This is a genomic window from Streptomyces sp. NBC_00647, from assembly GCF_045207245.1.
Classification (GTDB): domain Bacteria; phylum Actinomycetota; class Actinomycetes; order Streptomycetales; family Streptomycetaceae; genus Streptomyces.
In genome coordinates this window covers 5958696-6073164 of sequence record NZ_CP109040.1, presented here as the reverse complement: position 1 = coordinate 6073164, position 114469 = coordinate 5958696, and the positions used below count along the sequence as shown (strand labels likewise).

Genomic DNA, 114469 nt, shown 5'->3' with positions numbered 1-114469 from the left:
CTCGTCGGCGTTCGGCTCGTAGAGCAGGACGATGCCGTCGGGGCTGCGGCAGTCCACGCACGCGTACATCCCGCAGCCCCAGTGGGATATCGGCAGGACGCCCTCGGGCCACGGCCAGTCGGGGTCCTTGCGGCCGCTCTCGCGGCTGGCGAGGTACTGCGGAACGACCGCCGGCTCGCCCGACGGTGGGCCGTCGAGCAAGGGCAACAGGCCGTATTCCGGACCGAATCCGCCGTCCCCGATCCGCAGGTAGAGCGAGGCGAGCAGCGCGGGCAGCGGGAAGCCGAGGACGGCCTCGGCGCGGGCGACCTCGGCCGTGTCCAGGGGCGCGGGCAGTGAAGGCCAGCCCCATGGGCGGGTGTTGCGGGCCTGCGTGGCAACCCGTGCCAGCAACTGCTCGATTTCGGTCATGGGTTCATCATGCAGCGCGCCACTGACAATCGGGCAGCCTGTGGACAACCCTCACGCCGGACGGACAACAACACCCTTTTTCGGCGGGGAAGGCCGGGAGAGCGAGGAGGACTATTCGTGCACGTACTCGCCCTCGAACTCGCCCTCGAACTCGGCCTCCCCGTCGTACGGGACAGGCAGGTCCCGCGGCAGGCCCAGCCCCGCGTCCAGCCGCTAGCGCGACGCGAAGGGCTGGTCCGTGGGCACGATTTCGCGTCCCAGCGGGAACAGCGAGATCGGGATGAGCTTGAAGTTGGCGATGCCGAACGGGATGCCGATGATCGTGATGCACATGGCGATGCCCGTGACGATGTGGGCCAGGGCGAGCCACCAGCCCGCCAGGACCAGCCACAGGACGTTGCCGACGCAGGACGGCGCGCCCGCGTCGTGGCGCTCCACCGTCGTATAGCCGAAGGGCCACAGGGCGTAGATGCCGATGCGGAAGGCGGCGATGCCGAACGGGATGCCGATGATGGTGATGCACAGGATGACGCCTGCGAGCAGGTACCCGAGGAACAGCCAGAAGCCGCTCAGGATAAGCCAAATGACGTTCAGAATTGTCTTCACTGGTGACGACCTGCCATCTGCTCGAGCCGGGCGATACGCTCCGCCATCGGCGGATGCGTGGAGAACATCTTCGACATTCCCTGTCCCGGGCGGAAGGGGTTCGCGATCATCATGTGGCTCGCGGTCTCGATGCGCGGCTCGGGAGGCAGCGGCAGCTGCTTGGTGCCGGCGTCGAGCTTGCGCAGCGCGCTCGCGAGGGCGAGGGGGTCGCCGGTGAGCTGGGCACCGGACGCGTCCGCCTCGTACTCCCTGGAGCGGCTGATCGCGAGCTGGATGAGGGAAGCGGCGAGCGGGCCCAGAATCATGACCAGGAGCATCCCGAGAATGCCGGGACCGTCGTCGTCGTTGGAGCGGCCGATCGGGATCAGCCAGGCGAAATTGACCAGGAACATGATCACCGAGGCGAGGGCGCCGGCCACGGACGAGATCAGGATGTCGCGGTTGTAGACGTGACTGAGCTCGTGGCCGATGACACCGCGCAACTCGCGCTCGTCCAGGATGCGCAGGATCCCCTCGGTGCAGCACACGGCCGCGTTGCGCGGGTTGCGGCCCGTCGCGAACGCGTTCGGCGCCTCCGTCGGTGAGATGTACAGGCGCGGCATGGGCTGGCGTGCCTGGGTGGAGAGATCGCGGACCATGCGGTACAGGGCCGGGGCCTCGAACTCACTCACCGGGCGGGCGCGCATCGCGCGTAGAGCCAGTTTGTCGCTGTTCCAGTACGCGTACGCGTTCGTCCCGATCGCGATGAACAGTGCGACGATCAGGCCGGTGCGCCCGAAGAAGCTGCCGATGACGATGATGAGTGCGGACAGTCCCCCGAGAAGTACGGCTGTCCTGAGCCCGTTGTGCCGGCGGTGCACGGTACGCCCTCCAAGTGGTGCGGCAGGGGAACCCTTTGCTTGCTGATGCTCTGCTTCCACTCTTCAGTGGACCCTCCCGTACTGGTCAACGCCAGACGGAGAGCACTAGTTCCCTTGTGCGCACGGCCTGGAACGTGGGCCGTCCGGGTGAATCGAACGGTGGTCCACGCGCGCGCGTGCCTCTTGGCCGGGGTGGAGAAACCGGGTTGTCCCGGGCGGAGGAACCGGCCCCCGATTCAGAAGAGTCCGGTCGCCGAGAAGCGCAGGATCAGCTGGGGCGCACCTGACAGGACGATGCCCAGGACGGCCGTCAGGGCGATGGCCGCGGTGAGCGGAGCGGGCGCGCGGTACGTGCCGGGCTCGCCCTCGGGAGCGCGGAAGAGCAGCGTCGTCCACTGGAGGTAGTAGAAGAGCGCGATCACCACGTTGACGGCCATGACGACGGCCAGCCAGCCGAGCCCGGCGTCGACGGCCGCGGAGAAGACCGTCACCTTGGCGAAGAGACCGATGATGCCCGGCGGCAGGCCGGCCAGGCAGAGCAGGAAGAAGCCGAGGACCAGCGCGGAGAGGGGGCTCTCGGCGTACAGACCCCGGTAGTCGCTGATGCGGTTCAGGGGACTTCTGCGGGCCACCAGGGCGGCCACGGCGAAGGCGCCGAGGTTCACGGCCGCGTACATGAGGGCGTACGCGACCGTGGAGCCGATGGCCTTCTCGGCGTCCTTGGAGTAGGCGGCGGCCGCGATCGGGACCAGGAGGTATCCGGCCTGTCCGACGGAGGACCAGGCGAGCAGCCGTACCGCGCTGTACGCGCGCGTGGCCCTCTGCCGCAGGGCGCCGACGTTCCCGACCGTCATGGTGAGGGCCGCCAGCGCTGCCAGCGCCGGGCCCCAGACATCGGCGTACGACGGGAAGGCGACGACGGTGACGAGGATCAGCCCGGAGAAGCCGACCGCCTTGCCGACGACCGACAGGTAGGCGGCGATCGGCAAGGGTGCCCCTACGTAGGTGTCGGGCACCCAGAAGTGGAAGGGCACGGCGGCCGTCTTGAAGGCGAAGCCGACGAGGGTGAGGACGACGCCCGTCTGGGCGAGGGTGTGGAACTGTCCGTCGACGTGCTGGATTCCGTCCGCGATCCGGGTGAGGTAGAGGCTGCCGGTCGTCGCGTAGACGAAGCTGACCCCCATCAGGCTCACCGCGGTCGCGGTGACGGAGGACAGGAAGAACTTCAGGGCCGCTTCCGAGGACTTCTTGTCGCCGTGCCTGATGCCGACGAGCGCGAAGGCGGGCAGCGAGGCGACCTCCAGGGCGACGATGAGGGTCGCGAGGTCGCGGGAGGCGGGCAGCAGGGCGGCGCCTGCGGCCGAGGAGAGCAGCAGGAACCAGTACTCCCCTTCGGGGAGTTCCTTGTCGGCGTCCTTCAGAGCGGTGACGGACAGCAGCGCGACGAGGAGCGCGCCGCCGAGCACCAGGAGCTGGATGACCAGGGTGAAGCGGTCCGCCACGTAACTGCAGGTGTCCGCGTCACCCGTCAGGCAGAACGTCGCCCGGTCGCCGTCCAGGAGAGGCAGCAGCAACAGCGCGGAGGCGGCCAGGCCCGCCACGGACACCCAGCCGAGTACGGCCTTCCGGGCGTCGCCGATGAAGAGGTCGGCGACGAGCACGACGAGTCCGACGACCGCCGCGAGGGTGGGCGGCGCGATGGCGAGCCAGTCGACGGACTGGACCAGGGAACTCATCGGGTGCCTCCTGCGAGGAGCTGCTGTACGGCCGGGTCGGTCAGGCCGAGGAGGACCCGGGGCCACAGGCCGGCGACGACGGTGAGGGCGACGAGTGGCGTCCAGGCGGCGAACTCGTAGCTCTGGACGTCGGCGAGCTTCGGTGCCTCCTGCGATGTGCCGCCCATGCAGACGCGGCGCACGACGATGAGCATGTACGCGGCCGTGAGCAGGGTGCCGAGCGCGGCGATCGCCATGAATGTCAGATAGGCGGGACGACTGAGGCCGGCGGCGGGCTCGAACGCTCCGAACAGCGCCAGCATCTCGCCCCAGAACCCGGCGAGGCCCGGGAGCCCGAGCGAGGCGACCGCGGCGAAGGCCAGCAGGCCGCCGAGGCGTGGGGCCTTGCCGTACAGCGCGGCGCCCGTCTCCTCGGCGAGGGTGTCGAGGTCGGTGGTGCCCGTGCGGTCCTTCAGCGCTCCGACGAGGAAGAAGAGGAGGCCGGTGATGAGGCCGTGGGCGATGTTGGCGAACAGCGCGCCGTTCACGCCGGTCGGGGTCATTGTCGAGATGCCGAGCAGGACGAAGCCCATGTGGCCGACGGAGGAGTAGGCGATGAGCCGCTTGAGGTCGCCCTTCGCGCCCTGCTTGGCGAGGGCCAGGCAGGCCAGGGAGCCGTAGATGATCCCGACCACGGCGAAGGCGGCGAGGTAGGGGGCGAAGGTGCGGAAGCCGTCCGGGGTGATCGGCAGCAGGATCCTGACGAATCCGTACGTGCCCATCTTCAGCATGACGCCGGCCAGCAGGACCGAGCCGACGGTCGGAGCGGCGGTGTGGGCGTCCGGCAACCAGCTGTGCAGCGGCCACATCGGCGTCTTGACCGCGAGCCCGATCCCGATCGCCAGAGCGGCGATGACCTGCACGGATGTGGTCAGCGACCGGCCGTTGTCAGTGGCGAGTGCCACCATGTCGAATGTGTCCGCCTTGATTCCGATCAGGAGCAGGCCGAGCAGCATGACGACCGAACCGAGCAGGGTGAAGAGGATGAACTTCCAGGCAGCGGCCTGGCGCTGGGCACCTCCCCACCGGGCGATGAGGAAGTACATCGGGATGAGCACCATCTCGAACGCGAGGAAGAACAGCAGCAGATCGAGGACGGCGAAGGTCGCGAGCGTGCCGGACTCGAGGACGAGCAGCAGCGCGACGAATGCCTTCGGGGTCGGGCCCGCGGGCATCTTGAAGTAGGAGTACAGCGCGCAGAGGAAGGTCAGCAGCGCGGTCAGGACCAGAAGGGGGAGGGAAATGCCGTCGATGCCGAGGTGGATCCGCACGTCGAGTGCCGGGATCCAGCTGATGTCCGTCGTGGCCTGCATCCTCGACGGCTGGTCGTGGTCGAAGCCGAGCGCGAGGACGATCGCGGCGATGAGCACCAAACCGGTGACGGTCACACCGTGCCGCAGCACCGCCTGCTCGGGCGACTTCCCCTTCAGCCCGGGCGGGGCCGGCAGAAGGGCCGCGGCGGCCCCGATGAGCGGGCCGACGACGATCAACGCGAGAAGAATCTGCATCACGGATTCACTGATATCGATCACGCGTGCTCACGCTCCCGTGGCGACGAGGAGGGCGGCGACCACCAGGACGACGGTGCCGGCGAGCAGCGCGCTCACATAGGTCTGCACATTGCCGGTCTGGGCACGCCGTACGGCCGTGCCCAGCCAGCGGGGTAGGGCGCCCGCACCGCGTACATAGGTGTCGACGACCTCCCGGTCGAGGAACCGGACGAGCGAGGCTCCGGCCTGGACCGGGCGGACGAACAGCACGGTGTACACGGCGTCGAGGTGGAAGCCGACGGCCGCGTGGCGGTGCAGGGGGCCGAGCAGCAGTCGGCCCGGGTCCGCCGGGTCGGGGGCGTAGGCCACGTCTCCGAAGGCGGGTTCGTGGGCGGCGATGGCCTCGGCCTCGACCTGTCCGGCATCGGCGCCGGGGTGGGCCGCGACCGCACCCATCGGTCTGCGGGCCGCCAGGGCGGTGGTGTGCCGCCAGGCGCCGTAGGTGACGATCACGCCGACCAGGGCGAGCCCTGTGCCGAGCACCGAGGTGGTGAGGACCGGTGTCAGGTCACGGCCGTCGAACCAGTCGGGCAGCGGGCCGATCGCCAGGCCGAAGACGAGCGACGGGACGGCGAGCACCCAGAGCACGGCCGTCATGGTGACCGGCTGCCTGCCGTGGTCGGGAGCCTCGGCTCCGTGCCCGCGGAAGGCCAGCAGCCACAGCCGGGTGGCGTACGCGGCGGTGAGGACGGCGGTGATCAGACCGGTCACCAGGACGATCCAGCCCGCGGCTCCGGGGGCCTGCTCGGTGTGCCCGGTGGCGACGTGCTCGGCGGCTCCGAGGACGGCTTCCTTGGAGAAGAAGCCGCTGAAGGGAGGGATCGCGGCGAGCGCGAGCAGGGCCACGGTCATCGTCCAGTAGGCGTCGGGGACTCGGGCGCGCAGGTCCTTCATACGGGACATGACGGCCAGGGAGTTGGTGCCGGAGGCGTGGATGATCACGCCGGCCGCGAGGAACAGCAGCGCCTTGAAGGCGCCGTGCGCGAGGAGGTGGAAGACGGCGGCACCGCGGTCGCCGACGGCGAGGGCGCCGGCCATGTAGCCGAGCTGACCGATCGTCGAGTAGGCGAGGACGCGCTTGATGTCGTCCTGGGCGAGTGCCGCGAGTCCCGAACCGACCATCGTGACACCGGCCATGACGGCGAGGACGACCATCGCGGCCATGGAGGCCTGGAAGACGGGGAGGAGCCGGGCGACGAAGTAGATGCCGGCGGCGACCATCGTCGCGGCGTGGATCAGCGCGGAGACGGGTGTGGGGCCCGCCATCGCGTCGGGCAGCCAGGTGTGGAGCGGGAACAGCGCCGACTTGCCCGCGACGCCCGCGAGGAGCAGCAGGGCGACCAGGGTCGGGTGGTGCAGTCCGCCGCTCGCCACGGTGCCGAGGACCGTGGTGATCTGGAAGGAGCCGGCGTCGGTGGCCAGCGCGAACAGGCCGATGAGGAAGGGGACGTCGCCGAGTTTGGTGACCAGGAAGGCCTTGATGGACGCGGCGCGGGCCTCGGGCGTCTCCCAGTAGTGGCCGACCAGGAAGTAGGAGCAGATGCCCATGATCTCCCAGCCGACCAGGAGCACCATCAGGTCGCCCGAGTAGACGACGAGCAGCATCGCGGAGGTGAACAGGGAGACCAGAGCGGCGTACGAGGGGTAGCGCGGGTCGTCGCGCAGATAGCCCGTCGAGTAGATCTGCACGCAGGTGGCGACGACGCCGACGAGTACGGCGACGAGGGCGGCGAAGCCGTCGATGTGCAGGCTCAGTTCGATGGGGACCGAGCCGGTCGGGGTGAGTTCGGTGTGCGTGTCGATGGCCTGGCCGCCGGCCTGGTCCACGGCGACCAGTACGGCGAGGACGAGCGACGCGAGAGGCGGCAGTACGGCGAGCGGGCGGACGAAGCCCGGGGCCGTGCGGCCGAGGAGGAGTCCGGCGACGGCGCCCAGGAACGGAAGGAGGGGGACGAGGACGGCGAGGGTGGTCGTGGTCACGCGGTGGCCTCAGCCTTCTCGGCCGCGGGGGCGTCGCTGTCGGGGTCGTCGGGGCCGTGGCCCTCGGCGGTGTCGCGGAGCTTGTCGATGTCCGAGGTGCCGCGGTTGCGGTACACGGCGAGGACGATCGCCAGGCCGATGCCGATCTCGGCGGCGGCGATGGCGATGGTGAACAGGGTCAGGGCCTGGCCGGAGTGCAGCGTGTCGCGGGCGGCCTTGGAGAGCCAGACGTCGAAGGCGACGAGGTTCAGGTTGACGGCGTTGAGCATCAGCTCGACCGACATCAGGACCAGGATCGCGTTGCGGCGCGCGAGGACTCCGTAGAGGCCCGTGCAGAAAAGGAGGGCGGCGAGCACGGCGGGATAGGCGAGGTGCATCAGCGGACACCTTCCTTGTCTTGCTTGCCGCTGCGGCTGCCGGGGACGCGCGGGGTGCTCGTCGCGGCGTCCGCCTTCGCCTTGCGGGAGAGGACGATCGCGCCGACCAGGGCGGCGAGGAGAAGGACGGAGAGCGCTTCGAAGGGGAGGACCCAGTTCTGGAAGAGGCTCGCTCCGGTCACCTCGGTGGAACCGGCGGCGGCACCGTTCAGGTCGACCCAGGTGGTGCGGAAGGCGTCGACGACGACCCAGACCAGGGCGCCGGCCGAGGCGACGGCCACGGTCAGGGCGGCCCAGCGGTTGCCGGAGTCGGCGTCCGGGGAGCGGCGGATCGGGGCCCTGGTGAGCATCAGACCGAACAACAGGAGGACGACGACGGAACCGACATAGATGAGGACCTGCACCCAGGCGATGAACTCGGCTGTCAGCAGCAGGTATTCGACGGCGAGGCCGCCGAGGGTCACCACCAGCCACAGGGCGGCGTGCACCAGCTGCTTGGTGGTGACGGTGACGAGCGCGGCGCCGAAGGTGACCAGGCCGACGAGGAGGAAGGCGATCTCGACGCCGGTCGGGGAGAGGAAGCCGTGGTGTCCGGAGGCGACGGTGGTGGCCGCGTGGGCCGCCGTGGCCGTGGCTGCTGCGAAGGTCACGACTGTCCCTCCTGCGGACCGGAGGAGGGCGTGGCCGGGGGCTCCGGCTGCCCACCCTGCTCGGTCTGGGTCGGCCCAGCCTGCTCGGTCTGCGCCGCTTGTGCTGCCTGTGCCGCCTGCGCTGTCTGTGCCGCCTGTTCGGCCGCGAGTTTATCGGCGGTCTTGCGGGCGGCGGCGATCTCCTTGGGTTCCTCGGCGCCGGGGTCGAGGGCCGGCGGGGCCGGGACGGTCCACATCCACTCGCGGAGCTTGTCGCGTTCGTGGGTGAGTTCGTGGATGTCGGTCTCCGCGTACTCGAACTCCGGGGACCAGAAGAGCGCGTCGAAAGGACAGACCTCGATGCAGATACCGCAGTACATGCACAGGGAGAAGTCGATGGCGAAGCGGTCCAGGACGTTGCGGCTGCGCTCGCGGCCACCCGGGGCGGCCGGCGGGACCGTCTCCTTGTGGGAGTCGATGTAGATGCACCAGTCCGGGCACTCGCGGGCGCACAGCATGCAGACCGTGCAGTTCTCCTCGAAGAGACCGATGACGCCGCGGGTGCGGGGCGGGAGTTCGGGCTGGGCGTCCGGGTACTGCGCGGTGACGGTCTTCTTCGTCATCGTGCGGAGGGTGACGGCCAGGCCCTTGGCGAGGCCGGAGCCAGGGATGGGGGCCATGGTTACGCGATCACCACCTTGACGATGCCGGTGAGGGCGATCTGGGCGAGGGACAGGGGGACGAGGAGGGTCCAGGAGAGCTTCTGGAGCTGGTCCTCGCGCAGGCGGGGATAGGTGACGCGGAGCCAGATGACGACGAAGGCGAGGATCGCGGCCTTCAGGAGCGTCCAGACCCAGCCGAGGCCGTCGGCACCCCAGGGTCCGTGCCAGCCGCCCAGGAAGAGGACGGTGGTCAGGCCGCACAGGACGACGATTCCGGCGTACTCGGCGAGCAGGAACAGCGCGAAGCGCAGGCCGGTGTACTCGGTGTAGGCGCCGAAGATGATCTCGGAGTCGGCGACGGGCATGTCGAAGGGGGGCCGTTGGAGTTCGGCGAGGCCGGCGACGAAGAACACGATCGCGCCGACGATCTGCCAGGGCAGCCACCACCACTCGAAGGCGTCCACGATGCCCGGGAGCGAGACCGTGCCGGCCGCCATCGCGACCGAGGCCGCGGTCAGCAGCATCGGGAGCTCGTACGCGAGGAGCTGGGCGGCGGTGCGGAGGCCGCCGAGGAGGGAGAACTTGTTGGCCGACGCCCAGCCCGCCATGAGCGAGCCGAGGACGCCCACGCCCATGACGGCGAGGACGAAGAAGATGCCCGCGTCGACGACCTCGCCGACCGCGCCCTCGCCCGGGCCGATGGGGATGGCGAGGAGGACCAGGAGGTACGGGAGGAGGGCCACGGCGGGGGCGAGCTGGAAGATACGGCGGTCCGCGCCCGCGGGGACGATGTCTTCCTTCTGGGCGAACTTCACGCCGTCCGCGACGAGCTGGGCCCAGCCGTGGAAGCCGCCCGCGTACATCGGGCCGAGGCGGCCCTGCATGTGGGCCATCACCTTGTGCTCGGTCTGGCCGACGATCAGGGGGAACGTCAGGAACACGACGAAGACGACGAGGAGGCGTAGGGCGACGTCGAGAGCGTCGTTCACTGCGTACCTCCGGAGGGGTCGTCAGGGGTGGGGGCGGGCTTCGAACCGAGAGTGGGGGCGGGCTTCGAACCGGGGCCGGGTTCCGCGTTCGGCTCCTGATCGGACGCCGGCTCGGACTCGGACACCGGCTCGGAGTCGGGCGCCGGCTTGGACTCGGAGTCAGGGTCGGTCTCGGAGTCGGGCTCCAACTCCCGCCGGGGCTCGGGCTCCTGTCGGGCCTCGGGCTCACGCCGGGGCTCGGGCTCCTGCCGGGGCTCTGCCTCACTCCCCGAATCCGGGGCGGGCTCAGTCGTCACGTCGGGCTTCGCGTCGGGCTTCGCCTCGGGCGTCGCCTCAGGGGTCGGTCCAGGCGTCCCCTCGGGCTTGGACTCGGGCGTCGCCTCAGGCGCCGGTCCCCGCGCCGCCTTCGGCTCCGGGTCGTCGAACGCGGGCTTCGCCTGGTGCCAAGGAGCGTCGGAGCTGCGCGGTGCGGCAGGCCTTCTGACGGGCCTGGTCGCCGAGTCGGGCTCGGCTGCCCGAGGGCCACTGGCCGGAGAGGTCGGCTCAGCCGGAGCCGCCGGTTCCACACCAGCCGTCGGCTCGGAGGGAGCCGAGGGCTCCGCCCCGGCCGTCGGCTCCACCGCAGGCGTCGGCTCCACCGCGGGCATCGGCTCCACCGCGGGCGTCCGCTCCACCGCGGGCATCCGCTCCACCGCAGCCGTCGGTTGCGCGGCAGCCGTCGGCTCCACCGCAGGCGTCGGTTCCGCGGCAGGCGTCGGTTCCGCGGCAGGCGTCGGTTCCGCGGCGGACGCCGGATCGGAGGGCGTCGTCTGTTGTGCTCGTTGGGTCGCCGAGCCCTGGCTCGCGCTGCGGGCTCGGCGCGCCGGCCGCGCCGCCTCCGCACCGGAGGCGGCACCCGCCCCCGCGGAAGCCGCACCCGTGTCCGTCGCCCCGGCGGTCGCCCCGGCGGCCAGGCCGGCCGCACTCGCGTCGGCAGGTGCGGAGGCCGCTGCGGCCGGCGTCTGGCTGGCCGATCCCTCCCCCGCCGTGCGGGCCCTGCGCACCGGGCGGTCGCCGGCGGGGCGGGCCGCGCCGCGGGCGGGACGGGACGGAGCTGGGGGGAGCTGGCCCTTGAGAGGGCCCCATTCGTTGGGGTCGGGAACGCCGGGCGGAAGCATCTGGCGACGCTTGGGGCCGCCGTGCTCGGACTCGCCGGGTTCCTTCGCGCCGGGCCAGGCCTTGGCGACGCGGGCGGCCAGGACGAAGTCCTTGCGGAGGGGGTGGCCTTCGAAGCCCTCCGGCAGGAGCAGGGGGTCGAGGCCGGGGTGGCCCTCGAAGGCCACGCCGAACATCTCGTGCGTCTCGCGCTCGTGCCAGGCGGCGCCCGCGTAGACGGAGACCGCCGACGGGAGGACCGGGGTGGCGTGCGGGACGGTCGTACGGACGAGGAGGCGGCGTACCGGGGACAGGGCCACGACGTGGGCCGAGACGCGGAAGCCCGTGCCGGGTTCGTCGACGGCGCTCAGCCAGTCGAAATAGGTGCAGCCCAGCGTGTCACGGGCCGTCTCCAGGGCCGCGATCCAGGACGCCGGGGGTACGTCGACCGTCAGGACCTCGTACGACTCCTCGGCCGTGGCGTCGGGGCCGAAGAGTTCCTCGGCGGGGCCGGGGAGCCAGCCGACGGTCATCGGTCCTCCTCACCGGGGGCGGTCGCATCCGTCCCCGGAACGCTCGTCGCCGAAGGGGCCGGTGGCTTCACCAGGCCGCTCTGGAGCGCGGCGGCCGACGGTCGCGGCGCGTCGGACCCGTAGCGCTCCCCCAGCGACTCCCGGGCGATCTTCTCCTGGAGCTTGAGGATGCCCTGGAGCAAGGCCTCGGGCCGGGGCGGGCACCCGGGGACGTAGACGTCGACGGGGATGATCTGGTCGACGCCCTTGGTGACGGAGTAGGAGTCCCAGTAGGGGCCGCCGCAGTTGGAGCAGGCGCCGAAGGAGATGACGTACTTCGGCTCGGGCATCTGCTCGTACAGGCGCTTGACGGCGGGCGCCATCTTGTCCGTGACCGTGCCCGAGACCACCATCAGGTCGGCCTGGCGGGGGCCCGGCGCGAACGGGATCACGCCGAGGCGGATGAAGTCGTGGCGGGCCATCGACGCGGCGATGAACTCGATCGCGCAGCAGGCGAGGCCGAAGTTGAAGACCCAGAGCGAGTAGCGGCGGCCCCAGTTCAGGACCACCTTCATGGGCTCGGGGGCGAGGCGGGCGAGCGCGCCGAGCCGCTTCGGCTCGGGCAGCAGCACCGGCTGGTCCGGGGCGGAGGGGGTCACGTCCATGTCAGGACGCCCTTCTTGTATGCGTACAGCAGGCCCACGGCCAGGAAGCCGAGGAAGATGAACATCTCGACGAGCGTCGCGGCGCCGTAGCCGGGAGCGGCGAAGACCGTGGCCCAGGGGAAGAGGAAGATCGAGTCGACGGCGAAGATGACGTAGAGGAAGGCGTACACGTAATAGCGGACCTGGGTGTGGGCCCAGCCCTCGCCGACGGGGTCGACGCCGCACTCGTACGTCAGGAGTTTCTCGGGGGTGGGGACCACGGGCCGCAGCAGGCGGCCGGCCCCGAAGGCGACGGCGACGAACAGCACGCCCACCACGACGAGCAGTCCGACGACCGAGTAGGACTGGAAGTAGTCCGCCGCGACGACAGTTCCGGTCGCCGTGACAACGGTCGGTTCCGGCACGTCAGCCCCTCACTCCCTGACCTCGTTGCGCCCCGTCGTGCGCCGTCGCGCACTCTGTGATGCGCCGTGTTCGACGATCTGTACGGACGGGAGTCTAGGGCCTGCTAAAGAGAGCGTAAGCAGCCCGTCACGCCTCGACCATCCCTTGACCACCGGGGAGACGTTCACGTCTCACGGTGTGAACGTGTCCCGGCACTACCTCGTCGTCACCTACACCTGTCACCCCTGAGGGTGGGGTTTTCCCCAGTGCATCGCGGCGGCCCACCTCATGGCGCGGCGGCGCGCCGCCGGGCAGGCTAGCGGATATGACCGAACGCATCACGCCCGCCGGTCCGCCGGACGATCCGTCCGACGGTGACCGGCCGCCCGCCGTACGCCTCGCCCTCGACCCGCAGACCTGGAAGGAGATCGCCCATCTCCTGGTGAACCTGCCGGCCTCGATCATCGGGTTCGTGTACGTGGTGACGATGCTCGCCACGGGCGCGGGGCTCGCCGTGACCGTCGTCGGACTGCCGCTGCTCGCGGCCGGACTGCGGGGTTCGCGGCAACTGGGCAAGCTGGAGCGGGCGCGGGCGCGGCGGCTGCTGGGGCTGCGGATCGACGAGCCGAGCCCGTTGCCGGTGCGCAGGACCGGCTTCTTCGGCTGGCTGTGGTCGAGCCTGAAGGACCCGGTGGGCTGGCGGGCGGTGCTGTACGACCTCATACGGCTGCCCTGGGGCATCGCCACCTTCACGGTGACGCTCGTGTCGCTGTTCGTACTGTGGCCGGTGCTGCCGTTCATCGCGCGCGGGCTGACGAACGTGGACCGGGCGATGGTGCGCGGGCTGCTGTCGCCCTCCGACGAGTTGGAGCGCCGTATCGCCGAACTGGAGTCGGACCGCGGGGTCGTGGTCGACACGGCCGCCGCCGACCTGCGCCGGATCGAGCGCGATCTGCACGACGGGGCACAGGCCCGGCTCGTCAATCTCGCGATGGGGCTCGGCCTGGCGAAGGAGAAGCTCCTGGAGGACCCCGACGCCGCGGCGTCGATGGTCGACGAGGCGCACGGCGAGGTGAAGCTCGCCCTTCAGGAACTGCGTGATCTGGCCCGTGGCATCCACCCGGCGGTCCTCACCGACCGGGGTCTGGACGCCGCTCTGTCCGCGATCGCCTCGCGGTGCACCGTGCCCGTGAAGGTGACGGCCGAACTGGAGACGCGGCCCGCCGCCGCCATCGAGGGCATCGCGTACTTCACGGTCTCCGAGCTGTTGCAGAACGTCAGCAAGCACAGCGGGGCGAGGTCCGCGGCCGTCGACGTCTGGCGGACGGACGAGCGCCTGCTCATCCAGGTCTCGGACGACGGCCGGGGCGGGGCGGGCCTCGACGGCGGTACGGGCATGGCGGGGCTCGCGGACCGGCTCGGCGCGGTGGACGGACTGTTCGTCGTCGAGTCTCCGGTGGGCGGCCCGACGGTCATCACGGCCGAACTCCCTTGGCGGGACCGGCAGAACGAGCCCACGCAGTGAGCGGGCCCGCCCACGTCCGCCGGGGGTAGGGAAAACCCCCGGTCCAAGACGCCGATCCGCTCCATGTCCGGCGGGCGTCCCGGACGGCAGGGTTGAGGTACGAGCCGACGCGCGGGACGAGTCGAGGCGCAGGGCGAGACGAGAGAACGGACGGACCGATGGCCACGGACTACGGACACGGATACGGGCACCGGAGCGGTCCCGGATTCGGCGGGGCGGGTGCCGGCGAGCGGCGGCATCGCCTTCCGGCCCCGCTGCGGGCGCCGATCGAGGCCCGCAGCTGGCGTGAGTTCGGCTACGTGATGCTGGGCCTGCCGCTCGGGATCATCATGTTCACGTTCGCCGTCACGATGGTCTCGCTCGGCGCGGGGCTGCTGATCACCTTCCTGGGCATCCCGGTGCTCGCCGCGGCGCTGGCCGGCTGCCGCGGCTTCGGCTCGCTGGAGCGGGCGCGGGCGCGCGGGCTGCTCGGTGTCGAGGTGGCCGAGCCCGAGCCGCTGAGGATGAAGAAGCACGGGGCGATGGCGTGGATGGGCGCCGTGCTCAAGAGCGGCACGTCGTGGCGGCACCTGCTGTACGCGGTGGTCCAGTTCCCGTGGTCGGTGTTCTCCTTCGTCGTGGCTCTGAACTTCTGGGCGTACGGGTGGGCGCTGCTGACCTATCCGCTGTGGTTCTGGATCTTCCCGATGTACGGCGGTCAGGACGGACTCCAGCTTTACGGCGACGGGACGCACTCGATCTATCTGGACAACCCGTTCGAGATCACGGTGACCGCGCTGGTGGGGCTGCTCTTCACGATGGCGACCCCGTGGATCGTGCGGGCGCTGACGACCGTGGACCGGCTGATGGTGCACGGGCTGCTCGGCCCCTCGCGGCTGGCCACGCGTGTGGTGGAGCTGGAGTCGGACCGGGGGGTCGTGGTCGACACGGCCGCCGCCGACCTGCGCCGGATCGAGCGCGATCTGCACGACGGGGCGCAGGCCCGGCTCGTCGCCCTGGCGATGGACCTGGGGCTCGCCAAGGAGAAGCTGACCGAGGACCCCGAGGCCGCGGCCCGGATGGTGGACGAGGCGCACGGCGAGGTCAAGACGGCGCTGCAGGAGCTGAGGGATCTCGCGCGGGGTATCCATCCGGCGGTGCTGACCGACCGCGGGCTCGACGCCGCGCTGTCCGCGGTGGCCTCGCGGTGCACGGTCCCGGTGCAGGTGGAGGTGGATCTGCCGGCGCGGCCGGCGCCCGCTATCGAGGGGATCGCCTACTTCACCGTCTCCGAGCTGCTCCAGAACATCAGCAAGCACGCGCGGGCCACCCGGGCGACCGTGGATGTGTGGCGGGTCGAGAACCGGCTGATGATCCAGGTCGCCGACAACGGCGTCGGCGGGGCCGATGTCTCCGAGGGGTCGGGCCTCGCGGGACTGACGGAGCGGCTCGACGCGGTGGACGGGATTCTGGTGGTGGACTCGCCGGTGGCCGGCCCGACCCGGATCACGGCGGAGCTGCCCTGGCGGGGCTGAGACGCCCGCCGGGGAGATCCCCCAGGGGCGGTGCCCCCACCCAGAGTGGGGGCACCGCCCCTGCCGCGAGACCGGGGTGCCCACGAACGGGTACCCCACCGGGGTGCCCCGCCGAAGATCGGCCGGGCACGTGGACAGAGAGATCGATCCTCCGAGCCGCACCCCTATTCACGTCGCCCGGGCGCATCCCGGTCCGAATGCTGGAATGCTGGGGTCTGTCGTACGAGCGGGAACGAATCCGGCGGAGCCGGGGACGGTCCGGGGTGGGCTCTGGGGGGCCGAGGAATCGTGGAGGACAGGGTGCGGGTGGTCATCGCCGAGGATTCAGTGCTGCTCAGGGAGGGCCTGACCCGGTTGCTGACCGACCGCGGGCACGACGTGGTGGCGGGGGTCGGGGACGGCGAGGCGCTGATCAAGACCATCACCGAGTTCGCGGCGCAGGACGCGCTGCCGGACGTCGTGGTCGCGGACGTGAGGATGCCGCCGACGCACACCGACGAAGGCGTGAGGGCGGCCGTGCAGCTGCGCAAGGCCCATCCCGGACTCGGTGTGCTCGTGCTGTCGCAGTACGTGGAGGAGCGCTACGCCACCGAACTGCTGGCCGGTTCGAGTCATGGCGTCGGTTACCTGCTCAAGGACCGGGTCGCCGAGGTGCGCGAGTTCGTGGACGCGGTGGTGCGGGTGGCCCAGGGGGGTACCGCGCTGGACCCGGAGGTCGTGGCGCAGCTGCTGGGCCGCAGCCGCAAGCAGGACGTGCTGGCAGGGCTGACACCGCGGGAGCGGGAAGTGCTGGGGCTCATGGCCGAGGGCCGGACGAATTCCGCCGTCGCCCGCCAGCTGGTGGTCAGCGACGGCGCCGTCGAGAAGCACGTCAGCAACATCTTCCAGAAGCTGGGCCTGTCGCAAAGTGACGGGGATCACCGGCGTGTTCTGGCCGTCCTCACCTACCTGAACTCGTGACCGGCTGACACTGTGTCAGTTGTTGAACAGAACCGAGGGGTGGGCCAGGAGCGTCATTCGAAGAAAGGACCGGGGGCGGGAAAAATCGTGACAAGTCAGGGCGTCAGACCGTCTCAAAATAGTGTCCATCATGCGAATGGCCTAAGGAAGGCGACCCTTACCGACGTAGGGTTGAAAAAGGAAGGGCCTTCGGGAAGGCCCCTCCCGGACAGCCGCCTCAAAGGAGGTCCAGTTCAGTGACGAGCAAGGTCAGCAGCCCAACGGAACAGGCCGACGAAGCCGTCGTAGGAGAACAGCGCAAACCGCCGGGGACGAAGGACGTCCGCCGGCTCGACCGGGTCATCATCCGGTTCGCGGGGGACTCCGGTGACGGTATGCAACTCACCGGCGACCGCTTCACCTCGGAAACGGCCTCCTTCGGCAACGACCTCTCGACTCTGCCGAACTTCCCTGCCGAAATTCGCGCGCCCGCAGGTACCCTGCCGGGCGTTTCGTCTTTTCAACTGCACTTCGCCGACCACGACATCCTGACGCCCGGTGACGCGCCCAACGTGCTCGTGGCCATGAACCCGGCCGCGCTGAAGGCGAATATCGCCGATGTGCCGCGCGGCGCGGAGATCATCGTCAACACCGACGAGTTCACCAAACGGGCCATGCAGAAGGTCGGCTACGCGGCCAACCCGCTGGAGGACGGCTCGCTGGACGGCTACAACGTCCATCCCGTGCCGCTCACGACGATGACCGTCGAGGCGCTCAAGGAGTTCGAGCTCTCCCGCAAGGAGGCCGAGCGGAGCAAGAACATGTTCGCGCTCGGACTGCTGTCGTGGATGTATCACCGGCCGACCGAGGGCACCGAGAAGTTCCTGCGGACCAAGTTCGCCAAGAAGCCCGACATCGCCGCCGCCAACCTCGCCGCGTTCAGGGCCGGTTGGAACTTCGGCGAGACGACCGAGGACTTCGCCGTCTCCTACGAGATCGCCCCGGCGACGAAGGCCTTCCCCGTCGGCACCTACCGGAACATCTCCGGGAACCTCGCCCTGTCGTACGGCCTGATCGCCGCCTCCCAGCAGGCCGACCTGCCGCTCTACCTGGGCTCCTACCCCATCACCCCGGCCTCCGACATCCTGCACGAGCTGTCGAAGCACAAGAACTTCGGGGTGCGCACCTTCCAGGCCGAGGACGAGATCGCGGGCATCGGCGCCGCGCTCGGCGCCGCGTTCGGCGGCTCGCTCGCCGTGACGACGACGTCCGGCCCCGGTGTGGCCCTGAAGTCGGAGACGATCGGGCTCGCCGTCTCGCTCGAACTGCCGCTGCTCGTCATCGACATCCAGCGCGGCGGACCGTCGACCGGTCTGCCGACCAAGACCGAACAGGCCGACCTGCTGCAGGCGATGTACGGACGCAACGGCGAGGCCCCGGTGCCGGTGGTCGCGCCCAGGACTCCGGCCGACTGCTTCGACGCGGCGATGGAGGCGGCCCGGATCGCGCTGATGTACCGGACGCCCGTACTGCTGCTCTCCGACGGCTACCTGGCCAACGGCAGCGAGCCGTGGCGCATCCCGGAGACCGACGAACTCCCGGACCTGCGCGTGCAGTTCGCCCAGGGGCCCAACCACACGCTGGAGGACGGCACCGAGGTCTTCTGGCCCTACAAGCGCGACCCCGGAACCCTCGCGCGGCCCTGGGCCATCCCCGGAACACCCGGCCTGGAGCACCGCATCGGCGGTATCGAGAAGCAGGACGGCAGCGGCAACATCTCCTACGACCCCGCCAACCACGACTTCATGGTCCGCACCCGCCAGGCCAAGATCGACGGCATCGACGTGCCCGACCTCGAGGTCGACGACCCCGGCGCGGGCACCGACCGTGCGGCCGACACCCTTGTACTGGGCTGGGGTTCGACGTACGGACCCATCACCGCGGCGGTACGCCGGCTGCGCAATGCCGGGGAGAGCATCGCGCAGGCCCATCTGCGCCACCTCAACCCCTTCCCGCGGAATCTGGGCGCGGTGCTGAAGAGCTACGACAAGGTGGTGATTCCCGAGATGAACCTCGGTCAGCTCGCCACCCTGGTCCGGGCGAAGTATCTGGTGGACGCGCACTCGTACAACCAGGTCAACGGCATGCCGTTCAAGGCTGAGCAGCTCGCCACGGCTCTCAAGGAGGCCATCGATGGCTGACACGTCAACGGAAGGCACGGGCACGATCGAGGCGCTTTCTCTCGTCCCAAAGGCCGAGGCCAGGCAGTCCATGAAGGACTTCAAGTCCGATCAGGAAGTGCGCTGGTGCCCCGGCTGCGGTGACTACGCGATCCTCGCCGCCGTCCAGGGCTTCATGCCCGAACTCGGCCTGGCGAAGGAGAACATCGTCTTCGTCTCGGGCATCGGCTGCTCGTCCCGCTTCCCGTACTACATGAACACCTACGGGATGCACTCCATCCACGGCCGCGCCCCCGCCATCGCGACCGGGCTCGCCTCCTCCCGCCGCGACCTTTCGGTGTGGGTCGTCACCGGCGACGGCGACGCCCTGTCCATCGGCGGCAACCACCTCATCCACGCCCTGCGCCGCAATGTGAACCTGAAGATCCTGCTCTTCAACAACCGCATCTACGGCCTCACGAAGGGCCAGTACTCCCCGACGTCCGAGGTCGGCAAGATCACCAAGTCGACGCCGATGGGCTCCCTGGACGCGCCCTTCAACCCGGTGTCGCTGGCGATCGGCGCGGAGGCGTCCTTCGTCGCCCGGACCGTGGACTCGGACCGCAAGCACCTCACCGACGTGCTGCGGCAGGCCGCCGCCCACCCCGGCACGGCGCTGGTGGAGATCTACCAGAACTGCAACATCTTCAACGACGGCGCCTTCGAGGCCCTCAAGGACAGGCAGCAGGCCGAGGAAGCCGTCATCCGGCTGGAGCACGGGCAACCCATCCGCTTCGGCGTCGACGGCGCCCGCGGAGTGGTCCGCGACCAGCACACCGGCGACCTCAAGGTCGTGACCGTCACCCCCGAGAACGCGTCGCGGATCCTCGTCCACGACGCGCACACCGCGTCCCCGACCACCGCCTTCGCGCTGTCCCGCCTCGCCGACCCCGACACCCTGCACCACACCCCCATCGGGGTGTTCCGCTCGGTCGACCGGCCGGTCTACGACCGGCAGATGTCCGACCAGCTCGACGCCGCCATCGAGCAGAACGGCAAGGGCGATCTCGCCGCGCTCCTCGCCGGCGGCGACACCTGGACGGTCGTCGGCTGAGTCCGTACGCAGGCGGTTTCTAGGAGGCCCGGGCCCTGAGCGCCCGGGCCTCGTCGTACGCGACGCGGGCCCGCTCGACATCGGCCATGCGCTCATTGGTCCACAGCGCCAGCGACCGGACCTGCTCGGCGGCCTCGCGGCCCAGGTCGGTGAGCGAGTAGTCGACGCGCGGCGGGATGACCGGCTTGGCGTCGCGATGGACGAGCCCGTCACGCTCCAGGGTCTGCAGGGTCTGCGTGAGCATCTTCTCGCTGACCCCTCGCCCGATCCTGCCGATCGCCCGGCGCAGCTCGCTGAAGCGGTACGGACGCTCCAGGAGCTCGATCAGGACGAGGACGCCCCAGCGGCTGGTGACATGTTCCAGGACCAGACGGTAGGGGCACATCGCCTCGCCGGCGTCGTACCCGTCCGCTGCCTTGTTACTTACGGCCATGCCAGTACCTTACTTCAAGGTGGGTACTTTCCAATAGTTAGTGCAGCTCTTAGGGTGAGTGTCATCCGCACCCCACAAGGAGATGCACGTCATGAGCATTGTCGTCACCGGAGCCACCGGACACCTCGGCCGTCACGTGGTCGAGCAGCTGCTGGAGAAGACCCCGGCCGAGCAGATCACCGCCGTCGTACGCGACGAGGCCAAGGCCGCCGACCTCACGGCCCGCGGTGTACGGCTCGCGGTCGCCGACTACAACAACCCCGAGACCTTCGACGGCCTGTTCTCGGCCGGTGACAAGGTGCTGCTGATCTCGGGCAACGAGTTCGGCAAGGGCCGCGTCCAGCAGCACGGGGTCGTCATCGACGCCGCCAAGGCGGCCGGAGTCTCCCTGCTCGCCTACACCAGCGCCCCCGGCAACCTGACGGCCGCGCTGGCCGACGACCACCGCGCCACCGAGGAGGTGCTGCTCGCCTCCGGTCTGCCCTACACACTGCTGCGCAACGGCTGGTACCACGAGAACTACACCGAGAACCTCGCCCCGGTGCTGGAGCACAACGCCGTCGTCCAGGCCGCCGGAGAAGGCCGGATCGCCTCCGCCGCGCGCGCCGACTACGCGGCCGCCGCCGTCGCGGTGCTGACGGGCGAGGGGCACGAGAACAAGACGTACGAGCTCAGCGGCGACGAGGCATGGGGCTTCGCCGAGTACGCCGCCGAGCTGAGCCGGCAGACCGGCAAGGAGATCGCCTACCACTCCGTCTCCCCCGAGGCCTTCACCGGCATCCTGACCGGTGCCGGACTGCCCGAGGTCTTCGCCGGGATCCTCGCGGGCGTCGACGCCTCCATCGAGAAGGGCGAGCTGGCCGTCACCACCGGCGAACTGTCCCGCCTGGCGGGCCGCCCGACCACGCCGATCGCCGAGTCCGTCGCGGCGGCACTGCAGGGCTGACGCCCCCCAGGGGACACCGGCCCCGGCCCCGCACACCCCCATCTGTCATGACCGTATGGCGATACGGGCATGACAGGTGGGGGTGTGCGGCGCTACCTTCTTTCAGGCTGCACGGAAGTTCCCCGACCGCACGGGAGCGTCCGGAGCACAGGGGGCGCGGCAGGCGTCCGAGGTCGCAGAAGAAGGAGACGCCGGTGGCCGGGAAGTCGAGGGGCGAGCAGCAGATAGGTCTGCTGAACGGCTTCGCGGCGTACGGGATGTGGGGGCTCGTCCCCCTGTTCTGGCCGCTGCTGAAGCCCTCCGGAGCGGTCGAGATCCTCGCCCACCGGATGGCCTGGTCGCTGGTGGTCGTCGGTGCGGTACTGCTGGTGATGCGGCGCTGGGCCTGGGCGGGCGAACTGCTGCGGCAGCCGCGCAAGCTGGCTCTGATCGCGATCGCGGCGACGGTCATCACCGTCAACTGGGGCGTCTACATCTGGGCGGTCAACTCCGAGCACGTCGTCGAGGCCTCGCTCGGCTACTTCATCAACCCCCTCGTCACCATCGCGATGGGCGTGCTGCTCCTCAAGGAACGGCTGCGGCCGGTGCAGTGGGCAGCGGTGGGCGTCGGGTTCGCGGCCGTCCTCGTCCTGACGATCGGCTACGGCCACCCGCCGTGGATCTCCCTCTGCCTCGCCTTCTCCTTCGCCACGTACGGCCTGGTGAAGAAGAAGGTCAACCTCGGCGGCATCGAGTCGCTCGCCGCCGAGACCGCGATCCAGTTCCTCCCGGCAGTGGCGTACCTGGTATGGCTGGGGTCGCGCGGCGACGCGACGTTCGGTGCGCAGGCGCCGGGGCACGCCGCGCTGCTCGCGGCGACCGGCCTGGTCACGGCCGTCCCTCTCGTCTGCTTCGGCGCCGCCGCGATCCGCGTGCCGCTGTCCACCCTGGGCCTGCTCCAGTACATGGCCCCCGTCTTCCAGTTCCTCCTCGGCATCTTCTACTTCCACGAGGCCATGCCGCCCGAGCGCTGGGCCGGGTTCGCGCTGGTGTGGCTCGCGCTGTCGCTCCTGACGTTCGACGCGCTGCGCGCCGCGCGGCGGGGTGCCCGGGCCCTGCGGGAGTCGGCCCGCGCGACCGTGCCCGGGACGGCCGCCGAGACCGCGGCCGAGACCGCTGAGCCCGCGGCCACCGCAACCGGCGCGACTGGTGCCGTCGCGTCGGCGGACAGCGCGAGTACCTCCACCGAGGTCGTGTGCACCTCCACCGAGGTAGCGGGGACCGCCGCCCTCACCGCGGGTACCGCCGGGCCGGCCGGTCCGCACGGCACCTCGTAAGGCGCGGACCCGTCCGGTCCGCCGGGCGCCGACGGCTCCGGAAGGAGCGAGCCGGGGACCGGAACGGTGGGGCCCGCCCTCGTACGACATGAGGTCGGCCCCGGCGATTCCGTTGCCCGCCCGGACGCGGAACCACAAGAGTGGCTTCATGACGTCTACTCCCGGGCCCACGCCCGTCCACTGGAAACTCGTCATCGACTCCGCCGATCCGCACGCGCAGGCCGACTTCTGGTCCGCCACGCTCGGTTACACGGTCGAGGACAACAGCGCCTTCATCGAGCAGCTGCTCGGCCTCGGCGCCCTGCCGGCCGAGGCCACCGTCGACTTCCACGGCCGCCGGGCCTTCCGGGACCTGATCGCCGTACGGCATCCCGACGACCCCTACGACAGGGACCGCGGCACCGGCCTCGGGCGGCGCCTGCTCTTCCAGCGCGTCCCCGAGCCCAAGACCGTCAAGAACCGTCTCCACCTCGACCTGCACCCCGGCGAGGGGCGGCGCGCCGACGAGGTCGAGCGACTGACGACGCTGGGGGCGAGCGTGCTCCGGGACGTGAAGGAACCTGCGGGCGCCTGGGTGGTGATGGCGGACCCCGAGGGGAACGAGTTCTGCGTCCACTGACGCCGGACCGGGGCGGCCCGGTCACCGAACCGCTCAGCGGCGGGGACGGGCGGCTCCGGGAACGGGCCGTGCGACGGCCGGCGGCGCTCCCGGTGCCGGGGCCCCACGGGTCAGCTTCCTGGCCGTGTCGGCGCGCTCCGTCGTGAGGGCGTGCGCGGCGGCCGGGGTGGTACCCGAGCGCATACGGGCCGCCACAGCACCCGGCAGGTGTGCGCCGACCGCCAGGTCGGCGGCGACGCGGGAGCGCAGGGCACCGACCCTGGCCAGGTGACTCCCTGCCTGCTCCGGGGTGAGGGACTCGACGGGGACACTCAGGGCGGCGCGGACGGCGGCCGGGTGGGTCGGGACGGGTGCGGCACCGTGGGAACGCGCGGAACGGAGACCGGCCGGGCCCCCTCCGGCCGTCCGGGGAACGCCCCGGCCGGTTCCACCCGGCCGGCCGGCGGCGCCTCGCGGCTGAAGCGTGCGCCAGCTCATGATGCCGGTGAGCTCGTTGACCGTCAGCTCGATGCGGGGGTGCGGGGCGTGCCCTCCCCCGCCCGCCGTTCCGTCCGTGCTCCGCTTCCGGCGCCCGTTGCCGAACCCGTTGCCGATCCCCTTGCCGAGCCCCTTGCCGAGCCCGTCGCTGCTCCTGTTCCGCCGGTTCCGATCGTCATTCGCCATGGGCGCGGGGTGTCTGGTTGTAAGGGCTGTCCGCCATGGCACGGGCGCGTTCGGCGAGGCGGCCCATGCGGGTGCGGGCCGATTCGAGCTGTTCGATGTCGTCGGCGGCCGGGCCGCCGTCGACCGTGAGCTCGGTCCACACGCCGATCAATTCCCGCCCGAGGTGCAGTCCCTGGAGAGGGTCGCGGACGGCACGCCACGCGGCGGCCGCGCTCTGGACGTTGCCGTAGGCGGCACGGGTGTCGCGGTGGCGTCGGCGGACCCGCGCGAGGTCCAGCGACAGATGGAACGACCTGAGGGCGTCACCGGCCAGGTAGGCGATGTACGCGGTCAGTTCGCGGAGCTTCAGCACCTCGGGGTGTTCCTGGCCCAGCGACTGCGCCGCCTCGCCGACGGCACGCTCCGCCATCCCCGCGGCGGCCTCGATACGGCCCATCTTCACGGCCTCGTTGATCCGGGCCACGGGCTCCGCCAGGAACGCCGCCGCGGCGTCCCGCTCCGGCGCGGCCTCCTCCGGCCCCGGCCCGAGCACCGACTCGGCGACGGCGTCGAAGCCGCGCACGGGAGCGGGCTTCGGCTCCGGTTCCGGCTCCGAAGCCATCAGGGACAAGGCGTCCATCGCGGGGGCCGGCTTCCGCTCGGGAGCGGGCTTCGGCTCGGGAGCCGACGTGGGCTCGGGAGCCGACGTCGGCTCGGGTGCGGACATCGCCTCGGGAGCGGGCATCCGCCCCGGGGCAGCCACCGGCACGGGGGCGGGCATCGGCACGGGGGCGGGGTCGACCAGCGGGGCCGGTCCGAACTCCCCCGTCGGAGCGGGCGTCGGGGCGGCCGCCGACTCCGGCACCGCCCGCAGCACATGCGTCGACGCGCTCCCGGGCAGCGGCTTCGGTGCCGGTACCGCCCGCAACACGAAGGTGGACGGCGTGGGAGTGCCGGGCGCGGCCTGCCCGGCCGCGGGCGCCGGTTCCAGGCCGGAGGCGGGAGCGACCGCCCCGCTCTCAGGAGCGGCCGCCGCATCGGCGGCCCCGCCTGGCGCTCCCGCCGCTCCCGACCCGGAGATCGCCACCGGAGCGGTCCCGTGCGCGGACTCCGGGGTCATCGCGGACTGCGGCTGCGGCACGAACTCGGCCGTCACCGCGGGCTCCGGACGCCGCACGGGGGCAGGCGCGGGAGCGAACTCCGGCGTCACCACCGGCGCGGACTGGGGCTGCGGCTGCGGCTGCGGCACGAACTCCGCGGTCACCGCGGGCTCCGGACGCCGTACGGGCTCCGGTGCCGTCTCGGGCATCGGTGGGGCCGGTTGCGTGTTCGGTTCCGGTACCGCCCGCAGAACGTACGTCGCCTTGTCGCGGCGCGGAGTACCCGGTGTTTCCGGAGCCTCCGCCGACCGCGCGGCGGGCACCGGAGCGGGCGGAAGCGGCGACGCCTGCGGCTCCGGGCGCCGCTGGGCCGTGGGCTGAGGTGCCTGGACCGGCGGCTGCGGGACGTCACTGACCGGATACTGCGGACGCTCCTGAACCGGTTGCTGCGGGCGCTCCTGGGCCGGAGCGTGCGGGTGCTGCTGAACCGCGGAGTGCCGGCGCTCGGGAACCGGCGGCTGCGGGACCCCCGGAGCCGACGGCTGCTGTCCCTCCGGGACCGGCGGCTGCTGTGTCTCCGGGACCGGCGGCTGCGAGTGCCGCTGAACCGGGGGCTGTGCGAAGTTCCGGGCCGGAGGCTGGGAGTGGCCCTCGGCCGGAGCGTGGCGGTGCTCCTGGGCCGGAGCGTGGCGGTGCTCCTGAGCCGGGGGCTGCGGGCTCCGGTGGGCCCGCTGTTCGTGCGGCTGCGCGTGCGGCGCCTGGGGCGTCATGCGTACCGGCTCCCCCGTATAGCGGCTGGAGCCGTCGACGTGCACCTGGAGCGGTACGACGAAGCCGATGCGCTCGTCGTGGATGGTGGCGAGGACCGGGTGCCCGGTGGCGAGGGCGAGGCGGTGGAGGTAGCTCAGGACCGCGCCCTGCACCGTCTCCCCGGGCGCGGCGACGACCGGCATCCCGCCGACCGTGGCACCGCCTGTGGCGCCCGCGGGGCCACGGACCGCGGCCCCCGCCGGGCCGTCCGCCGATGCCGGTACATGGACCTCGATCGGCGTCATCGCGGCGGTCGGCTGCCCCCCGGCACCGGGCGCCGAGCGCTGCCGCTTGAGTTCCCGCTTCTGTTCGCGGCTGAGTCGAGACATCGGTTCCCTCACGAAGGGGTGGTCGCGGACGAGGATGAGGTCGAGGACACGGGCGAGGGCGAGGACGACGCGGACGCCGGCGGTGACGGCGGGGTCGCCGCCTCCACCGTCTCCACGTCGGAGATGTGCCACGGCCGGCCGTCGCCGGCCCGGGTGAGCTTGAGGTAGACGCTCGCGCGCGGGCCCGTGCCCGTCCAGCCGTCGCGGCCGTGGGCCGTGCCCTCCACGAAGAGGGCGCGATAGGCCAGGACGGCCGTGTCGGCGGGGCCGTCGGCGTCGTCGTCCGGGCTCACGTCCACCGTGGTCCACGCCTGGTGGCCGGCCCAGGTGTTCCACTCGTTGCCCGCCCCGCTCGCAGGGTGGTACGACCGCTCGGCCGCGGCCTTGGGCGCGGTGAACCAGCGGGCCGAACGCAGCACGGCGTCGTGCGGACCGTAGTCGTATTTCGTGTCATGGCCGTACGCCACCTCCGCCCACGCCTCCGATACTTCCGTCGCGTCCGTCCCGTCGACACCCGACGGGCTCGGGACATGTGCGTCCGCGCCCAGCGGCCTGCCCGACGGGAGGGGCGCCTTCGGTGCCACGGAGGGCATCACGGAGGGCGACGATCCCGGCGCGCCCACCGCATCACGATGGTCCCGCAGGCCACAGCCCGTCAACGCCAGCACCCCGGTCACGGACACGACCGCCAGCGCGGTGACCGTCCTCCGGCCCATACCCGCACGGACTCCCGTGCGGGTTCCCGTACAGGCGCTCGTACGCGTCCCCGCACCTGTTGCCCTGCGTGACTCCCCGCCCGTTCCCGTACCTGTCGTCCTCATCCTCGCCTCCCTCCTCACTTCAGCCCCAGCCAGGGTGCCGGATCCACGTACGTGCCGTTCTGCTGGACCTCGAAGTGCGCGTGCGGTCCGGTCGAGAGGCCGGTGGATCCCACCTCGCCGACCCGCTGGCCGACCCGCACCTGCTGGCCGACACTCACACTGGGGCGGCTTCTCATGTGGTTGTAGGTCGTCGCGATCTCGTCGCCGCCGATCTTTCCGTGCGAGATGACCACGCGGTTGCCGTAACCGTTGGACCAGCCGGCGAAGATCACCTTGCCGTCCCGGGCCGCCGTGAACGGCGTGCCCGCCGCGGCGGCGAAGTCGATGCCGGTGTGCAGCTTCATGCGGTGCAGGATCGGGTGCATGCGCATGCCGTACGGGGAGGTGATGCGCGGAGTGCCGGGAAGCGGCATCGCCATCTGCTGCCCGTCGGGGATCCTGCCCGGCGGATCGTCCACCGACTCGTACTTGGATATCAGGGACTTGATGCGGGCGACGTAGTCCCGGGTCTCGGTGTACGGGGGTATACCGCCGTACTGGTGCACCGCGCCGGGTCCCGCGTTGTACGCCGCGAGGGCGAGGTCGAGGGTCTCACCGCTCGCCTCACCGCGGTTCTTGTAGCCCTCGACCTGCTTGGCGAGGGCGCAGTCGTAACGGCCCTGGGCCATGATCGCGTCGCCGGGATCGTACGGAGACACCCGGCCGTTGCCGTCGTCGTCCTTCCCCCAGGTCTGCCAGGTGCCGGGCATGAACTGCGACAGCCCCTCCGCACCCACCGGGGACCGGGCGTTGGGGTTCCAGCCCGACTCGGCCTCGATCTGCGCGGCGATGACCGCCGGCTTGATCACATCGCACAGGGCACCCGCCTTGAGCACCCAGGGCACGTACTGCTGGGGTACGGCACCGTCCTTCAGCCCGCCGCCCCCGCCCGACCCCGTGTCCGCCTCGCTCGGCGCTCCACTCACCGCGACCATCATGACCACTGGCATGATCACCACGGCGAGAGCGCCGCCGACCACCCAGGTCATGGTGGATCCACCCCCGTTGGACATCGGCTCCCCTCAGCCTCAAAATCCGGTCGTGTACATGCAGTTGAGTCTCTCGGCTCCCACCCGATTCCCGCGTCACCGCGGCGTCACAGACTCGTCCCAGGAACTCACGCCCCGTTACCCAACCCGTTCCACCGCCGGGAAGATCGGGGCACGGACGAAGGGCGGAGCGCCCATGCGGGGGATCGAGGAGGTGGCAATGCGAGCGAACGAGGGGGTGGCCATGCGCGGGAACGAAGGAGTGCCGATGCACGGGAGCGAGGGCGCGGCGCCGCGCGGCAATGTGGCGCGGGGGCCGGGCGGGCCCGAGATATGGATTCGCGGACCGGTCGGTGAACCGGAACAGCCGCGACAGCAGCACGAGGAGGAACGGCAACTCGCCGTGAGCACACGGCAGTTCTCCTGGGTCGCCACCCATGGCGGAGCCGGCGCCTCCACGCTCGCCGGCGTCTTCGGCGGCCATGACGCGGGCCGCAACTGGCCCCGCCCGGACCAGGGTGAGCCGGGCTCGGTCCTGCTCGTCGGGCGTACGCACGCGGCGGGCCTGGACGCCGTCTCGCACACCCTCGACATCTTCCGTCGCGGAGACGCGCCGCCGGGACTCGACCTCGACGCCATCGTCCTGGTCGCGGACGCGCCCGGGCGACTGCCGCGCCAACTCACCCAGCGCGTCAAGGTGATCAACTCGGTCATAGACGTCTACCGGGTGCCGTGGATACCCGCGTGGCGCACCGGCGACGTCACCGGACCGCTGCCGCGCGAGATCGCACCGCTGGCCCGACTGACCGGAAGGACCGCACCATGACCGCCCTGTACACGATCGCCGTCGGAGCGCTGGCCGAAGCCCCGCCCGGCGCCGTCACCACCGAGCTCGACAAGGTCCTCGGCATCATCGCGTGGCTCGTCACCGCCGCCGGGGTGGCGGGTCTGATGATCGTGGGCTCCCGGATGGCGCTCGCCGTCAAGTCCGGTGACGTGGAAGAGCACTTGAGCCAGTTCCTGATGGTCCTGGGCGCCTGTGTAATCGGCGCCACGGCGGGGCCGATCGTCGGTTTCGTGCTCTGAGGGCCACGGCGCCCCGACCGGCTCCGTACCGACGGCTCCGTACCGACGGCTCCGTACCGACGGCTCCGTACCGACGGCTCTGTACCGACCGGCTCTGTACCGACGGCTCTGTACCGACCGGCTCCGTGCCGACCGGCTCCGTGCCCTGCGACTCCGCACCCTGCGACTCCGTACCGACCGCTCCGCCGGGCGTCCCGCGCCGGACATCCGGCACCCGGCACCCGGCACCCGGCACCCGCCGAAGATCCCTTGAGGCACCCTCGCACCTGAGGGTGCCTCAGTTGTTTTCCGGGGGTCTCCCACCTCGTATTTCATGACGGTCTCTTCCCGTCTGTCACGGACACGTCACCGACAGGTGCTGGATCACTACATCGCTTGGCCCGGACCCACAGGAGTCGCCAAGCTCACTGTGCAACCGGGAACCCGGGCGTCCCACGGTCCTCCGTCGCCCTCGCGTACCGCTCACAGCAGGCAAGTGCCGTGCACACCCAGCAGATTCCGCTCAGCCCGGCATGTTCCGCACGCGTCCAGCACGTCTGCGCCGACAGCCGGCCACATCGGGGAGAAGTCATGTTCAAGGCGATAGCAGCCAAGGCCCACCAGTCCATCTACCTGGCGGACGGAAAGGTCCCCGACCCCAACCGCAACGCGCCGGGCGCGCTGACCGGGAAGGTCGACACCGTCCTCGGCATCCTCGCCTGGGCCGGCACCGCTGCGGGCGTCGCGGGGGTGCTCATCACCGGCGCCATGATGGCGATCTCGATGCGCCGTGGCGAGGGCTCGGAGCACATGGGCCGCCTCGGCATGGTGCTCGGCGGCTGTGTCCTGGTGGCCACCGCGGGCCCCGTCGTGACCTTCGTCTTCGCCTGACCACACCCGTCAGAACCTGATGCGAAGGGAGCGCAACCATGCTGAACTCCGGTCGGTCCCAAGGCGGCAGCGGGGAGTGGGAGCAGCCGTTCTGGCAGCAGCGAGGCTGGATCCTGTCGGCCGGGTTCCTGCTGGTGCTGCTCGTGCTCGCCGTCTTCACGATGATGAGCGGGGGCGAGAAGGCGGCGGACGCATCGGGCGGTCCCGGCGGGAAGCCGGACTCCTCCGCGGACACGGGCCGGGGCGGCAGCGGCGGGTCGGACACCCGCCCCGCCGGCTGCCGTACCGATGACCACGACCAGGCCAAGCCCACGCGGGCACCCAAGGACTTCACCTGGAAGGCCGACGGGACAGGTCTGGTGCCGGTGTCCAGGTCGGCGGGCCCGCGCACGTTCGACGGATCGGTCTGGTCCTGCTACGCCCGCACTCCGATGGGCTCCGTGATGGCCGCCCACGCCATCACCGACCACCTGAGCTACCCGGGCTGGCGCAAGGTCGTCGACCGGCAGGTCGTCCCCGGCGCGGGCCGCGACGCGCTCGTCGAGAGCCGTGCCGCGGCGGGCGACAAGCCGACCTCGGGCGCGCCCGACGGGGGCGGTTACGCCGGCTTCACGGTCCTGTCGTACGACAAGGAGAGGTCGACGGTGATGTTCGTGGTGCGTGTCCCCGGCAAGGACGCCTACGGCACCGCGTCGGTGACCCTGCGGTGGCTCGACGGCGACTGGAAGCTCGCGCCCGACGCCGACGGCACCGTCTATTCGGGCATGTCGCAGATCAGCGGCACCAAGGGCTTCGTCACCTGGGAGGCGTGAGATGGCTTGTTCCTGGCGGGTGTACGACTGCGTGATCGACGAGATCGGTACGCAGTTCACCGACACTGCCGTGGTCGCCTTCGCCAAGGCGATCGGCGACGCGACCTCCGAGGTGCTCAAGGCGCTCAACGGCGTCTGGATGCACGTCGACGTGAAAGACCCCTCCGGGCCCGTCGGCCTGATCGACCAGCAGGTCGACTGGATCGTCGCCTACGTGGCCGTGGCCTCGCTGCTGATCGCGGCGATCCGCATGGCGCTGGAACGCAAGGGCCAGCCGATGAAGCAGGCGTTCATGGGGATGTGGAAGGTCATCCTCGTCGGCGCGGTCGCCGTGCCCGTGGTCCAGGCGCTCACCAGGGCCTCCGACCTGTACGCACAGCATGTGTACGAGAAGTCCGACCTCGGCAACACCGCGTCGACCGTGCTCGGTGTGCTGACCCTCAACCAGCCGGGCCTCATCCTCATCTTCGGCCTGCTGGTGATGCTGTCGAGCTTCGTGCAGATCTGTCTGATGTACATCCGCATCGGCGTCATGATCATGCTCGTCGGCACGCTGCCGCTGGCCGCCGCCTCCTCCATGACCGGATGGGGCGAGGGCTGGTGGAGGAAGCACGTCGGTTGGCTCGCGGCCTGGCTGCTCTACAAACCGGCGGCCGCACTCATCATCTACTCGGCCACGTCGATGACGAAGGACACCAAGAACCTCGACCAGACCATCGCCGGTCTGGGCATGCTGATCATGGCCGTGTTCGCCCTGCCGGCCCTGCTCAAGCTGATCGTTCCGGCGACCGCGGCCCTGGGCGGCACCTCGGGCGGCACGGTCGCCCTCAACGCGACGAACAACATCGCCACCGGAGCCGTCAGTATCGCCGCGGGCGGTTCCGGCGGAGGCGGCGGAGGCGGCGCGGCCGGTCCGCAGGGCTCGCCGTCCGCCGGTGCCGGATCCTCGGCCGGCGGTGGCGCGGGCAGCGCCGGGGGCGGCGCCGGAGCCGCGGCGGCCGGGGGCGGTGCCGCGGCAGCGGGCGCGGCCACGGGCGGCGCGACCCTCGCCGTGCAGGCCGCGGCGGTCGCCGTGCAGACCGGTGTCGCGGCGGCGAGCGAAGTGGCCAACTCCCTCGGCGACAACGACGGGATGAAGGGCCACAACCAATAGGCCACGAGGCCGAGGGAGTTCGGGGCAGCACCCGCTCGGCCCCACCGCGGCACGTCCGCGGACCGGCCAGGCATCCCGCCGGAGCGATCACCGAGGCTCCGCGGGGCCGCCGCCCCGGACTCCGACCCCTGTACGTATCCAGCGCTTCGAGCCGGAAGAAGGAACCCCATGTCCACCGACGCCATGACGCGTCCCACGTACGGGAACTGGCGCAGGCCCCGCCGTCCCGGACTCGGTCCGCTGGGTCTGCTCGGCACCGTCGTCGCCTTCGGCGGACTGCTGGTGGCGCTGCTGGCGTCGCTGGTCTCGCTGGCCGCCGCGATCGTCGTCCTGGTGCCGGTCGGGCTCTTCCTCGCCCCGCTGGCGCTGCGCACGGTCGACGGCCGCAACGTCTACCAGGTCCTCGCGATCCGCCTCGGCTGGATGCGGCGGAAGGCCAACGGCTCGCACACCTACCTCTCCGGGCCGCTGTCCAAGCGCCCCGGCGGCCGCTACCAGCCGCCGGGACTGCTCGCGCGCACCCGGATGCACGAGGGCCGCGACGCCTACAACCGCACCTTCGGCGTGCTGCACCACCCGGGCCGCGGCCTGTACACGGTGGTACTGGCCTGTGAACCGGACGGCGGTTCGCTGGTCGACCCCGCTCAGGTCGACATCTGGGTGGCCTCCTGGGGCGACTGGCTCGCGCGGCTCTCGCACGAGCCGGGCCTGCGCGGTGCCCAGGTGGTCGTGGAGACCGCTCCCGACACCGGGACGCGGCTCGCGGCCGAGGTGCTCCCGCGCATCACGCCGGACGCGCCGGCCGCCGCGCGCGCCGTGATGGAGGAGGTCGTCCAGCGCTACCCGTCGGCGTCCTCCGAGATGCACACGTACATCGCCCTCACCTACGGCCCGACGGGCGGGCCCAAGCGCGGCACGGACGACATCATCACCGACCTGTCGATGCGGCTGCCCGGGCTGCTGTCCGGGCTGGTCGCCGCGGGCGGCGGCAGCGCCTACCCGCTGGCGGCGGACCGGCTCGCCGAGATCGTCCGGGTGGCGTACGACCCCGCCATCGCGCCCGATGTGCTCAGCGCCCGCGCCGAGCACGCCACGACCGGGCTGGAGTGGGGCGACGCGGGCCCGGCCGCGGCCGTCGAGACCGTCACCTCGTACAAGCACGACTCGGGTGTCTCGCGCACCTGGATGCTGACGCTCGCGCCGCGCGGCACGGTCCGCTCCAGTGTCCTGCGCGGGCTCCTCGAGCCCGCTCCGGGAACCCGGCGCAAGCGGGTCTCGCTGATCTACCGGCCCATCGATCCGGCGACCTCCGCCCGCATCGTCGAGTCCGACCGGCGCACCGCGCACTTCATGGCGGGCTCGCGGCGCGGTCTCGTGCAGGCGCGGGCCAGTTCGGAGATGCAGGCCGCCGAGCAGACCGCGGCCGAGGAGGCGGCGGGCGCGGGACTCGTGGAGTTCTCGCTGATGGTGACGGTCACCGTGGACGACGAGGAGCAGTTGCAGGACGCGGGCATCACCGTGCGCAACCTCCAGGCCTCGTCCCGCATCCTGATGCGCCCCGCGGACCGTATGCAGGCTTCCGCGTTCACGTGCACGCTGCCGGTCGGCCTGCTGCCGTGGGAGCACACCCTCGTTCCGTACCAGATCAGGGAGGCGCTGTGAGCAAGCAGTCGATGCCGCGGACGCCGGGAACCCCGGCCACCGCACCACCGCGGGGCTGGTACGGCCCCGCGGGCGGCCAGGTCGGGCATGTCGACCCGCCCGCGCTGTGGCGCGCGACCACCGTGCAGGCGTGCGGGCTGTGGCCGTTCGCAGCCGGCTCCGGCGCGCCGATGACCGGGGTGCCGCTCGGGCAGCACCTGCACACCGGGGCGACGGTGTGCGGTGACCCCATCTCCTGGTTCACCCGGGCCCGTTACATCTCCAACCCGTCGCTCTTCATGCTGGGCATGCCGGGCCTCGGCAAGTCGACCCTGGTCAACCGCATGCTGATCGGGATGTCCGCGACGGGCATCACGCCCCTGGTCCTCGGTGACCTGAAGCCCGACTACGCCGACACCGTACGGGCGTTGGGCGGCCAGGTGATCTCCATCGGACGCGGGGTCGGCGGCATCAACGTCCTCGACCCGGGCGCGATGGGCGAGGCGGCGGTCCGGATCGGCGGCGAACGCGGCCGGATCCTCGCGGCGGAGGCGCACGGCCGCGTGCTGAACATGGTCGCGGCGCTGATCACCATCGTGCGCGGGCGTCCGATGGACGACCACGAGCAGTCGGTGCTGTCCGCCTGTCTGCACCATCTCGCCGAGCGGACCAAGCCGGGACGAGCGCCCCTGCTGCCGGATCTGCTGAAGGTGCTGGACGAGGGTCCCGACCGGGTCCGCGCGGTGACGCTGGACCGCGGGAACGAGGCCCGCTACCAGGAGGCCGTGGACCCGCTGCACCGCTCGCTGCTGGGCGTGCTCGACGGACCGCTCGGCGACACCTTCGCCACCGAGACGTCGACCCGGATCAACCCCGCCTCCCCGGCGGTCTGCGTGGACATCTCCCGGATCGGCGAGGCGGACACCCAGCTGACGGCCGCCGCGATGCTCGCGGCCTGGTCGGACGGGCTCGGCACGGTGGCCGCCGCGCACGCGCTCGCGGATGCCGGGCTCGCCCCGCAGCGCTGGTTCTTCACCGTCCTCGACGAGCTGTGGCGCCCGCTCCGGGCCGCCTCCGGCATCGTGGAGCGGATCGACGCGCTGACCCGGCTGAACCGTTCGCTCGGCCTCGGCGACGCGAAGATCACCCACACCCTCAAGGACGCCGAGGCCCTCGGCAGCGAATCCGACCGCGCGAAGGCGCGCGGCTTCGTGGAGCGGGCGGGGATGGTCGTCTGCGCGGGGCTCCCGCGGTCGGAGATGCGGGAACTCGGCGAGATCGTCGGCATGTCCGAGCGCGAGATCGAACTCGTCTCGTCCTGGTCGTCCCCGCCCGGCTGGGCCAGCACCGGCGGCAACGAGGAACCGCCCGGCCGCGGACGCTTCCTGATCAAGGTGGGCGGCCGCCCCGGCATTCCGATCAAGGTCTCCATCACCGACACCGAGCGGGCCCTGCACAACACGAACACCCGCTGGTCGGAGGCGGGCAAGCCGTCGCTGTCCAAGCGGGAGGGCGGGTTGCGGTGAGGGTCACCGACCCGGCGCTGTCGGGGAGTCGGGACCCGGCCGCCGGACAGGCCGGCCCGTCCGGCGGTCGAGAACGAGCGCGGCCCGCTCACCGCACCGAGGTGCCGGCCATCGGACGTTCCGGCCCGTCCGGCGCTTGAGGACGAGCGCGGAGCGCGACAGGGGGTCCGGCGGCGCAGTCCCAGTACGGGACGGGCAGGGCCGGCGGGACGGGCAGGGCCGGCGGGCCAGCGGGGGCGGCAGGGGCGGCGGGGGCTCCAACCATCAACAGGGGGACCAGAGATGAGCGGCACGAAAAGGACGACATCGGGCAGCGGGGAGGACTTCCTTCCCTGGATCGTGCCGGGGGCGGCCTTCCTCGTAGGCATCACCTTCTTCGGCGCGTGGCTGGGCGGAACCCTGGGCGCGGCCGTGAGCGGCGCCGGCTGGCACCCGCCGCCGTTCAGCCTGTCCACCCTGTCGACACTGGTGAAGGACGGTCCCGGCACGGTGTGGCCGGCAGCCTCGCCGACCGCGCTCGCCGCGGGCATGGCGACGGTCTTCGGCACCGTCGTGGCGGCCGTCGTCGTCCTCGTCGTGCTCGTACGGCGCCGGGTCGCCGCGCCCACCGGCCTGGCGGGCCGCAAGGAGCTGGCCGGCCTCCTGCCCAAGGGAGCCGCGCGGCGGGCCCGCCAACTCCGCCCGGTGCTCGGCAAGCTGCCGAAGGTCACCCGAGACGACACCGGGAACCTCATCGGCAACCTGGAGCCCCGCGGCCCCGAACTCCGCTCCAGCTACGAGGACGTCGAGCTCGACCTGATGGCGCCCCGCGCGGGCAAGTCCACCGGCATCGCGGTGCCGCGCGTCCTGCGGGCCCGCGGCAGCGTGCTGCTGACCTCGAACAAGGCGGACGTGTACAGCGTGACGCGGGCGGAGCGCGAACGCGTGGGCCGGGTCTGGACGTTCGACCCCCAGGGCATCGCCCACACCCCACGTGCCCTGTGGTGGGACATGCTCGCCGACGCCGCCACGATCGAGGGCTCCCGCCGGCTGGCCGGGCACTTCGTGGGCGCGGTCAACGACGACGCGTCCCGCCGCGACTTCTGGATCTCGGCCGCCCAGAACACCCTCACCGCCCTCTTCCACGCTGCCCACCGGGGCGGACGGCAGATCGGCGAGGTGCTCGGCTGGCTGGCCGACCCGGCCGACCGCACGCCCGTCGACCTGCTGCGCGACGCCGGGATGACAGCACTCGCGGACCAGTTGCAGGGCACCGTGCAGGGCGCCGTGGAGACCAGGGACGGCATCTACGAGACCGCCCGCCAGTGTGTGGCCTGCCTGCTCGACCCGTCGATCGCGGCATGGGTGACACCGGATCCCGCGCTGCCGCAGTTCTTCCCCGACCGCCATGTCCTGTCCACCGACACGCTCTATCTGCTCTCCAAGGACGGCGGCGGCTCGGCGGCCGGTGTCGTCGCGGCCGCCGCGGACTCCGTACTGCGCGCGGGAGTGGTCGCCGCCGAGCGGATGGGCGGACGGCTCGAACCGCCGATGACGGCGGTCCTCGACGAGGCGGCGAACGTCTGCCGGATCTCCGATCTCCCCGATCTGTACTCGCACTTCGGCTCGCGCGGCATCAACATCGTGACGCTGCTCCAGAGTTACCGGCAGGGTTCACGTGTGTGGGGCGAGGCCGGGATGGACGCGCTCTGGTCCGCCGCCACGATCAAACTGCTCGGCGCGGGCCTGGACGACGCCGACTTCGTGGAGAAGATCTCCCGGCTGGTCGGCGAGCACGACGTGTCGACCGTCAGCTGGTCCAGGAGCAGGGACGGGCGGTCCCGGTCGACCTCGTACCGCTTGGAACGCATCCTGCCCGCCGACCGCATCCGCGCGATGCCCAAGGGCACCGCCCTGCTCCTGGCGACCGGCATCAGGCCCGCCCTGGTCCGGCTCCGCCCCTGGTACGCCGAACCGGGTGCCGACCGCATCGCGACGGCGGCCCAGGCCGAGGTGAAGGCCATCACCGCCCGCGCGGCCGAAAGGATCACCAGCCGATGACATCCGCCGCCGAAGGGAAGTCTCCCCCGATGACCACCGCCGCCGCCGAGCAGGAGCCCATCGCCGCTCCGCCGTTCATCCTCTATCTCGACGGCCCGGAATACGCCGAGGAGATGGCTCAACTCGCCGTCTGGGTCACCGATCTGCTCCTCCCCGTCTACGGCCGCGAGGTCACCTCGCAGCAGCCCTGGTGCCCTCGCTGGTGGGAGCACCCGGAGGCGGTCGCCCGGCTGCACGGGCTGTGGCTGGCCTGGCAGGAACACACCGACCCGGCCGCGGGTGCGTCCGGACCCGCCGTCTGGCACCGCGACCACCTCGGCGCCGTGCTGAGCGAACTCCGGTCCCCGAGCGGCCCGTTCGCCGGATGCAAGCAGGGCAGCCACCGCCCGAAGACGCCGCCCGCCGTCGAGTCGTACGAGGACGCGGTCGCCGCGTCCCGCCGACCGGACCCGGATCCGTACGAGACCAGTCTCTGGTAGACGAGGAATACTCCAGCCATGAACGACACCCCCGCACCCGGCGCCTCCGCCGACGGTCCGGCTCCGTCCCTGCGCGCCTACCTCGGTCTCTACGCCGCCGGATTCGTCGAACGCGAGGAGATGGTCGCGACCGTCGCCTCCTGGCCCTTCGAGGTCGAGGAGGGGCTGGACGAGGGGCACCCCGAGCCGACCCATCAGGACAACACGCTGTCGGTCCTCGCCGCGGCGCGGCTGCTCGGGCAGGTGACCCGCGAGGACGTGACGGAGATCCAGCGCCGGATCGACGGCCGGCCGGACGGACCGGCCGACGGGGCCGAGCGGCGCCGATGACCACGGGCGACGGGCCGGAGGCGGGGCTCAGACCTGAATACCGCTCGCTGTACCGGGAGTTGCAGACCCGGATGTCACCCGGCGGTGATCTCGCGCCGGGGGACGCCGACACGTTCGGCCAGTTCCGGCACGGCGCGCTGTGGACTCCCGACCGCGAGCGGATGCACGCGGCGATCCTGGAGGACTTCACGGCGCGCTGCGCGGGCATGCCGCGCGACGGGCATGCCGCGCTGCTCACCGCCGGGGCCCCCGGTGCCGGCAAGGGCGGCGCGCTGCGCGGGCTCGCCGAGTGGCAGGGTCAGGGCGACGAGCTGGGGCGCGCCCTGAACCGGGTGCGCGGCGTCGACGTACGCGACTATGTGGTGCTGGACCCGGACGAATTCAAGGTGGCGCTCTTCGAGCACGGCGGATCACCTCGACTGCCCGCGCACTCCCTCGAGTTGTCCGACGGACGGCGGGTCTCGCCGTCCGAGACGGCCTCGCTCACCCACCGCGAGTCGGCGTTCCTCCAGGGAGCCTTCGAGCAGTGGGCGCGGGCCGAGGGCTACAACCTCCTCTACGACGCGACCCTGCGCGACCAGCGCTGGAACGAGAAGCTCCTCGGCGATCTGCGCGCCGACGGCTACGACAGACGCGTCCTGCTCTCGGTCGAGGTGCCCGTCGAACAGTGCCTCGCCCAGAACGCCGGCCGCTGGCAGCACGGCCGCACCGAGTTCGACGCGGGACGGGACCGGTACGGCGGCCGCATGGCCCCCGAGGTCATGATCAAGGACCTGTACGCGCGGAGCACCTCGGGGCGCGGCTTCTCCGTCGGCCGCGAGAACGCGGAGAAGCTGGTCGAGGCGGGACTGGCCACCGGGCTGATCACCTCGGACCGGGGCGCGTTCACCGCCGGGCGGGGAACCGGCGCGGCCCCGGCGTCCGGGCTCGGTGCCGCGCCCGCCCACCGGCAGGGCGACGCCACGATCCGGGTCGCCGCCGCGGGACGCCTGCGCTCGGGCGGCGGAAGCACCGCCCCGGCGGCGGGACGGACCCCGGCCGCACCCGGGGCCACGCCCCCGGCGGCTCCGGCCGCGGCGCGCGCCACGCCCCGACCCCCGCGTACGCCGTGACGCGCCCCGGACAGGTCCTACGCGCCCGGCGGCGGGCCGACGTGGTCGAGGCCCTCCAGGATGCGGCGCTTGCGGGCGATGTTCTCCAGGAGTCCGGCGCGCTCGAAACGGCGCGGGTTCTTGTGGAACACCTCCCGGCCGCGCTCCGAGGTGATGAGCTCCTCGGGGACGCGATCGGCGCCCTCCGGAAGGAACTTGAGGACCTCCTCCACCGCCGCGAGCGCGAACGCGGAGCCCGCGCGCTGCCCGCCCCGCTCGGCGGGCGGCGTGTGCAGCAGCCGCAGTCCCGTGTCCGTGGCGACCTGGTCGCCGACCCACAGGAACTCCCCGGGGTCGATGATCCGCGAGGGCTCGGCGCCGCCGAACGCCGGTGGCGCGGGCGGGAGTTCGTCGGTGAGCCGGAAAGCGAAGGAGCGGGCGCGGCCGCACTGCGGACAGACCCCTTCGTACACCGCGATCAGCACACCGTCACGCTCGTCGAGACGGTGCCGGCGCTCGAAGTCCTCCGCCCCGCACACACACGCGTGCAGGTCCATGTAGAGGTGTGCTTCCTGCGTCGAACGGGCGATCAGCATGCCAAGATCTTACGTGCCACGAGGCCGGCCAAGGGGGAAAGTGCCAGTGGACCAGGAACCGCTCGACCGCAGGGACCCGGGCCGCTCCGCCCCGGCGGACACCCGGCCGGACGCTCCGGCCGGGGCCGCGGCCGCCGCCCCGGCGCCGGGGCCGGAACCGACCGTCATCGCCGCGACCGACATCGCGGGCAGCCGCTTCGTCTCGGGCACCGGCGCAGCCCCTGATCCCGGGCGGCAGGCCGCCGTCGTCGCGCAGGCGGAGAGCACCCTGCCGATGGTGGTGCAGAGCCTGTACGCGCAGCGGCTGCACTCGGTCGAGCTGCGGTCCGGCGCCGCGGGCGACCGCTTCTTCGCGCTCACCGACGACCGGGGCAGGGACCTCACCCTGCGTCTGGACGCCGTGCCGCTTCCCTCCGGCACGGTCGCGCGGACGCACGTCAACACCACCTCGGACCAGCACGTCGTCCAGCTCTCCGACCGGATGGACCCGCGGCAGGTCGGGCGGGCGCTGAGCCACGAGGTCGGCGAACTGCTCGCGGTGCGCGACCGGGCGGCCCGTGCCGCCGCCGGCGACCCCGAGATCGCGGGCGTCGCACCGAGCCACGACGACCTGCTGGCCCGGGGGCGGCTCGGCGCCGCGGAACGGCGCCTGAGCCTCACCGAGGAGGACCTCGGCCGGGTCGGCGAGCTGAACTACCTGGCCGCCCGCATGAACGACACCACCCTCGACGCCTCCCGACGCGCGGAGGCGCGCGGCGAGTTGTCGGCACTCATCGACCACACCGGGCTGCGGCCAGGGGCTGCGGCCGGCTCCGAGCGGTACGCGCAGGAGCTCCAGGCCGCCGACATCCGCCGTGACATCGTCGACCAGCACCTGACCCCGGCGGCCACCGACGCGCTGCGCGAACTGGCCGTCCCCATGGAGCGGTTGGGCGCCGCCGACGTGGCCGAGCTCCGGGAGTTCCGGTCGCGGGCCGAGCACGCCCGGCCCCTCGGGACGTCCGCCGACGCCCCTCCCCTGCCGGGGTTCCGGCCCGACGGCTCCCCCGTCCCGCGCGAGGAACTCGCCTCGGCGGCGGCCCGGGCCGCCGATCAGCGCACCCGGGCCGCCGCCGGCACGCTCGAGCAACTGCGCGCGGAGGCCGCCACGACGGGCGCGTGGCCCACCCGCGAAATCGTCATCGGCGGTGGCGCCAGCCTCGTCGGGCGCGACCCTGACGCCCTGCTCGTCGACGCGCGCGGCCGCTGGCACCTGGACCCCGGCCAGGGCATCGTCCAGTCCCCCGACCAGGTACGGGACATGCGGACGACCGGGCTGGGCGACGCCCACCAGTTCGCCGACCCGACCGCGCGGGTGCCGCGTGACGCGGTACGCCTGTGGGAGGACGAGCTCGCCGTACGCGGACCGGTCGTCGACGGGACCGCGCGGCTGGTCGCGGCGCAGGACGGCCATCTGTACGCGCACATCCGCCCGGGCGACGGCTCCTCCGACGTCTATGTGAACGTCGAAGGAACCCCGACGGTCGCCACCGGGCTGCCGCCGGAGATGGTGCCGGGCGTCGACCGCCGGGACGTGGTGAATCTGCCGGAGGCCCTCGACGCCGTGCGCGGGCAGCTGCCCGCCGACTCCCCGGCGCACGCCCGGCTGACGGGGGCGACCGACGCGCAGCAGACCCTCCGGATCCTGCGGGAGGAAGGCGTGCTGGACGGGCTGCGCTCGGGCGGCGGCGCGCGGGCCGCGCTCCAGACGCTCGACGCCACGGCCCAGTGGGAGCGGGCGAGGGCCGCCGCGCCCGGGCGGGTCTTCATCGGTGACGAGATCGCCGAGAACCGTTTCGACGTGAGCGGCGAGGGTGCCCCGAAGACCTGGCTGGTCGCGGGTGCCGGCGGCACGGGCGTGGCCAACGCCGAGATCATTCTGGAGGCCGACCCCGAGGCCAGGGTCACCATCTACGGGCCGAACCTGCCTCCGGCGCTGGAGAACCAGGTCCAGTTCACCGCGATGCGTGAGCGGTTCGTCAGCGAGTACGGCGGTGACGGCCGCCTCACCATCGACATCCACCCCGACAACCGGGTCGGCGCCGTGCAGATGCACACCGGGCCCGACGGGAAGCCGCGGTTCCGGGAGGGGCACGTGGAGGCGGAGGCGTATGTGGCGAGCCTCGGGCGGACCGCGCCGATGCCGGAGGCTCTCCAGGATCTGGCCGAGCGGACCCGGGCGGGGGGCGGGCAGGTGCGGGGGGACCTGATGTTCGACCAGGACCGGCAGTTCCTCGGCTACGGCGTCACCTTCGAGACGGGGGGTGGTCAGCGGCGCGTCGAGGTGACCGGTGCGGCGTCGCAGTTGCTGCCCCGTGATGTCTTCCCCCGTGACACCCAGGCCGCCCTGAACGCCATGGCCGCCCGCCAGGTCCCGTCCCAGAGCGGCAACGCGGCCCCGGGGTTCGCCCCCACGGCGCAGCAGGCGGCCCGGCTGGCCGCGGCACGGGAGCGCGGGACGGTGGAGCGGCACACCTCGGTTCCGGAGAGCTGGGGCAGGCCGGCGGTGGCGGGTGCGACGGCGACACCCGGGGGGCCGGGTACTGCGCCCTCCAGCGGCTCCGGCAACTCCGTCGCGGGCGCGGCTCGCCGCCAGTCCGGCCGGGGTTCGGCCACTCCTGGGGGTCCCGTCGCCGGCTCGGCGCCCGGGCCTGTCGCGCCGGCTCGGCCGCCGCGGGTGCCTCGGCCGCCGGCGCCGGGGCGCTGACCTCGGGTGCGTTCGCCTGGCTGCGGGCCGGTCGGGTCGCGTCCGGTCGGTGCCGGTCCGGTGGGTGCGGGTGCGGGTGCGGGTGCCGGTCCGGTGGGTGGGTCGGGGCCGTGCCGGTACATCCCAGTCCGTCGCCGCTGGATCAGACGTGAGTGCATGAGGGAGCCGCTGCTCGATCCGGACGTAAGCGACGGACATCAGGGATGTACCGGCACGGCCCCTCCCGTGCGTGGACGGGTGCGGGTGCGATATCCGCTTCTCAGCTCCGGCCGGGGCAAGATCCAGCCCCGGCCGGAGGAGAATCCAGCCCCTCCGGCGTTTGAGGAGCGGGGGCTGGGGCGGAGCCCCAGGTACGGGTTGGGATAGGGGCGGAGGGGGCGAAAGAAGGGTGGGGCGGACCCCTCTGCGCTGGACTATTGCATGCGTGCGCATATATTGTGCACGCATGTAATGGACGTCGTTCGTGGCGTGTGATCCAGGGGGAACCATGACCCGCAAATTCCTGTTCCTGCTCGGCAGCAGCCGCACCGGTGGCAACACCGAGCTGCTGGCCCGCGAGGCCGCGGAGCAGCTGCCCGCCGGTGTGGAGCAGCGCTGGCTCAGCCTCGCCGAGCATCCGCTCCCCGACTTCGTGGACCTGCGCCGCGACAGCGACCATGTGCGCCCTCCCGCCGGGAGCACCCCGGACCTGCTGCTCGACGCCACGCTCGCGGCCACCGACATCGTGATCGCCTCGCCGCTGTACTGGTACTCCGTGTCCGGACTGACCAAGCGCTACCTGGACTACTGGTCGGGCTGGCTGCGCACGCCCGGCATCGACTTCAAGGCCACCATGGGCGGCCGCACCCTCTGGGGCGTCACCGCGCTCGCGCACGAGGAGCAGGAGGTCGCCGACCCGCTGATCGGCACGCTGAGCAACTCGGCGGCGTACATGAAGATGCGCTTCGGCGGGGTCCTGCTCGGCAACGGCAGCGGGCGCGGCGATGTCCTGAACGACGCCGAGGCGCTGGCCCGCGCGAAGACCTTCTTCGGGGTGCAGGAACCGCCGCTCGCCCGCTTCCCGTACGAGGTCTGAGCCGCCCCCCGTCTAGGCGGTGATGTCCTTCGCCGTGAACCGCGCCCACGCCGCCGACCCGAACACGGCGGCGTACAGGCCCTGGAGGCCGAGGTTGTGGATCAGGTCGTCCCAGTAGACCGGGTCGCGCATGAGGTCGGCGAAGGACAGCCAGTAGTGGGAGAAGAAGTACGGCTGGAGCGCGTGCAGCTGGGGGATCTGGTCGAGGATCTGGACGGTGATGAGGAGGCCGACCGTCGTCGCCATGGCCGCGATGCCGCTGTTGGTGAGGGTCGAGACGAACAGGCCCAGTGCCGCGACGCCGGTCAGTGACGCCGCCACGACGAGGGCGATGAGCAGCGCGCGGCCGAGCCCCTCGGTGAAACCGATGCGGGTCCCGGAGATGGTGGTCAGCTCGCCCAGTGGGAACAGCAGGACGCCCACCAGAAGCGCCGAGACGGCCACCACCAGGGTCGCGACCAGGCAGAACGTCATCGTCGTCGCGTACTTCGTGAGCAGCAGCCGGGTGCGGCCGGCGGGGGCGACGAGGAGATAGCGCAGGGTCCCGGCGTTGGCCTCACCGGCGATCGCGTCGCCCGCGATGACGCCGATCGCCATCGGCAGGAAGAAGGGGAGGGTCGCGGCCAGCGCGGTGAACACCAGGAACAGGCCGTTGTTGGTGATCTGCGCGATGAACGCGGGTCCCTCACCTCCGCCACCGCCCGCCCTCGAACCGTCACCCGTCTCGATCTTGATGGCGCTGCCGATGAGGACCGGCACGGCCGCGAGCACGCCGAGCAGGGCGATCGTCCGCCAGCGCCGGAAGGTCGTGACGAGCTCATTGCGGAAGAGCCCGAGTGTCCACAGCGGGCTCGGCGCACGGCCGGTCTCCGCCCCCACGCGCAGCGTCTCAGCCCGCGACATCGAAGCCCTCCCCCGTCAGTGCCACGAACGCGTCCTCCAGCGAGGCCCGTTCGACCCCGAAGCCACGGACCCGGACGCCCGCCGTGACCAGCGCGGCGTTCAGTTCGGCGAGTTCACGGTCGGGCGGCTCCACGGTCACCCCTGTCTCGGTCACGACGAGATCGGCGACGCCCTGTTCCTTGAGGACCCGGGCCGCGTCCCCCGCGTCCGGGGTGGTCACCACCAGCCGGCCCCGCGCACCCGCCGCGAGGTCCGCGACCGCGCCCTGGGTGATGAGCCGGCCCTGCGCCATCACGGCCGCGTGCGTGCAGACCTGCTCGATCTCGTCGAGGAGGTGGGAGGAGAGGAAGACGGTCGTACCGTCCGAGGCCAGCTCCCTGACCAGCGAGCGGATTTCGCGCATGCCCTGGGGATCGAGACCGTTGGTCGGCTCGTCCAGGACGAGCAGGCGGCGGGGCTGGAGCAGCGCGGCCGCGAGTCCGAGCCGCTGCTTCATGCCCAGGGAGTACGCCTTCGCCTTCTTGCCCGCGGCGGCGGTCAGTCCGACCCGGTCGAGGGCGGCCGCGACGCGGGTCCGCCGGGTCCGGGGATCGGCGGTCGGGTCGGCGGCGTCGTACCGGATGAGGTTGTCCCGCCCGGAGAGGAAGCCGTACAGGGCGGGACCCTCGATCAGCGCCCCTACGTGCGGGAGCACGGCCCGCGCCGACCGGGGCATGGGCTGCCCCAGCACGCGGGCCGTGCCCGAGGTCGGCTCGATCAGGCCCATCAGCATGCGGATGGTGGTGGTCTTGCCCGAGCCGTTCGGCCCGAGGAAGCCGAAGACGCTGCCCGCCGGGACGGTGAGGTCCAGGCCGTCGACGGCGAGCTGTCCGCCGCGGAAGCGCTTGCTCAGCGCGCGGGTGGCGATCACCGCGTCCTCGGTGGGCGCGGTGGGCGCCGTGTTCGCGGTGGCCGCCGTGGCAGTGCCTCCGGCTCGCGTCGCGGGTGCCGCGTCGCCTCCCCTCGCGGGCGCGGCGCCGTCGTCACCCGCTCCCCCGGCGGGCGCGGCGCCGGTTCCTTCCGGTTTCCGGGCAGGCGCCGTGCGGGCGCTGCCCGCCTGCCCGGCGGACACGGCGCCGCCCCCGGCCTGCGCCGGATCGGGCTCGACGGCGGACAGCTCCTCCATGGGCTCCCTCGGTTCGGCTCTCCTGGGACCTACTGGGCCGCGTCGGCCGCCTTCACCAGCGCGGCCTTGGTGACGGCACCGGCGTACACCTTGCCGTCGTCCGTGATCAGCGCGTTGACCAGGCGGGTCGAGAAGACCGTGCCCGAGCCGAACTTGCCGGTGACGTGGTCGCCGAGGGAGTTCAGGAAGCCGTCGACGTCGCTGTTGCCGGACGAGCCGGACGCGCCGGTCGGCAGGCCCTGGCCGCCGGTCTCGAACACGGCGATGGAGTTCCAGCCCTCGCCGATGGTCTTCAGGCCGTCAAGGCCCCCGGCCAGACCTTCGTCGGCCCCCGGCCGCGCCTTCTCCGCGCCCTTCGGCCTGTCGCCGCGCAGGTCCTTCAGCTTGTCGCCCTTCACACCCTCGTGCTCGTCGCCCTCGGTGACCTTCGCGCCCTTGGGCGGGGTGAAGGCGAAGGTCGACGCGGCCGGCTTGGAGAAGTCGACCCGGGTGAAGCCCGCGTCCACGACGGCCGCGCCGCCGCTCGCCGGGGTCAGCGTGAACTTCAGCGGCAGACCCGTCCTCGCGTCCACCGCGATGCTGATCGCACCGACCGTGGAGCCGGACTGCCTGGGCTTGATGACCAGCCTGTAGGCGTCGCGGCCCGCGACGTGCGCTGTGCCGTCGACGGTCACGGAGGTCGTCTCGTCCACGGCCTTGAGGGCCTCGTCGGCGAAGTCCTTGGGCGTGGCCGGGACATCCCGCGGCGCCTTCTCCTCGGCGCCCCCGGAGTCGGCGGACGTCGCGTGGTAGACCTCGTTCGACTTGCTGTCGTACCCCCACACGTCCTTGCCGTTGTGGATGAGGCTGTACTCGGCGGCGCTGTCCAGGAGGGAGACCTTGCCCTTGTCCGGGCCGTCGGCGGCGACGCGCAACGTGTGTGTGCCAGACGCCAGTTCGAGGAGCTTCGACTGCGGGTCCGCGGAGGAGCCTCCGTCGCCTCGGGCGGCACCCGACGCGAAGCTGCTCTCCAGCCCGCCCAGGTTCGGCAGTCCGAGATCGGTGCTGATCTTGACCGTGCCGGACAGCTGCTGGACGTCCGACTTGGCGATCTTCTCGATGAGTTGCTGAGCGGTGACCTTCGGCAGGTCGGGGTCTCCGGAGTCGGCGAGTGCCGGGACGAGCCCGATCGTCGCCGCCGCCACCCCCACCACCGCGACCGGAACGACGTACCGCGCGGCCTTGCGTCGGCCGGCGCGCAGGTCGTCGGCGTCGTCGGCCTCTGCGGCCCTCGCGCTGTCGTCGGATGCGTACGGTGCCATGTGTGCCTTACCTCCGTCGTAGGCGGCGGCCCTACCGTCGTGCCCTGCTCCACCCCTAAGCCGCCATTCTCACCCGAACCGGTGAGGAGTGGTGTTCTCCATCTGACCGAATCGGCGGGATCGAAGCGTCAGCCCCCGGACTCAACTCCGCGTAGTCCTGCGGTATGACGTGAGAGGGCGGCGCCCCGACCGACCCGTAGGGGTCTTGCCGGACGAGGCGCCGCCGCGACCGCGCGCCCGGCCGGAATCGGCGGGATTCCGGCCGGGCGCTCGCCTCAGCGCTGCACGAAGACGTAGTCCGCCTGGTAAGGGACCCCCACGATCGTGCCGGGCGAGCAGGAGCCCGCCGGGGCGACGCCGCCCACGGTGTTCAGGCGCAGGATCTCCTGTGTGCCGGCCAGCAGGCCGTGGTGCCGGCCCGACTGGGTGGCCCTGAGGTCGAGCTCGGGGATGTTCGTTGCGCCGTTCGGGGTCTTCGCGATCAGCGCGCCGGTGACCGCGCTGCGGTCGGGCGCGACCCATTGCGGGGTACCGGAGTTGGGCTTCACGAAGGAGTGGGCGATGTGACCGCCGAGCCGGGCCGCGACATCGCGCTGGGCGAAGGCGTAGCCACCGCCCTCGGCCGGCTTGCACTCGTAGATCTGCTTGCCCTCGACCACGGACGCCTGGAAGTTGTGCAGGGCGTTCCTGAAGTCGAAGGTGCTCGTGACCTTGTGGAGCTGGCCGCGGACGGCCCCGCCCGGGAACTCGGCGGTGTGCAGATTGGCGTAGAACGAACCGGGGTCGGTCTTCAGAGCGTCGAGCAGGGCCGTGTCCTCGACCTTGACGGTCCCGACCACGGTGTGGCCCTTGATCCGGTCGAGCAGCTTCCCGAAGTCGACCTTGACGCCGCCGTTGGCTCCCTTGGCGCCCTGGTGGATGTGGAGCAGGGTGGGCCTGCCGGTGCCGCGCCAGGTGACGGCCACGGACACCTTGTCTCCCTTGACCTTGATGAACTCCAGCGCCGCGCCGTCCTTGTCGCCGACGGCGGGGCCGCCCTGGACGGGCACCTCGGCGGCGCCGCGCAGACTGGCGGCGAGGATGGTGCCGCCCGTGCCGCCCATGACCCCGTGCTGCGTGACGATGGTCGTGTCGTCGTGCCCGGAGTGGTCGGTACCGCTCTTCTCGCTGTGGCTCGTGACGTTCTTCCTGCCGTGGCCGCCGTGGTCGGCGGCGACCGCCGGGATGACGGCGGCGGCGACACCGGCCGCTGCGGCCACCGCGACACCGGTCAGGATCAGGCTCTTGCGACGCGTCGTGAACGTGGCGTTCGATCCCATGATTCTGTTTTCTCCCCGTAACTCGGCCGACGCCCCCTGCGTCAGCTTCTGCGCAGAGGTACGGACTCGATCCGATCCTGGACTCAATCCAAGAGTGTGACGCCCATCACATTCACAGAGCCGATCAAATCCGGCGGCGATTCGAGCGGAAAACGGCTCGAATCCGTACTTACGGGTGGCAGCGATCAGGATCGCCCAGCCCTCCAGGGGGGCGACGGATCGAGGATCGAGGATCGTCATGCTCGCCATCAGGCACATCACGGGATACGCCGCCACGGGCGCCGCCGTCCTGGCGCTCACGCTCTCCGGATGCGGAGGGGGTGGAAGCGGAAGCGGGGACGGCTCCGCCAAGAGCACCGGCTCCACGGGATCGGCGACAGCGACACTGAATACCGCCGAGGTCGGGAAACTGGGCACGGTCGTGACCGACAGCAAGGGGTACGTCCTGTACCGCTTCGACGCGGACTCGGCGAACCCGACCAGGGTCAGCTGCTACGACACCTGTGCCCAGGTCTGGCCGCCGGCCACGACCCAGGGCGGCGTGACCACGAACGGCGTCGACAAGAGCCTGGTCTCCACGGTGAAACGCACCGACGGCGGCACCCAACTGACCCTCGCCGGCTGGCCCCTCTACCGCTACGCCAAGGACACCGGGCCGAAGGATGCCCAAGGCCAGGGCGTGGACGGAACGTGGTTCGCCGTCACACCCACCGGAGCGAAGATCACCACAACGGCACCGGCGTCCCCGAGCACAGGAGGAGGCGGCGGCTACTGACGGCCGTCTCAGCCGGCCCGGTGCACCACGGCGTCCACCAGCTCGACCAGGGCGGCCTTCGCGTCGCACTCCCGCAGCGGGGCCAGCGCGGCCCGCGCGTCCTCCGCATAGCGCACGGTGTCCCGGCGCGCCTGCTCCAGCGCGGGGTGCTCCCGCAGCCGCGCCAGCGCCTCGGCGTGCCGCGCGTCGTCCGTCAGGTCCGAGTCCAGCAGCTCGCACAGCGCGATGTCCTCGGCGAGCCCCAGGCGTTCCGCGCGCTCACGCAGCCGCAGCACCGGCAGCGTGGGAATGCCCTCGCGCAGATCGGTCCCCGGCGTCTTGCCGGACTCGTGCGAGTCGGACGCGATGTCGAGGACGTCGTCCGCGAGCTGGAAAGCGACGCCCAGCCGCTCCCCGTACTGCGTCAGCACGTCCACGACCGTCTCGTCGGCCCCCGACATCATCGCCCCGAACCGGCACGCGACGGCGACCAGCGAACCGGTCTTGCCGCTGAGCACGTCGAGGTAGTGATCGACCGGATCGCGTCCGTCGCGCGGCCCGGCGGTCTCCAGGATCTGCCCGGTCACCAGCCGCTCGAACGCCTCGGCCTGGATCCGGACGGCCTCGGGCCCGAGGTCGGCCAGGATGTACGAGGCGCGGGCGAAGAGGAAGTCACCCGTGAGGACGGCCAGCGAGTTGCCCCAGCGCACGTTGGCGCTGTCCACCCCGCGCCTGACCTCGGCCTCGTCCATCACGTCGTCGTGGTACAGCGTGGCGAGGTGGGTCAGCTCGACGACCACGGCCGAGGGCACGACACCCGGCGCGTAGGGGTCACCGAACTGCGCGGCGAGCATCACGAGCAGCGGCCTGAACCGCTTCCCGCCGGCCCGCACGAGGTGCTGGGCGGCTTCCGTGATGAACGGGACCTCGCTCTTGGTGGCTTCGAGCAAACCCTCCTCGACAGCCGCCAATCCGGCCTGGACATCGGCTTCGAGAGCCTGGTCCCGCACGCTCAGCCCGAACGGCCCGACGACGGTCACGAGAGGTTCTCCTGTCTGCTGACGATCACATGGCGAACTCGGTCGATCATTCGGTCGATGACACGGTTTGTCGATGTGTCGCTGCCATCACTCAAGTCAGCGTATCCGGTCACGTTTCGATCACCACGAGCGCCCACCGTCCCCCGGCCGACTTCGCTCCGCCAGCAGGTATACGGGAGTACACCCGGAAGGCACACGTGAAGCACCTGCGTGCCCCAACGGCGGGTACCCCGACTTGCGGGCGCCACCCGATCACCGGCGGTATGTTCATGATCGGCCGATCTGAACCGATACACGACGACATACCGCCAAGTGCCCGGAAGCAGTGACTGTGTCCCGTAGTCCCGTAGCTCCGCCGAGAACGAGTCGGGCCCGGACGTGAAGGCCCTCCCCCCCGGCCACGCCGCACGATGCACCCCGTCCTCCGAGATGCAGTCCGTCCACCGAGGTGGCTCATGCACATCCGTACGTCCTTCCCCTACGAGACCACTCACGAGGACGTCCTCGTCCCTCTCTCGGACGGCACCCGTCTGTACGCCCGGATCTGGCGCCCGCTGACCGAGGAGCCCGTACCGGCGCTCCTGGAGTACAGCCCGTACCGCCTGACCGACTGGACGGCACCGCGCGACCGGCAGCGCCACCCCTGGTACGCCGGACACGGCTACGCCTCCGTCCGCGTGGACGTGCGCGGCCACGGCAACTCGGAGGGCATGCCGACGGACGAGTACGCCGAGACCGAGCCGGCCGACGGGGTGGAAGTGATCACGTGGCTGGCGGCCCAGCCCTGGTGCACCGGCAGGGTCGGCATGTTCGGGATCTCCTGGGGCGGCTTCAACTCCCTCCAGATCGCGGCCCGCGCGCCCGAGCCGCTCAAGGCGGTCGTCACGGTCTGCTCGACGGACGACCGCTATGACAACGACGGGCACTACGCGGGAGGTTCCGTCCTCGCCGTCGACACGCACTCCTGGGCGGCCACCCTGCTCGCCTTCGCCGCCCGCCCGCCGGACCCGGTGCATGTGGGCGAGGTGATGTGGCGCGACATGTGGGTGAGGCGGCTGGAGGCGCTCGACCCCTTCGTCCACACCTGGCTGGCGCACCAGACCCGGGACGCGTACTGGCGGCACGGCAGCGTCCGCGAGGACTACGGCTCGATCCGCGCGGCGGTCCTCGCGGTCGGCGGCTGGCACGACCCGTACCGCGACACGGTGCTGCGCCTGGTGGAGAACCTGCCACCGGATCGCGTACGAGGTCTCATCGGTCCCTGGTCGCACCAGTACCCGGACCGGGGCCTGCCGCCCGGACCGGCCATCGGCTTCCTCCAGGAGACGCTCCGCTGGTGGGACCACTGGCTCCGGGACGAGGACACGGGCGCGCTCTCCGTCCCCCTCCTGCGCTCGTACGTGATGGACGCGCACCCGCCGGCGACCGTCTACGAGGAACTCCCCGGCCGCTGGGTCGGCGACCCGGCCTGGCCCTCACCCTCGGTGACCCCGATCACGTACGCGCTCCAGGGCACCCCGGTGCCGGTGCGGTCCCCGCAGCACACGGGGGTCGACGCGGGCCGCTTCTTCCCCTTCGGCAACGCCGCCGACCTCCCGCCGGACCAGCGGGAGGAGGACGCCCGGTCGGCCTGCTTCGAGTTCGAGGTACCGGCGGAGACCTGGGTGCTGGGCCGCCCGCGGGTCGATCTGCGGCTGACGTCCGCGTCACCCAGGGGCCAGGTGATCGCCCGCCTCTGCGACGTGGCCCCCGACGGAGCCTCCACGCTCGTCACCCGAGGCGCCCTGAACCTGTCGGCGCGCCGCGGCCGCGACCGGACGGTTCCCGCGGAACCCGGCACCACGGAGAACGTGGCGTTCGACCTGAACGGCATCGGCTACGCGTTCCCCGCGGGCCACCGCATCCGCCTGAGCGTCTCCTCCGCCTACTGGCCCTGGATCTGGCCCCAGCCGGGCTCGGAGGCGGGCTTCACCCTCGACCCCATCGGCAGCGCCCTCGAACTCCCCGTACGGACAAGGGAGTCGGACCCCTCCATCACCTTCGGGGAACCGGAGGAGGCGGAGCCCCTCGGCGTGGCCGTCTCCGAGACGCTGGACGAACCCCGTCCGGAACGCCTGGTCCTGCGCGACGTGGCCGCGGACACCTGGCGCCTGGAGGTCGACCCGTGCCTCGGCGGCACCCGCGCGTATCCCGACGGCCTCGAATGCACGGAGGACGCGCGGGAGACGTACACGATCGACGCGTCCGACCCGCTGTCCGCCCACGCCCGCTCGACCTGGTCGATCCGTCTGCACCGCCCGGACCTGCCGTGGGACGCCCGCGTCGAGACGGCCTCCACCATCAGCTGCGACGCGCAGGACTTCATCACGTCCAACGAGGTCGTCTGCAAGGACGGCGACGAGGTCGTCTTCCACCGGACCTGGGAGAAGAGAATCCCGCGCACGGCGGGCTGACACGCGGCCGCACGGGCGGGAGTTCCCGCCCCTGCGGCCGGCCGACAGGGCTCGCGGGGGCGGGAGTTCGCCTCCGAACGACCGTCGACGCGCCGCTCGTCCCGGCCCCGGCCGCACTGCTCCCCCGGCCCGGACGCGCCACTCACGCCCGCCCGGACGCACGGCCCACGCCCGCCCGAATGCGCCGCTCAGGCCGGCCCGGTCCGCCCGGCGTCCCGACGCCGGCATGGAACACGTACGGCGAACGCCCTTGCCACCGGCCGCAGTTCAGCCCGCGCTCGCCCCGGCTCGACCCACGCCCGTCCGGGCCCGACCCACGACCGGTCCCGTCCGACCCGCCGGGCCCGCGCCTCGGCCCGGCTCGGGCCGCTTCCCCCACGAACCCCACCGCCCCGAATCCCCCTGCGTGGGGGTCCGCTTGCCGCCCTCCGGGGACTCGGCATCCCCGACAGTCGGAAGCACAATGCCCGAGTTGCCCGGCATGCCGCCTTGATGACCCTTGGTCTCGTGAGTTGAGTCACGCGCGAACCCGGACACCACCCCACCCCACCCCCTCGCCAACCCATTCACTAAAGGCAAGTTGAGGATTCAATTCCGGTCTAATCGGACGTTTCTCCCTCGCTCCAAACAGGCGAAAGGGATCTTCGCAGCCACATCTGGCCTTGTTCCGGACATGTGCTCTCGCATACGTTCTGGTCGATCCCGGGCGGATCGCCGAATCCTGCCGCCGCCCGGATACCCACCCACCCACGCACGGCAGGAGCGGGGGACCCACAGGTAAGCCGCCGATCCGGGCACACCGGACCGGCTAGGGGTGAAGCCGCGCCCAAAAGCGCGGCCGGGCATCTCCCGCCCGAACCCGACAGCTCACCTCGCAGGCGTCGGAGAGGACATTTCGTCATGCCCGCACGAGGCAAGCACCGCCGCACGAAGACCAACGTCATCACCCGGGGCATGATCGCCGCCGGAACGGGCGGCATCGCACTCGCCCTGCCGCTCGTGAGCGCGACCGGCGCCAGCGCGGCGACCCCGGCGCAGGCCCCCCAGCTCACGAAGGCCGCCAAGACCGCCGTGGTCCCCAACGTCCAGCTCATCACCTACAAGGTGGTCGCGGGCGACACCCTGTCCAAGGTGGCGCAGAAGCACCCCGAGAGCGGCGGCTGGAAGAAGCTGTACAAGGCTAACCGCGCGGTCATCGGCGACAACCCCGCCCTGATCCGCCCGGGCCTGAAGCTGACCGTGGGCACGAAGACGCTGAAGTCGACGGCGGCCAAGACGGCGAAGGCGACCCCGGCCGTCGCCAAGTCCTCCGCGACCACCGCCACCCAGGCCTCCGCCAAGACGTACACGAACAACCTCGACGGCTGGATCAAGGAATCCCTGGACATCATGGCGAAGGAGGGCATTCCGGGCAGCTATGACGGCATCTACCGCAACGTGATGCGCGAGTCCTCCGGCAATCCGCTCGCCATCAACAACTGGGACTCCAACGCCGTCGCGGGCACCCCCTCCAAGGGTCTGCTCCAGGTCATCGACCCCACGTTCCGGGCCTTCCACGTCCCCGGCACGTCGATGGACCCCTACGACCCGGTCGCGAACATCACCGCCGCCTGCAACTACGCGGCCAAGACGTACGGCTCCATCGACAACGTCAACGGCGCCTACTGATCGCACCCTCACCACCACCACCCGCCGGCGGCACCTTCTCGGTCCGCCGGCGGGCGCGTTGTCTGTCGCGTTCCTCGCGTGACCGGTCCCTGGAACAGGCAGACCCTGAAGCGGATGGACCGCAGATGGACCCCTGGAGCAGGCGACCGAGTCCCTAGAAGCCGAAGAGTCGTTCCAGGACGACCGCGATTCCGTCGTCCTCGTTCGACAGGGTGATCTCGTCGGCCACCGCCTTGAGTTCCGGGTGGGCGTTGGCCATCGCCACACCACGGGCGGCCCAGTCGAACATCGGGATGTCATTGGGCATGTCGCCGAAGGCCAGCGTCGCGTCCGGGGTGAGTCCGAGGTGTGCCGCGGCGAGAGCGAGGCCCGTCGCCTTGGTCACCCCGCATGGCTGGAGTTCGACGGTGCCGGGCCCGGACATGGTGACCGTCGCCAGCGAACCGACCACTCCCCGCGCCGCGGACGCCAACTCGTCGTCGGACAACGACGGGTGGCGCAGCAACACCTTGCTGATCGGCTCCGACCAGAGGTCGTCCCGCCGCCGCACCCGCACCGCCGGCAGGGTCGGATGCGGCATCACGTATCCCGGCTCGATGAGCGTCAGCCCGTCCACGCCGTCCTGGTCGACCGCCGCGTACAGCAGACCGACCTCCGCCTCGATCTTGCCGAGCGCCGTCTCCGCCAGCTCCCTGTCCAGGGTCACCGACCACAGCATCCGGTCCGCCCCGGCGTCGTACAGCTGCGCCCCCTGCCCGCACACCGCCAGCCCCTCACCGCCGAGTTCGTCGAGGAGCGGTCGTACGCGCGGCGCGGGGCGGCCCGTCACCACGAGGTGCTGGGCACCCGCCTGGGTCACCTTCGCCAACGCGGCCCGCGACCGGTCGGAGAGGGTGTCGTCGCCGCGCAGCAGCGTTCCGTCCAGGTCAGTGGCGATGAGTGAATATGCAGTCGGAGCGGCCATGATCCGAAGAATACGGATCGAACGACTCATCGGCCCGGCGTGAACCGGACGACGTCCGGTATCCCGTCAGCAACGCCGTTCACCGTACGGTGGTTAGCGCGTTGCGACCGCTTCGGATCACGCAAGGTCCACTTCCGCCCAAGCAGACTTTCCCGCACATGACCGACCACAACACCCCAACACCACCCGGCGGCGGGCGGGCCCGGCGACGGTACACACTCCTCCAGGAATCACCGACCACCATCGACAAGTCCGGGGAGAGACATGTCTTTTGAGTCCTTCGAGTCCCCTGCGCCGCAACCTCGCCCATCCGGCGCGGTGACCCCCTTCCGGCAGCACCTTCGCACCTCTGCCGAAGCCGTGATCCGGCGCTTCCCCGAATCCCTCCGGTCCGAGATCTACGCCCTGTCCTTCCGGATCTGGCGGATCGACGGGGACGAGCGTCACCCGTACGTCGCCATCGGCTACAACACCGAGACCCAGTACGGGCAGGAGACCTACCCGGAGGACCCGGGAGAGGCCCGCTGGAACTACGCCCTGTGGCTGCTGGACGGCTTCGAGATGCTGGGCAACATCCCCCAAGACCCTGCCGGCAGCCCTCTGTACGTGGACGAGGTCAAGGAACTGGGGATCTGGTTCGACGGTGACCACGACTTCCTCACCATGGACCTTCCGGAGGAAGAGGAGGACGAACTGGACGCCAGGTCCGACCTTCTCCGGCTCCACTTCTACGACGCCGTCATCGACCTGGCCCGCCGCCTCCACGCCGACGGCTGCCTCGCGGAGATCTTCGGCCGCCCCCTCCCCGTCGTCGTCTTCGACATGGACTGCCCGGGGTGGGAGATCGAGGCCACCCGGGCCGCCAACCCACCTGAGCCCATTGCGGACTTCATCGCCTGGCAGCAGGGCGCCATCTATGAAAGCGCGCCGAGGACCGAGGAGTTCCTGATCCGTCTCGACGCGGAGTGGCTCGAGTACTTCCGCGCCATGGCCGACGTCCTCGTGACCCGCTTCGGCGTCTCCCGCGCGGAGGCCGTCGCCAGGATCAACGAACGCTACGCGGCGGAGGAGCTCCAGCCCATGGGAAAGGACCTGCTGGGGCACGAACTCCCCGAATTCTGGGCGTACCGCCTCTACTTCGAACCCGACTCCAAGGGCACGCTGCCCTCGGGCTCCCTCGAATCCGACGGCGACCTCCGCCCCTGGGCCGTCCGCCCCGCCCCACCCCGCGACTCGGCCGCCTGGACCCTCACCGAGCAGCCCTGACGTACGGGGCGGCCGGGACGGCAGCCGGACGCGGCACCTCGGCCCCGGTCGGCGGCCGCCCACACCGCCGACCAACGCCGCACCGCCGGTGGCCATCACCATCGACCACCCGCACCGCCGGTGGTCAACACCATCGACCACCCGCACCGCCGGTGGTCAACACCATCGACCACCCGCACCGCCGGTGGTCAACACCATCGACCACCCGCACCGCCGACTGTCGTCACCGTCGGCCACCTGAACCGCCGACTGTCGTCACCGTCGGCCGCCGCACCCTCGGCCGCCCTCGCCTCACCCGTGTGCGGCCACCAGATGCCTGGCCAACCGCGGTGAGGCGAACTCCGTCCCGCACACGAAGCGCATCACCGGCCCGTACGAGGCCGCCGCCGGCAGACCCGTGAAGTACAGCCCGGGCACGGAGGACCGATACCCGGCACCGAGCTTCGGTGCACCGCGGCTCACCGCCAGCTCCGCGCGGAGCTCGTGCCCGAGGAAGTCCATCGCGGCGATGTCGACGCGGTAGCCGGTCGCGGCGATGACGTGATCGGCGGACAGCTCGTCCACCCGGCCGCCATGGGTCTGCACGGTGAGGACGGGGCCGCCGTCGGTGACCGCGGCGCGGACGATCCGCCGGACCTCACGGACCGCGACCTTGCCCTCGAAACGGTCGCGGAGCCACCAGGCGCCGAGGGGACCGAGCACCCGTCGGACCAGGTAGTGCCGGGACCGGGCGGGCAGATAGCGGTAGGGATGCGGGTAATAGCTGAGCGCCCACAGGGACCAGGCGCGCCCGAACGGCGACTCGGGGCGCAGCCTGGGCTGGTTCCACGGCGGCGCGCCGAAGTCGACGGCGCCCTTGCCCCGGGACACCACCCGCACCTGCGCGCCGGCCTCCGCCGCGAGCGCCGCCGTCTCCAGGGCGGACTGCCCCGCGCCGACGACTATCAGCTCCTTGCCGGAGAAGCGGCTCAGATCGTGCTGCTGCGAACTGTGCGAGACGGGACCGGTCGCCGTGGGACCGTCGGCCGCCGCGCCCGCGAGCTCGGGAGGCAGATGGGCCAGCCCGGACAGTCCGGTGGCCACCACGACCGCCCGCGCGGTGAACGACTCTCCCGAGTCCAGCTTGAGTTCGAACCCGCCGGACCGGTCGGCCCCCTCCCGGCCGCCCTTCCGGTCGATCGACACGACCCGCACCCGCTCCAGCTCGGGCACGAGCTTCTGCTGGAACCACTCCCCGTAGGCGATGAACGTCTCGACCGGGATGATGTCCTCGTCGGTGACCAGACGGCGCGTCCCCGCCGCGTCGCAGTAGTCGGCGAGTGTGTGGCCAGGCTGCGGGGCGTCGATATTGGAGGCGACCGGAGTCGACTTGAGGAGCATTCCCTCGGGCATGTGATCGCGCCAGCTCACCATGGGCTCGCCGAAGACACGCACCGGGACTCCACGCGCCCGCAGATGGGCGGCGGTGGACAGGCCGAACGGCCCCGCACCGATGACTGCTACCGGATGAATCACGAAGTCCCTCCCCAGGACGTACTACGCCTACTTCGCGGTAGAACTGTTGGTGCTGCCGAGGCGGTTGGTCCGCCACAGCTGATAGAGATGCTTGGCGCCCGGCCGCACGAAGCGCGCCAGCATCATGAAGAACGGCCGCAGGTCGTCACCCGCGAGCCATGCCAGCTCCGTGCCGCTCGCGCGGGTCGGCGCGTGCGGTGTCGTATAGCCACTGCGCCGGTAGGCGAGCAGGGCCGGCAGGTCGATGTTCTCCACGATGTACCGGTGACCGGCCCGCTGTTCCCCCTCCGGAACGGCGCGCCCGGTCAGGTCCAGATGCATGGCACGGACGACGTCGATCCCCGACTCGTTCTCGAAGAGCCGGAACTGCGCGCCCATGCGTGGGTTGAAGTCGAGGAGCTTGTACCGGCCGTCACGGCGGTCGAATCGCAGGTCGAGGTCGACGATTCCGCTGAAGCCGATCTGTTTGATGAAACGCGCGGCGAGGTCGGCCAGTTCCGGATTGTCGACGACGTACGCGTTCGCCGTCATGCCCGCGTGCGGTGGCCAGGAGCGGACCTTCACCCCCGTGAACATCGCGAGCGGTGTCGAGTCCGCGTCGAAGTACGCGTGCACGATCCAGTCCTCCGCCTCCTCCCTCGGCAGGTACTCCTGGAGGATCACGCCGGGCTGCGGTCCCCAGTCCCGGGCGAGGGCGAGCAGCCCCTCGCGGGTCGCGATCCTCGTCGTGCCGTTCACCGCGGGCCGGCTGCGGCGCACGAACGCCTCGCGGTTCTTGGCCACGAGCGGGAAGCGGGCCTTCTCGGCGAACGCCTCGATCTCGTCGTACGACTGCGGAAAGGCCGCCGCGGGGCTGGGTATGCCGTGCTCCACGCACAGTTCGTGCAGCCCCTGTTTGCTGGCCAGCCTGCGCGGCAGCTTGGCGTCCACGCGCGGGAAGAGGAACGGGCCGGCCAGTTCTTCCTGGTGCTCGGCGATCAGTACGGCGGCCTCTTCGTCCGTCGGGACGAGCACCGTGGGCCGGCCGATGCGCCGGCCGAGGCGCAGCAGCCCCTCGACGAGCCTCTCGGGTTCCTCCGTCCCGGTGGTCGGCCATACGAAGGCGCGGCGCAAATAGCGCGAACTCGCGGCCGGTGTGTAGCGGTCCTCGGTTATCGCGTACATCGGAATGCCGAGTCGGCCCAGACTCCGTATGGCGCCCACGCCGCCGTGGTGCAGCGGGTAGTCGCCGAACTTCACGATGAGGCCCGGAACTTCCTGGTCGATGTCGGCCGGCACACTCCTGGAGCTCCTGGCCATGGGTCCCCCCACATGTCCCCCCTACGGACCGGACCCACCCCGTCCGTGTCCCCCAAAGGACGCTAAGCCGGAATTGCCACGTCCGACAAGGTCAATTCGGACATTGCAAACTCTTTAGGCACTGCCACAGCATGGTCACTCCCCCGTAACGTGTGCCTCGACCACATGGAACGCGTGGAACTCATGGATCACATGGCGAGTACGAATCCGAAAGCGAGGCACCAACCGATGCCCCCCTTCGATGTCCCCGAGGGCGATCCCTTCGGCCCGCACAACCTGCCGTACGGCGTGTTCTCCCTGACCGAACCGGACGGCGACCCCGAGCGGCGCGTCGGCGTACGGCTCGGCGATCACGTGCTCGACGCGGGTGCCGCGGCCCGGGCACTCGGCTCCCCGTACGCCGGGCTGCTCGCGCAGCCGACCCTCGATCCGTTGCTCGCGGCGGGCCGCACCGCCTGGTCCGACGTCCGGCGCGCGCTGACGGCCTGGGTGACCGTCCCGGCCCACCGGGAGACCCTGGCTCCCCATTTCCACCCTCTCTCCGACGTGACGCTGCACCTCCCGTTCACCGTCGCGGACTACGTCGACTTCTACGCCTCCGAGAACCACGCCCGGAACGTCGGCCAGATGTTCCGCCCCGACGCCGCCGACTCCCTCACCCCCAACTGGAAGCACCTGCCGATCGGCTATCACGGCCGCTCCGGCACGATCGTGGTCTCCGGCACGGACGTCGTACGCCCGTCGGGCCAGCGCAAGGCCCCCGCGGACGCCGCCCCCGTCTTCGGCCCCTCGGTCCGCCTGGACATCGAGGCGGAGGTCGGCTTCGTGGTCGGCACCCCCTCGGACATGGGCCGGCCGGTGCGGCTGGGCGACTACCGCGACCACGTCTTCGGCCTCTGCCTCCTCAACGACTGGTCGGCGCGCGACATCCAGGCCTGGGAGTACGTCCCTCTGGGCCCCTTCCTCGGCAAGTCCTTCGCCACATCCGTGTCGGCGTGGATCACTCCGCTCGACGCCCTCGACGAAGCCCGGGTCGCGCCCCCCACCCGCACGCACCCGCTCCTCCCCTATCTGGACGACGCCTCCGAAGACCCTGGCGGCTACGACCTCCGCATCTCCGTGGCCGTCAACGGCCACGTCGTCTCCGAGCCCCCGTTCTCCACCATGTACTGGACGGCCGCTCAGCAGCTCGCCCACATGACGGTCAACGGCGCCTCCCTGCGCACCGGTGACCTCTACGGCTCCGGAACCGTCAGCGGCCCCTCGGAGGGTGAGCGCGGCTCTCTGCTCGAGCTCACCTGGAACGGACGCGACGCCCTCGAGCTCCCCGACGGCAAGCGCACGTTCCTGGAGGACGGCGACGAGGTCACGCTGACGGCCTGGGCGCCTGGGCCGGGCGGAACCCGGGTGGGCCTCGGCGAGGTCCGGGGCCGCATCACGCAGGCCGTCCCCCAGTAGGACGAGGTCCGCGTCACGGTGGCCGGCACCCTGGCCACCGTGACCCCGCGGAACCCGCCCGACGAGCCGGTCCCCTTACGTCCAGTCCTCTATATCCAGTGCGCTATGTCCCGTGCTCTTCAGTCCTCGGGATCCGGTGGTCTATATCCCGTGCTCTACATCCAGTCCTCGGGCTCGGGCTCCTGGTCCAGCTCGGGCCAGTCCGGGTCGGGCCCCTCGTCGGTCGCCGCGGCCGGGACGACCGGAGCGACGGGGACGCCCGGGGTGTCCCGGTCCGCCGCGGGCGTGCCGCCGCCCAGCGAGGCGAGCACCCCGATCACTCCCTCCCCGTACGTCGCCAGCTTCTTCTCGCCCACCCCGCTGATACCGCCGAGGTCCTTCACGGACGTGGGCCACACCGTGGCGATCTCCCGCAGCGTGGCGTCGTGGAAGATGACGTACGCCGGGACGCCCTGCTCGCGCGCCTGCTCGCCGCGCCAGGAACGCAGTGCCTCGAAGGCCGGGACGAGCTCGGCGGGCAGTTCGGCGGCCGCCGCCTTGGCCTTGCGCTCGCCCTTGGGTGCCGACGACCGGGAGGCGGTCGGCTTCGGCGGCTCCTTGCGCAGCGGCACATCGCGCTCGCGCCGCAGCACGGTCCCGCTGTCGTCGGTCAGCACCAGCGTGCCGTACTCGCCCTCGACCGCGATCAGCCCCTGGGCCAGCAACTGCCGTACGACACCCCGCCAGTCGGACTCGGCCAGCTCCTCACCGATGCCGAAGACGGACAGCTGGTCGTGGTCGAACTGGATCACCTTGGCGGTCCGCCGCCCCAGCAGGATGTCGACGATCTGCCCCGCGCCGAACTTCTGCCCCCGCTCACGCTGGAGGCGCACCACCGTGGACAGCAGCTTCTGCGCCGCGACCGTGCCGTCCCAGGTCTCCGGGGGCGTCAGACAGGTGTCGCAGTTGCCGCAGGCAGGGGTGTTCGGGTCCTGGCCGAAGTAGGCGAGGAGCTGCGAGCGCCGGCACTGGGCCGTCTCGCACAGGGCGAGCATCGAGTCCAGGTGGGCGGCCGCCCGCCGCCGGAACGCCTCGTCCCCGTCCGAGCCCTGGATCATCTTGCGCTGCTGGACCACGTCCTGAAGGCCGTACGCCATCCAGGCCGTGGACGGCAGTCCGTCGCGGCCGGCGCGGCCCGTCTCCTGGTAGTAGCCCTCAACGGACTTCGGCAGGTCGAGGTGGGCGACGAACCGGACGTCCGGCTTGTCGATGCCCATGCCGAAGGCGATCGTGGCGACCACCACCAGTCCCTCCTCACGCAGGAAGCGCGACTGGTGGGTGGCGCGGGTGCCCGCGTCCAGCCCCGCGTGGTACGGCACCGCCTCGATGCCGTTGCGGGAGAGGAACTCGGCTGTCTTCTCGACCGAGTTGCGCGAGAGGCAGTAGACGATGCCCGCGTCGCCCGCGTGCTCCTCGCGCAGGAAGGACAGCAGTTGCTTCTTCGGGTCGGCCTTGGGAACGATCCGGTACTGGATGTTGGGGCGGTCGAAGCTCGCCTCGAAGTGGCGGGCCGTCGGCATCCCCAGGCGCTGGGTGATCTCCTTGTGGGTCGCACGCGTGGCCGTGGCCGTCAGCGCGATGCGCGGGACCTCCGGCCAGCGCTCGCCGAGCAGCGAGAGCGCCAGATAGTCGGGGCGGAAGTCATGGCCCCACTGGGCCACACAGTGCGCCTCGTCGATCGCGAAGACGGAGATCTTCCCGCGGGACAGCAGGTCCAGCGTGCTGTCCAGCCGCAGCCGCTCCGGAGCGAGGTAGAGCAGGTCGAGCTCCCCGGCCAGGAACTCGGCCTCGACCACGCGCCGCTCGTCGAAGTCCTGCGTGGAGTTCATGAACCCGGCGTTCACGCCCAGCGCCCGCAGCGCGTCCACCTGGTCCTGCATGAGCGCGATGAGCGGCGAGACCACGATGCCCGTACCCGGTCTGACCAGGGACGGAATCTGATAGCAGAGGGACTTGCCGCCACCGGTCGGCATCAGGACGACGGCGTCACCGCCCGCCACCACATGCTCGATGACCGCTTCCTGCTCGCCCCGGAAGGCGTCGTACCCGAAGACCCGGTGGAGGGTGGCCAGTGCCTCGCTCTCGCCCAGCGTCTCCGTCGCGTCAGCTTCGGTCATCACACCCGTCCCGCCCATCGTCCTGTCCCCCGTACGTCGCGCCTCGACCACTGCGTCCACGATAGGGGTCCGCGCCGACAGTCCGAGAGTTGTCCACAGGCTGCGAGTGACCGGCTTCCCTACGCAACGGCGCCCGGCCCGTCTCACTCCCCTGGACGGCGAGGCCCGCCCGCGTTCAACCCGTTGGCCCCGCTCGCATGGCGGCACTTCGCGACCGAGGGACATGCTGCTCGGGCGGGAGGAGGGGGCCCGCAGCCGACGGAACGGGGCCGTCGCGTACGCCTCTCTCGCGTCTCTAGGAGTCTTCGCATGTCCCAGCGTCCCCTCAGGACCGCCATCACTCTCGTGACAGCCGCCGCCGCGTCGCTCGCCCTGGCCGCCGTTCCCGCCCCGGCCGCGTCCGGTCCGGTCGACCCGGCCGACCGGAAGGCCATGCGGGATCTGGCCACGGCGTACATGGCCAGCTTCAAGTACCTCGACGAGAAGGCCGCCCTCGCCGACGGATACGTCCCCCATCAGTGCTCCACGGATCCCGCGGGACACGGCAGCATGGGTTACCACTACTTCAACGAGTCCCGCTACGGCTCGCTCGACCCGGCGAAACCCGCGGCTCTTCTCTTCGAGGACGGGAAGAACGGCAGGCGCAGGCTCGCCGGGGTGGAGTGGATCGTGGTGGACGCCGACCAGAGCCTGAAGACCAAACAGCGACTCTCGATGTTCGGCGGCCAGAAGTTCGACGGTCCGATGCCGGGTCACTACCCCGGCATGCCGATCCACTACGACCTCCACGTCTGGCTCTGGAAGCACAACCCCAGCGGGCTGTTCAACCGGTGGAATCCCCGGGTGAAGTGTCCGGCCGCCCCGACCCACTCCGGTAGCTCGGGCAAGACCCACTCCACCCACTGAAAACGGCTCGGGCCCCGCTCCCTCGAAGGGAGCGGGGCCCGAGCCGCGCAAGGCCCTGCTCAGCGCACGAAGACCCCGGCCTGACCCGCCAGGTCGAGGAAGTACTGCGGCGCCACACCCAGCACCAGAGTGACCGCCACGCCCACGGCGATGGCCGTCATGGTCAGGGGCGACGGCACGGCGACCGTCGGCCCCTCGGGCTTCGGCTCACTGAAGAACATGAGCACGATCACGCGGATGTAGAAGAACGCCGCGATGGCCGACGAGATCACACCGACCACGACCAGAGCGCCCGCGCCGCCCTCGGCCGCCGCCTTGAACACGGCGAACTTTCCGGAGAAGCCCGAGGTCAGCGGGATACCCGCGAAGGCCAGAAGGAAGATCGCGAACACCGCGGCCACCAGCGGGGACCTGCGTCCGAGACCTGCCCACTTGGACAGGTGCGTGGCCTCGCCGCCCGCGTCCCGTACGAGCGTGACGACGGCGAAGGCGCCGATCGTGACGAAGGAATACGCGCCCAGGTAGAAGAGCACCGACGAGACGCCGTCCGGCGAGGTCGCGATGACACCCGCGAGGATGAATCCGGCGTGGGCGATCGACGAGTACGCCAGGAGCCGTTTGATGTCGGTCTGGGTGATCGCGACGATCGCGCCGCCCAGCATGGTGACGACCGCCACGGCCCACATGACCGGCCGCCAGTCCCAGCGCAGGCCCGGCAGGACGACGTACAGCAGGCGCAGCAGCGCGCCGAACGCGGCCACCTTCGTCGCCGCCGCCATGAAGCCGGTGACCGGGGTCGGTGCTCCCTGGTAGACGTCCGGTGTCCACATGTGGAAGGGCACCGCGCCGACCTTGAAGAGCAGGCCCATGACGACCAGGGCGGTGCCGATGAGCAGCAGTACGTCGTTGCCCATGGTGCCGGCGAGCGCCGGGTCCACGTTCGTGACCGTGCCGTCGACGACGTGCGCGATCGTCGCGTACGACACCGAGCCCGCGTAGCCGTACAGCAGGGCGATGCCGAAGAGCGTGAACGCGGAGGCGAAGGCACCGAGCAGGAAGTACTTGACCGCCGCCTCCTGTGACATGAGCCGCTTGCGGCGGGCCACGGCGCACAGGAGGTACAGCGGGAGGGAGAAGACCTCCAGCGCGATGAACAGCGTCAGCAGGTCGTTGGCCGACGGGAAGACCAGCATGCCGCTGATCGCGAAGAGCAGCAGCGGGAACACCTCGGTGGTGGTGAACCCGGCCTTCACGGCGGCCTTCTCGCTGTCGCTGCCGGGCACCGAGGCGGCCTGAGCGGCGAAGGAGTCGACCCGGTTTCCGTGTGCCTCCGGGTCGAGGCGTCGCTCGGCGAAGGTGAAGACGCCGAGGATGCCGGCCAGCAGGATCGTGCCTTGCAGGAACAGGGACGGTCCGTCGACGGCGATCGCGCCCATCGCCGCGATGTGCGCCTTCGTGGTGCCGTATCCGCCCGCCGCGAGCGCGACGACCGCGGCGAAGGCAGCGGCGAGTGCGACGACGGCGACGAACACCTGCGTGTAGTAACGCGACTTGCGCGGAACGAAGGCCTCGACCAGCACCCCGACGATCGCCGCACCGATGACGATCAAGGTGGGCGACAATTGCCCATATTCGATCTTCGGTGCGTCGATCTTGGAGATCGGCTCGGCCGCGGTTGCCGCCGTTGTCCACAGGCTGTGGACGGCTGATGCGCTCACTTGGCCGCCTCCACCTCGGGCTGGGGGTCCGTCTTGTGTACATCTGACATGGTCTGCTGTACCGCCGGGTTGACGATGTCGGTGAGCGGCTTCGGATAGACGCCCAGGAAGATCAGCAGAGCGATCAGCGGGGCGACCACCAGGAGCTCACGCACCCTGAGGTCCGGCATCTCGGCCACCTCCGCCTTGACCGGGCCCGTCATCGTCCGCTGGTAGAGGACGAGGGTGTAGAGCGCGGCGAGCACGATGCCGAAGGTGGCGATGATGCCGACGGCCGGGTAGCGCGTGAACGTGCCCACCAGGACCAGGAATTCACTCACGAAGGGCGCGAGACCGGGGAGCGAGAGGGTCGCGAGACCGCCGATCAGGAAGGTGCCCGCGAGCACCGGGGCGACCTTCTGCACGCCTCCGTAGTCGGCGATCAGACGCGAGCCGCGCCGCGAGATCAGGAAGCCCGCCACCAGCATCAGGGCGGCGGTCGAGATCCCGTGGTTGACCATGTAGAGCGTCGCGCCCGACTGGCCCTGACTGGTCATCGCGAAGATGCCCAGGATGATGAACCCGAAGTGCGAGATCGACGCGTAGGCGACCAGGCGCTTGATGTCCCGCTGTCCGACCGCGAGCAGCGCCCCGTAGATGATGCTGATCAGCGCCAGCACGAGGATCACGGGCGTCGCCCACTTGCTCGCCTCCGGGAAGAGCTGGAGGCAGAAGCGGAGCATCGCGAAGGTGCCGACCTTGTCGACGACCGCCGTGATCAGCACGGCCACCGGCGCGGTGGCCTCACCCATGGCGTTGGGCAGCCAGGTGTGCAGCGGCCACAGGGGCGCCTTCACCGCGAAGGCGAAGAAGAAGCCGAGGAAGAGCCACCGTTCGGTGCTGGTCGCCATGTGCAGCGACCCGTTGGCCCGGGCCTGGACGATCTCCTGGAGCGAGAAGTTACCGGCCACCACGTAGAGGCCGATCACGGCGGCCAGCATGATCAGGCCGCCGACCAGGTTGTAGAGGAGGAACTTCACCGCGGCGTACGAGCGTTGCGTCGCCGCCACCTCGTCGCCGTGCTCGTGGGCCTTGTCCCCGAAGCCGCCGATGAGGAAGTACATCGGGATGAGCATCGCTTCGAAGAAGATGTAGAAGAGGAAGACGTCGGTGGCCTCGAAGGAGATGATCACCATCGCCTCGACGGCCAGGATCAGGGCGAAGAAGCCCTGCGTCGGCCGCCACCGCTTGTTGCCGGTCTCGTGCGGGTCGGCGTCGTGCCAGCCCGCCAGGATCACGAACGGCATCAGCAGCGCGGTGAGCGCGACGAGCGCCACGCCGATGCCGTCCACACCCAGTTGGTAGCGCACCCCGAAGTCCGCGATCCAGGCGTGGGACTCGGTGAGCTGGTAGCGGTCACCGCCGGGGTCGAAACGCACCAAGGTGATCACGGCGAACACCAGGGTGCCGAGGGAGACGAGCAGCGCAAGCCACTTGGCGGCGACGCGCCGCGCGGCCGGCACGGCGGCCGTGGCGATCGCCCCGAGGGCCGGGAGCGCCGCCGTCGCTGTCAGCAGAGGAAAGGACATCGGTATCAGACCGCCCTCATCAGCAGGGTCGCGGCGACGAGGATCGCCGCACCGCCGAACATCGAGACCGCGTAACTGCGCGCATAGCCGTTCTGCAGCTTGCGCAGCCGCCCGGAGAGGCCGCCGACCGAGGCCGCCGTCCCGTTGACGACTCCGTCGACCAGGGTGTGGTCGACGTACACCAGAGAGCGCGTGAGGTGCTCGCCGCCGCGCACCAGGACGACATGGTTGAAGTCGTCCTGGTACAGGTCGCGTCGGGCCGCCCGGGTGAGCAGGGAGCCTCGCGGGGCGACGACCGGGACGGAGCTACGACCGTACTGGAGGTAGGCGATGCCGGCGCCGACGACGAGCAGCACCATGGTGGCCAGGGTGACCGTGAGGGCGCTGACGGGCGAGTCGCCCTCGGAGTGCCCGGTGACCGGCTCCAGCCAGTGCAGGAAGCGGTCGCCGATGCTGAAGTAGGCGCCCGCGAAGACCGACCCGAAGGCCAGCACGATCATCGGGATCGTCATGGACCTGGGCGACTCGTGCGGGTGCGGCTCGTGGCCGTCCGCGTCGGGCTGCCAGCGCTTCTCCCCGAAGAAGGTCATGATCATCACGCGTGTCATGTAGAACGCGGTGATCGCCGCGCCCAGCAGGGCCACGCTGCCGAGGATCCAGCCCTCGGTGCCGCCCTTGGCGAAGGCGGCCTCGATGATCTTGTCCTTGGAGAAGAAGCCGGACAGGCCCGGGAAGCCGATGATCGCGAGATAGCCGAGGCCGAAGGTCACGAACGTGATCGGCATGTACTTCCTGAGGCCGCCGAACTTCCTCATGTCGACCTCGTCGTTCATGCCGTGCATGACCGAGCCGGCGCCGAGGAAGAGCCCGGCCTTGAAGAAGCCGTGCGTCACCAGGTGCATGATCGCCCAGACGTAGCCGATGGGGCCGAGGCCCGCCGCCAGCACCATGTAGCCGATCTGCGACATGGTCGAGCCGGCGAGCGCCTTCTTGATGTCGTCCTTCGCGCAACCGACGATCGCACCGAACAGGAGCGTGACGGCGCCGACGACGGTGACGACGAGCTGCGCGTCGGGCGCTCCGTTGAAGACGGCCGCCGACCGCACGATCAGATACACACCCGCGGTCACCATGGTGGCGGCGTGGATGAGGGCCGAGACCGGGGTCGGGCCCTCCATCGCGTCCCCGAGCCAGGACTGCAGCGGCACCTGGGCGGACTTGCCGCAGGCGGCGAGCAGCAGCATCAGGGCGACGGCGGTGAGCTTGCCCTCGGTGGCGTCCCCGACCAGACCGGGGTGCTCCTCGGTGCCGAGCACCGGGCCGAAGGCGAAGGTCCCGAAGGTCGTGAACATCAGCATGATGGCGATGGACAGGCCGATGTCGCCGACGCGGTTGACCAGGAAGGCCTTCTTGGCGGCGGTGGCGGCGCTGGGCTTGTGCTGCCAGAAGCCGATCAGCAGGTACGAGGCGAGACCGACGCCCTCCCAGCCGACGTACAGCAGCAGGTAGTTGTCGGCGAGGACGAGCAGCAGCATCGCCGCCAGGAACAGATTCAGGTAACCGAAGAAGCGGCGGCGGCGCTCGTCGTGCTCCATGTACCCGATCGAGTACAGGTGGATCAGCGAGCCGACGCCGGTGATCAGCAGGACGAACGTCATCGACAGCTGGTCGAGCTGGAAGCCGACGTCGGCACGGAAGTCCCCGACGGCGATCCAGCTGTACAGATGCTGTGTGAGGGTCCGGTCCTCGGGGCTCTTCCCCAGCATGCCGGCGAAGAGCACGGCGGCGATCACGAAGGAGGCGGCCGCGAAGGCGGTGCCGATCCACTGGCCGACGGCATCCAGCCGCCGTCCGCCGAGCAGCAGTACGACCGCTCCGAGCAGAGGCGCCGCTACCAGCAGCGCAATCAGGTTCTCCACGATTCAGCGACCCCTTACAGCTTCATCAGGCTGGCGTCGTCGACCGAGGCCGAGTGGCGGGAACGGAACAGCGACACGATGATCGCGAGCCCGACCACGACCTCCGCGGCGGCGACGACCATCGTGAAGAAGGCGATGATCTGGCCGTCGAGATTGCCGTGCATACGGGAGAAGGCGACGAAGGCGAGATTGCAGGCGTTGAGCATGAGCTCGATGCACATGAACACCACGATCGCGTTCCGCCTGATCAGCACACCGGTGGCGCCGATCGTGAACAACAGAGCGGCGAGATAGAGGTAGTTGACCGGGTTCACTTGGACGCCTCCTCCGTCTTCGTGCGCTCCAGGCGCTCTTCGGCACGCTGCTCCAGCGCCTTCAGATCGCTCAGCGCGTCGGCCGACACGTCACGGATCTGGCCGCGGTCGCGCAGCGTCTTGCTGACGGTCAGCTCGGACGGAGTGCCGTCGGGGAGCAGGCCCGCGATGTCCACCGCGTTGTGCCGGGCGTAGACACCCGGTGCCGGCAGCGGCGGTACGTGCTTGCCCTCGCGCACGCGCTGCTCGGACATCTCACGCTGGGTCATGGCGCGCTCGGTGCGCTCGCGGTGCGTCAGCACCATGGCGCCGACGGCGGCCGTGATGAGCAGGGCGCCGGTGATCTCGAAGGCGAACACGTACTTCGTGAAGATGAGGGCGGCGAGGCCCTCCACGTTGCCGTTCGCGTTCGCCTTGGCCAGGCCGTTGAAGTCCTTGATCGACGCGTTGCCGATCCCGGCGAACAGCAGGACCCCGAAGCCCAGTCCGCAGACCAGGGCCAGCCAGCGCTGCCCCTTGATGGTCTCCTTCAGCGAGTCCGCCGCGGTGACACCGACGAGCATGACGACGAAGAGGAAGAGCATCATGATCGCGCCGGTGTAGACGACGATCTGGACGATGCCCAGGAAGTACGCGCCGTTGGCGAGGTAGAACACCGCCAGGATGATCATGGTTCCGGCGAGGCACAGCGCGCTGTGCACGGCCTTCCTCATGAAGACGGTACACAGGGCGCCGATCACCGCGACGGTACCGAGGACCCAGAACTGGAAGGCCTCTCCGGTGGAGGTGGAGTAAGCGGCCAGGTCGGTCATGCCCCCGCCTCCTCTCCGGCAGCCGGGCCCGACGGGCTCGCCGAGGGATGCAACTCGCCCTTGGAGACCGCCACCTGGCGCTCCGTGCCGGGCGCCGCCTCCGTCACCAGACCCTGGTAGTAGTCCTGCTCGTCCGTGCCCGGGAAGATCGAGTGCGGTGACTCGACCATGCCTTCCTCGAGTCCGGCGAGCAGCTGCTCCTTGGTGTAGATCAGGTTGGCGCGGCTGCTGTCGGCGAGCTCGAACTCGTTCGTCATCGTCAACGCGCGCGTGGGGCACGCCTCGATACACAGGCCGCACAGGATGCAGCGGGCGTAGTTGATCTGGTAGACGCGGCCGTACCGCTCGCCCGGGGAGTAGCGCTCCTCCTCGGTGTTCTCCGCGCCCTCCACATAGATGGCGTCCGCGGGGCAGGCCCAGGCGCACAGCTCACAGCCGATGCACTTCTCCAGGCCGTCCGGATGACGGTTGAGCTGGTGCCGGCCGTGGAACCGCGGCGCGGTGGTCTTCTGCTGCTCCGGGTACTGCTCGGTCAGCCGCTTCTTGAACATGGCCTTGAAGGTCACGCCGAAACCGGCGACCGGGTTCTGGAAACCGGGTTTGGTCTCCTTCGGCTCCTCAGCCATCGGACCCCTCCTTTCCGTCACGAGATCCGGCAGTCGGTCCGTCACTCGCAGTATCGGACCCGCCACTGACAATCAACTCCCGCTCACGGCGCGGGCGACGCCGGGGCACCGGCGGCAGCTCCTGGCCGGGCAGCGGGGGCACGGGGAATCCACCGGCCATCGGGTCGAAGGCGGCCGGCTCGGCGGGCGCTTCCTGAGCCCCCTGCTTGTCGCGGAAGATGTCCGCCGCGAACGACAGCAGCAACAGGACGAGGACGCCTCCGCCGACGTACAGGGCGATGTCCGCGAAGTCGTAGTTCTCGTTCCGCAGCGTCCGTACCGTCGCGACGAGCATCAGCCACACCACGGAGACCGGGATGAGGACCTTCCAGCCCAGCTTCATCAACTGGTCGTAGCGCACGCGCGGCAGCGTGCCGCGCAGCCAGATGAAGAAGAACAGCAGCAGCTGCACCTTCACCACGAACCAGAGCATCGGCCACCAGCCGTGGTTGGCGCCCTCCCAGAAGGTGCTGATCGGCCACGGGGCCCGCCAGCCGCCCAGGAAGAGCGTCGTCGACACGGCCGAGACCGTCACCATGTTCACGTACTCGGCGAGCATGAACAGCGCGAACTTGATCGACGAGTACTCGGTGTTGAAGCCGCCGACCAGGTCACCCTCGGACTCCGGCATGTCGAACGGGGCCCGGTTGGTCTCACCGACCATCGTGATGATGTAGATGAGGAACGACACCGGCAGCAGGACGATGAACCAGCGGTCCTGCTGCTGCTCGACGATCACCGAGGTCGACATCGAGCCGGAGTAGAGGAACACCGAGGCGAACGCGGCGCCCATGGCGATCTCGTACGAGATCATCTGCGCGCAGGACCGCAGACCGCCGAGCAGCGGGTAGGTGGATCCGGAACTCCAGCCGGCGAGCACGATCCCGTAGATACCCACCGAGGCCACCGCGAGGATGTACAGCATCGCGATCGGCAGGTCGGTGAGCTGCATCGTGGTGCGCTGGCCGAAGATCGAGATCTCGTTGTCCGCGGGCCCGAAGGGGATCACCGCGATCGCCATGAAGGCCGGGATGGCCGCGACGATCGGCGCGAGGACGTAGACCACCTTGTCCGCGCGCTTGACGATGAGGTCTTCCTTGAGCATCAGCTTCACGCCGTCGGCGAGCGACTGGAGCATCCCCCAGGGCCCGTGCCGGTTGGGACCGATGCGCAGCTGCATCCAGGCGACGACCTTGCGCTCCCACACGATGGAGAACAGCACGGTCACCATCAGGAAGGCGAAGCAGAACACCGCCTTGACGACGACCAGCCACCAGGGGTCACGGCCGAACATCGAGAGGTCTTCAGCAGCGAGGTACGGCGTCATGCCTCCACCTCCTTGGGAGCCTCGGCGGCGACGGTCGCCGGACCGATGCGGACGAGTGCGCCGGGCAGCGCCCCGGTGTCGGAGGCGACGCCCTTTCCGCTCGAGTTCAGCGGGAGCCAGACCACGCGGTCGGGCATCTCGGTGATCTGCAGCGGGAGTTCGACCACTCCGGCGGGACCGCTCACGGCGAGGACGTCGCCGTTCTTGACCCCGGCCTCGGCGGCCGTGGCGGCCGACACGCGCGCGTGCGCGGCGTGCCGGGTCCCGGCGAGCGCGTCGTCGCCCTCCTGGAGGCGCCCTCGGTCGAGCAGCAGCCGGTGCCCGGCCAGTACGGCCTCACCGGCGGCCGGACGCGGCAACTGCACCCCGGTCTCCAGGGGTTCGGTGGCGTGCGGCCCGTCCCAGGCGCCGAGCCGGTCGAGCTCTCCGCGCGCGGTGCGCAGATCCGGCAGCCCCAGGTGTACGTCCATGGCGTCGGCCAGCATCTGAAGGACGCGCGCGTCGGCGGGTGCCAGGCGCCGGGTCATCTGGTCGGGCTTGAGCGCCGCCTCGAAGGAGCGGACCCGGCCTTCCCAGTTGAGGAAGCTTCCGGCCTTCTCCGCGACCGCGGCGACCGGCAGGACGACGTCCGCGTGCTCGGTGACCTCACTGGGCCGCAGTTCGAGCGACACCAGGAAGCCCACCTCGGACAGGGCCACACGCGCGCGTGCCGGGTCGGGAAGGTCGGTGACCTCCACGCCCGCGACCACCAGCGCCCGCAGCTCTCCGCCGGCGGCCGCCTCCACGATCTGGCCGGTGTCGCGGCCGTAGCGGTGCGGGAGTTCGGAGACGCCCCAGGCGGCCGCGACCTCGTCCCGCGCGCGCGGGTCGGTGGCCGGGCGCCCGCCCGGCAGCAGCGACGGAAGCGCGCCCGCCTCGATCGCGCCGCGCTCCCCGGCCCGGCGCGGAATCCACACCAGGTGGGCGCCGGTGGCGGAGGCGGCCCGCACGGCGGCGGTGAGCCCGCCCGCCACGGAGGCCAGCCGCTCACCGACGGCGATCACCGCGCCCTCGGCGCGCAGCGCCTCGGCGGCCTTGGCTCCGTCGCCCTCCAGGCCGACGCCGCTCGCGAGCGCGTCCAGCCACTCGGTCTCGGTGCCGGGAGCGGCCGGCAACAGCGTGCCGCCCGCCTTCTCCAGTCCGCGTGTGGCGTGCGTGGCGAGCGAGAAGGTCTTCTGACCGTGCCCGCGCCATGCCTTGCGCAGTCGCAGGAAGACGCCGGGCGCCTCCTCCTCGGACTCGAATCCCGCCAGCAGGACGGCGGGCGCCTGCTCCAGGGAGGTGTACGTGACGCCCCTGCCGTCGAGGTCCCGTCCGCGTCCGGCGACCCGGGCGGCCAGGAAGTCGGCCTCCTCGGAGCTGTGCACGCGCGCGCGGAAGTCGATGTCGTTCGTGTCGAGGGCCACGCGCGCGAACTTGCTGTACGCGTAGGCGTCCTCGACGGTGAGCCGGCCGCCGGTGAGGACACCGGCCCGGCCGCGGGCCGCCGTCAGCCCCCGCGCCGCGGCCTCCAGGGCCTCCGGCCAGGACGCGGGCTCCAGGACGCCCTCGGCGTTGCGCACCAGGGGCGTGTCGAGACGGTCGCGCTGCTGCGCGTACCGGAACCCGAACCGCCCCTTGTCGCAGAGCCACTCCTCGTTGACCTCGGGGTCCGGGGCCGCGAGGCGCCGCATCACCTTGCCGCGCCGGTGGTCGGTGCGCGTCGCGCAGCCGCCGGAGCAGTGCTCGCACACGGAGTGCGAGGAGATGAGGTCGAAGGGGCGCGAGCGGAAGCGATACGCCGCCGACGTGAGCGCGCCCACCGGGCAGATCTGGATCGTGTTCCCGGAGAAGTACGACTCGAACGGGTCGCCGTCACCGGTGCCGACCTGCTGGAGCGCGCCCCGCTCGATCAGCTCGATCATGGGGTCGCCCGCGATCTGGTTGGAGAAGCGGGTGCAGCGGGCGCAGAGCACGCACCGCTCGCGGTCGAGCAGCACCTGCGTGGAGATCGGGACCGGCTTCTCGTACGTCCGCTTCCTGCCCTCGAAGCGGGACTCGGCGTTGCCGTGCGACATCGCCTGGTTCTGCAGGGGGCACTCGCCGCCCTTGTCGCAGACGGGGCAGTCCAGCGGGTGGTTGATGAGCAGCAGCTCCATCACCCCGTGCTGCGCCTTCTCGGCCACCGGCGAGGTGAGATGCGTCTTGACGACCATCCCGTCCGTACAGGTGATCGTGCATGACGCCATGGGCTTGCGCTGGCCCTCTACCTCGACGATGCACTGGCGGCAGGCGCCGGCCGGGTCGAGGAGCGGGTGGTCGCAGAACCTGGGGATCTCGATGCCGAGTTCTTCGGCGGCCCGGATGACCAGGGTGCCCTTGGGCACGCTGATCTCGACGCCGTCGATCGTCAGCGAGACGAGATCCGCCGGGGGGACCGCCGCTTCCCCGCCTCCGGAGGGAGCGCTGGTGGTCACTGTCATGCGTTCACCTCCGTGTGCTTGTCCGCCCAGGCCGTCGACCTGGCCGGGTCGAAGGGGCAGCCGCGGCCCGTGATGTGCTGCTCGTACTCCTCGCGGAAGTACTTGAGCGAGGAGAAGATCGGCGAGGCGGCACCGTCGCCGAGGGCGCAGAAGGACTTGCCGTTGATGTTGTCGGCGATGTCGTTGAGCTTGTCGAGGTCGGACATCACGCCCTTGCCGGCCTCGATGTCGCGCAGCAACTGCACGAGCCAGTACGTCCCTTCGCGGCAGGGCGTGCATTTGCCGCAGGACTCGTGGGCGTAGAACTCGGTCCAGCGGGTGACGGCGCGTACGACACAGGTCGTCTCGTCGAAGCACTGGAGTGCTTTCGTGCCGAGCATGGAACCCGCGGCGCCCACTCCTTCGTAATCAAGAGGGACGTCGAGGTGCTCGTCGGTGAACATCGGGGTCGAGGAGCCGCCCGGCGTCCAGAACTTCAGCCGGTGACCGGGGCGCATCCCGCCGCTCATGTCCAGGAGTTGGCGCAGCGTGATGCCGAGCGGGGCCTCGTACTGGCCGGGACTGGCGACATGGCCGCTGAGCGAGTAGAGCGTGAAGCCCGGAGACTTCTCGCTGCCCATCGACCTGAACCATTCCTTGCCTTTGTGGAGAATGGCGGGAACTGACGCGATCGATTCGACGTTATTTACAACAGTTGGGCACGCATAGAGGCCCGCGACAGCAGGGAAAGGGGGACGGAGCCGCGGTTGTCCACGGCGGCCTTCGAGCGAGTCGAGCAGTGCGGTCTCTTCACCGCAGATGTACGCGCCCGCGCCCGCGTGCACGGTGAGCTGGAGGTCGAGTCCGCTGCCCAGGATGTTCTCGCCGAGGTAGCCCGCCGCGTAGGCCTCACGTACGGCCTCGTGCAACCGCCGCAATACGGGGACCACTTCACCGCGAAGATAGATGAAGGCATGCGAAGACCGGATGGCATAACACGCGATCACAATGCCCTCGATGAGGCTGTGCGGGTTCGCGAAGAGGAGCGGGATGTCCTTGCAGGTTCCCGGCTCCGACTCGTCGGCGTTGACAACTAGATAGTGTGGTTTGCCATCGCCCTGAGGAATGAACTGCCATTTCATTCCCGTGGGGAATCCCGCCCCGCCTCGGCCGCGCAGTCCGGAGTCCTTGACGTACGCGATCAGGTCGTCCGGTGACATGGCGAGTGCCTTGCGCAGGCCCTCGTACCCCTCGTGCCTTCGGTAGACGTCCAGCGTCCAGGACCTGTCCTCGTCCCAGAAGGCGGACAGCACGGGTGCGAGCAGCTTCTCGGGACTCGTTTCGTTGATCTCGGCTGCCAAGGTCATCACTCCCCCTCCTCTGCGACAGGACCCGCCGGGTGGGACGGGTCGGAGGCCGACGTGTCCTGCGGCGCGTCGTGCGAGCTCGGGTGCTCGGCGGGCCGCTGGCTCTGCGGTGCCCCTCCGCCACGCGGATGCACCACGCGCGCTGGGCCGCTCTCGCCCTTGGCCAGGCGCAGCCCCACCAGTGACGCGTGGCCCGCGCTCCCGCCGCCGTCCACCGCGCCCTCGCGCTCATCGGGGAAGCCCGCCAGGATCCGGGCGGTGTCCTTGAAGGTGCACAGACGGGCGCCGCGGGTCGGCTCGACGTCGGCTCCCGCGCGCAGCTCGTCGACGAGGTGCTTGGCCGAGTCGACGGTCTGGTTGTCGAAGAACTCCCAGTTGACCATCACGACCGGCGCGAAGTCACAGGCCGCGTTGCACTCGATGTGCTCCAGCGTGACCTTGCCGTCGCCGGTGGTCTCTCCGTTGCCGACGCCCAGGTGGTCCTGGAGGGCCTCGAAGATGGCGTCGCCGCCCATGACGGCACACAGGGTGTTGGTACAGACACCCACCTGGTAGTCACCGCTCGGCTTGCGCCGGTACATCGAGTAGAAGGTCGCGACGGCGGTGACCTCGGCCGTCGTCAGACCCAGTACCTCCGCACAGAACCGCTGTCCCGTGCGCGTGACATGGCCCTCCTGCGACTGCACGAGATGCAGCAACGGAAGGAGCGCCGAGCGGGAGTCGGGGTAGCGGGCGATGATCTCGCGCGCGTCCTCCTCGAGCCGGGCCCGGACATCGGCCGGGTAGTCGGGCGCGGGCAGTTGGGGCATGCCCAGGCTGACGCCCTCGGGGGTCGTGGTCACCGGTCGACGCCTCCCATCACGGGGTCGATGGACGCGACGGCGACGATGACGTCGGCGACCTGGCCGCCTTCGCACATCGCCGCCATGGCCTGCAGGTTGGTGAAGGACGGGTCGCGGAAGTGGACCCGGTAGGGGCGGGTGCCTCCGTCGGAGACGACGTGCACCCCGAGCTCGCCCTTGGGCGACTCGACCGCCGCGTACGCCTGTCCCGGCGGCACGCGGAAGCCCTCGGTCACCAGCTTGAAGTGGTGGATCAGGGCCTCCATGGAGGTGCCCATGATCTTCTTGATGTGGTCGAGCGAGTTGCCGAGACCGTCGGGGCCGAGCGCGAGCTGGGCGGGCCAGGCGATCTTCTTGTCGGCGACCATGACCGGTCCGGGCTGGAGCCGGTCCAGGCACTGCTCGACGATCCGCAGCGACTGGCGCATCTCCTCCAGGCGGATCAGGAAGCGCCCGTAGGAGTCGCAGGTGTCGGCGGTCGGGACCTCGAAGTCGTAGGTCTCGTAGCCGCAGTACGGCTGGGACTTGCGCAGGTCGTGCGGGAGGCCCGCCGAACGCAGGACCGGGCCGGTGGCGCCGAGGGCCATGCAGCCGGCGAGGTCGAGGTAGCCGACGTCCTGCATACGGGCCTTGAAGATGGGGTTCCCGGTGGCGAGCTTGTCGTACTCGGGAAGGTTCTTCTTCATCTTCTTCACGAACTCGCGGATCTGGTCCACGGCGCCCGGGGGCAGGTCCTGGGCGAGTCCGCCGGGGCGGATGTACGCGTGGTTCATCCGCAGGCCGGTGATCAGCTCGTAGATGTCGAGAATGAGCTCACGGTCACGGAAGCCGTAGATCATGATCGTGGTGGCGCCCAGCTCCATGCCTCCGGTGGCGATGCACACCAAATGGGAGGAGAGTCGGTTCAGCTCCATGAGGAGCACGCGGATGATCGAGGCGCGGTCGGGGATCTCGTCCGTGATGCCGAGGAGCTTCTCGACGCCGAGGCAGTACGCCGTCTCGTTGAAGAACGGCGTCAGGTAGTCCATGCGCGTCACGAACGTGGTGCCCTGGGTCCACGTACGGAATTCGAGGTTCTTCTCGATGCCGGTGTGGAGGTAGCCGATGCCGCAGCGGGCCTCGGTGACCGTCTCGCCGTCGATCTCCAGGATGAGCCGGAGCACGCCGTGGGTGGACGGGTGCTGCGGGCCCATGTTGACGATGATGCGCTCGTCGTCGGACTTCGCCGCGGACTGGGCGATCTCGTCCCAGTCGCCGCCGGTGACCGTATATACGGTGCCCTCGGTCGTCTCGCGGGCCGAAGCGGCTGATGCCCCGGAAGGGGTCTGCGTGCTCATGAGTACGACCTCCGCTGGTCCGGAGCCGGGATCTGGGCGCCCTTGTACTCGACGGGGATGCCGCCGAGGGGGTAGTCCTTGCGCTGCGGGAAGCCTTGCCAGTCGTCCGGCATCATGATCCGCGTCAGCGCCGGGTGACCGTCGAAGATCAGCCCGAAGAAGTCGTACGTCTCGCGCTCGTGCCAGTCGTTCGTCGGATAGACGGAGACGAGCGAGGGAACGTGCGGGTCCGCGTCGGGGGCGCTGACCTCCAGGCGGATCAGCCGGTTGTGGGTGATCGAGCGCAGGTGGTAGACGGCGTGCAGCTCGCGTCCCTTGTCGTGCAGGTAGTGCACGCCGGAGACGCCGGTGCACAGCTCGAACCGGAGGGCCGGGTCGTCGCGCAGGGTCTGGGCGACGCGGAGGAGGTACTCGCGTTCGACGTGGAAGGTGAGCTCGTCGCGGTCGACGACCGTCTTGTCGATGACGTTCTCGGGGACGAGTCCCTGTTCCTCCAGGGCGCCCTCCAGTTCGTCGGCCACCTCGTCGAACCAGCCGCCGTAGGGGCGGTTGGCCGCGCCGGGGAGCCGGATCGAGCGGACCAGGCCGCCGTAGCCGGAGGTGTCGCCACCGTTGTTGGCGCCGAACATGCCGCGCTGGACGCGGATCTCCTCACCCTTGTCGCCTCGCTGCCCGGGGAGGTTGGAGGCGCCGAGGTCCTTCTCGGGGTTGACCCCGTTGCCGTTCGCGTCGCTCACCGCAGCAGGCCCTTCATCTCGATCATGGGAAGCGCCTTGAGCGCCGCTTCCTCCGCCTCGCGGGCCGCCTCCTCGGCGTTCACGCCGAGCTTGGAGCTCTGGATCTTCTGGTGGAGCTTGAGAATCGCGTCCATCAGCATCTCGGGCCGCGGCGGGCATCCGGGCAAATAGATGTCGACCGGGACGATGTGGTCGACGCCCTGCACAATGGCGTAGTTATTGAACATTCCACCCGATGAAGCACAAACCCCCATGGAGATGACCCACTTGGGGTTGGGCATCTGGTCATAGACCTGCCGCAGCACCGGCGCCATCTTCTGGCTCACCCGGCCGGCCACGATCATCAGGTCGGCCTGGCGGGGTGACCCGCGGAAGACCTCCATACCGAAGCGGGCCAGGTCGTAGCGCCCGGCGCCGGTCGTCATCATCTCGATGGCGCAGCAGGCGAGTCCGAATGTCGCGGGGAAGACGGACGCCTTGCGCACCCAGCCCGCGGCCTGCTCGACGGTGGTCAGCAGGAATCCGCTCGGCAGCTTTTCTTCGAGTCCCATGCTTAAAGGCCCCTCAGTCCCATTCCAGGCCGCCGCGCCGCCATACGTACGCGTACGCGACGAAGACGGTGAGCACGAAGAGCAGCATCTCCACGAGCCCGAAAACACCCAGGGCGTCGAAGGTGACGGCCCAGGGGTAGAGGAAGACGATCTCGATGTCGAAGACGATGAAGAGCATCGCCGTCAGGTAGTACTTGATGGGAAAGCGCCCGCCGCCGGCCGGCGTGGGGGTCGGCTCGATGCCGCACTCGTACGCTTCGAGCTTGGCCCGGTTGTACCGCTTCGGACCGATCAGCGTGGCCATGACCACGGAGAAGATCGCAAAGCCTGCCCCGAGGGCTCCCAGTACGAGGATCGGCGCATACGCGTTCACGCTCCTCGCTCCTCTCAGTCGGCACTGACTGGTGGCGGTTCGGCGAGCCTGCACCCCTGCCCCGGTAAGACCACGAACCCCACCGTCCCGGCGAAGATCGCGGACATGTGAAGCAGGTCACAAGCCCAACTGCCTCGCATCTTATGCCCGGCGGTCTGTGATCTGCGACACGGGGTATTGCACAAGCTTTGTGATCTCCACCACCTGACGAACGATCATGAAGTCGGATGAGCAGTGATCTTCACACGCGAAGCGTCAGGTCGATCACCAGACGTGACATTTTCGTTCATCGCCGCAGGCCGGAGGCGACGTCTCAATATCAAGAGACTTCCGCTGCATGCAAATTGGCGCTGGGCGCACCCCCTTGATAGAGGGCCGCGTTCACACTTCGGGGTGACCGCGCGGACGGATGTGGACACGTGCACGCGTTCACGAGCGGGAGCGGCCGGGGTCGACGCGCGGGACGCGACCGCCCGGGAGACCGTTCCGTGACCTGCGCCACATCTACCTATGGGTCAGATAAGCCGGGCTTGGCCATCGGCTTCAACCGGTGGTAGGTGACGGGCAATTCGGACGTAATACTGAAAGGCCATGATCACGGGCTTGGTGGACGGTGTCCGCAATGCCCGTTACGGCGTCAATAAAGAGTGACGCGCGACGAATTCGGCCGCCCATTGAACAACTGTGGCGCACCACACGTTTCTTGAAGGTATGGAGGAGCCCCTGGTACCGCTAGTACCCATGTCCCACACCGCACACATACGAAGCCACCGGAAACCCCGCCGCAACGCCTCGTCGCTCGCGATGCGCGCCGGAGTTGCCGGTGGCGTTCTCAGCACCCTGGCAGTGGCAGGGGCGGCGGGTTCGGCGAACGCAGCCGAGCCCGTGACGCAGACCCTCGAACTGCCCACCCTGACGGCCGACCTGGCCGCCCAGGTCGCGCAGTCCGCGGACGCCACCCAGCAGGCCGCGGCCGACTACGAGCTGCAGGCGGAGCGCGACGCGGCCGCCAGCAAGGCCGCCAAGCAGGCCAAGGCCGACCTGGCCGACGCCAAGAAGAAGGCGGAGGCCAAGAAGAAGGCCGAGGCCGCACGGAAGGCCGCAGCGGCCGAGGCGGTCTCGCGCTCCTCGGCGCGGACCGTCCTGTCCGCCGGCGCCTCGACGTCCACGAACGTCGCCGCCCCGTCCAGCGGCAGCGTCGCGACCGTGGTCGCGTTCCTCAAGGCGCAGGTCGGCGACGCGTATGTCATGGGCGGCACCGGACCCAACGCGTGGGACTGCTCGGGTCTTGTGCAGGCAGCGTTCAAGCAGGTCGGCGTCGACCTGCCGCGCGTCTCCCAGGACCAGTCGACGTCCGGTACGCCGGTTTCGCTGTCCAATCTCCAGGTCGGCGACATCCTGTACTGGGGCTCCGCCGGTTCGGCGTACCACGTCGGTGTGTACATCGGTGACGGTCAGTACCTGGACGCGGCCAACCCGTCCAAGGGTGTCGTGATTCAGGATCTTTCGGGCTACCCGGCGACGGGCGCGGTGCGCGTGCTCTGACCCGCGAGTGTCTTCCGGAGGACCGCTTCCTGTGCGGGGAGCGGTCCTTCGGGCTGTCCCGGCACAGGCGGCGACGGCCTTCGGCAGGGGCCTTCGGCCGGGCGGGCGTCCTGCGCGGGAGATCGACGGACCGCCGCCGGCCGCGGTGACCCGCGCGCACGGAGCGGATGTCCGGGCGGCGCGAGACGACGGCCGGGCGGCGCGAGACGACGGCCGGGCGGCGCGAGCGGGTCGTGGTCCGTCGCGCCGCCGAGGAAGACGGGCTGATCCGCCGCCCGCCCGGGGCGGGCGCTCCGGTCAGGCCTTGGGGGCCACCTTCGAGAGGCCGTTGATGATGCGGTCCATCGCGTCGCCGCCCGTGGGGTCGGTGAGGTTCGCGAGCATCTTCAGCGTGAACTTCATCAGCATCGGGTGGGTCAGACCGCGCTGGGCGGCGATCTTCATGACCTTCGGGTTGCCGATGAGCTTCACGAAGGCGCGGCCGAGCGTGTAGTAGCCGCCGTAGGTGTCCTTGAGGACGCGCGGGTAGCGCTGGAGGGCCAGTTCGCGCTGGCCGGGAGTGGCACGCGCGTGGGCCTGGACGATGACGTCGGCGGCGATCTGGCCGGACTCCATGGCGTAGGCGATGCCCTCGCCGTTGAAGGGGTTCACCAGGCCGCCCGCGTCACCCACCAGCAGCAGGCCCTTGGTGTAGTGCGGTTGACGGTTGAAGGCCATCGGGAGGGCCGCGCCGCGGATCGGGCCGGTCATGTTCTCGGGGGTGTAGCCCCAGTCCTCCGGCATCGAGGCGCACCAGGCTTTCAGGACCTCGCGCCAGTCGAGCTCCTTGAAGGAGTCGGAGGTGTTGAGGACGCCGAGGCCGACGTTCGAGGTGCCGTCGCCCATGCCGAAGATCCAGCCGTAGCCGGGCAGCAGACGGTCCTCCGCGCCCCGGCGGTCCCACAGCTCGAGCCAGGACTCCAGGTAGTCGTCCTCGTGACGCGGCGAGGTGAAGTACGTACGGACGGCGACGCCCATCGGGCGGTCCTCGCGGCGGTGCAGGCCCATCGCCAGGGAGAGACGGGTGGAGTTGCCGTCGGCCGCCACCACCAGGGGGGCGTGGAAGGTCACCTCCCGCTTCTCCTTGGAGTCGGCGTCGCCCAGCTTCGCGCGCACGCCGGTGATGCGGCCGGTGCGGTCGTCGACGATCGGGGCGCCGACGTTGCAGCGCTCGTACAGCCGCGCGCCCGCCTTCTGCGCCTGCCGTGCCAGCTGCTCGTCGAAATCGTCCCGCTTTCGCACGAGTCCGTAGTCGGGGAACGTGGCGAGATCCGGCCAGTCGAGCTGGAGCCGAACGCCGCCGCCGATGATCCGCAGGCCCTTGTTCCGGAGCCAGCCGGCTTCCTCGGAGATGTCGATGCCCATCGACACGAGCTGCTTGGTGGCGCGCGGGGTCAGACCGTCGCCGCAGACCTTCTCGCGCGGGAAGGCCGTCTTCTCCAGGAGCAGGACATCGAGCCCCGCCTTCGCCAGGTAGTACGCGGTGGTGGAACCTGCTGGCCCCGCCCCGACGACGATGACGTCGGCGGTGTTTTCGGAGAGGGGTTGGGGCTCGGTCACGGCGGGGTCTCCCCAAGGCTCGAAATCAACGTGCCGACGGGCACTGGACATGGGCAGTCTATGCAGCGGTACCGATCACCTGGCTGAAGGGCTGCCCCGTGAACCGAGCTCTCCCCGATGTACGACTGCGCGTCCCCACCGACGAGGACGCTCTCGCGTGGCACCGGGTCTTCGACGACCCGGAGGTCATGGAGTTCCACGGGGGCCGCGCGGCCGAGCCGTCGGTGTACGAGGAACTCACGGCGCGCCAGCGGCGGCACGACGCGGAGCACGGGTTCTGCCTGTGGACGATGGTCGGCCCCGAGGACGAGGTACTGGGCTTCACCGGCGCGCAGCCGTGGCCGCACGCGTGGGGGCCGACCGGGCAGATCGAGATCGGCTGGCGGCTGGGACGGGCGCACTGGGGCAAGGGGTACGTCACGGCGGCCGCGCTGACCACCCTGGAGCGGGTCCGCGCTGCGGGTGTCACGGACGTCGTCGCGATGGTCAACGCGGGCAACGCCCGTTCCATCGCGGTCACCCGACGGCTCGGCATGGAGCTCGCGGAGCGGTTCACGCTGCCCTCGTCGCAGCAGGAGGGCCACCGCTACCGGCTGGCCCTCTGAAAGAGTCCGGCAGGCTGCCTCACGGCTTCCGGAAGGGCACGGGCGAGGCTTACCCTTCCGGTACCGCTGGGGGTGACGTCTGTGCGCATAACACCCAAGACACCCGAAGTGCGCGTACCGCGACTCGTCGGCCTGATGGCCGTGGACGCGCGTGAGACGGCAGAGGCGCGCGGTGTGCTGCTCGCCGCGGCCGACCGGCCCGACTTCCATCGGACGGTGGTCGACTACGTCGTACGGCAATTTCCGCAGCCCGGTGCCGAGGTGCCGCGCGGAGCGGTCGTCACCGTGTGGTTCGACCTCGGGGACGCGGAGGGCGGCGCGGGAGTGCGCGAACCCCGGCCGCCGCATCCGCCCTCGGGAGGGCTTCGCCGCGAACTCGACCAGCCCGGCGACCCCTTCGAGGTCCTCAGGTAGCCGGGAGGGCGGGCCCCTGCGGTCAGGCCTGCTTGTAGCCCCGGTGGAGGGCCACGATGCCGCCCGTCAGGTTGCGCCAGGCGACCTTCGACCAGCCGGCCTTCTTCAGCCGCTCGGCCAGTTCCGGCTGGGTCGGCCAGGCGCGGATGGACTCGGCGAGATAGACGTACGCGTCGGGGTTGGAGGAGGCGGCGCGGGCGACCGGGGGCAGCGCGCGCATCAGGTACTCGGTGTAGACCGTGCGGAACGGCGCCCAGGTGGGGTGCGAGAACTCGCAGATCACGACGCGTCCACCCGGCTTCGTCACGCGGTACAGCTCGTTCAGCGCGGTGTCGGTGTCCTGCACGTTGCGCAGCCCGAAGGAGATCGTGACGGCGTCGAAGGTGTCGTCCTTGAAGGGCAGCTTCGTCGCGTCACCGGCCGTCAGCGGCAGCCAGGGGTGGTTGCGCTTGCCGACGCGGAGCATCCCGAGGGAGAAGTCGCAGGGGACGACGTAGGCGCCGGTGCGGGCGAAGGGGAGGGACGACGTCGCGGTACCGGCCGCGAGGTCCAGGATCTTCTGTGCGGGGCGCGCGTCGACCGCCTTCGCGACCTCCTTGCGCCACACCCGGTCCTGGCCGAGCGACAACAGGTCGTTCGTCAGGTCGTACCGTTCCGCCACGTCGTCGAACATCGAGGCGACTTCGTGCGGCTGCTTGTCCAGGGATGCGCGGGTCACGGTTCCATTGTGGCAGTACGGACCCGACGGCTCTCCGGCGCCCGGCCGGGAATCGGTCTCTGTTCCCGGCGCACGGGAAAGCGCCGCAGCCGCCCCGTGAACCACGGGGCGGGTGCGGCGCCGTCCGACGCTCCGGTGTCCGCCGTCGGCCGGGCTCCTGCCGTCGGCCCGACGGGCTCTGTCGCCGGCCGGTACTACCGCACAGGCTCCGGGATCTCGGTGAACAGTGCGGTGATGGTGTGGTTGGCGTCCATCGTGATCGTGTAGTTCGGTGTGGTGTCGGCCTGGGGCACGCCGTCGACCTGCCAGCCGCTGAACTGGAAGCCGGGGCTTGCCTCGGCGGTGACGGTGACCTGCGCACCGGGGTCGTACGGGCCGTACTCGCTCGGCCTGAGGCTGCCTCCGGCGACCGGGCTGGAGGCCATGGTGAGGGAGACCCGGTTGTTGACCAGGGAGGTCCGATAGCCCGCCAGATACTCGGCGGCCCTCGTCGCGTTGGCGGCGTTGTTGTTGTTCTCGTCGCCGAGGGCCTGGCCGTTGAGCAGGTTGGCGGTGTTGGAGTACTGGTTGACGACCGTGCACGCCTGGGTGCAGGCGCTGGAGTAGGCCATGATCGTGTGGTGCCGCTGGTCGGTGGTGACCCAGCCGTAGTTGTCGGTGCCCACGGGAGTCGTGCCGCCCTGGGCCAACACCGTCTTGCGGTCGTGCTTGAGACCGAAGTTGTGGCCGATCTCGTGCGCGAGGTTCTCCCACGCCGTGATGGAGAAGGCGCTGGTGACCGAGAAGGCGTTGTTGCTGGTCGTCGGGCCCGCCGGGGTGGGCAGGTTGGCCTGCCCGGAGCTGTCCTCCGCGGGGATGGCTGCGATGAGGGCCACCAGGTCGGCGCCGAAGGCGGCCCGCTGGGCGGCGGCCGTGGCGCCGAGGGTCAGGTTCGTGGGGCTGCTGATCATGCTCAGCAGGGTTCCGGCGTTCTCACGGGGGACGCCGGTCGCCTGGGTCTGGTAGGTGTTGACGACATGCACGCTGGCCGGCACGTAGCTGGTCGCGAGTGCCCTGTTGAGCTGGTTCACGCCGTAATCGATCCGGCTCTGGACCGCCGCGACCGAACCGAGTTCGGTGACGGTCGCCGGGGTGTAGGCGACGACGATGTCGATGGCCGCGGGATTGTCGGGAGTGGCGATCCTCAGACCCGGCTTGTGCGGCTTGGCCGACCGGGTCGGCGGCGCGGTCACGGTGTCGACGCCCTGTCCGCTGGGGGGCAGTTTCAGGGTGTCGATCTCCTGGAGCAGGTACCGGCCCGGCCGCTTGGCCAGCGGCTTGTACAGATACTGGCGGAAGCCCGCCTCGATCTCACCGGAAAGGGTGACCGGCCCGGCCGCGCACGCCCCGATGACGGACACGGAGATCGTGTTCTCCGGATGCCTCGGGTCGTGGCCGGACCAGAACACCGTGCCGTTCGGTTCCAGGCGTCTGAAGTCCTCGATCGCCGTGAAGCCCTTGCCGTGCTCGAAGAGTGGGAAGGTGCGGCGCTCGGGCACCCCGTCCTTGGGCTTGCGGCACAGGGAATGGAAGTCCTTGGGATGCGCACGCATCACGGCGCTGCGCTTCACCCAGGGCTCGGGCTCGTGCCCGCCGCCACCACCGGCGGCGGCTCCGGCGACGGGTGTGTTCAGGGCCAGTGACAGGGCCGCGGTGAGGGCGGTCGCCGCGGTGGAGGCGGCGAGCAGGGAACGACGCATGAGGTACGTCAGCCTCTCTGTGGGGGTTTTGTCCTCATGTTCCGTAACCAAGATCGCGCCCGGCACGTTGTACGCGTCCTCGCACGGCCAACTGGGACGGCTTTCACTCGGATACCGGTCCGGCCGCGTCCAGTCGGCCCCTCTCCCGACGAGGACGTCGAAGCCCGCGTCAAGGGCCGCCCGCCATCGTCACCCTCGGCTGTCCGACGGTCCGGGGCTCATCCCCGGGCCGCATGCCCGGTGAGCCCGCTACCGCGCCCGAGCGGGTGCGGCCACCGCCCTCGGGCGCGGGCCCGAGTGCGGCTACCGCCCTCAGGTGCGGGCCCGCGGTCTGCCCCGGAGGTGTCCGCCGCGGTCGTCACGGGTCGTCACGGCAGCAGCCTCGGCTTCTTCCGCGCGGCCACGTCCTCGACCCAGCCGAACAGCGGGATCGCGATCCAGATCAGCACCCAGCCGATGCCGAACATGAACCACTGGCTCTCCAGCGGCAGCCATTTCTCGAAGGCGGGGACGTTCCAGAACTGGTCGATCAGCGGGACGGCCAGGATCAGCGCGATCTCGTGCCAGAGGTAGATCGTCACCGCCCGTCCGTTGAAGATCGTCACGATGCGGTCGAGCCGCTTGAAACGGGCCAGCCAGGCGAAGTCGACGTCGTAGTACGCCTTGAAGTACATCAGCAGCGTCACGAAGCCCGCCGACCAGAAGGTCTGCGCGAGGGGGATCTCGTCGAGGTCGTAGGTGCCGAACTCCGTCTGGTGCGCGAGGGCGTACCAGCCGCCGTACGCGAGGGCGGCGAGCGATGCGAGAACCACGGCACCCGGCTTCAGCCGCTGGAGCACGCCCTCGCGGTGGGCGAAGCCGACGAGCCAGCAGAAGAGGTAGGTGGCGAGGTCCGTGAGAGCGCTGCCGAAGCGGTCGTACGGCGGCTGCCGGCCGTACTCGAAGACCACGATCGGGACGAGGGAGAGGAGCAGGACCGGAATCGGGGCCTTGCGGAAGATCTTCAGGAGCAAGGGAGAGAGCAGCACGAACCAGAGGTACGTCCGCAGGTACCAGAGGATCTCCCAGGCCTGGACGCCCCACTGGTTGCCCGGCGGGTCGCCGACCGGGACGATCCAGAACACGATCTGCCAGCCCGGCATCCAGCCGTGGATCATCATCGCCACGACGACGAAGAGGCCCCAGAACCAGAACGGCGGCAGCAGGCGCCGCATCCGGCTTCGGACCACCTTGAACGCGGGCCGTTCCAAGGACTTGGCCATCAGCGTTCCGGCGAGCGCGAACATCACGCCCATCGACGGGAAGACCAGGCCGGCCCAGGCCCAGCCGAAGGTGTGGTAGCCGACGACACGGACCAGGGCGACGGCGCGGAGCGCGTCGAAGTAGCGGTCGCGGCCCCCCGCTCTCGCCTTCGGTTCCGGCTCGGTGGGCTCCTCCGGAGGGGAGACGGGAGCCGCGGGGGCGGCCGAGGGCTCGTCGTGAGCCGGGGCCGGAGAAGGAGACGGCCGGGGCGGGGAGGGGTCGGGCGGCACCGGGGCCTGCGGAGTCGTCGTCGAGACCGCTCCCGGTTCCTCGGAGACGTACGGCCACCGCGCCTCGTACGGCACGGACTGCCCGTACGACACGGACTGCCCGTACGGCTGCGGCTGCGGCTGCGGCTGCGGCTGCGGCTGCGGCTGGGTGTACCCGGCGTCGTATACCTGGCCGTACGCCTCGTCGTACCCCTGGCCGTACGTGCCGTCGTACGGCCCTTCGTACGACCCGCCGTGCTGTTGCGGATACCCCTGCCCGTACCGCTGAGTTGGCGCCTGCTGCCCGTAAGCCTGGCCGTACCCGTGGCCCCCTTGCCCGTACCCCTGCCCCTGCCCTTGCGGTCCTTGCTGCCCTTGCTGATCCGCGCCCCAGCTCATCTAGCTCACCCCTGCCGGGGTTCCGACCTCGCCCGTGCGCTTGAGCTTCTGCCAGCGGAGGCGGCCGCCGGTCAGGGCCGTGACGCAGGAGTGGATCAGAACCAGGTACATCATCTGGCGGTACGCGAGTTGCTGAAGCGGCAGCATCGCGAGGTAGCGGTACTTCTCCCGGTCGAGCCGGAACGCGTAGGCCGCGCAGACGAGTTGGACCGCGAGGACGGCCAGCCAGGCGAGGAGCGCGGCCTGGAAGTCCACGAAGATCATCGAATAGACGGTGAACACGTCGATGAGCGGCGCGAAGACCGGTGTGACGATCTGGAAGAGGACCACCAGCGGCATGCCCACGCGGCCGAAGCGGCCCGAAGGCCCCTTGTCGGTCAGGGACTTGCGGTGCTTCCACAGCGCCTGCATGGTGCCGTACGACCAGCGGTAGCGCTGCGACCACAGCTGCTTGAGGGAACCGGGCGCCTCCGTCCAGGCCCTGGCGTGCTCCTGGTAGACGACCCGCCACCCCGCGCGGTGCATGGCGATGGTGATGTCGGTGTCCTCGGCGAGCGTGTCCTCGCTCATGCCACCGACCTCCAGTACCGCGTCCCGGCGGAACGCGCCGATCGCGCCGGGGATGGTGGGCATGCACCGCAGCAGGTCGTACATGCGGCGGTCGAGGTTGAAGCCCATCACGTACTCGATGTGCTGCCAGGCGCCGATCATGGTGTTGCGGTTGCCGACCTTGGCGTTGCCCGCGACGGCCCCGATCTCCGGGTCGGCGAAGGGCTGCACCAGCTGGTGCACGGCGTCCGGCTCGAAGACGGTGTCGCCGTCCATCATCACGACGATGTCGTACCGCGCGTTGCGGACACCGTTGTTGAGCGCGGCCGGCTTGCCCGCGTTCTCCTGCCGGATGACGCGGACGTTGGGCATGCCGAGCGACTCGGCGATCTCGGACGTGTCGTCCTCGGAACCGTCGTCGACCACGATGATCTCGATCGGATGCGTGCTCTTCGCCAGCGACCTCAGGGTGTTGGCGATGCATTCCTTCTCGTTGTACACGGGCACGATCACGGTCACCGGCCGGGTGACCGTCGGCCCCCAGCTGAACTTCCCGCCCCGGCCGCGCCTGCGGTTGCGCTGCCTGTAGTGGCGGCGGGCGAGAATCAGCATCATCCCGAACCGGCCCATGACGGCGACGCCGACGACCACGAGGAACCAGGACAGCGCCGGGACGACCCATTCGGCGACCGCCACGGCGTAGACGAGCGCCTTGCCCTCGTAGAGGGTCGCGCCGGTGGCCTTCCGCTGCGCGGCCTGCGCGGCCTGCGCGGCCGCGCTCGCGGACGTACCGGCCGAACCGGGCGCCGCCTGCTGCCCGTTCGTCTGCCCACCGCTCGCCTGCCGGCCGGGGGGCAGGTTCGACCCGCCGGCCCCTCCGGTGCCGCGAGCCTGGGCCGCGGCCTGGTTCAGCTTGGCCTGGGCACCGCTGACCGTGGTGAAGGTGTAGCCCTTCGCCTTCATCTTCTTGATGTAGACGCCGAGCGCCTCGACCGTCTGCGAGCGGTCACCGCCCGCGTCGTGCATGAGGACGATGGCGCCCTCGTTCTTCTTCGGCGTCGCCCACTTGACGATCTTCGAGACGCCGGGCTTCTTCCAGTCGTCGCTGTCGGTGTCGACGAAGACGCTGGTGTAGCCGAGGCTGCCGAGCTCCTTGTAGACGGGCCAGCTGTAGTTGTCGACGGCGTTGATCTCCGAGGAGTACGGGGCGCGGAACAGCGTGGTGGTGACGCCGGCCGCCCCCGCGAGAGCCAACTGCGTCTGCTTCAGCTCACGTTGGAGGCGCGTGGTGCTCTGGTAGGAGAGGTCGACGTGGGTGAAGGTATGGATGCCCACCTCGTTGCCCTGGTCCACCAGGGTCTTCACCACGTCCGGATAGCGGGAGACCATCGAGCCGACCATGAAGAAGGTGGCCTCGACGTCGTTCTTCTCGAGGACCTCGAGGACTTCGGGCGTCCAGCTCGCGGTCGGCCCGTCGTCGAAGGTCAGCACGATGGTCTTCTTCGGCACGGACTGTGTCTTCGCGGTGCCGTTGTCGAAGGTCAGGATGGGCCCGCCGTCGAGGATCCTCTCGGGGACCTTGTCGTAGGCCGCGCCGTCGCGGACCCGCGCGTCGTTGCCGATCTCGGAGCGCAGATAGCCGTCGAGCAGCATCACGCTGATGAGCGCCAGCAGGAGCAGCAGGGCGAGGATGACACGTGGTTTCTGCAGCGCCGCGGCCTTGCCGGCCGCCCGCTCCATCTTGGAGGGGGCGCGCCGACGGCCGCGCGCGGGCGTCGTCGTAGTCATGAGGGTGAGTGCGTCCCCGTCAGTTGGCGCCGGTGGAGGCGGACGCCCCGGCGGTTGTCGTGGGAGCGGAGGAGGGCGCGGACCCGCTCGGCGGACCCGAGGGCGGAGTGCCCGTCGGTGCGCCGCTGGGGGCGATGCCGCCCGGCTGTATCCCGTTGCCCCCGCCGGGTGCGGAACCGGCCTGGCCGGCGTCGAAGGGGAGGAGCGAGGACGGGGTCAGCGAGGTGCCCCAGCCCATGAAGGCCATGCCGAGCACGACGGCGTAGCCGAGGCAGACGACGCCGACGAGCGTGCCGATTCTGCGCAGCATGCGGGCGCGGCGCCCAGAGTTGTCAACGAACACGGGGCCGTCCACGGCCCCGCTGCCGCGTTTGCGGCGGCGGCCACGCACCTGGGCATGGTTTTCGATGGCGGACTCGGATTGCATTCCCCAGACATTAGGACGCCTTTATGTGTCAGAAACTCTTCTTTCCGTGTGAGCGGCCCATGAGAGATGCCTCAACCTGTATTTTCTCTATGAGATTCAAGGAGCATCCGCGCAGCTCAAGCCCGATAGATTTGGAAGATATGCACCATTTCGAAGTCCAGTTCACCCCCTTTGCCGGTACTCTCCCTCGCGACTCCCATGCATGATCTGCATTCGGTATTCCGGTCCGGATGTGACACATTTCCAGCCGGGGAACGACCATTTGTTTCCGACCTGAGACAGAAATCACGAGAGCGGGTGCGTGCGCAATGAGGAGTTTCCTGAAGCCGGCCGCAGGGGTCGTCTGCCTGGTGGCCCTGGCCTGTGCGGGGTGCTCCTCGGGCGGCGACGACACCTCGGACGGGGCGTCCGCGCCGCCCGGACGGTCGGCCACGGCGCCGTCACCGAGCCCGAGCGCGACGGAGTCGTCGGCCACCTCGTACGCCCCGTACGTGAGCGCGACGACAGCCTCCGCCACCGACTCGGCGGGGTCGCCGACCGCCTACAACCTGGCCTTCGTGATCTCCGACGGCAACGACTGCACGCCGAAGTGGAACGGGACGTACGCCATCGGTGACACGGCCGTGAAGTCCCGGATCTCGGCGCTCAAGAAGTCCGGCGCGAGCGTGCGGGTGTCGTTCGGCGGCGCGTCCGGCAAGGAGTTGGCGTCGACGTGCGACAGCGCGAGCGAGCTCGCGGCGGCCTACGGCGCGGCACTGGACGCGGCGGGCTCCACCCGGGCGGACTTCGACGTGGAGGGCGACCAGTTGACCGACTCCGACTCGGTCGCGCTGCGCTCCGAGGCGATCGCGCTGCTCCAGAAGGAGCGCAGCGATCTGACGGTGTCCTTCACCCTGCCCGTCATGCCCGCCGGCCTCGACGACGACGGCCTGGCGCTCCTGGAGTCCGCCAACGACCATTCCGTGAAGGTCTCCACGGTCAACATCATGACCATGAACTACGGCAGTTCGTACGCCGACGACATGGGCGACTACGCGATCACCTCCGCCGAGGCGGCCCACGACCAGCTGAAGGAGGTGTTCGGGCTGTCGGACGCGAACGCCTGGCAGGGGCTCGCGCTCACCTCGATGATCGGCGTCAACGACGTCGACAACGAGACGTTCGGCCTCTCGGACGCGGCGCAGGTACGGGAGTTCGCCGAGAAGAAGGAGGTGGCCTGGGTGTCGATGTGGTCGACGTTCCGGGACCAGCAGTGCGGGGACGGCGACAACACCGACGACGCGGCGACCGACTGCAGCGGCGTGAAGCAGAGTGCGGGGGCGTTCGCGAAGGCGTTCGCGGGCTGAGCCGGCGACACGTGCCGTGATCAGCGGCTCCGGTACACCAGCCGACCGCCGATCACGGTCGCCACGCAGGTCCCCGCACCACGCTGCACCAGTTCGGCGCGGTCCGCGACGTCGAACACGGCGAACCGCGCGGGACCGCCCGCCACGAGCCCCGGCAGCATGATCAGCGGGGTCGGGGACAGCGCCGGTGGACCCACGAGCGGGTCCGGCCGCCGGCCCACCGCGAGACCGGCCCTGCGCACCGCGTCGACCACGGCTCGCGACCGCAACTCCCCGGCCACCGCCACCGTGCCGTGCGCCAGCAACCGCTGGATCCCGCGCCGCGCGCTCGCGCCGACGCGTGCGGGATCGGCGCGGAAGATCCGCTTGGCCCGCTCCCCGCCGATGGGTTCGGTACCGAAGCCCTCGGCCTCGCGCGGGTCCGGGTGGTACATGCCTTCCAGGAGCTCCGGGCCGTACGGGTTGAGCAGCCCCGGCGTCAGGATGCCGGGCCAGCGCCGCACCTTCGCGTCCGGACGGTCGGCGGCCAGTTCCTCGTACGGGCCGACGGCGGCGACGGCTGCCCCGTCGACCAGGACCGCGGTCCCGGTCGACTGCTCGGCTACGTGAAGTGTCAGCACGGCGCGGCTAGTTGGAGGCCAGCAGCTTCAGCTCGGGGTGCGCTGTGCCGCCCTCGATCGCCGTCGAGGAGATGTGGGACATGACGCGCTCGTCGACCGGGTCGTTCGCCGGGTCGTCGTGGACGACGATGTGCTCGTACGTCGTGGTCCGCTGGGCCGGGACACGGTCCGCCTTGCGGATCAGGTCGATGATCTCCATGCGGTTGGAGCGGTGCTTGGCACCGGCCGAGGAGACGACGTTCTCCTCCAGCATGATCGAGCCGAGGTCGTCGGCGCCGTAGTGCAGGGACAGCTGGCCGACCTCCTTGCCGGTGGTCAGCCAGGAGCCCTGGATGTGGGCGACGTTGTCGAGGAACAGGCGGGCGATCGCGATGATCCGCAGGTACTCGAAGAGCGTCGCCTGCGTGCGGCCCTTCAGGTGGTTGTTCTCGGGCTGGTAGGTGTACGGGATGAAGGCGCGGAAGCCACCCGTCCGGTCCTGTACGTCACGGATCATCCGCAGGTGCTCGATGCGCTCGGCGTTGGTCTCGCCGGTACCCATGAGCATGGTGGACGTCGACTCGACGCCCAGCCCGTGCGCGATCTCCATGATCTCCAGCCACCGCTCGCCGGACTCCTTGAGCGGGGCGATCGCCTTGCGCGGCCGGGCGGGAAGCAACTCGGCACCGGCGCCCGCGAACGAGTCGAGACCGGCCGCGTGGATGCGCTGGATGGCCTCCTCGACGCTCACCTTGGAGATCCGGGCCATGTGCTCGACCTCGGACGCGCCGAGGGAGTGGATGACCAGCTCGGGGTACGCGCCCTTGATCGCGGCGAAGTGCTTCTCGTAGTACTCGACGCCGTAGTCCGGGTGGTGTCCGCCCTGGAACATGATCTGCGTCCCGCCGAGTTCGACGGTCTCCGCGCAGCGGCGCAGGATGTCGTCGAGGTCGCGCGTCCAGCCCTTGGCGGTGTCCTTGGGGGCGGCGTAGAAGGCACAGAACTTGCACGCCGTGACGCACACGTTCGTGTAGTTGATGTTGCGTTCGATGATGTACGTCGCGATGTGCTCGGTACCCGCGTACCTGCGGCGGCGTACGGCGTCCGCGGCGGCGCCGAGCGCGTGCAGCGGGGCGTCGCGGTAGAGGACGAGGGCCTCTTCCGGGGTGATCCGCCCACCCTCGGCGGCACGGTCGAGGACGGCTGTGACATCAAAAGACGTGAGGTCGGCCTTCTCGGTCACCGGGAGCGTCCCTTTCGTAAGGGTTATGGACAGACCTGACCACCCTACGCCAGCGCCCCGCGCCGACCGACGTCAGCCCGCGCAAGTGCCCCGCGCCGACCTACGTCAGCCGCGCAAGCTCGTCGCGCCGACCGACGTCAGGCCGCGTAGGCCCCGATCAGGAGCCCCACGTATGCCCCCGCGATCAGGAACGGGCCGAACGGGATCGACGTCTTGCGCCCCGCGCGCCGCACGATCACCAGGACCATCCCGTACAGCGCGCCGAACAGGAAACCCGCGAAGGTCCCCAGGAACACCACGCTCCACCCGTACCAGCCGAGCACCGCCCCGAGGCCGAGCGCCAGCTTCACATCGCCGAAGCCCATGCCGTTCGGGTTGATGAGGAAGAGCACGAAGTACGCGCCTCCGAGCGCGAGCGCCCCGAACAGCGCCGTCAGCCACTCCCCCGCGTGCTCGGGCAGGGCGGCGGCCACCCCGAGCAGCGCGAGCGCCGCCGCCGCGAGCGGCAGGGTCAGCGCGTCCGGCAGCCGCTGCACCCGGAAGTCGACCACGGCGAGCAGGACGCCGAGCGGCACGAGCAGCAGCCAGGCGCCCAGTTCCGGACGCGTACCGGTCGCCAGGGCCAGCCCGGCGCAGGCCAGTGCGGTGGCCGGCGGGACGAGGAGGGCGCCGGGGCCGTACCAGGAACCGCCCGGTGACCTGGCGAGCCCGAGCCACCCGCGCGCGACGCCGGCGATCGGCTGCCCGTCGGGACAGCGGTCACGCCACGGCTCGTCCGGCTCGACGGCGAGGCGGTACGCGGGCCGGGGCACCAGCAGCCCCGCCGCCGCGCCCCAGAGCGCGGCGGCGACGACGAGCCAGAGGTCGAGATCCACGCGTTCCCCCAGGAAGAGTCCGTTACGACGGCCACGGCGATGCCCGCCTCAGCCTCGGCCGTTCGGCCCCCGCTCCAGCCCCGGCCGTTTCGCCCCGGCCCCACCCCGTCAGCCCCGGCGCGGGGCGATCGCGCCGCCGGGGCCGGGGCCGCCGTGGCTCATCCCACCGCGGCGGCGCCGCTCCGCCAGGCCGGCAGCAGCTCGTCGAGCAGGGCCTCGGTGCGGGGCGGCAGTCCGCGTGCCCCGCTGCGGGCGACCAGATCGGCGGCGAGCCGCTTCAACCGGTCGCTGTCCCCCGTCGCCTGCGTCGCACGCAGCAGCTCGTTCCACAGCCGCTCGTCCGCCGGTGCCGAGTTCATCGAGGCGTTCAGCGCTTCGATCGCCTTCTCCGCCCGGTCCTTCTCCAGATGGAACGCGGACAGGGCGAGCCCGATGTCCGCGACGAGCAGCGGCAGTTGCGCGTCGATGATCTCGTGGGTGAGCCAGCCGTAGCGCCCCCGCGGACGGTCGGCGAGCAGGGGACCGCGGACGAGGACGAGCGCGTCGGTGAGCAACCGCCCGCGCACCACACGGCTGTTGACGCCCTTGCCCTGCGTCGCCTCGTGGTAGAGGGAGCGCAGCACGTCCAGGTCGGACACGACGGACTTGGCCAGCGTGAGCCGTCCTGTCGCGTCGGTGCCGAGGCGGGGTGTGCCGTCGGGGTCGTTGCCGAGCCAGCCGTGCAACCGCTCTACGAGCGCGTCACGCACGTCGTCGGTGACGCCGCGCGGCCACAGCGCGGAGGAAAGGACGCGCGGGTGCACCCCTTCGCGGTGCAGCAGGAGCAGCGCCAGCGCCTCGTGCAGCAGCGGGCTGCGTTCGCCGTCCGGCGTCTCCAGACCGATGATCTCGTACGGGCCCACGAGCCGCGCGTACACGGCGGGCCGCCCCTGTTCGCTGATGTCGACGAGGAACGGCGGGGAGGTCGTCGGCCCCTCGGGCCCGCGGTCCGGGTCCGCCTCGACGAAGAGCTCCACGACCGCCCGCTGCTGCGCGACCGGCAGCATCTGCGCGTCGAGTTCGAGGCCGAGCAGCGGCGCGAGCAGCTTGCCCTCGCCGGTGATCTCCATCTCCCAGGCGGCTCCGGGCAGATCGCCGGACTCGGTGCCGACGAGGTAGCCGATCCCCAGCCGGCTCGCGTCGGCGGCGAGTTCGGCGAGCTTGACGGCGTCCTCGGCGGACGGTTCGGCGGCGAGGAGGACGAGGTGCGGGGCCCAACGGGTGTGCTGGGCGGGCCCGGTGCGGCCGGTGAGCACGGAGTCGTGTCCGGCCGCGCCGAGGGCGCCGCGCCGCTGCCGTGTCTCGGCCTCCATGGTCTCGACGAGCGCTTCGACGTCGTCGAGGTGGCGCAGCCGGTTGGGCGCGAGCGGTGTCAGGTCCTCGCCGAAGCCGACGAGCGTGATCGTCATGCGGTCGGACCAGCCGTTGGTGGCCAGTTCGGCGGCGACGGAGGCGAAGACGCCGGCACGGTCGGCCGCGCTCCCGCTCAGGGAGACGATGCCGGGCACGGCCTCCAGGTTGAGCAGCAGCCGCGAGTCGTCCATGGTGCCGAGGCTGACGAGGCCCGGGTACGGGGCGGCGGTGTCCACCTCTTCGTACCGCTCGGCGTCCGCCCGTGCCAGCATCCAGAACGTCTGGTCCTGGCCGAGCTGCCACGGCGTGGGCGGCTTCCCGGCCGGCTGGGCGAGCTGAAGGTGCAGATCGCCGTTCCCGCCGAGCCAGGCCGCGTAGACGGTGGGCAGCGGGCGCGACTCCGCGGCGAGCGCGGCCGCGAGTCCGCGCAGCGACAGGTCGAGAAGGCGTACGCCCTCGGGGTCGGCGCCGACGAGCAGCGCGTCCTGGGCGTCCGCGGCAGAGCCGGTCGGGACCGGCGGCTCCATGCCGCCCCGCCCGCCGACCGCGCCGAGAGCCGACTGCCACAGGGCCTGCCGGCGGCGCCGGCCGAGGGCTCCGAGGAGACCGGCGGCGAGAAGGGGCGCGCCGACGAGGGCCTCGGGCAGCCCGAAGGAGAAGCCGCTCTCCTCGGAGGCCGTCCGCGAGGTCTGTTCGTTCCCCGCGTGCGGTGCGGCTTCGGCGGGTGCGTGTTCGCCCTGCCGGCCGCTGTCGTCGCCGGGCCGCTGCCGGGGCAGGTGGATGTGCGCGGTGTCCCGGTCGCCCTGGTCGGCCTGCCGACCGTCGGCGGCGCCCTGCTTGCCGCCGCCCTGCTGGTGGTCGCCGGTCCTGGCGTAGTCGTGGATCTGCCGCTGGACCTGCTCCGAGACCTCGGGGGCCGCGTCGGGCATCTCGACGAGCTCGCCTCCGTGGGCGTCGCCGGGCATCTCCAGGATCCAGCCGGGCCGGATGAGGCTGGCCTCGGACAGCTTGGACCCGTCGGGCTGCGTACGGTCCTTGTTGAGCTGGTAGATCTCCTTGTACCGGCGCCCGTCACCGAGGTGCCGCTGCGCGATCTCCCAGAGCGAGTCGTGGTGCCGGCCCTCGGGGGGCTGGATCCGGTAGTACTTCGTGTCGCCGTGCTCGGCGGAGCCGCCGCTGTCCGCCTGGGACGCCGCGTCGGCGGCCTGCTCGGCGACCGCGGCCGCGGCGCCGGCGGCGGCCTGCTCCTGCTGCTGCCCGAACAGCCCGCCCGGGGTCTGCTGGGCCGTGGCGACGGAGCCGTGCTGGTTGCCCTCCAGGCTCTGGCCGAGCTGCGAGAGACCCGGCGTGAAGCTCGCGGCTGCGGCGCCGACGAGCAGGACCGCCGCGACGAGCTGACGGGCCAGCAACTGGCTCGGCCCGGCGCCCGGTACCCGGTTGGGCAGCCCGACGCCCGACAGCGCGGCCTTCACCTCGACGAGCACACACGCGGTGAACTGCGCCCACGCGAACCACACGATGACCGTCAGCACGTGGATGAACGTGCCGACGGTGATCTCCTGCTGGAGCCAGTCCCATTGGGGCGCTCCGTGCGGCAGCGGCCACCCCACGCTGACGACCAGCGCGCCGGGCACGCCGACGAGCAGCACCAGCAGGGCGACGAACGCCCCGAACGCCTTCACGAAGTCACCGAACGTCCGGCGACGCCGGGGCAGGGGCTGCGGCGTCCGATTCCTCGGACCCGGCGAACCGCCCGTCGAACTGGAAGTGGTGCGTCGCGCCATGGCGGGTGTCCTGGGGTCGTGTGGGGAGGGCGTGGGGTCGGGGGTGGATCGAGCCTACTGAGAGTTTACGGAGCGTGTCGAAGGCCGGGCAGGCGGCCGCCCGAAGCGACCGCCCGTTTCGTCACCTACCGCCCCGTAGACCCGAGTTGCCGTTCCTCCCGGCACTTCCCGGCACCCCTCGACCTTCACACGCTCTCGACCACCCCGACACGGCTCTCACGCTCTCCGCACAATCCCCGAGGGCGCCCCGGAGCGACCTGCGCGGGACACACCCGTCGCTCAGGTCGACCCCCGTACCCTTCGTATGGCGCCGACCCGGACGCGCATCCCGGTCCCGGGAACCACCGACCAGGTCGTTCTCGTCTCCGGAGCGGGCCCGGTGCTGGACCCGGCCGAGGCGTTCCACGACGTCCTCGACACGGTGACCAGCACCTTCCGCTTCGTACGACCGAGACTTCAGAGCTCCAGAAGGGGGAACCGACATGGGCAGTGGCGGCAAGAGCGACCTCGCGCTCCCGCTGAGCGACCTGGAGGACTACGGCGGGCGGCTGCGGGACATCAAGACCCGGCTGAACCACACCAAGAAGCTCTTCGAGTCCTTCAAGGACGACTTCGGAGACCACACCGTCTACGACGCCCTGGACGACTTCGAGTCCGGCTGGGAGGACGGCCGCGAGGACATCGGCCAGGCTCTCGACGCCCTCGCCGAGATGTCCGAAGCCGTGGTCCGCGAGTTCAAGAAGCTCGACGACAAGCTCGCCAAGGACGTCGCCGACGGAGTGAAGACCGAGAAGGAGGGCGGGGCGAAGTAGCCCGACGGCGGCAGGGGCGTCTCGCCCGCCGCTCGCCTCGCCCCGAGGAGCCGACCACCGGCAGGAGACCCGTGCACGACATCAACTGCTGCCAGATCTGCGGGAAGCCGGCCCCTCCGGTCGACGGCTGGTGCGGAGAGGTCATCGGATACCGGCTCGTTCCGGACCCGTGGGCCGCCTCGCCCTCCTTCCTCGACGGCAACCTCCACTTCTCCTGCCTGGAGGAATCCGACAAGCGCGAGGCGTTCCACGGCGAGTTCCTTCGGTTCGTGCAGGCGGGACACGAAGAGGTCGACAGCCTGGACGGAACCCTCCCACCGCTCACCCGGATGGGCCTCGGAATGTCCCCCGTCTTCTCGGGCGACGCATGCGACATCTTCCAGAGCCGGGTGTCCGACCGCTGGATGGTGGTGAAGAAGTGCGGCCCGTGGCTCGGCCTCGGACTCCCACAACTCCGGGCCATCAGTGAGGGAGCGCCTCCGGTCTCGCCGTCCGACGTGACCCGCTATCGCCTCCCCGTCGATCTCGGGGACCAGGTCGGCGCCTACGGCCTGGCCGACCTGCTGGGAGCCCTCGGAGTGAGGCATCGGTACGCCGACGCCGCCGACCCGGCCCGGGTGGAATACCGTTTCGTCGACTACTACGCGCCGAAACGCCTTCTCGACTACATCGCCGTGGCGCGCCTGCCGCTGCCGGACGAAGCGCGCGCCTTTCTGGCCGCCCACGCGAGGACGTACACCCCCGTCACCTTCGACGACGAGGGCGCCTGATGGAGTACACGCACAGTGAAGGCCCTTGGGTCGAAACCGCCGTGCAGCTCGTCGTCCGGAAGCCGGACCTGGACCCGGATCTCGTTTCCCGGGCACTCTCCCTGCCTCCGACGTCGGTTCGGCGACCGGGAAACGGTCACGAGGGTCCGGCATCGTCTCAGGACGGCCTCTGGATACTCCAGGTCCACGGCAGAATGCCGGGGGGAATCAGCGATCAGCTCCGCACCCTCTTGGACCTGGTGGAACCCCATGCGTCCGCGCTGACCCGACTGGCCGCCCAGGGACACGACATCCATGTCGACCTCTTCGGATTCGTCGGCCGCGGTGCCACGTTCGTGCTGCCTCCCGAGGTTGTCCAGAGGGCGGCCGCCCTCCGCGTCCCCGTCACGGTCACGACCAGCGTCAGCGATCGGTGAGGAGCCGCCATGGACCTGTCCGCTTCGTGGGGAGCGCCCCGAGCCGCCCTCCTCATCACCGGGCGGAACGTGGAACCGCGGGAGATCACGGCCGAGTTGGGCATCCCACCCACCTTCTCCAGAGAACCGACGGCCCGTTCGTCATTTCGCCCCGGCGAGGGATGCTGGGCGGTCCAGGTGACCGGTGAACCTCACCAGGGCTTCGACGGAGTGATCGACGAACTCGTCGGCCTCGTCTCCCCGGCCCTGAAGGCGATCCAGGACGTCCGTCGCCGGGGACACACCGTTCAGCTGAACCTGAACGGCCACGTGCGGAGAGGGTCCCGAACCTTCCTCTCCCCTCACGCGCTGGCGCGTGCGGCCCAGCTGGAGCTGCCGGTGTCCCTCACGGCGGACGCCGATCCCCCCACTCGGTCGGAGGACCTCCTGGACTGGCTGCCGGCCCCGGACGGATCGCACCGCGAGCAGCCCCGAGGGCAGGGACGGAGCCGAGGGGCTCGGACGGTTCGCCCCGTGGGGTTCTTTTCCGAACTCGCCCCGGGGTGGGGACTGCCCCTCGACGGACTCATGCGGGACTCCGTGCATCCGACGGGAGACCCGGACGAGGCGAAGATCATCGCGTATCTCGGAACGGGTGCGGAAATCTGGAGCGAGATGAGCGCGGGGCCCGATGTCCTGGACCCGGAGGCTCCCGACCTGTCCGGCATCGGTTCGCTCTCCACGGACGGAACCTGGCTGTGGCGCCAGGACCTCCCCTATTACCTCGGCAAATATCACGTCTCCCTGCCCCCGGAATTCGTCACGCACGTCAGGAACGCCCACCACCGGGTTCCGGAAGTGCCGGAGAAACGGCTGCTGGAAATTCTGACGCGGGACCTCGGAATCGACATCGATTGAGCAGGGTCCGGCCGAGGGCCATCCGAGGACGATCACCCTCGGGCTCCGGCCTCAGCCCACCTCGTTCTCCGCCACCGCACTGCCGTGGACGGTCACGTCGCCGCCGTAGAACATGCCGGTGAAGACCGGGGAGTAGGTCAACTGAACCTCGACCTCGACCTGTTCGGCGTCGGCGGTCACGCAGTGGGTGGCGGCGATGTCGGCGCCGGACATGCCCATCTCGCGGGCGAACGCCTTCACGCGGGCGCCGCAGTTCTCGAAGTTGATGGGCGCGGGGCCGTTCTCGTTCTCGTAGAGCGAGTCGAGGTCGATGTCCTGCGCCGCGAAACGGGCCGCCTGTTCGGCGATGTCGGCGGCGCGCTCCCGCTTGGAGATGGACATACCGCCGTCGATGACGAAGGCCGAGAGGGACAGGAACACGAGCGCGAAGATGATGACCGCGCCGGCACCCGAGCCGCGGTCGTCGAGACGCGCGCGGCGTGCCGCGATCCGGCCCCGTACCGCGGAGCTCAGCTTCATGCCGTCCTCCGGAACGGGTCGAGCGGCGAGCTGAAGCTGGCCTCCAGGGTGGTGGGGACGTCGAGGCCGATCATCGCGAGGCCCCGTACCTCGCAGCTCACCTCGACGGTGAAGAGCGTGTCCGGTTCGAAGCCCGCGCTGGTCTGCGTCACGGTCACCGGGCCCGAGCAGACATCCGCGAGGTCGGCTTCGGCCGCCTTCCTCGCCTCGGCGATGGCCGTCGCGTGGTCCTTCTGGATCGAGCCCGCGCGCGCCGCGTCCCGAGCGGCTCCGTCCAACGCCCCGCGCCCGTCGACCAGTTGCCCGAAGGCCACCAGCACCAGAATGAAGAGGATCATCACCGGGGCGAGGATGACCACCTCGATCGTGGACAGCCCCCGGTCGCGCAGGCGGCCGGACATCAGCCGGCGGAGGACGGTGAACAGGACCTCTGCTCGCATCAGTTCTCCTCCTCCACGAACCGCTCCACCGGTCCCGACGACTGCGCGTGCACCGTCAGGTCCAGGCCCGGGAAGACAGAAGGGACCCTGGCCGTGATCTCGACGCCCACGGTGTTCTGCTCCGGCTGGAGCAGCGTCACGTCCGGGGACAGCACCAGCTGCGGGCCGAGCTGGCGGATGTAGCTGTCCACGACGTCACGCGCCTCGCCGCGCCAGGCGCCGGGCTGCGCGTCGGCCGTGGCGCGGGCCTTGCGGGCGCCCGCCTGGGCCGCCGCCTGAGCCACATGGTCCGCGAAGAAGTACAGCGCGAACTGCACCGTCGCGAAGATCATGAAGAAGAGCACCGGCGTGAGCAGCACGAACTCGATCGCGGTCATGCCGGAGTCACCGCGGGCGGAGGCTGCCTCCACCCTGCGGCGCACCCAGCGACGTACACCTCGACGTGCTCGCACCCGTATCCCCGTATGAAATCAGCAGGTCTTGCCCGCGTCGGTGCCCCTGATGCAGTCACCGACCTTGTTGGCGCCGTCGCTCAGCGCGGCGTTGATGATCGCGGCGACCACGCCGACGATGGCGACGACGACGGCGGAGATGATGACCCACTCGACCGCGGACGCACCCCGGTCGAGTTCGCCGGAGCGGGCACGCTGCACCCGCCCCTGGAGGAAGGTGATCAGGAAGTCCACCCCCGGGATCCCGGTGCTGAAGTTCCGTCCGTTCATGGTGAGTTGTCCTCTCGAAGGATAGTGGTGGGCGACGTGTGCCGCCTCGGGCACCGCGGATGGTCAGACCTGGAACACGCGCATCGCCGCCGGGAAGATCAGGAAGACCAGGAAGCCCGCGCACAGCAGCAGCTGGGCGACCAGCATCGACTGCGACTTCTCGCCCGCGCTGCCCTCGATCTCGGAGAGTTCGCGATGCCGCATCGTCTCGGCGCGCGAGGCGAGCGACTCGCGCACCTTGGCACCGTCGTCCGCGACCAGCGCCAGGGAGGCGGACAGATCCTTGAGCTCCTCGACGCCCAGCTCCTCGCCGAGCGAACCGAGCGCCTGCCACTGGCTGATGCCGGTGATACGGGCGTCGGCGAGCGCGTTGCGGATGCGCTGCGTGGCCCAGCCGTCGGAGATCTCGGCGGCGGCCATCAGCGCTTCCGGCAGACCGCGGCCGCCGGCCAGGCTCATCGACACCAGGTCCAGATACGCGCCGATCACGCGTCGCAGGTCGCGCCGCTTGTCCACCGCGTCCCGGCGGACCTCCAGATCGGGGAGGAAGAAGAAGACGATCGCGAAGAGCAGCGCCAGCCAGACCGGGATGATCGGGCTGCGGCCGACGCCGAGCGTCCAGACGACGGCGAAGAGGAACGGGCCGAAGAAGACCCCGGCCGCGGCCAGCAGCACCTTCGTCGCGAGGAACCTCTCCCAGCTCCGGTCCAGGACCGCCAGATCGGCGCGGAGCGAGCGCTGTTCCCAGCCCTGCTGGAGATAGAAGTCGGCTACCCGCGTGCCCACTTGGGCGCGCAGGCTGCCGAGCCGCCCGCTGTCCTGCTGCCCGTGGTGGGCGGACTCGTACGCGGCCCCGCGCGCCCGCATCGCGTCGATGCGCGCGACCTGCGCGACCGCGCTGCGCCTCGACGGCAGGAGCGCGCGGACGAGGGCGTAGACGCCCAGGCCCAGGACGGCGCCGATCAGGATCGGCATGGTCAGGTTCATCGGCGTACCGCCTCATCACCAGGAGCCGGCGTACGGGGGCGCACGAACTGCACGGACGACTCGTCCCGGACCAGGAACCGCTCCGGCGTCTCGATCGTGGACAGCTTGCGCAGCCACCAGAAGCCGAGGGCGAACAGCCCGCAGACACAGGCGAGTACGAGCTGACCGACCGCCGTGCCGTACGGCTCGACGAACTCACGGTTGAAGACCGACAGGCCGAGGACGAAGGCGATGGAGACCGCGACGACGATCTGCACGGAGCGCCGGGTCGAGGCGCGCTGGGCCATCACGCGCTGCCGCATGTCGACCTCCTCGCGCGCCGACTTGGCCAGGGCGCCCAGCACTTGGCGCAGACCCGGGCCGCGGAGGCGGGCGTTGAGGATCAGCGCGGCCACGATGATGTCCGCGGAGGCGTCGTCGATCTCGTCGGCCAGGTGCTGCAAGGCCTCGGGCAGCGGGGTACGGGAACGCAGCCGGTCCACCAGCGCGTCGAGATGCGGCCGCAGCACGGGAGCCGATGCGCGCGCCGAGGCGGGGATGGCCTGCTCCAGGCCGACCGCGCCCGCGATGGTGTCGCGCAGCGACTCGGTCCAGGACGCCAGCGCCTCCACACGGCGCATCGCGGCCCGCTCCTCCGAGGCGCCGCCGAAGAGCTTGTCCCAGAAGAAGACGAGGATGCCAGCCGCGATACCGGCGACGGCCCAACGGGTGAGGAGGAGCACCACGAGACCCGCGATCGCGGCGATCGAGCCGCGCTGTCCGGCGAAGCGGATCAGTTCGCCGGCGCGTTCGCTCGCCTTCTGCTTCTCGTGCTCGGGTCTGGCGGGCAGTCCGCGCACCGCGACCGCGAACAGAGCGAGGCCGCCGCCGACGGCGACACCGCACGCGAGCGCGTACAGCACGGTCGTGGAGAAGAGCCCGCCCATGGAACCGAACGAGTCGAACGCCGCGAGCGAGGTCGTGTCCGGCGTCGCGGCCGTCATGTCCTGGGTCATCGTCATCACCAATTCCCGCTGCCGGGCAGCCGGTAGCCCTGCGCGACGAGTTCGTCGAGGCAGGCAAGGGGCGCGTGCGGGACGATCCGGCCGTCCGGGGCCTCGGCGAACACCTCGCTGGACAGCACCCGCCCGTCGACGCCGTTGACCTCGCGCACGGAGGTCACCATGCGCTGGAGGCGGCCACCGGACTCGTATTCGTTGCGGCGCTGGATGAAGACGACGAAGTTCACCGCGCCCGCGATGAGCATCTGACTGGCCTCGATGGGCAGTCGCTCGGTCGCCTGGAGCGCGTACGTGGAAATGCGGTTGAAGACCTCGCTGGAGCTGTTCGCGTGGATCGTGGAGAGCGAGCCGTCGTTGCCCTGCGACATCGCGTTGAGCATCGTCACGATCTCGTCGCCCAGGACCTCACCGACGATGACACGGGAGGGGTTCATACGCAGCGACCGGCGGACCAACTCGGCCATGGTGATGGCACCTTGGCCCTCCGAGTTGGGCAGGCGCTCCTCGAAGGCCACCACGTTCGGGTGCAGGTCGGCGAAGGTGTCGAGGCCGAGTTCCAGGGCGCGCTCGACCGTGACGAGCCGCTCGTGCGTCGGAATCTCGTTGGCGAGGGCGCGCAGCAGCGTCGTCTTGCCCGCGTTGGTGGCTCCCGCGATCATGATGTTCTTGCGGGCCCGTACGGCGCAGGCCAGGAAGTGCGCGACCTCGGGGGTCAGGGTGCCGTTGCCCACCAGGTCGGACATGAAGACCTTGCCCATGCGCGCCCGGCGGATCGACAGGGCCGGCCGGCGGGTCACGTCCATGACGGCGGAGAGCCGGGAGCCGTCCGGCAGCCGCAGGTCGAGCTGCGGGTTGGCGGAGTCGAAGGGCCGGGACGACAGACCCGAGTACGCGCCGAGAACCTGGATCAGCTCGATGAGTTCCTCGTCGTTCTCGGCGACGGAGTCTCCCCTCGTCTCCCGCCCGTCCGCGTAGCCGATGAAGACCTGGTCGTACCCGTTGATGTCGATGTTCTCGACTTCCGGGTCGTCGAGCAGCGGCTGGAGACGGCCGACGCCGAAGAGCGCGGCGTGCACGGCGGCCGCGTACTGCTCCTCGGTCTCCGCGTCGAGCGGGGTCCGGCCGAGGTTGATCTCGGTGCGGGCGTGGTCCTCGAGTATCTGGGCGATGACGGCGCGGGCGTAGTGCCGCTCGTCCTCGCTGGACATCGGGGTGACGCCGCGGACCTGGTCCTCGCGGCGCTGCTCGGCGATACGGTCACCGGCGTCCTGCCGGAACCGCTTGACCAACTGGTGGTCGACGGCGGTCATCGGCCGGCTCCGGCAGCGGGCTGCCCCTGCGCACCACGGGGTCCGTCGGCGGGTACGGACCAGGCGGCGCCGTACTGCTGGTACAGATCCGCGGCCACCTTGCGGGCCGAGCGGATCAGCAGCGACTTGTCGAGACGGCCGCGGCGGCGTCCGGCCAACTGATCGGCGCCCGCGGGGTCGTCGGCGAGCGTGCCCACGACCCGGGCACCGGTCTGGGCCGCCACGAGCATGTCGTTGACCTGGTGGACGAGCTTGGCGGAGTCGCTCGGGTCGGCGATGAGGATGACACCGATGAACGGAGTGGCGAGTCCGGCGGCGCCACGCGGACCGCCGTGCAGCTTGGCGGAGAGCGCGGCGGCACGGTCGCGGACGCGCGCGATGGCCTCGGGTTCGGTACGGGAGAGCAGCAGCACCAGGGCGGCGTGCGGGAAGAGTTCGACGGCCGGGGTGTCTCCGCTGATGCGACCGCAGTCGGCGATGACGTCGGCGGGGGCGTTCGGGGAGTCGGCGAGCTGCGCGAAAGCCCGGCCCAGGGTGGGCCAGAGTCCGGCGAGACCGGCGGCCTGCTCGGCCATCCCGAGCCCGACGAGGACTTCGAGTCCGCCACTCAGCGGCTGCACGTGGTCCCAGAGTTGGTCGGGAACGAGCCCGCGCCGGGCGGTCGCCGCTATCGACAGCATGCCGGTGTTGGGGTTCAGCGGGCCGCCGTGGGCCGCCGCGCTGCGGTACACGAGGTCCCCGCCCGCCGGGTCGGTCTCGGCGAGCAGGACCCTGCGGGGCCAGACCGCCGAGAGTGCCACGGCGGCGGTCGTGACTCCGGGGGAACCCTTGTCTGCGGCGAGGGCGATGAGCGCCATGTCTGTCTACTCACTCGCCTCTAGTTGCCGGGGACGATGACGAGGGCGACCTGACCGGCCGAGGCGGCGTCGGCGACGGACGCCGCCTGACCGCTGTCCACGATGAGGGTGACGGGCAGATTGGTGCTGCTGATCGTGCTGTCCTTCTGGCCCTGGACGTAACTGACCTTCGCCCGATCGACGATGAGGGCGTCGTCCGCGCTCGACGAACTCGAGCTGGAGGAACTCGAGGAACCGCGGCTGCCGCTGGATCCGCTGGATCCGACGCGGTAGACAGCGACCGTGTCACCGGACTTGATGCCCGCGGGGTACTGGCCCTCCTTGAGGGAGACGCCCACGGAGGCCTTGCCGGCCGGAATGGTGGCCCGCTTGGCGAACATGTCGCCGATGACGACGGTCCCCTCGTAGATGGGGGACTTGGCCTTGAACTCCTTGAGCTCTCCGCGCAGGTTCCACTTGACGTAGTTGATGGAGGGATCGTCCGCGACCAGCACGGAGGTCACGTGATCGCCCACGGACTCACCGGCCTGGATGTCACTCGTCACCTTCACGACCTCGATGCGGTCCCCGGCGCGCAGCACCAGCATGGTGGCGCCCAGCGCGCCGACGAGGATGAGGAGCACCGCGAGAGCGGCCAGCGCGGGTTTGCGCTCGCGAGGCGGCGTGGGAAGACGCTCACCCATCGCCGGGTGAGCCGACGTGGCGGAACGGTTGTTGCCCGGCCCCGTACGCTCTTGGATCTTCACGCAACCGCTCCCCGTACACCCAAGAAAATGTCTGTCAATTCACGTGCCAAATAGGACACTTCACCCCCGCGCCCCTTTACGGGACGTACCGCGCGACCTGGCCGAATAGCCAGCGCTGGAGCGAGTGTCAAGCCATGGCACCGTATCAGCCGCACATAAGCCCCTCAAGGCGCGTCAAGGCCCGTGAAGCGCACCTGACTCGACGTTATCGACGCGCAACGGAAGGCACGCGGTTCCCTGTTGGGCCCGGCGATCTCCCGGCCCGCCGAACTGTGCGGCAGCGAATCCCCTGTCGGCCCGCCCCGGGTCACCCGTCACGGACCGTGCACCATGCCTGCACGAGGTGCTCACGGCTGGGGCGGGGGAATGTGATCTTTCAGCCACACGGGGGACCGGGCGTCAGCCCCGGGACTCGTCCCACGGGGCCTCCCTCTCGACGTCCCACCGCACCCAGGGCAAGGCGCGGGGTCGTCCCAGGTTCCACCGGTTTCGTCGGTGACGAGCAGGCGGGCATCAGCCATTCAGGGCCTCTGCCGCGAACTCGAGCAGTCCATCGAGCCCGAGACGACGGGTTTCCACCCCTCCCCCGGAGAGAATCCAGCTTCCGTCCCAATCCACCCGGAACACCTGTCCGCGGAAATTCTCGAACTCGACAAAGCTTCCGGGGGCGCCGTCGAGCAGTTCGAGTTCACGGTACAGAGTTCCCGGCACGACCAGGACACCGTCCGGCCCATCGGTCCCGCCTTTCGTCACCGTGTTGTCGTACCGCACCCGCAGGAACGGCGTCGGCGAGCGCCGAAGATCGGCGGGCTTGAGAAACCGGATGAAGCTCTCCCGCGCATCCTCCAGCGAGTACCTGTCGGGCTTCGCGAATTCGCACTCATACCCGGGGAATACCGCCCAGGTGACTTCCTGGAGCTCCGGTCGCTGCACTTCGTGATACCGGTGCACTCCCGGGCGCGCGGCAGCAAGGACATCGAACGCGCTGCCAGGACTCCGAAACCCGGGAACCGCGTTCAGAAAGGGGTCTCCCGACAGAATGAGGGATTCCCTCTCCCGCGCCGTCAACAGAAGCGACCGGACCAGACCCTCGTCGTAGGAGTCCCGGGCGTTCACCTGAAACAGGTGTCGGCGATCCTCGCTGAGCACCGCGGCGAAGTCGAGCCCCGGCACGGGTGACCAATGCCAAGCGTTCGACACTTCCGGGAACTCCTGGACACCCGGAAAACCTGACACAATTGCAGCCGGATCCATCGATCCTTCTCTTGAGCGCCTCTGCATGAATAATTCGGTCCGGTATCCTGCCGATACCTCGGTGCGCGCTGACCGTCGCGACCATTGTCCGCCCGCGTCATCGGCTCCATATCGAAGTTGCCGGGTGGGCGCGATGCGAGTAAGGGAGGCCACGGACGTCGGCGCCGCAGGGGTCTACTCGTCGGCGCCTACTGGTCGGGCCTACTGATCGGCAAAACGGAACGTCGAGGTGATGGCGTCGAAGATGTCGAAGAAGGAATCGGCAAGGTCGAGGACCTGGCTGCTGCCGGCGACCAGGGCGACCTTGCCCTCCTGGCCGGGCACGGGGATGAACGTCTGCATGAGCACCGCACGGATCGTGCGCTGAAGGCTGTCGTCGGGCACGACGATGTCCTCGATGCCGTACGTCCGCGCGGCGGGACCGACGCCGGGTATCTCGACGGTGGTCACCTTGCGCCAGGCGTCCCCCTCCTTCTTGGCCTCGCGCACGGCGAGTTGGCCCGCGATCGTCTGCGGGTCGGTGGAAAGGGGCTCGCCGGACTGCGAGCGGCCGCCGACGATCGAGACGGTGACCGAGCCGGTGATCGGGGTGTCACCGCCGAAGGACTCCGCCATGCATCCGCAGTACAGGGCACCGGACTTCCAGGCGTCCGCCGAGGCCTTGCGCAGGAAAGCGGTGTAGGCGTCTCGGTACTGAGCCAACTCCGGTCGCTGCTCGACCCGTTCGCTCACCATCCGCCGGATCGAGTCGTCCCGCGACTCCGGCCGCACGTCGAACTCCCACCACGACTCGGGCACCTTGATGCGAAATCCGCCGCGCTCGACGGTGAGCGTCTCCATGTAGCGGGCCATGGCGTGTCCCCCGGGTTCGTCGTTCGTCCTGCTGTTCAGCCTGCTGTTCGTCCTGCCGTGCGGCCTGTTCGACCTGTTCGACCTGTTCGGCTCGGGTCCAGCCTACGAGGTGGACTGGTGCGGCCTCTGGTGCACCCGGGCGCCGGGGCCGCGAACGCGTCGGCCGGGCTTGTGAAGGTGTGGAACGCAAAGTCGGGGCGAGGTATGGAGGCGGGCCCGGACGCGGGTGGGTGGATGTGGCCATGGACACGATCGGGCGCCGGCGGGCCTCTGTTTCGCACCGACTCCACCCCGTATGACCGCATCCAGAAGGAGGGTTCAGCCTGGCGAAACCAGGAGCCCCACGGATACCGTCATTGCCCTTGACTGACTTCGCTCAACCGATGTCTCACGGGGAGTCCACTGTGAAGCGCCGCTCTTTGCCCGTTGCTGCCGCGTTCGCCGCGACAACAGCCCTGCTTCTGACGGCTTGTGGCGGCGGGGGTGACAGTCCGAAGGACAACGACAAGATCGCGGGGGCGGATCAGGGCGAGACGGGTTCCGCTTCGCCGAGCGCGAGCGCTTCGGACGACATCGACCGGCCTGACATCACCCTTCCGAGCGACGTCATCGACGACTTCCAGAACTGGAAGACCGGCGACGCGACCAAGGACGCCGTCCTCGCCGACGCCGGTCGCGCTCAGACCGCCACCAACTACGCCATCGTCAAGGGGAACCCGGACGAGCCGGCTCTCGCCTACTACCGGCAGGGCGATGCGCTCGTCAGCGGGGCTCAGTGGGTCAAATCGTTCGTCGACGCCGGAATCTCCTACACCGGCACCGTGCGGTACTTCGATCCCAAGGTCACGCTCTACGGCAGCGCCTCAGCCGGCGTCACGTTCTGTACCGACGAGAGCAAGGCGTTCAACAAGAACCGGAAGACCAAAAAGGTCGACAGAACACCTGCGGACAACGACGCGTACGTCTACTACAACACGCACTTGAAGAAGGCCAAGGACGGCGTCTGGCAGACGACAGAACTCGTCTCCGACAGGGGGAACTCCAAGTGCACACCGTGAGGCACCTCGGCAGGGGACTGATGGCCGGCGCCCTTGTCACTGGCTGCGTGTTCGCCTCCGGTCCGGCTTTCGCGACGCGCGGTCCAGGAGGTTCGGACGGCGACGTGAAGACGTCCACCAAACGGTCCGGGCACACCCTCGAATCACGCATCACCTACACCGGCGGCACCGACGGGCACGGAAGAGCATCATCCGGCAACGTCACACCGGTGGGAAATTGGACGCCGCCGGCCTGTTGGTACGAGCCTGTCTCGGCGGCGGACTTCCAGAAGCAGGTCGAAGGCGACTACGACGAAGTCGTCAATGACCCGCAACAGCCCAACTACGCGAAGTCGGCTACCGGCCAGTTCCGGGACATCTACAAGGACGGCAAGTACAAGGACTACAACCTCGACAAGGCCGACGAAGGCAACTGGTGGGTATCCGTCCAGAATCCGAATCGGCTGGACGATCCCGATGCCTTCACCTGCAGCGATCTGCCCTTCTGGGTCGAGAACGGCGAAACCCCGCCGGTGAGGAACGCTGTCACTCCTCAGGTCCTGGCGGAGCTCGCCTACAACAGGATCACGCTCCCCGATACCGAGATCACGCTCGCCCCCGAGGACGTCACCAAGGTCAACCTGCCGACCTGGGCCTGGCTCGACAAGGCGACGTTCAAGGAAGTGTCCGTGACCGCGGCGCTCGATGTCGCCGGGCTCGACATCTCGGCGACGACCACCGCGAAACCCGTCTCGCTCAAATTGGAGCCGGGTACGAGCGACGCCGTGACCTATCCGGCCTCGGGAGAGTGCCGGCTGAACGACGACGACTCGATCGGCGCACCGTACGCCAAGGGCAAGGCCCGCGAGACGCCGTCGTGCGGGATCAAGTACCTGCGCTCATCGGGCGACGGGACGTACAAACTCCGGGCGACGATCACCTGGGAGGTCGACTGGACCGGCACCGGTGGGACCGGCGGCGACCTTCCCGACGGGACCTTCGGAACGACCCAGGACATCACCGTCCAGGAGATCCAGTCCGTCAACCGATGACACGCCGCCAGCCCCGGGCGACCCAGGCCATCGACGACTCCGGGAGTCAGAGAACCGCATGAGTGACCTTCGCCTCGAAGACACCATATTCGAGGACCTGAAGAAGACCTTTTCCGATATCAGCGACCGCATGGAGACGACCCGCCGCACCCTCCGAGGGGCCGATGCCTCTGCCGTCGGTGAAAGCAAACTCGTCGAGGACGTCCAGGACTTCGCCGACGACTGGGGCTACGGCATCAAGCAGCTCGGCAAACACACCCATGGCGCGGTCAAAATGATCAACAAGATCGGTGACAGCTTCAGCAAACTCGACCTGGATCTCGCCGAATCACTGAAGGCCCCGAAGAAGAAGGGCAAGTGACGTGGCGGAAAAGCGTCCTGCCTTCCCCCACATAGGCTGGGATCCCACACCGGGGGACGTCGACGACACCCGGGAGCTCGCCAAGAAACTCGGTGGCCTGGCAACCGAGTTGGGCACCGCGCTCCGCGAGCTGGAGCGGATCGAATGCGGGGCGTGGAAGGGCAAGACAGCCCTTGCTTTCACCGAGTACATAGGAAAGGACGTCACCCCTCTCATCCGCAAGAGCCACGACTCCTTCGACAAGGCGTCGCACGCTCTGCATCGGTGGGCCGGAGAGCTCAAGGAGTTCCAGGAGGAGGCGGACCGTCTCGAGAAGTCCGCCGGCGAGAAGCTCGAAGCCAGGGAGAAGGCCGAGCAGAAGGCCGAGGGCAAGGGCAGCGAGGAACTCGGCAAGGCTTCCGGCGCGGTGGACGAGGTCACCAACAAGGTCCACGACCTCGAAGACCGCTACCAGCGGGCCGCCGGACTGATCGGCAAGGATCTGGACAAGGCGGCGGACATCGCTCCGGACGAGCCCGGCTTCTGGGACACGTTGGGGCACGGGATCGCGGACGCCTGGGACGCCACCGGCCAGTGGATCAAGGACCACGCCGATCTGATCGCGTTCATCGGTGACCTGCTGAGCGACCTGACGGCCATTCTGGGGCTGCTCGCGATCATCACCATCCCCTTCGAGCCTCTCGGTGCCATCTTCGGTGCCGCCGCCCTCCTCACCAGCGGACTCGCTCTGTTGAGCCACTCCATAGCCAAAGCGGCCGGCGCGGACGTCAGCTGGATGCAGATGGGTACGGACGCTCTCGGCCTCCTCCCCGGCATCGGCCTTTTCGGCAAGGGCGTCAAGGTGGCGAAAGCGGCGACGGCCGGGGAGCGGGCGGCGATGTTCGGCAAGGGGATGCAGGGCACGGAACTCGCGGCAGGAGCACGCAATCTCTTCGCCACCGGAGATCTGGCGGCGAAAGTGGAGGGCGGACTCGGCCTGCTGGGCAAGCGGGTCGTACTGGGCGGGTCCTTCAAGGAGATCGGTTTCATCAGCTCCGAGTCCGGAACCATGAATCGGCTCGCGGGACTCGCCGAGGCGGGCTACCACCAAGGTCAGTGGGTCGGGACGAAGGGACTGAAGCTCATCAGCGGCGGTAAGTTCGACTTCAATCCGGAAAAACCCCTGGGCATCGCGATCGACGCCGCCGGCAAGATCGGTCCGAAGATCACCACCATCACGCAGCACATCGGAGAAGCGGTCAATCCTGGCGACCGATTCCACGAAGCCGCCACCTCACACTGAAAGTGTTATTCGGATGGCTACTTGGCAACCGCCTCCCGGCGAGACCACCCTCGCGCGAAGCCCGGGCAGCTTCGCGACGGGCACGGCGACCGCGGTCTCCGGCATGCGCTGGTTCCGGGACACAGAACGCAACGACATCCAGAGCGACCTGGCCGGATGGCCGGACGGCCCGGTCTTCACCGTCCTCTCGAAGTCGGAACGGCGAGCCCGAGCCGCCGGAGCCTTCGGCGTTCGAGCCGCCGCCCTCGCCGTCCTGGCAGTGGTGGAGGCCGTGGCGGCCGCCGGGAGCGTCGGCAGCAGCCCCAGAGGCACAGGCCGCTCACACGACCACGAGAACGAGGTCGACGACTTCCCTGTCCTCTGGGCGGGTCCCGGCACGCTCGCGCGCACACTCCCCTGGCAGCTCGATCCGAGCCGGTGTCCCGAGAACTACCGCACCCACATCGTCGTCACCGACCGCCGCGTGCTCGTCATCGGCTTCCCGGACGACGACACCACCCAGGACGAAGTGCTCTGGCAGACCGACCGCGACCTCATCGCGAACGTCGAACGCCGGACGTACACCAGGGTGGGCCTGGAGGCAGTGATCACCTTCACGGACGGCTCGTGGTGCAGACTCGCCCCTCCGGAGGCCAGCGACCACTGGGAGGTTGTGCGCCACCTCGCCTACGCCTCCGAGCTTGTCGCGCCCGAAGCGCTGACCCCGGGCCAGAAGGAGAGGGTGGCGGCCCTCGTGGCGGAACGCCCGGCATTCCGCACCGTGGTGACCCGGCGGCCCAGCGGCAACTTCACGATCGAATTGACCTCCGAACCTGTTCCCGACCCGATCGAAGGCAGTGATCCCCGGCTCAGGATCATGGGGCCGGACGGTGAGCACGTGAACTTCGAACCCGGCGACCTCTGAGTGAACGGCTCCCATGACCACCCCCACCCGTACCGTCCCACCCGCGCCTTCCGACGACGGGTCCGACATCCCACCGCTCTGGTTCACCGTTCCCGACGGTCTCTTCGCCCTCCCCATGGCACCCACTCCGGAGGAACGCGGCGCCCTCGCCCACGCATTCGTCCGCGAGCTCTACTCGCGGGGTGACGAGTCGCTCTGGACGCCGGCGGCCCCCTATTACGCCGCGGTCGCCGAGTACATGGCGGACGAAGGCGTTTCGTACTCCG

105 protein-coding genes and 1 riboswitch (2 of these 106 only partly in view) are annotated in these 114469 nt (G+C 70.4%); of the genes, 42 read left to right on the top strand and 63 right to left on the bottom strand.

Going from position 1 to position 114469, the window contains the following annotated elements; genetic code table 11:
* From OG788_RS26730 to OG788_RS26670, 13 genes are all read right to left on the bottom strand, one after another.
* Window positions 1-411 carry the 5' portion of an SMI1/KNR4 family protein gene (locus OG788_RS26730; RefSeq protein WP_406373976.1) on the bottom strand. It extends 156 nt beyond the left edge of the window, so the window shows 411 of its 567 coding nt (coding positions 1-411); the start codon lies at window positions 409-411; its stop codon lies off the left edge, out of view.
* 213 nt (window positions 412-624) lie between these two features.
* A complete protein-coding gene (locus tag OG788_RS26725) occupies window positions 625-1017 on the bottom strand; it encodes a YccF domain-containing protein (RefSeq protein ID WP_406373974.1) in 393 nt (130 codons plus the stop codon).
* Window positions 1014-1877: a zinc metalloprotease HtpX gene (htpX, locus tag OG788_RS26720; protein ID WP_406373972.1), complete on the bottom strand. Its 864-nt coding sequence runs from the start codon at window positions 1875-1877 to the stop codon at window positions 1014-1016. Before htpX ends, OG788_RS26725 begins: the two co-directional genes overlap by 4 nt.
* Window positions 1878-2113: 236 nt before the next feature.
* Window positions 2114-3613: an NADH-quinone oxidoreductase subunit N gene (locus OG788_RS26715; protein WP_406373970.1), complete on the bottom strand. Its 1500-nt coding sequence runs from the start codon at window positions 3611-3613 to the stop codon at window positions 2114-2116.
* A complete protein-coding gene (locus OG788_RS26710) occupies window positions 3610-5184 on the bottom strand; it encodes a NuoM family protein (protein WP_406373968.1) in 1575 nt (524 codons plus the stop codon). The genes OG788_RS26715 and OG788_RS26710 overlap by 4 nt, the downstream gene beginning before the upstream one ends.
* Window positions 5185-5190: 6 nt before the next feature.
* Entirely contained in the window at window positions 5191-7182 is a 1992-nt protein-coding gene (locus tag OG788_RS26705) for an NADH-quinone oxidoreductase subunit L (RefSeq protein WP_406373966.1), read from the bottom strand.
* Window positions 7179-7559 (bottom strand): NADH-quinone oxidoreductase subunit NuoK, encoded by a 381-nt coding sequence (gene nuoK, locus OG788_RS26700; RefSeq protein ID WP_351542567.1) that lies wholly within the window; start codon window positions 7557-7559, stop codon window positions 7179-7181. Before nuoK (OG788_RS26700) ends, OG788_RS26705 begins: the two co-directional genes overlap by 4 nt.
* Complete coding sequence (locus OG788_RS26695; protein ID WP_406373964.1) at window positions 7559-8209, bottom strand: NADH-quinone oxidoreductase subunit J; 651 nt, start codon at window positions 8207-8209, stop codon at window positions 7559-7561. Before OG788_RS26695 ends, nuoK (OG788_RS26700) begins: the two co-directional genes overlap by 1 nt.
* Window positions 8206-8868: a NuoI/complex I 23 kDa subunit family protein gene (locus tag OG788_RS26690; protein ID WP_406373963.1), complete on the bottom strand. Its 663-nt coding sequence runs from the start codon at window positions 8866-8868 to the stop codon at window positions 8206-8208. The genes OG788_RS26695 and OG788_RS26690 overlap by 4 nt, the downstream gene beginning before the upstream one ends.
* A 2-nt stretch (window positions 8869-8870) precedes the next feature.
* Window positions 8871-9839 (bottom strand): complex I subunit 1 family protein, encoded by a 969-nt coding sequence (locus OG788_RS26685; protein ID WP_351542564.1) that lies wholly within the window; start codon window positions 9837-9839, stop codon window positions 8871-8873.
* Window positions 9836-11506 carry an NADH-quinone oxidoreductase subunit C gene (locus OG788_RS26680; protein WP_406373961.1) on the bottom strand — a complete coding sequence of 557 codons (1671 nt, stop codon included), beginning with the start codon at window positions 11504-11506 and terminating at the stop codon, window positions 9836-9838. Before OG788_RS26680 ends, OG788_RS26685 begins: the two co-directional genes overlap by 4 nt.
* Window positions 11503-12150 carry an NADH-quinone oxidoreductase subunit B family protein gene (locus tag OG788_RS26675; protein ID WP_356753360.1) on the bottom strand — a complete coding sequence of 216 codons (648 nt, stop codon included), beginning with the start codon at window positions 12148-12150 and terminating at the stop codon, window positions 11503-11505. The genes OG788_RS26680 and OG788_RS26675 overlap by 4 nt, the downstream gene beginning before the upstream one ends.
* Window positions 12141-12554: an NADH-quinone oxidoreductase subunit A gene (locus OG788_RS26670; protein ID WP_406373958.1), complete on the bottom strand. Its 414-nt coding sequence runs from the start codon at window positions 12552-12554 to the stop codon at window positions 12141-12143. The genes OG788_RS26675 and OG788_RS26670 overlap by 10 nt, the downstream gene beginning before the upstream one ends.
* Window positions 12555-12859: 305 nt before the next feature.
* Here OG788_RS26670 and OG788_RS26665 point away from each other — a divergent pair, with 305 nt between their 5' ends.
* The 5 genes from OG788_RS26665 to OG788_RS26645 all read left to right on the top strand — a co-directional run bounded on the left by OG788_RS26665 (window position 12860) and on the right by OG788_RS26645 (window position 19785).
* Entirely contained in the window at window positions 12860-14059 is a 1200-nt protein-coding gene (locus tag OG788_RS26665; RefSeq protein WP_406373956.1) for a sensor histidine kinase, read from the top strand.
* Window positions 14060-14217: 158 nt separating this feature from the next.
* Entirely contained in the window at window positions 14218-15573 is a 1356-nt protein-coding gene (locus OG788_RS26660) for a sensor domain-containing protein (RefSeq protein ID WP_351542559.1), read from the top strand.
* Window positions 15574-15873: 300 nt separating this feature from the next.
* The gene (locus OG788_RS26655) at window positions 15874-16533 is read left to right on the top strand and encodes a response regulator transcription factor (RefSeq protein WP_323178795.1); all 660 of its coding nucleotides are present in this window, start codon (window positions 15874-15876) and stop codon (window positions 16531-16533) included.
* Between the two features lie 236 nt (window positions 16534-16769).
* Window positions 16770-18713: a 2-oxoacid:acceptor oxidoreductase subunit alpha gene (locus OG788_RS26650; RefSeq protein WP_406373954.1), complete on the top strand. Its 1944-nt coding sequence runs from the start codon at window positions 16770-16772 to the stop codon at window positions 18711-18713.
* Window positions 18706-19785 carry a 2-oxoacid:ferredoxin oxidoreductase subunit beta gene (locus tag OG788_RS26645; protein ID WP_406373952.1) on the top strand — a complete coding sequence of 360 codons (1080 nt, stop codon included), beginning with the start codon at window positions 18706-18708 and terminating at the stop codon, window positions 19783-19785. The genes OG788_RS26650 and OG788_RS26645 overlap by 8 nt, the downstream gene beginning before the upstream one ends.
* Before the next feature lie 19 nt (window positions 19786-19804).
* Here OG788_RS26645 and OG788_RS26640 read toward each other — a convergent pair whose 3' ends face one another.
* Window positions 19805-20218 carry a winged helix-turn-helix transcriptional regulator gene (locus OG788_RS26640; protein WP_406373950.1) on the bottom strand — a complete coding sequence of 138 codons (414 nt, stop codon included), beginning with the start codon at window positions 20216-20218 and terminating at the stop codon, window positions 19805-19807.
* A gap of 91 nt (window positions 20219-20309) precedes the next feature.
* On the opposite strand from OG788_RS26640, the gene OG788_RS26635 reads away from it, so the two are divergent.
* The 3 genes from OG788_RS26635 (at window position 20310) to OG788_RS26625 (ending at window position 23099) form a co-directional block, all read left to right on the top strand.
* On the top strand, window positions 20310-21164 hold the full coding sequence (locus OG788_RS26635; protein ID WP_406373948.1) for an SDR family oxidoreductase: 855 nt from the start codon (window positions 20310-20312) through the stop codon (window positions 21162-21164).
* 194 nt (window positions 21165-21358) lie between these two features.
* On the top strand, window positions 21359-22480 hold the full coding sequence (gene rarD / locus OG788_RS26630) for an EamA family transporter RarD (RefSeq protein ID WP_406373946.1): 1122 nt from the start codon (window positions 21359-21361) through the stop codon (window positions 22478-22480).
* Between the two features lie 148 nt (window positions 22481-22628).
* Window positions 22629-23099, top strand: coding sequence for a VOC family protein (locus OG788_RS26625; protein ID WP_406373944.1), 471 nt, complete (start codon window positions 22629-22631; stop codon window positions 23097-23099).
* A 33-nt stretch (window positions 23100-23132) separates the two neighbouring features.
* Here OG788_RS26625 and OG788_RS26620 read toward each other — a convergent pair whose 3' ends face one another.
* The 4 genes from OG788_RS26620 to OG788_RS26605 all read right to left on the bottom strand — a co-directional run bounded on the left by OG788_RS26620 (window position 23133) and on the right by OG788_RS26605 (window position 27829).
* Window positions 23133-23762 carry a hypothetical protein gene (locus OG788_RS26620; RefSeq protein ID WP_406373942.1) on the bottom strand — a complete coding sequence of 210 codons (630 nt, stop codon included), beginning with the start codon at window positions 23760-23762 and terminating at the stop codon, window positions 23133-23135.
* Window positions 23752-25980 carry a hypothetical protein gene (locus tag OG788_RS26615; protein WP_406373940.1) on the bottom strand — a complete coding sequence of 743 codons (2229 nt, stop codon included), beginning with the start codon at window positions 25978-25980 and terminating at the stop codon, window positions 23752-23754. Before OG788_RS26615 ends, OG788_RS26620 begins: the two co-directional genes overlap by 11 nt.
* 8 nt (window positions 25981-25988) lie before the next feature.
* Window positions 25989-26696 (bottom strand): hypothetical protein, encoded by a 708-nt coding sequence (locus tag OG788_RS26610; protein ID WP_351554962.1) that lies wholly within the window; start codon window positions 26694-26696, stop codon window positions 25989-25991.
* Between the two features lie 119 nt (window positions 26697-26815).
* Window positions 26816-27829 carry a peptidoglycan DD-metalloendopeptidase family protein gene (locus tag OG788_RS26605; protein ID WP_406373938.1) on the bottom strand — a complete coding sequence of 338 codons (1014 nt, stop codon included), beginning with the start codon at window positions 27827-27829 and terminating at the stop codon, window positions 26816-26818.
* Between the two features lie 268 nt (window positions 27830-28097).
* On the opposite strand from OG788_RS26605, the gene OG788_RS26600 reads away from it, so the two are divergent.
* From OG788_RS26600 to OG788_RS26550, 11 genes are all read left to right on the top strand, one after another.
* Window positions 28098-28655, top strand: a complete 558-nt coding sequence (locus OG788_RS26600) for a DUF6668 family protein (RefSeq protein ID WP_406376853.1) — start codon at window positions 28098-28100, stop codon at window positions 28653-28655.
* Window positions 28652-28915, top strand: a complete 264-nt coding sequence (locus OG788_RS26595; RefSeq protein WP_266761630.1) for a hypothetical protein — start codon at window positions 28652-28654, stop codon at window positions 28913-28915. Before OG788_RS26600 ends, OG788_RS26595 begins: the two co-directional genes overlap by 4 nt.
* A 570-nt stretch (window positions 28916-29485) precedes the next feature.
* A complete protein-coding gene (locus OG788_RS26590; RefSeq protein WP_351554971.1) occupies window positions 29486-29785 on the top strand; it encodes a hypothetical protein in 300 nt (99 codons plus the stop codon).
* A 38-nt stretch (window positions 29786-29823) separates the two neighbouring features.
* Window positions 29824-30597: a hypothetical protein gene (locus OG788_RS26585; RefSeq protein ID WP_406373936.1), complete on the top strand. Its 774-nt coding sequence runs from the start codon at window positions 29824-29826 to the stop codon at window positions 30595-30597.
* Window position 30598: 1 nt separating this feature from the next.
* Entirely contained in the window at window positions 30599-31750 is a 1152-nt protein-coding gene (locus tag OG788_RS26580; RefSeq protein ID WP_406373934.1) for a hypothetical protein, read from the top strand.
* A gap of 168 nt (window positions 31751-31918) precedes the next feature.
* Entirely contained in the window at window positions 31919-33412 is a 1494-nt protein-coding gene (locus tag OG788_RS26575) for an SCO6880 family protein (protein WP_351554980.1), read from the top strand.
* Between the two features lie 11 nt (window positions 33413-33423).
* Entirely contained in the window at window positions 33424-34917 is a 1494-nt protein-coding gene (locus OG788_RS26570) for an ATP/GTP-binding protein (protein WP_406376852.1), read from the top strand.
* Window positions 34918-35199: 282 nt separating this feature from the next.
* Entirely contained in the window at window positions 35200-36957 is a 1758-nt protein-coding gene (locus OG788_RS26565) for a type IV secretory system conjugative DNA transfer family protein (RefSeq protein WP_406373932.1), read from the top strand.
* Between the two features lie 29 nt (window positions 36958-36986).
* Window positions 36987-37436: a DUF4913 domain-containing protein gene (locus OG788_RS26560; RefSeq protein ID WP_406376851.1), complete on the top strand. Its 450-nt coding sequence runs from the start codon at window positions 36987-36989 to the stop codon at window positions 37434-37436.
* An 18-nt stretch (window positions 37437-37454) separates the two neighbouring features.
* Window positions 37455-37766: a hypothetical protein gene (locus tag OG788_RS26555; RefSeq protein WP_406373931.1), complete on the top strand. Its 312-nt coding sequence runs from the start codon at window positions 37455-37457 to the stop codon at window positions 37764-37766.
* Window positions 37763-38878: a zeta toxin family protein gene (locus OG788_RS26550; RefSeq protein WP_406373929.1), complete on the top strand. Its 1116-nt coding sequence runs from the start codon at window positions 37763-37765 to the stop codon at window positions 38876-38878. Before OG788_RS26555 ends, OG788_RS26550 begins: the two co-directional genes overlap by 4 nt.
* 17 nt (window positions 38879-38895) lie before the next feature.
* Here OG788_RS26550 and OG788_RS26545 read toward each other — a convergent pair whose 3' ends face one another.
* Window positions 38896-39453: a hypothetical protein gene (locus OG788_RS26545; protein ID WP_351554994.1), complete on the bottom strand. Its 558-nt coding sequence runs from the start codon at window positions 39451-39453 to the stop codon at window positions 38896-38898.
* A gap of 46 nt (window positions 39454-39499) precedes the next feature.
* Between OG788_RS26545 and OG788_RS26540 the strand changes: the two genes are divergently transcribed.
* Window positions 39500-42199, top strand: coding sequence for a hypothetical protein (locus OG788_RS26540; RefSeq protein ID WP_406373927.1), 2700 nt, complete (start codon window positions 39500-39502; stop codon window positions 42197-42199).
* Between the two features lie 487 nt (window positions 42200-42686).
* Window positions 42687-43274, top strand: a complete 588-nt coding sequence (locus OG788_RS26535) for a flavodoxin family protein (protein WP_406373925.1) — start codon at window positions 42687-42689, stop codon at window positions 43272-43274.
* 12 nt (window positions 43275-43286) lie between these two features.
* Here the strand turns inward: OG788_RS26535 and OG788_RS26530 are convergent, their stop codons facing one another.
* The 4 genes from OG788_RS26530 to OG788_RS26515 form a co-directional block, all read right to left on the bottom strand.
* Window positions 43287-44177, bottom strand: coding sequence for an ABC transporter permease (locus OG788_RS26530; RefSeq protein ID WP_406373923.1), 891 nt, complete (start codon window positions 44175-44177; stop codon window positions 43287-43289).
* Window positions 44164-45342 carry an ABC transporter ATP-binding protein gene (locus OG788_RS26525; RefSeq protein ID WP_406373921.1) on the bottom strand — a complete coding sequence of 393 codons (1179 nt, stop codon included), beginning with the start codon at window positions 45340-45342 and terminating at the stop codon, window positions 44164-44166. The genes OG788_RS26530 and OG788_RS26525 overlap by 14 nt, the downstream gene beginning before the upstream one ends.
* 29 nt (window positions 45343-45371) lie before the next feature.
* Complete coding sequence (locus OG788_RS26520; RefSeq protein WP_406373919.1) at window positions 45372-46643, bottom strand: LolA family protein; 1272 nt, start codon at window positions 46641-46643, stop codon at window positions 45372-45374.
* A 275-nt stretch (window positions 46644-46918) separates the two neighbouring features.
* Window positions 46919-47962 (bottom strand): CHRD domain-containing protein, encoded by a 1044-nt coding sequence (locus OG788_RS26515; protein ID WP_406373917.1) that lies wholly within the window; start codon window positions 47960-47962, stop codon window positions 46919-46921.
* A 238-nt stretch (window positions 47963-48200) separates the two neighbouring features.
* Here OG788_RS26515 and OG788_RS26510 point away from each other — a divergent pair, with 238 nt between their 5' ends.
* Complete coding sequence (locus tag OG788_RS26510) at window positions 48201-48737, top strand: hypothetical protein (protein ID WP_406373916.1); 537 nt, start codon at window positions 48201-48203, stop codon at window positions 48735-48737.
* A gap of 8 nt (window positions 48738-48745) precedes the next feature.
* Here OG788_RS26510 and OG788_RS26505 read toward each other — a convergent pair whose 3' ends face one another.
* Window positions 48746-49756, bottom strand: coding sequence for a polyprenyl synthetase family protein (locus tag OG788_RS26505; RefSeq protein WP_266761596.1), 1011 nt, complete (start codon window positions 49754-49756; stop codon window positions 48746-48748).
* A 455-nt stretch (window positions 49757-50211) separates the two neighbouring features.
* On the opposite strand from OG788_RS26505, the gene OG788_RS26500 reads away from it, so the two are divergent.
* Window positions 50212-52209, top strand: a complete 1998-nt coding sequence (locus OG788_RS26500; RefSeq protein ID WP_406373914.1) for a CocE/NonD family hydrolase — start codon at window positions 50212-50214, stop codon at window positions 52207-52209.
* Window positions 52210-52943: 734 nt separating this feature from the next.
* A riboswitch (cyclic di-AMP (ydaO/yuaA leader) is annotated at window positions 52944-53105 on the top strand.
* Window positions 53106-53109: 4 nt separating this feature from the next.
* Window positions 53110-53877: a LysM peptidoglycan-binding domain-containing protein gene (locus tag OG788_RS26495; protein WP_351550118.1), complete on the top strand. Its 768-nt coding sequence runs from the start codon at window positions 53110-53112 to the stop codon at window positions 53875-53877.
* A gap of 154 nt (window positions 53878-54031) precedes the next feature.
* Here the strand turns inward: OG788_RS26495 and OG788_RS26490 are convergent, their stop codons facing one another.
* Window positions 54032-54841, bottom strand: coding sequence for an HAD family hydrolase (locus OG788_RS26490; RefSeq protein WP_406373911.1), 810 nt, complete (start codon window positions 54839-54841; stop codon window positions 54032-54034).
* Window positions 54842-55201: 360 nt separating this feature from the next.
* Between OG788_RS26490 and OG788_RS26485 the strand changes: the two genes are divergently transcribed.
* Window positions 55202-56107: a hypothetical protein gene (locus OG788_RS26485; protein ID WP_406373909.1), complete on the top strand. Its 906-nt coding sequence runs from the start codon at window positions 55202-55204 to the stop codon at window positions 56105-56107.
* A gap of 291 nt (window positions 56108-56398) precedes the next feature.
* On the opposite strand, the gene OG788_RS26480 is transcribed toward OG788_RS26485, so the two are convergent.
* On the bottom strand, window positions 56399-57622 hold the full coding sequence (locus tag OG788_RS26480) for an FAD-dependent oxidoreductase (RefSeq protein WP_406373907.1): 1224 nt from the start codon (window positions 57620-57622) through the stop codon (window positions 56399-56401).
* 27 nt (window positions 57623-57649) lie between these two features.
* Window positions 57650-58921 carry an ATP-grasp domain-containing protein gene (locus OG788_RS26475; protein WP_406373905.1) on the bottom strand — a complete coding sequence of 424 codons (1272 nt, stop codon included), beginning with the start codon at window positions 58919-58921 and terminating at the stop codon, window positions 57650-57652.
* Window positions 58922-59149: 228 nt separating this feature from the next.
* Between OG788_RS26475 and fahA the strand changes: the two genes are divergently transcribed.
* Window positions 59150-60379, top strand: a complete 1230-nt coding sequence (fahA, locus tag OG788_RS26470) for a fumarylacetoacetase (protein WP_406373903.1) — start codon at window positions 59150-59152, stop codon at window positions 60377-60379.
* 155 nt (window positions 60380-60534) lie between these two features.
* On the opposite strand, the gene recQ is transcribed toward fahA, so the two are convergent.
* Window positions 60535-62553 carry a DNA helicase RecQ gene (gene recQ / locus OG788_RS26465; protein WP_406376850.1) on the bottom strand — a complete coding sequence of 673 codons (2019 nt, stop codon included), beginning with the start codon at window positions 62551-62553 and terminating at the stop codon, window positions 60535-60537.
* A 291-nt stretch (window positions 62554-62844) separates the two neighbouring features.
* On the opposite strand from recQ, the gene OG788_RS26460 reads away from it, so the two are divergent.
* Window positions 62845-63441, top strand: a complete 597-nt coding sequence (locus OG788_RS26460) for a hypothetical protein (RefSeq protein ID WP_406373901.1) — start codon at window positions 62845-62847, stop codon at window positions 63439-63441.
* A gap of 59 nt (window positions 63442-63500) precedes the next feature.
* Here the strand turns inward: OG788_RS26460 and nuoN are convergent, their stop codons facing one another.
* From nuoN to OG788_RS26390, 14 genes are read right to left on the bottom strand one after another with little or no spacing between them, the layout of a single operon-like run.
* Entirely contained in the window at window positions 63501-65159 is a 1659-nt protein-coding gene (gene nuoN, locus OG788_RS26455; protein WP_406373899.1) for an NADH-quinone oxidoreductase subunit NuoN, read from the bottom strand.
* Complete coding sequence (locus OG788_RS26450; protein ID WP_351550094.1) at window positions 65156-66727, bottom strand: NADH-quinone oxidoreductase subunit M; 1572 nt, start codon at window positions 66725-66727, stop codon at window positions 65156-65158. Before OG788_RS26450 ends, nuoN begins: the two co-directional genes overlap by 4 nt.
* Window positions 66728-66732: 5 nt before the next feature.
* Window positions 66733-68646: an NADH-quinone oxidoreductase subunit L gene (nuoL, locus tag OG788_RS26445; protein WP_406373897.1), complete on the bottom strand. Its 1914-nt coding sequence runs from the start codon at window positions 68644-68646 to the stop codon at window positions 66733-66735.
* A gap of 14 nt (window positions 68647-68660) precedes the next feature.
* The gene (gene nuoK, locus OG788_RS26440; protein ID WP_003974374.1) at window positions 68661-68960 is read right to left on the bottom strand and encodes an NADH-quinone oxidoreductase subunit NuoK; all 300 of its coding nucleotides are present in this window, start codon (window positions 68958-68960) and stop codon (window positions 68661-68663) included.
* Entirely contained in the window at window positions 68957-69772 is an 816-nt protein-coding gene (locus OG788_RS26435; RefSeq protein ID WP_406373895.1) for an NADH-quinone oxidoreductase subunit J, read from the bottom strand. The genes nuoK (OG788_RS26440) and OG788_RS26435 overlap by 4 nt, the downstream gene beginning before the upstream one ends.
* Window positions 69769-70398 carry an NADH-quinone oxidoreductase subunit NuoI gene (gene nuoI, locus OG788_RS26430; protein ID WP_406373893.1) on the bottom strand — a complete coding sequence of 210 codons (630 nt, stop codon included), beginning with the start codon at window positions 70396-70398 and terminating at the stop codon, window positions 69769-69771. Before nuoI ends, OG788_RS26435 begins: the two co-directional genes overlap by 4 nt.
* A complete protein-coding gene (gene nuoH / locus OG788_RS26425) occupies window positions 70391-71764 on the bottom strand; it encodes an NADH-quinone oxidoreductase subunit NuoH (RefSeq protein ID WP_406373891.1) in 1374 nt (457 codons plus the stop codon). The genes nuoI and nuoH overlap by 8 nt, the downstream gene beginning before the upstream one ends.
* Window positions 71761-74265, bottom strand: a complete 2505-nt coding sequence (locus OG788_RS26420) for an NADH-quinone oxidoreductase subunit G (RefSeq protein WP_406373890.1) — start codon at window positions 74263-74265, stop codon at window positions 71761-71763. Before OG788_RS26420 ends, nuoH begins: the two co-directional genes overlap by 4 nt.
* Window positions 74262-75614, bottom strand: coding sequence for an NADH-quinone oxidoreductase subunit NuoF (gene nuoF / locus OG788_RS26415; protein WP_351550067.1), 1353 nt, complete (start codon window positions 75612-75614; stop codon window positions 74262-74264). Before nuoF ends, OG788_RS26420 begins: the two co-directional genes overlap by 4 nt.
* Window positions 75611-76453, bottom strand: a complete 843-nt coding sequence (gene nuoE / locus OG788_RS26410) for an NADH-quinone oxidoreductase subunit NuoE (protein WP_406373888.1) — start codon at window positions 76451-76453, stop codon at window positions 75611-75613. The genes nuoF and nuoE overlap by 4 nt, the downstream gene beginning before the upstream one ends.
* The gene (locus tag OG788_RS26405; RefSeq protein WP_351550062.1) at window positions 76450-77790 is read right to left on the bottom strand and encodes an NADH-quinone oxidoreductase subunit D; all 1341 of its coding nucleotides are present in this window, start codon (window positions 77788-77790) and stop codon (window positions 76450-76452) included. Before OG788_RS26405 ends, nuoE begins: the two co-directional genes overlap by 4 nt.
* Complete coding sequence (locus tag OG788_RS26400; protein WP_266761564.1) at window positions 77787-78527, bottom strand: NADH-quinone oxidoreductase subunit C; 741 nt, start codon at window positions 78525-78527, stop codon at window positions 77787-77789. Before OG788_RS26400 ends, OG788_RS26405 begins: the two co-directional genes overlap by 4 nt.
* Window positions 78524-79078 (bottom strand): NADH-quinone oxidoreductase subunit B family protein, encoded by a 555-nt coding sequence (locus tag OG788_RS26395; RefSeq protein WP_356753452.1) that lies wholly within the window; start codon window positions 79076-79078, stop codon window positions 78524-78526. The genes OG788_RS26400 and OG788_RS26395 overlap by 4 nt, the downstream gene beginning before the upstream one ends.
* A gap of 13 nt (window positions 79079-79091) precedes the next feature.
* Window positions 79092-79451 carry an NADH-quinone oxidoreductase subunit A gene (locus tag OG788_RS26390; RefSeq protein ID WP_007383963.1) on the bottom strand — a complete coding sequence of 120 codons (360 nt, stop codon included), beginning with the start codon at window positions 79449-79451 and terminating at the stop codon, window positions 79092-79094.
* A gap of 711 nt (window positions 79452-80162) precedes the next feature.
* On the opposite strand from OG788_RS26390, the gene OG788_RS26385 reads away from it, so the two are divergent.
* Complete coding sequence (locus tag OG788_RS26385; protein WP_351550056.1) at window positions 80163-80996, top strand: C40 family peptidase; 834 nt, start codon at window positions 80163-80165, stop codon at window positions 80994-80996.
* 297 nt (window positions 80997-81293) lie between these two features.
* On the opposite strand, the gene OG788_RS26380 is transcribed toward OG788_RS26385, so the two are convergent.
* Entirely contained in the window at window positions 81294-82595 is a 1302-nt protein-coding gene (locus OG788_RS26380; RefSeq protein ID WP_351550054.1) for a geranylgeranyl reductase family protein, read from the bottom strand.
* Between the two features lie 98 nt (window positions 82596-82693).
* Here OG788_RS26380 and OG788_RS26375 point away from each other — a divergent pair, with 98 nt between their 5' ends.
* Together OG788_RS26375 and OG788_RS26370 are read left to right on the top strand one after the other, a co-directional pair.
* A complete protein-coding gene (locus OG788_RS26375) occupies window positions 82694-83200 on the top strand; it encodes a GNAT family N-acetyltransferase (RefSeq protein WP_356753456.1) in 507 nt (168 codons plus the stop codon).
* 81 nt (window positions 83201-83281) lie between these two features.
* The gene (locus tag OG788_RS26370; protein ID WP_351550048.1) at window positions 83282-83614 is read left to right on the top strand and encodes a PASTA domain-containing protein; all 333 of its coding nucleotides are present in this window, start codon (window positions 83282-83284) and stop codon (window positions 83612-83614) included.
* Between the two features lie 22 nt (window positions 83615-83636).
* Here OG788_RS26370 and OG788_RS26365 read toward each other — a convergent pair whose 3' ends face one another.
* From OG788_RS26365 to OG788_RS26345, 5 genes are all read right to left on the bottom strand, one after another.
* Complete coding sequence (locus OG788_RS26365; protein ID WP_406373884.1) at window positions 83637-84332, bottom strand: demethylmenaquinone methyltransferase; 696 nt, start codon at window positions 84330-84332, stop codon at window positions 83637-83639.
* A gap of 194 nt (window positions 84333-84526) precedes the next feature.
* Window positions 84527-86071, bottom strand: a complete 1545-nt coding sequence (locus OG788_RS26360; RefSeq protein ID WP_406373882.1) for a reprolysin-like metallopeptidase — start codon at window positions 86069-86071, stop codon at window positions 84527-84529.
* A 368-nt stretch (window positions 86072-86439) separates the two neighbouring features.
* A complete protein-coding gene (locus OG788_RS26355; RefSeq protein WP_406373880.1) occupies window positions 86440-87981 on the bottom strand; it encodes an acyltransferase in 1542 nt (513 codons plus the stop codon).
* A complete protein-coding gene (locus tag OG788_RS26350) occupies window positions 87982-90318 on the bottom strand; it encodes a bifunctional polysaccharide deacetylase/glycosyltransferase family 2 protein (protein ID WP_406373878.1) in 2337 nt (778 codons plus the stop codon).
* A 19-nt stretch (window positions 90319-90337) separates the two neighbouring features.
* Complete coding sequence (locus OG788_RS26345; protein WP_351550033.1) at window positions 90338-90745, bottom strand: hypothetical protein; 408 nt, start codon at window positions 90743-90745, stop codon at window positions 90338-90340.
* A gap of 308 nt (window positions 90746-91053) precedes the next feature.
* Here OG788_RS26345 and OG788_RS26340 point away from each other — a divergent pair, with 308 nt between their 5' ends.
* A complete protein-coding gene (locus tag OG788_RS26340) occupies window positions 91054-92091 on the top strand; it encodes a chitinase (protein ID WP_406373876.1) in 1038 nt (345 codons plus the stop codon).
* Window positions 92092-92111: 20 nt separating this feature from the next.
* On the opposite strand, the gene OG788_RS26335 is transcribed toward OG788_RS26340, so the two are convergent.
* From OG788_RS26335 to OG788_RS26320, 4 genes are all read right to left on the bottom strand, one after another.
* Entirely contained in the window at window positions 92112-92711 is a 600-nt protein-coding gene (locus OG788_RS26335; RefSeq protein WP_351550027.1) for a hypothetical protein, read from the bottom strand.
* 7 nt (window positions 92712-92718) lie between these two features.
* Entirely contained in the window at window positions 92719-93933 is a 1215-nt protein-coding gene (gene mqnC, locus OG788_RS26330) for a cyclic dehypoxanthinyl futalosine synthase (protein ID WP_406373873.1), read from the bottom strand.
* Between the two features lie 137 nt (window positions 93934-94070).
* A complete protein-coding gene (locus OG788_RS26325) occupies window positions 94071-94808 on the bottom strand; it encodes a prepilin peptidase (protein ID WP_406373871.1) in 738 nt (245 codons plus the stop codon).
* Window positions 94809-94966: 158 nt separating this feature from the next.
* On the bottom strand, window positions 94967-97984 hold the full coding sequence (locus OG788_RS26320) for a BTAD domain-containing putative transcriptional regulator (protein ID WP_406373869.1): 3018 nt from the start codon (window positions 97982-97984) through the stop codon (window positions 94967-94969).
* A gap of 482 nt (window positions 97985-98466) precedes the next feature.
* Here OG788_RS26320 and OG788_RS26315 point away from each other — a divergent pair, with 482 nt between their 5' ends.
* From OG788_RS26315 to OG788_RS26300, 4 genes are all read left to right on the top strand, one after another.
* On the top strand, window positions 98467-98796 hold the full coding sequence (locus OG788_RS26315) for a hypothetical protein (RefSeq protein ID WP_406373867.1): 330 nt from the start codon (window positions 98467-98469) through the stop codon (window positions 98794-98796).
* Window positions 98797-98867: 71 nt separating this feature from the next.
* Window positions 98868-99566, top strand: coding sequence for a hypothetical protein (locus OG788_RS26310; RefSeq protein WP_406373865.1), 699 nt, complete (start codon window positions 98868-98870; stop codon window positions 99564-99566).
* Window positions 99566-99982 carry a DUF4279 domain-containing protein gene (locus OG788_RS26305; protein WP_406373863.1) on the top strand — a complete coding sequence of 139 codons (417 nt, stop codon included), beginning with the start codon at window positions 99566-99568 and terminating at the stop codon, window positions 99980-99982. Before OG788_RS26310 ends, OG788_RS26305 begins: the two co-directional genes overlap by 1 nt.
* Window positions 99983-99991: 9 nt before the next feature.
* Window positions 99992-100879 (top strand): DUF4279 domain-containing protein, encoded by an 888-nt coding sequence (locus tag OG788_RS26300; RefSeq protein ID WP_406373861.1) that lies wholly within the window; start codon window positions 99992-99994, stop codon window positions 100877-100879.
* Window positions 100880-100930: 51 nt separating this feature from the next.
* Here the strand turns inward: OG788_RS26300 and OG788_RS26295 are convergent, their stop codons facing one another.
* The 11 genes from OG788_RS26295 to OG788_RS26245 all read right to left on the bottom strand — a co-directional run bounded on the left by OG788_RS26295 (window position 100931) and on the right by OG788_RS26245 (window position 109567).
* On the bottom strand, window positions 100931-101398 hold the full coding sequence (locus OG788_RS26295) for a pilus assembly protein TadG-related protein (RefSeq protein WP_406373859.1): 468 nt from the start codon (window positions 101396-101398) through the stop codon (window positions 100931-100933).
* The gene (locus OG788_RS26290) at window positions 101395-101838 is read right to left on the bottom strand and encodes a TadE/TadG family type IV pilus assembly protein (protein ID WP_406373857.1); all 444 of its coding nucleotides are present in this window, start codon (window positions 101836-101838) and stop codon (window positions 101395-101397) included. Before OG788_RS26290 ends, OG788_RS26295 begins: the two co-directional genes overlap by 4 nt.
* Entirely contained in the window at window positions 101838-102215 is a 378-nt protein-coding gene (locus OG788_RS26285; RefSeq protein ID WP_266761507.1) for a TadE family protein, read from the bottom strand. Before OG788_RS26285 ends, OG788_RS26290 begins: the two co-directional genes overlap by 1 nt.
* 93 nt (window positions 102216-102308) lie before the next feature.
* Window positions 102309-102560 carry a hypothetical protein gene (locus OG788_RS26280; RefSeq protein ID WP_266761505.1) on the bottom strand — a complete coding sequence of 84 codons (252 nt, stop codon included), beginning with the start codon at window positions 102558-102560 and terminating at the stop codon, window positions 102309-102311.
* Window positions 102561-102623: 63 nt separating this feature from the next.
* Window positions 102624-103547: a type II secretion system F family protein gene (locus OG788_RS26275; protein ID WP_406373855.1), complete on the bottom strand. Its 924-nt coding sequence runs from the start codon at window positions 103545-103547 to the stop codon at window positions 102624-102626.
* Window positions 103544-104473, bottom strand: a complete 930-nt coding sequence (locus OG788_RS26270; RefSeq protein WP_351550121.1) for a type II secretion system F family protein — start codon at window positions 104471-104473, stop codon at window positions 103544-103546. The genes OG788_RS26275 and OG788_RS26270 overlap by 4 nt, the downstream gene beginning before the upstream one ends.
* Before the next feature lie 74 nt (window positions 104474-104547).
* Window positions 104548-105858, bottom strand: a complete 1311-nt coding sequence (locus OG788_RS26265) for a CpaF family protein (protein WP_406373853.1) — start codon at window positions 105856-105858, stop codon at window positions 104548-104550.
* A complete protein-coding gene (locus tag OG788_RS26260) occupies window positions 105855-106715 on the bottom strand; it encodes a hypothetical protein (protein WP_406373851.1) in 861 nt (286 codons plus the stop codon). Before OG788_RS26260 ends, OG788_RS26265 begins: the two co-directional genes overlap by 4 nt.
* A gap of 20 nt (window positions 106716-106735) precedes the next feature.
* Complete coding sequence (locus OG788_RS26255) at window positions 106736-107461, bottom strand: hypothetical protein (RefSeq protein ID WP_406373849.1); 726 nt, start codon at window positions 107459-107461, stop codon at window positions 106736-106738.
* 513 nt (window positions 107462-107974) lie between these two features.
* Window positions 107975-108715, bottom strand: coding sequence for a hypothetical protein (locus OG788_RS26250; protein WP_406373848.1), 741 nt, complete (start codon window positions 108713-108715; stop codon window positions 107975-107977).
* Window positions 108716-108916: 201 nt separating this feature from the next.
* Entirely contained in the window at window positions 108917-109567 is a 651-nt protein-coding gene (locus OG788_RS26245; RefSeq protein ID WP_406373846.1) for a hypothetical protein, read from the bottom strand.
* On the opposite strand from OG788_RS26245, the gene OG788_RS26240 reads away from it, so the two are divergent.
* The 7 genes from OG788_RS26240 to OG788_RS26210 form a co-directional block, all read left to right on the top strand.
* Window positions 109566-109742 (top strand): hypothetical protein, encoded by a 177-nt coding sequence (locus OG788_RS26240; RefSeq protein ID WP_406373844.1) that lies wholly within the window; start codon window positions 109566-109568, stop codon window positions 109740-109742. The two genes, OG788_RS26245 and OG788_RS26240, sit on opposite strands and share 2 nt — an antisense overlap.
* 229 nt (window positions 109743-109971) lie before the next feature.
* A complete protein-coding gene (locus OG788_RS26235) occupies window positions 109972-110625 on the top strand; it encodes a hypothetical protein (protein ID WP_406373842.1) in 654 nt (217 codons plus the stop codon).
* Between the two features lie 20 nt (window positions 110626-110645).
* Entirely contained in the window at window positions 110646-111656 is a 1011-nt protein-coding gene (locus OG788_RS26230) for a hypothetical protein (protein WP_406376849.1), read from the top strand.
* Between the two features lie 58 nt (window positions 111657-111714).
* The gene (locus OG788_RS26225) at window positions 111715-112017 is read left to right on the top strand and encodes a hypothetical protein (RefSeq protein ID WP_351548427.1); all 303 of its coding nucleotides are present in this window, start codon (window positions 111715-111717) and stop codon (window positions 112015-112017) included.
* A 1-nt stretch (window position 112018) separates the two neighbouring features.
* Window positions 112019-113299: an enoyl-CoA hydratase/isomerase family protein gene (locus OG788_RS26220; protein WP_406373840.1), complete on the top strand. Its 1281-nt coding sequence runs from the start codon at window positions 112019-112021 to the stop codon at window positions 113297-113299.
* 13 nt (window positions 113300-113312) lie between these two features.
* Window positions 113313-114203: a hypothetical protein gene (locus OG788_RS26215; protein WP_406373838.1), complete on the top strand. Its 891-nt coding sequence runs from the start codon at window positions 113313-113315 to the stop codon at window positions 114201-114203.
* Window positions 114204-114216: 13 nt separating this feature from the next.
* Window positions 114217-114469, top strand: partial view of a hypothetical protein gene (locus OG788_RS26210; protein WP_406373837.1) — the 5' portion only. 401 nt of this gene lie beyond the right edge of the window; the window shows 253 of its 654 coding nt (coding positions 1-253); it begins with the start codon at window positions 114217-114219; its stop codon lies off the right edge, out of view.

Excerpts from the sequence above, each read along its gene's own strand:
- OG788_RS26715 (WP_406373970.1), bottom strand. The coding sequence starts at position 3,613 with ATGAGTTCCCTGGTCCAGTCCGTCGACTGGCTCGCCATCGCGCCGCCC.
- nuoK (WP_351542567.1), bottom strand. The coding sequence starts at position 7,559 with ATGCACCTCGCCTATCCCGCCGTGCTCGCCGCCCTCCTTTTCTGCACG.
- OG788_RS26690 (WP_406373963.1), bottom strand. The coding sequence starts at position 8,868 with ATGGCCCCCATCCCTGGCTCCGGCCTCGCCAAGGGCCTGGCCGTCACC.
- OG788_RS26680 (WP_406373961.1), bottom strand. The coding sequence starts at position 11,506 with ATGACCGTCGGCTGGCTCCCCGGCCCCGCCGAGGAACTCTTCGGCCCC.
- OG788_RS26675 (WP_356753360.1), bottom strand. The coding sequence starts at position 12,150 with ATGGACGTGACCCCCTCCGCCCCGGACCAGCCGGTGCTGCTGCCCGAG.
- OG788_RS26665 (WP_406373956.1), top strand. The coding sequence starts at position 12,860 with ATGACCGAACGCATCACGCCCGCCGGTCCGCCGGACGATCCGTCCGAC.
- OG788_RS26660 (WP_351542559.1), top strand. The coding sequence starts at position 14,218 with ATGGCCACGGACTACGGACACGGATACGGGCACCGGAGCGGTCCCGGA.
- OG788_RS26645 (WP_406373952.1), top strand. The coding sequence starts at position 18,706 with ATGGCTGACACGTCAACGGAAGGCACGGGCACGATCGAGGCGCTTTCT.
- OG788_RS26640 (WP_406373950.1), bottom strand. The coding sequence starts at position 20,218 with ATGGCCGTAAGTAACAAGGCAGCGGACGGGTACGACGCCGGCGAGGCG.
- OG788_RS26635 (WP_406373948.1), top strand. The coding sequence starts at position 20,310 with ATGAGCATTGTCGTCACCGGAGCCACCGGACACCTCGGCCGTCACGTG.
- OG788_RS26625 (WP_406373944.1), top strand. The coding sequence starts at position 22,629 with ATGACGTCTACTCCCGGGCCCACGCCCGTCCACTGGAAACTCGTCATC.
- OG788_RS26620 (WP_406373942.1), bottom strand. The coding sequence starts at position 23,762 with ATGGCGAATGACGATCGGAACCGGCGGAACAGGAGCAGCGACGGGCTC.
- OG788_RS26615 (WP_406373940.1), bottom strand. The coding sequence starts at position 25,980 with ATGTCTCGACTCAGCCGCGAACAGAAGCGGGAACTCAAGCGGCAGCGC.
- OG788_RS26610 (WP_351554962.1), bottom strand. The coding sequence starts at position 26,696 with ATGGGCCGGAGGACGGTCACCGCGCTGGCGGTCGTGTCCGTGACCGGG.
- OG788_RS26605 (WP_406373938.1), bottom strand. The coding sequence starts at position 27,829 with ATGACCTGGGTGGTCGGCGGCGCTCTCGCCGTGGTGATCATGCCAGTG.
- OG788_RS26600 (WP_406376853.1), top strand. The coding sequence starts at position 28,098 with ATGCACGGGAGCGAGGGCGCGGCGCCGCGCGGCAATGTGGCGCGGGGG.
- OG788_RS26595 (WP_266761630.1), top strand. The coding sequence starts at position 28,652 with ATGACCGCCCTGTACACGATCGCCGTCGGAGCGCTGGCCGAAGCCCCG.
- OG788_RS26590 (WP_351554971.1), top strand. The coding sequence starts at position 29,486 with ATGTTCAAGGCGATAGCAGCCAAGGCCCACCAGTCCATCTACCTGGCG.
- OG788_RS26585 (WP_406373936.1), top strand. The coding sequence starts at position 29,824 with ATGCTGAACTCCGGTCGGTCCCAAGGCGGCAGCGGGGAGTGGGAGCAG.
- OG788_RS26580 (WP_406373934.1), top strand. The coding sequence starts at position 30,599 with ATGGCTTGTTCCTGGCGGGTGTACGACTGCGTGATCGACGAGATCGGT.
- OG788_RS26575 (WP_351554980.1), top strand. The coding sequence starts at position 31,919 with ATGTCCACCGACGCCATGACGCGTCCCACGTACGGGAACTGGCGCAGG.
- OG788_RS26570 (WP_406376852.1), top strand. The coding sequence starts at position 33,424 with ATGCCGCGGACGCCGGGAACCCCGGCCACCGCACCACCGCGGGGCTGG.
- OG788_RS26565 (WP_406373932.1), top strand. The coding sequence starts at position 35,200 with ATGAGCGGCACGAAAAGGACGACATCGGGCAGCGGGGAGGACTTCCTT.
- OG788_RS26560 (WP_406376851.1), top strand. The coding sequence starts at position 36,987 with ATGACCACCGCCGCCGCCGAGCAGGAGCCCATCGCCGCTCCGCCGTTC.
- OG788_RS26555 (WP_406373931.1), top strand. The coding sequence starts at position 37,455 with ATGAACGACACCCCCGCACCCGGCGCCTCCGCCGACGGTCCGGCTCCG.
- OG788_RS26550 (WP_406373929.1), top strand. The coding sequence starts at position 37,763 with ATGACCACGGGCGACGGGCCGGAGGCGGGGCTCAGACCTGAATACCGC.
- OG788_RS26545 (WP_351554994.1), bottom strand. The coding sequence starts at position 39,453 with ATGCTGATCGCCCGTTCGACGCAGGAAGCACACCTCTACATGGACCTG.
- OG788_RS26535 (WP_406373925.1), top strand. The coding sequence starts at position 42,687 with ATGACCCGCAAATTCCTGTTCCTGCTCGGCAGCAGCCGCACCGGTGGC.
- OG788_RS26530 (WP_406373923.1), bottom strand. The coding sequence starts at position 44,177 with ATGTCGCGGGCTGAGACGCTGCGCGTGGGGGCGGAGACCGGCCGTGCG.
- OG788_RS26525 (WP_406373921.1), bottom strand. The coding sequence starts at position 45,342 with ATGGAGGAGCTGTCCGCCGTCGAGCCCGATCCGGCGCAGGCCGGGGGC.
- OG788_RS26520 (WP_406373919.1), bottom strand. The coding sequence starts at position 46,643 with ATGGCACCGTACGCATCCGACGACAGCGCGAGGGCCGCAGAGGCCGAC.
- OG788_RS26515 (WP_406373917.1), bottom strand. The coding sequence starts at position 47,962 with ATGGGATCGAACGCCACGTTCACGACGCGTCGCAAGAGCCTGATCCTG.
- OG788_RS26510 (WP_406373916.1), top strand. The coding sequence starts at position 48,201 with ATGCTCGCCATCAGGCACATCACGGGATACGCCGCCACGGGCGCCGCC.
- OG788_RS26500 (WP_406373914.1), top strand. The coding sequence starts at position 50,212 with ATGCACATCCGTACGTCCTTCCCCTACGAGACCACTCACGAGGACGTC.
- OG788_RS26495 (WP_351550118.1), top strand. The coding sequence starts at position 53,110 with ATGCCCGCACGAGGCAAGCACCGCCGCACGAAGACCAACGTCATCACC.
- OG788_RS26490 (WP_406373911.1), bottom strand. The coding sequence starts at position 54,841 with ATGGCCGCTCCGACTGCATATTCACTCATCGCCACTGACCTGGACGGA.
- OG788_RS26475 (WP_406373905.1), bottom strand. The coding sequence starts at position 58,921 with ATGGCCAGGAGCTCCAGGAGTGTGCCGGCCGACATCGACCAGGAAGTT.
- fahA (WP_406373903.1), top strand. The coding sequence starts at position 59,150 with ATGCCCCCCTTCGATGTCCCCGAGGGCGATCCCTTCGGCCCGCACAAC.
- recQ (WP_406376850.1), bottom strand. The coding sequence starts at position 62,553 with ATGGGCGGGACGGGTGTGATGACCGAAGCTGACGCGACGGAGACGCTG.
- OG788_RS26460 (WP_406373901.1), top strand. The coding sequence starts at position 62,845 with ATGTCCCAGCGTCCCCTCAGGACCGCCATCACTCTCGTGACAGCCGCC.
- OG788_RS26450 (WP_351550094.1), bottom strand. The coding sequence starts at position 66,727 with ATGTCCTTTCCTCTGCTGACAGCGACGGCGGCGCTCCCGGCCCTCGGG.
- OG788_RS26435 (WP_406373895.1), bottom strand. The coding sequence starts at position 69,772 with ATGACCGACCTGGCCGCTTACTCCACCTCCACCGGAGAGGCCTTCCAG.
- nuoI (WP_406373893.1), bottom strand. The coding sequence starts at position 70,398 with ATGGCTGAGGAGCCGAAGGAGACCAAACCCGGTTTCCAGAACCCGGTC.
- nuoH (WP_406373891.1), bottom strand. The coding sequence starts at position 71,764 with ATGACGCCGTACCTCGCTGCTGAAGACCTCTCGATGTTCGGCCGTGAC.
- OG788_RS26420 (WP_406373890.1), bottom strand. The coding sequence starts at position 74,265 with ATGACAGTGACCACCAGCGCTCCCTCCGGAGGCGGGGAAGCGGCGGTC.
- OG788_RS26405 (WP_351550062.1), bottom strand. The coding sequence starts at position 77,790 with ATGAGCACGCAGACCCCTTCCGGGGCATCAGCCGCTTCGGCCCGCGAG.
- OG788_RS26395 (WP_356753452.1), bottom strand. The coding sequence starts at position 79,078 with ATGGGACTCGAAGAAAAGCTGCCGAGCGGATTCCTGCTGACCACCGTC.
- OG788_RS26385 (WP_351550056.1), top strand. The coding sequence starts at position 80,163 with ATGGAGGAGCCCCTGGTACCGCTAGTACCCATGTCCCACACCGCACAC.
- OG788_RS26360 (WP_406373882.1), bottom strand. The coding sequence starts at position 86,071 with ATGCGTCGTTCCCTGCTCGCCGCCTCCACCGCGGCGACCGCCCTCACC.
- OG788_RS26355 (WP_406373880.1), bottom strand. The coding sequence starts at position 87,981 with ATGAGCTGGGGCGCGGATCAGCAAGGGCAGCAAGGACCGCAAGGGCAG.
- OG788_RS26350 (WP_406373878.1), bottom strand. The coding sequence starts at position 90,318 with ATGACTACGACGACGCCCGCGCGCGGCCGTCGGCGCGCCCCCTCCAAG.
- OG788_RS26345 (WP_351550033.1), bottom strand. The coding sequence starts at position 90,745 with ATGCAATCCGAGTCCGCCATCGAAAACCATGCCCAGGTGCGTGGCCGC.
- OG788_RS26340 (WP_406373876.1), top strand. The coding sequence starts at position 91,054 with ATGAGGAGTTTCCTGAAGCCGGCCGCAGGGGTCGTCTGCCTGGTGGCC.
- OG788_RS26320 (WP_406373869.1), bottom strand. The coding sequence starts at position 97,984 with ATGGCGCGACGCACCACTTCCAGTTCGACGGGCGGTTCGCCGGGTCCG.
- OG788_RS26315 (WP_406373867.1), top strand. The coding sequence starts at position 98,467 with ATGGGCAGTGGCGGCAAGAGCGACCTCGCGCTCCCGCTGAGCGACCTG.
- OG788_RS26305 (WP_406373863.1), top strand. The coding sequence starts at position 99,566 with ATGGAGTACACGCACAGTGAAGGCCCTTGGGTCGAAACCGCCGTGCAG.
- OG788_RS26300 (WP_406373861.1), top strand. The coding sequence starts at position 99,992 with ATGGACCTGTCCGCTTCGTGGGGAGCGCCCCGAGCCGCCCTCCTCATC.
- OG788_RS26295 (WP_406373859.1), bottom strand. The coding sequence starts at position 101,398 with ATGAAGCTGAGCTCCGCGGTACGGGGCCGGATCGCGGCACGCCGCGCG.
- OG788_RS26290 (WP_406373857.1), bottom strand. The coding sequence starts at position 101,838 with ATGCGAGCAGAGGTCCTGTTCACCGTCCTCCGCCGGCTGATGTCCGGC.
- OG788_RS26285 (WP_266761507.1), bottom strand. The coding sequence starts at position 102,215 with ATGACCGCGATCGAGTTCGTGCTGCTCACGCCGGTGCTCTTCTTCATG.
- OG788_RS26280 (WP_266761505.1), bottom strand. The coding sequence starts at position 102,560 with ATGAACGGACGGAACTTCAGCACCGGGATCCCGGGGGTGGACTTCCTG.
- OG788_RS26275 (WP_406373855.1), bottom strand. The coding sequence starts at position 103,547 with ATGAACCTGACCATGCCGATCCTGATCGGCGCCGTCCTGGGCCTGGGC.
- OG788_RS26270 (WP_351550121.1), bottom strand. The coding sequence starts at position 104,473 with ATGGGCGGGCTCTTCTCCACGACCGTGCTGTACGCGCTCGCGTGCGGT.
- OG788_RS26265 (WP_406373853.1), bottom strand. The coding sequence starts at position 105,858 with ATGACCGCCGTCGACCACCAGTTGGTCAAGCGGTTCCGGCAGGACGCC.
- OG788_RS26260 (WP_406373851.1), bottom strand. The coding sequence starts at position 106,715 with ATGGCGCTCATCGCCCTCGCCGCAGACAAGGGTTCCCCCGGAGTCACG.
- OG788_RS26250 (WP_406373848.1), bottom strand. The coding sequence starts at position 108,715 with ATGGATCCGGCTGCAATTGTGTCAGGTTTTCCGGGTGTCCAGGAGTTC.
- OG788_RS26240 (WP_406373844.1), top strand. The coding sequence starts at position 109,566 with ATGGCGTGTCCCCCGGGTTCGTCGTTCGTCCTGCTGTTCAGCCTGCTG.
- OG788_RS26245 (WP_406373846.1), bottom strand. The coding sequence starts at position 109,567 with ATGGCCCGCTACATGGAGACGCTCACCGTCGAGCGCGGCGGATTTCGC.
- OG788_RS26230 (WP_406376849.1), top strand. The coding sequence starts at position 110,646 with ATGGCCGGCGCCCTTGTCACTGGCTGCGTGTTCGCCTCCGGTCCGGCT.
- OG788_RS26225 (WP_351548427.1), top strand. The coding sequence starts at position 111,715 with ATGAGTGACCTTCGCCTCGAAGACACCATATTCGAGGACCTGAAGAAG.
- OG788_RS26215 (WP_406373838.1), top strand. The coding sequence starts at position 113,313 with ATGGCTACTTGGCAACCGCCTCCCGGCGAGACCACCCTCGCGCGAAGC.